General features: G+C 46.1%; 99 protein-coding genes, 1 tRNA gene and 2 pseudogenes. 56 read left to right on the top strand and 46 right to left on the bottom strand.

The features are described 5' to 3' along the window. Window positions 1-71: 71 nt before the first annotated feature. From BCT11_RS15775 to speA, 4 genes are all read right to left on the bottom strand, one after another. Window positions 72-2,237, bottom strand: coding sequence for a S9 family peptidase (locus BCT11_RS15775; RefSeq protein WP_102388703.1), 2,166 nt, complete (start codon window positions 2,235-2,237; stop codon window positions 72-74). A gap of 266 nt (window positions 2,238-2,503) precedes the next feature. Next, the gene (gene emrD, locus BCT11_RS15770; RefSeq protein WP_045409448.1) at window positions 2,504-3,709 is read right to left on the bottom strand and encodes a multidrug efflux MFS transporter EmrD; all 1,206 of its coding nucleotides are present in this window, start codon (window positions 3,707-3,709) and stop codon (window positions 2,504-2,506) included. A 261-nt stretch (window positions 3,710-3,970) separates the two neighbouring features. Next, window positions 3,971-4,891, bottom strand: a complete 921-nt coding sequence (gene speB, locus BCT11_RS15765) for an agmatinase (RefSeq protein ID WP_039976066.1) — start codon at window positions 4,889-4,891, stop codon at window positions 3,971-3,973. A 1-nt stretch (window position 4,892) separates the two neighbouring features. After that, window positions 4,893-6,803: an arginine decarboxylase gene (speA, locus tag BCT11_RS15760; protein ID WP_038868570.1), complete on the bottom strand. Its 1,911-nt coding sequence runs from the start codon at window positions 6,801-6,803 to the stop codon at window positions 4,893-4,895. A 336-nt stretch (window positions 6,804-7,139) separates the two neighbouring features. Here speA and BCT11_RS15755 point away from each other — a divergent pair, with 336 nt between their 5' ends. Beyond that, a complete protein-coding gene (locus tag BCT11_RS15755; RefSeq protein WP_198593955.1) occupies window positions 7,140-7,889 on the top strand; it encodes an MBL fold metallo-hydrolase in 750 nt (249 codons plus the stop codon). A 59-nt stretch (window positions 7,890-7,948) separates the two neighbouring features. Here BCT11_RS15755 and BCT11_RS15750 read toward each other — a convergent pair whose 3' ends face one another. The 3 genes from BCT11_RS15750 to BCT11_RS15735 form a co-directional block, all read right to left on the bottom strand. After that, complete coding sequence (locus BCT11_RS15750; RefSeq protein ID WP_005432588.1) at window positions 7,949-8,377, bottom strand: RimK/LysX family protein; 429 nt, start codon at window positions 8,375-8,377, stop codon at window positions 7,949-7,951. A gap of 61 nt (window positions 8,378-8,438) precedes the next feature. Continuing rightward, window positions 8,439-9,344 carry a 30S ribosomal protein S6--L-glutamate ligase gene (gene rimK / locus BCT11_RS15745; RefSeq protein ID WP_005438260.1) on the bottom strand — a complete coding sequence of 302 codons (906 nt, stop codon included), beginning with the start codon at window positions 9,342-9,344 and terminating at the stop codon, window positions 8,439-8,441. 323 nt (window positions 9,345-9,667) lie between these two features. Beyond that, entirely contained in the window at window positions 9,668-10,282 is a 615-nt protein-coding gene (locus tag BCT11_RS15735; RefSeq protein WP_005438259.1) for a TetR/AcrR family transcriptional regulator, read from the bottom strand. Between the two features lie 155 nt (window positions 10,283-10,437). Here BCT11_RS15735 and BCT11_RS15730 point away from each other — a divergent pair, with 155 nt between their 5' ends. After that, the gene (locus BCT11_RS15730) at window positions 10,438-11,451 is read left to right on the top strand and encodes an MBL fold metallo-hydrolase (protein WP_102388701.1); all 1,014 of its coding nucleotides are present in this window, start codon (window positions 10,438-10,440) and stop codon (window positions 11,449-11,451) included. A 96-nt stretch (window positions 11,452-11,547) separates the two neighbouring features. Further along, on the top strand, window positions 11,548-11,892 hold the full coding sequence (locus BCT11_RS15725; RefSeq protein WP_102388700.1) for a DUF5329 family protein: 345 nt from the start codon (window positions 11,548-11,550) through the stop codon (window positions 11,890-11,892). Here BCT11_RS15725 and BCT11_RS15720 read toward each other — a convergent pair. After that, entirely contained in the window at window positions 11,860-12,759 is a 900-nt protein-coding gene (locus BCT11_RS15720) for a LysR family transcriptional regulator (protein WP_038896566.1), read from the bottom strand. The genes BCT11_RS15725 and BCT11_RS15720 overlap by 33 nt on opposite strands. A 527-nt stretch (window positions 12,760-13,286) precedes the next feature. Beyond that, window positions 13,287-13,532, bottom strand: coding sequence for a hypothetical protein (locus tag BCT11_RS15715; RefSeq protein ID WP_038868532.1), 246 nt, complete (start codon window positions 13,530-13,532; stop codon window positions 13,287-13,289). A 167-nt stretch (window positions 13,533-13,699) separates the two neighbouring features. On the opposite strand from BCT11_RS15715, the gene BCT11_RS15710 reads away from it, so the two are divergent. Further along, window positions 13,700-14,566 (top strand): helix-turn-helix domain-containing protein, encoded by an 867-nt coding sequence (locus BCT11_RS15710; RefSeq protein ID WP_102388699.1) that lies wholly within the window; start codon window positions 13,700-13,702, stop codon window positions 14,564-14,566. A gap of 689 nt (window positions 14,567-15,255) precedes the next feature. Here the strand turns inward: BCT11_RS15710 and BCT11_RS15705 are convergent. Continuing rightward, complete coding sequence (locus BCT11_RS15705; RefSeq protein WP_005438242.1) at window positions 15,256-15,594, bottom strand: YggL family protein; 339 nt, start codon at window positions 15,592-15,594, stop codon at window positions 15,256-15,258. Window positions 15,595-15,813: 219 nt separating this feature from the next. Between BCT11_RS15705 and BCT11_RS15700 the strand changes: the two genes are divergently transcribed. Next, window positions 15,814-17,850: a PhoX family phosphatase gene (locus BCT11_RS15700; RefSeq protein ID WP_102388698.1), complete on the top strand. Its 2,037-nt coding sequence runs from the start codon at window positions 15,814-15,816 to the stop codon at window positions 17,848-17,850. 111 nt (window positions 17,851-17,961) lie between these two features. Here BCT11_RS15700 and BCT11_RS15695 read toward each other — a convergent pair whose 3' ends face one another. Both BCT11_RS15695 and BCT11_RS15690 read right to left on the bottom strand, forming a co-directional pair. Beyond that, a complete protein-coding gene (locus BCT11_RS15695; RefSeq protein WP_045422722.1) occupies window positions 17,962-19,353 on the bottom strand; it encodes a family 1 glycosylhydrolase in 1,392 nt (463 codons plus the stop codon). A gap of 147 nt (window positions 19,354-19,500) precedes the next feature. Next, window positions 19,501-21,561 (bottom strand): ATP-binding protein, encoded by a 2,061-nt coding sequence (locus BCT11_RS15690; protein ID WP_102388697.1) that lies wholly within the window; start codon window positions 21,559-21,561, stop codon window positions 19,501-19,503. Between the two features lie 178 nt (window positions 21,562-21,739). On the opposite strand from BCT11_RS15690, the gene BCT11_RS15685 reads away from it, so the two are divergent. Beyond that, window positions 21,740-23,089, top strand: a complete 1,350-nt coding sequence (locus BCT11_RS15685) for a sigma-54 dependent transcriptional regulator (RefSeq protein ID WP_102388696.1) — start codon at window positions 21,740-21,742, stop codon at window positions 23,087-23,089. Window positions 23,090-23,153: 64 nt separating this feature from the next. Here the strand turns inward: BCT11_RS15685 and brnQ are convergent, their stop codons facing one another. After that, a complete protein-coding gene (gene brnQ / locus BCT11_RS15680; RefSeq protein WP_102388695.1) occupies window positions 23,154-24,464 on the bottom strand; it encodes a branched-chain amino acid transport system II carrier protein in 1,311 nt (436 codons plus the stop codon). A 1,103-nt stretch (window positions 24,465-25,567) separates the two neighbouring features. On the opposite strand from brnQ, the gene BCT11_RS15665 reads away from it, so the two are divergent. The 5 genes from BCT11_RS15665 (at window position 25,568) to BCT11_RS15645 (ending at window position 31,188) form a co-directional block, all read left to right on the top strand. After that, complete coding sequence (locus BCT11_RS15665; RefSeq protein ID WP_005374185.1) at window positions 25,568-26,578, top strand: TAXI family TRAP transporter solute-binding subunit; 1,011 nt, start codon at window positions 25,568-25,570, stop codon at window positions 26,576-26,578. Between the two features lie 88 nt (window positions 26,579-26,666). Further along, window positions 26,667-28,790 carry a TRAP transporter permease gene (locus BCT11_RS15660; protein WP_102388694.1) on the top strand — a complete coding sequence of 708 codons (2,124 nt, stop codon included), beginning with the start codon at window positions 26,667-26,669 and terminating at the stop codon, window positions 28,788-28,790. 8 nt (window positions 28,791-28,798) lie between these two features. Beyond that, on the top strand, window positions 28,799-30,031 hold the full coding sequence (gene lhgO / locus BCT11_RS15655; RefSeq protein ID WP_102388693.1) for an L-2-hydroxyglutarate oxidase: 1,233 nt from the start codon (window positions 28,799-28,801) through the stop codon (window positions 30,029-30,031). A gap of 144 nt (window positions 30,032-30,175) precedes the next feature. Further along, complete coding sequence (locus BCT11_RS15650) at window positions 30,176-30,709, top strand: GrpB family protein (RefSeq protein WP_102388692.1); 534 nt, start codon at window positions 30,176-30,178, stop codon at window positions 30,707-30,709. Continuing rightward, a complete protein-coding gene (locus BCT11_RS15645; RefSeq protein WP_102388691.1) occupies window positions 30,706-31,188 on the top strand; it encodes a hypothetical protein in 483 nt (160 codons plus the stop codon). Before BCT11_RS15650 ends, BCT11_RS15645 begins: the two co-directional genes overlap by 4 nt. A gap of 32 nt (window positions 31,189-31,220) precedes the next feature. On the opposite strand, the gene BCT11_RS15640 is transcribed toward BCT11_RS15645, so the two are convergent. Continuing rightward, entirely contained in the window at window positions 31,221-31,628 is a 408-nt protein-coding gene (locus BCT11_RS15640) for a cystatin (protein ID WP_102388690.1), read from the bottom strand. Between the two features lie 169 nt (window positions 31,629-31,797). Here BCT11_RS15640 and BCT11_RS15635 point away from each other — a divergent pair, with 169 nt between their 5' ends. Both BCT11_RS15635 and BCT11_RS15630 read left to right on the top strand, forming a co-directional pair. Next, on the top strand, window positions 31,798-33,042 hold the full coding sequence (locus BCT11_RS15635) for an NADH:ubiquinone reductase (Na(+)-transporting) subunit B (protein ID WP_102388689.1): 1,245 nt from the start codon (window positions 31,798-31,800) through the stop codon (window positions 33,040-33,042). Window positions 33,043-33,456: 414 nt separating this feature from the next. Continuing rightward, window positions 33,457-34,857, top strand: coding sequence for a tryptophanase (locus BCT11_RS15630; RefSeq protein WP_102388688.1), 1,401 nt, complete (start codon window positions 33,457-33,459; stop codon window positions 34,855-34,857). A 99-nt stretch (window positions 34,858-34,956) separates the two neighbouring features. On the opposite strand, the gene BCT11_RS15625 is transcribed toward BCT11_RS15630, so the two are convergent. Together BCT11_RS15625 and BCT11_RS15620 are read right to left on the bottom strand one after the other, a co-directional pair. Next, window positions 34,957-35,568: a DUF2913 family protein gene (locus BCT11_RS15625; RefSeq protein WP_038868549.1), complete on the bottom strand. Its 612-nt coding sequence runs from the start codon at window positions 35,566-35,568 to the stop codon at window positions 34,957-34,959. 30 nt (window positions 35,569-35,598) lie between these two features. Continuing rightward, window positions 35,599-35,682, bottom strand: a tRNA-Leu gene (locus tag BCT11_RS15620). Window positions 35,683-36,243: 561 nt separating this feature from the next. Here BCT11_RS15620 and BCT11_RS15610 point away from each other — a divergent pair. The 3 genes from BCT11_RS15610 to BCT11_RS15600 all read left to right on the top strand — a co-directional run bounded on the left by BCT11_RS15610 (window position 36,244) and on the right by BCT11_RS15600 (window position 39,843). Continuing rightward, on the top strand, window positions 36,244-37,452 hold the full coding sequence (locus tag BCT11_RS15610) for a NupC/NupG family nucleoside CNT transporter (protein ID WP_038875278.1): 1,209 nt from the start codon (window positions 36,244-36,246) through the stop codon (window positions 37,450-37,452). Window positions 37,453-37,659: 207 nt separating this feature from the next. Then, a complete protein-coding gene (locus BCT11_RS15605) occupies window positions 37,660-38,934 on the top strand; it encodes a sugar phosphate nucleotidyltransferase (protein ID WP_102388687.1) in 1,275 nt (424 codons plus the stop codon). Between the two features lie 111 nt (window positions 38,935-39,045). Next, the gene (locus tag BCT11_RS15600; protein ID WP_102388686.1) at window positions 39,046-39,843 is read left to right on the top strand and encodes a helix-turn-helix transcriptional regulator; all 798 of its coding nucleotides are present in this window, start codon (window positions 39,046-39,048) and stop codon (window positions 39,841-39,843) included. A gap of 24 nt (window positions 39,844-39,867) precedes the next feature. On the opposite strand, the gene BCT11_RS15595 is transcribed toward BCT11_RS15600, so the two are convergent. Both BCT11_RS15595 and BCT11_RS15590 read right to left on the bottom strand, forming a co-directional pair. Next, on the bottom strand, window positions 39,868-40,953 hold the full coding sequence (locus tag BCT11_RS15595) for a DUF3541 domain-containing protein (RefSeq protein WP_102388685.1): 1,086 nt from the start codon (window positions 40,951-40,953) through the stop codon (window positions 39,868-39,870). A gap of 69 nt (window positions 40,954-41,022) precedes the next feature. Then, entirely contained in the window at window positions 41,023-41,631 is a 609-nt protein-coding gene (locus BCT11_RS15590; RefSeq protein ID WP_102388684.1) for an alpha-ketoglutarate-dependent dioxygenase AlkB, read from the bottom strand. A gap of 140 nt (window positions 41,632-41,771) precedes the next feature. On the opposite strand from BCT11_RS15590, the gene BCT11_RS15585 reads away from it, so the two are divergent. After that, window positions 41,772-43,130: a diguanylate cyclase gene (locus BCT11_RS15585; RefSeq protein WP_102388683.1), complete on the top strand. Its 1,359-nt coding sequence runs from the start codon at window positions 41,772-41,774 to the stop codon at window positions 43,128-43,130. A 372-nt stretch (window positions 43,131-43,502) separates the two neighbouring features. Here BCT11_RS15585 and BCT11_RS15580 read toward each other — a convergent pair whose 3' ends face one another. Continuing rightward, window positions 43,503-45,059: a DUF3612 domain-containing protein gene (locus BCT11_RS15580; RefSeq protein WP_102388682.1), complete on the bottom strand. Its 1,557-nt coding sequence runs from the start codon at window positions 45,057-45,059 to the stop codon at window positions 43,503-43,505. A 174-nt stretch (window positions 45,060-45,233) separates the two neighbouring features. Here BCT11_RS15580 and BCT11_RS15575 point away from each other — a divergent pair, with 174 nt between their 5' ends. Continuing rightward, window positions 45,234-45,812: a malate synthase gene (locus BCT11_RS15575; protein WP_038868558.1), complete on the top strand. Its 579-nt coding sequence runs from the start codon at window positions 45,234-45,236 to the stop codon at window positions 45,810-45,812. A 102-nt stretch (window positions 45,813-45,914) separates the two neighbouring features. Here the strand turns inward: BCT11_RS15575 and BCT11_RS15570 are convergent, their stop codons facing one another. Continuing rightward, window positions 45,915-46,928, bottom strand: a complete 1,014-nt coding sequence (locus tag BCT11_RS15570) for a GGDEF domain-containing protein (protein WP_038868575.1) — start codon at window positions 46,926-46,928, stop codon at window positions 45,915-45,917. Window positions 46,929-47,226: 298 nt separating this feature from the next. Here BCT11_RS15570 and BCT11_RS15565 point away from each other — a divergent pair, with 298 nt between their 5' ends. The 3 genes from BCT11_RS15565 to BCT11_RS15555 are packed head-to-tail and all read left to right on the top strand — an operon-like array spanning window position 47,227 to window position 50,830. Then, window positions 47,227-48,579 carry a DASH family cryptochrome gene (locus tag BCT11_RS15565; protein WP_102388681.1) on the top strand — a complete coding sequence of 451 codons (1,353 nt, stop codon included), beginning with the start codon at window positions 47,227-47,229 and terminating at the stop codon, window positions 48,577-48,579. Beyond that, window positions 48,579-50,123, top strand: a complete 1,545-nt coding sequence (locus BCT11_RS15560; RefSeq protein WP_102388680.1) for a cryptochrome/photolyase family protein — start codon at window positions 48,579-48,581, stop codon at window positions 50,121-50,123. Before BCT11_RS15565 ends, BCT11_RS15560 begins: the two co-directional genes overlap by 1 nt. Next, window positions 50,123-50,830 (top strand): SDR family oxidoreductase, encoded by a 708-nt coding sequence (locus BCT11_RS15555; RefSeq protein WP_102388679.1) that lies wholly within the window; start codon window positions 50,123-50,125, stop codon window positions 50,828-50,830. The genes BCT11_RS15560 and BCT11_RS15555 overlap by 1 nt, the downstream gene beginning before the upstream one ends. Before the next feature lie 61 nt (window positions 50,831-50,891). On the opposite strand, the gene BCT11_RS15550 is transcribed toward BCT11_RS15555, so the two are convergent. Both BCT11_RS15550 and msrB read right to left on the bottom strand, forming a co-directional pair. After that, entirely contained in the window at window positions 50,892-51,038 is a 147-nt protein-coding gene (locus BCT11_RS15550; RefSeq protein WP_102388678.1) for a DUF2256 domain-containing protein, read from the bottom strand. A 44-nt stretch (window positions 51,039-51,082) separates the two neighbouring features. Further along, complete coding sequence (gene msrB / locus BCT11_RS15545) at window positions 51,083-52,225, bottom strand: peptide-methionine (R)-S-oxide reductase MsrB (RefSeq protein ID WP_027726693.1); 1,143 nt, start codon at window positions 52,223-52,225, stop codon at window positions 51,083-51,085. A gap of 185 nt (window positions 52,226-52,410) precedes the next feature. Between msrB and BCT11_RS15540 the strand changes: the two genes are divergently transcribed. The 3 genes from BCT11_RS15540 (at window position 52,411) to BCT11_RS15530 (ending at window position 53,858) form a co-directional block, all read left to right on the top strand. Beyond that, window positions 52,411-52,809: an OsmC family protein gene (locus BCT11_RS15540; RefSeq protein ID WP_038868562.1), complete on the top strand. Its 399-nt coding sequence runs from the start codon at window positions 52,411-52,413 to the stop codon at window positions 52,807-52,809. Window positions 52,810-52,920: 111 nt separating this feature from the next. Then, on the top strand, window positions 52,921-53,475 hold the full coding sequence (locus BCT11_RS15535) for a sugar O-acetyltransferase (protein ID WP_009705087.1): 555 nt from the start codon (window positions 52,921-52,923) through the stop codon (window positions 53,473-53,475). A 149-nt stretch (window positions 53,476-53,624) separates the two neighbouring features. Continuing rightward, window positions 53,625-53,858 carry a hypothetical protein gene (locus tag BCT11_RS15530; protein WP_038868564.1) on the top strand — a complete coding sequence of 78 codons (234 nt, stop codon included), beginning with the start codon at window positions 53,625-53,627 and terminating at the stop codon, window positions 53,856-53,858. Between the two features lie 68 nt (window positions 53,859-53,926). Here BCT11_RS15530 and BCT11_RS15525 read toward each other — a convergent pair whose 3' ends face one another. Beyond that, a complete protein-coding gene (locus BCT11_RS15525; protein WP_005445428.1) occupies window positions 53,927-54,109 on the bottom strand; it encodes a hypothetical protein in 183 nt (60 codons plus the stop codon). 131 nt (window positions 54,110-54,240) lie between these two features. Continuing rightward, window positions 54,241-55,149, bottom strand: coding sequence for a LysR family transcriptional regulator (locus BCT11_RS15520; RefSeq protein ID WP_102388677.1), 909 nt, complete (start codon window positions 55,147-55,149; stop codon window positions 54,241-54,243). A gap of 150 nt (window positions 55,150-55,299) precedes the next feature. Between BCT11_RS15520 and yjjG the strand changes: the two genes are divergently transcribed. Beyond that, window positions 55,300-55,974 carry a pyrimidine 5'-nucleotidase gene (gene yjjG / locus BCT11_RS15515; protein ID WP_102388676.1) on the top strand — a complete coding sequence of 225 codons (675 nt, stop codon included), beginning with the start codon at window positions 55,300-55,302 and terminating at the stop codon, window positions 55,972-55,974. An 87-nt stretch (window positions 55,975-56,061) separates the two neighbouring features. On the opposite strand, the gene BCT11_RS15510 is transcribed toward yjjG, so the two are convergent. Further along, window positions 56,062-56,553, bottom strand: coding sequence for a hypothetical protein (locus BCT11_RS15510; protein ID WP_042599944.1), 492 nt, complete (start codon window positions 56,551-56,553; stop codon window positions 56,062-56,064). A 259-nt stretch (window positions 56,554-56,812) separates the two neighbouring features. Here BCT11_RS15510 and BCT11_RS15505 point away from each other — a divergent pair, with 259 nt between their 5' ends. Then, the gene (locus tag BCT11_RS15505) at window positions 56,813-57,352 is read left to right on the top strand and encodes an NUDIX hydrolase (protein WP_102388675.1); all 540 of its coding nucleotides are present in this window, start codon (window positions 56,813-56,815) and stop codon (window positions 57,350-57,352) included. 103 nt (window positions 57,353-57,455) lie between these two features. Here BCT11_RS15505 and BCT11_RS15500 read toward each other — a convergent pair whose 3' ends face one another. Genes BCT11_RS15500 through BCT11_RS15490 form a run of 3 tightly spaced genes read right to left on the bottom strand, consistent with a single transcriptional unit; the run spans window position 57,456 to window position 58,591 of the window. Continuing rightward, window positions 57,456-57,878 carry a hypothetical protein gene (locus tag BCT11_RS15500; protein WP_102388674.1) on the bottom strand — a complete coding sequence of 141 codons (423 nt, stop codon included), beginning with the start codon at window positions 57,876-57,878 and terminating at the stop codon, window positions 57,456-57,458. 35 nt (window positions 57,879-57,913) lie between these two features. Beyond that, complete coding sequence (locus BCT11_RS15495) at window positions 57,914-58,234, bottom strand: DUF4377 domain-containing protein (protein WP_102388673.1); 321 nt, start codon at window positions 58,232-58,234, stop codon at window positions 57,914-57,916. Between the two features lie 18 nt (window positions 58,235-58,252). Beyond that, window positions 58,253-58,591 carry a hypothetical protein gene (locus BCT11_RS15490; protein WP_102388672.1) on the bottom strand — a complete coding sequence of 113 codons (339 nt, stop codon included), beginning with the start codon at window positions 58,589-58,591 and terminating at the stop codon, window positions 58,253-58,255. Window positions 58,592-58,773: 182 nt separating this feature from the next. On the opposite strand from BCT11_RS15490, the gene BCT11_RS15485 reads away from it, so the two are divergent. Beyond that, the gene (locus tag BCT11_RS15485; RefSeq protein ID WP_102388671.1) at window positions 58,774-59,277 is read left to right on the top strand and encodes a hypothetical protein; all 504 of its coding nucleotides are present in this window, start codon (window positions 58,774-58,776) and stop codon (window positions 59,275-59,277) included. Here the strand turns inward: BCT11_RS15485 and BCT11_RS15480 are convergent. The 3 genes and pseudogenes from BCT11_RS15480 to BCT11_RS15470 form a co-directional block, all read right to left on the bottom strand. Next, window positions 59,274-59,930 (bottom strand): DUF3626 domain-containing protein, encoded by a 657-nt coding sequence (locus BCT11_RS15480; RefSeq protein WP_241909021.1) that lies wholly within the window; start codon window positions 59,928-59,930, stop codon window positions 59,274-59,276. The genes BCT11_RS15485 and BCT11_RS15480 overlap by 4 nt on opposite strands. A 247-nt stretch (window positions 59,931-60,177) precedes the next feature. Continuing rightward, window positions 60,178-60,390, bottom strand: a pseudogene (locus BCT11_RS15475) (DUF3626 domain-containing protein); the annotation flags it as partial. A gap of 127 nt (window positions 60,391-60,517) precedes the next feature. Next, on the bottom strand, window positions 60,518-61,777 hold the full coding sequence (locus BCT11_RS15470; protein WP_102388670.1) for an SGNH/GDSL hydrolase family protein: 1,260 nt from the start codon (window positions 61,775-61,777) through the stop codon (window positions 60,518-60,520). A gap of 434 nt (window positions 61,778-62,211) precedes the next feature. On the opposite strand from BCT11_RS15470, the gene BCT11_RS15465 reads away from it, so the two are divergent. After that, on the top strand, window positions 62,212-64,587 hold the full coding sequence (locus BCT11_RS15465; RefSeq protein ID WP_102388669.1) for a S8 family serine peptidase: 2,376 nt from the start codon (window positions 62,212-62,214) through the stop codon (window positions 64,585-64,587). Between the two features lie 9 nt (window positions 64,588-64,596). Then, the gene (locus BCT11_RS15460) at window positions 64,597-64,959 is read left to right on the top strand and encodes an ATPase (RefSeq protein WP_045409510.1); all 363 of its coding nucleotides are present in this window, start codon (window positions 64,597-64,599) and stop codon (window positions 64,957-64,959) included. A gap of 86 nt (window positions 64,960-65,045) precedes the next feature. On the opposite strand, the gene phnX is transcribed toward BCT11_RS15460, so the two are convergent. The 3 genes from phnX to phnW form a co-directional block, all read right to left on the bottom strand. Continuing rightward, the gene (gene phnX / locus BCT11_RS15455; protein WP_102388668.1) at window positions 65,046-65,861 is read right to left on the bottom strand and encodes a phosphonoacetaldehyde hydrolase; all 816 of its coding nucleotides are present in this window, start codon (window positions 65,859-65,861) and stop codon (window positions 65,046-65,048) included. Between the two features lie 357 nt (window positions 65,862-66,218). After that, complete coding sequence (locus BCT11_RS15445) at window positions 66,219-67,598, bottom strand: aspartate aminotransferase family protein (protein WP_102388667.1); 1,380 nt, start codon at window positions 67,596-67,598, stop codon at window positions 66,219-66,221. 26 nt (window positions 67,599-67,624) lie between these two features. Beyond that, the gene (gene phnW / locus BCT11_RS15440) at window positions 67,625-68,728 is read right to left on the bottom strand and encodes a 2-aminoethylphosphonate--pyruvate transaminase (RefSeq protein ID WP_102388666.1); all 1,104 of its coding nucleotides are present in this window, start codon (window positions 68,726-68,728) and stop codon (window positions 67,625-67,627) included. Between the two features lie 266 nt (window positions 68,729-68,994). On the opposite strand from phnW, the gene BCT11_RS15435 reads away from it, so the two are divergent. From BCT11_RS15435 to BCT11_RS15410, 5 genes are all read left to right on the top strand, one after another. Beyond that, window positions 68,995-70,005 (top strand): putative 2-aminoethylphosphonate ABC transporter substrate-binding protein, encoded by a 1,011-nt coding sequence (locus BCT11_RS15435; RefSeq protein WP_102388665.1) that lies wholly within the window; start codon window positions 68,995-68,997, stop codon window positions 70,003-70,005. A gap of 1,919 nt (window positions 70,006-71,924) precedes the next feature. Continuing rightward, window positions 71,925-73,031, top strand: coding sequence for a putative 2-aminoethylphosphonate ABC transporter ATP-binding protein (locus BCT11_RS15425; RefSeq protein WP_102388664.1), 1,107 nt, complete (start codon window positions 71,925-71,927; stop codon window positions 73,029-73,031). Between the two features lie 8 nt (window positions 73,032-73,039). Then, a complete protein-coding gene (locus BCT11_RS15420; protein WP_102388663.1) occupies window positions 73,040-74,764 on the top strand; it encodes a putative 2-aminoethylphosphonate ABC transporter permease subunit in 1,725 nt (574 codons plus the stop codon). 9 nt (window positions 74,765-74,773) lie between these two features. Further along, window positions 74,774-75,478: a phosphonate utilization transcriptional regulator PhnR gene (gene phnR, locus BCT11_RS15415; protein ID WP_005442366.1), complete on the top strand. Its 705-nt coding sequence runs from the start codon at window positions 74,774-74,776 to the stop codon at window positions 75,476-75,478. Between the two features lie 66 nt (window positions 75,479-75,544). Further along, on the top strand, window positions 75,545-76,450 hold the full coding sequence (locus BCT11_RS15410) for an EamA family transporter (RefSeq protein WP_102388662.1): 906 nt from the start codon (window positions 75,545-75,547) through the stop codon (window positions 76,448-76,450). Window positions 76,451-76,517: 67 nt separating this feature from the next. Here the strand turns inward: BCT11_RS15410 and BCT11_RS15405 are convergent, their stop codons facing one another. Both BCT11_RS15405 and BCT11_RS15400 read right to left on the bottom strand, forming a co-directional pair. Beyond that, window positions 76,518-77,069 (bottom strand): outer membrane beta-barrel protein, encoded by a 552-nt coding sequence (locus BCT11_RS15405; protein ID WP_102388661.1) that lies wholly within the window; start codon window positions 77,067-77,069, stop codon window positions 76,518-76,520. A 44-nt stretch (window positions 77,070-77,113) separates the two neighbouring features. Next, window positions 77,114-78,019 (bottom strand): VirK/YbjX family protein, encoded by a 906-nt coding sequence (locus BCT11_RS15400; protein ID WP_039975852.1) that lies wholly within the window; start codon window positions 78,017-78,019, stop codon window positions 77,114-77,116. A 483-nt stretch (window positions 78,020-78,502) separates the two neighbouring features. Here BCT11_RS15400 and BCT11_RS15395 point away from each other — a divergent pair. The 6 genes and pseudogenes from BCT11_RS15395 to BCT11_RS15370 all read left to right on the top strand — a co-directional run bounded on the left by BCT11_RS15395 (window position 78,503) and on the right by BCT11_RS15370 (window position 85,273). Then, window positions 78,503-78,840: pseudogene (locus BCT11_RS15395) on the top strand (DUF3316 domain-containing protein). 257 nt (window positions 78,841-79,097) lie between these two features. After that, window positions 79,098-80,498, top strand: coding sequence for an FAD-dependent oxidoreductase (locus tag BCT11_RS15390; protein WP_102388660.1), 1,401 nt, complete (start codon window positions 79,098-79,100; stop codon window positions 80,496-80,498). Window positions 80,499-80,611: 113 nt separating this feature from the next. Then, window positions 80,612-81,736, top strand: a complete 1,125-nt coding sequence (locus tag BCT11_RS15385; RefSeq protein WP_045423297.1) for a M14-type cytosolic carboxypeptidase — start codon at window positions 80,612-80,614, stop codon at window positions 81,734-81,736. Window positions 81,737-82,367: 631 nt separating this feature from the next. Beyond that, window positions 82,368-83,333 carry an OmpA family protein gene (locus tag BCT11_RS15380; protein WP_102388659.1) on the top strand — a complete coding sequence of 322 codons (966 nt, stop codon included), beginning with the start codon at window positions 82,368-82,370 and terminating at the stop codon, window positions 83,331-83,333. A gap of 119 nt (window positions 83,334-83,452) precedes the next feature. Further along, complete coding sequence (locus BCT11_RS15375) at window positions 83,453-84,334, top strand: LysR substrate-binding domain-containing protein (RefSeq protein WP_102388658.1); 882 nt, start codon at window positions 83,453-83,455, stop codon at window positions 84,332-84,334. A gap of 87 nt (window positions 84,335-84,421) precedes the next feature. After that, on the top strand, window positions 84,422-85,273 hold the full coding sequence (locus tag BCT11_RS15370) for a phosphotransferase (RefSeq protein WP_102388657.1): 852 nt from the start codon (window positions 84,422-84,424) through the stop codon (window positions 85,271-85,273). On the opposite strand, the gene BCT11_RS15365 is transcribed toward BCT11_RS15370, so the two are convergent. Then, window positions 85,270-86,160 (bottom strand): LysR family transcriptional regulator, encoded by an 891-nt coding sequence (locus BCT11_RS15365; protein ID WP_102388656.1) that lies wholly within the window; start codon window positions 86,158-86,160, stop codon window positions 85,270-85,272. The two genes, BCT11_RS15370 and BCT11_RS15365, sit on opposite strands and share 4 nt — an antisense overlap. Window positions 86,161-86,369: 209 nt before the next feature. On the opposite strand from BCT11_RS15365, the gene BCT11_RS15360 reads away from it, so the two are divergent. Further along, window positions 86,370-86,609, top strand: coding sequence for a hypothetical protein (locus BCT11_RS15360; protein WP_009705043.1), 240 nt, complete (start codon window positions 86,370-86,372; stop codon window positions 86,607-86,609). A 224-nt stretch (window positions 86,610-86,833) separates the two neighbouring features. Further along, entirely contained in the window at window positions 86,834-88,105 is a 1,272-nt protein-coding gene (locus tag BCT11_RS15355) for an Nramp family divalent metal transporter (RefSeq protein WP_102388655.1), read from the top strand. 81 nt (window positions 88,106-88,186) lie between these two features. Here the strand turns inward: BCT11_RS15355 and BCT11_RS15350 are convergent, their stop codons facing one another. Next, window positions 88,187-89,662 carry an MFS transporter gene (locus tag BCT11_RS15350; protein ID WP_038876517.1) on the bottom strand — a complete coding sequence of 492 codons (1,476 nt, stop codon included), beginning with the start codon at window positions 89,660-89,662 and terminating at the stop codon, window positions 88,187-88,189. 373 nt (window positions 89,663-90,035) lie between these two features. Continuing rightward, entirely contained in the window at window positions 90,036-91,406 is a 1,371-nt protein-coding gene (locus BCT11_RS15345) for an L-serine ammonia-lyase (RefSeq protein ID WP_102388654.1), read from the bottom strand. Window positions 91,407-91,550: 144 nt separating this feature from the next. Here BCT11_RS15345 and BCT11_RS15340 point away from each other — a divergent pair, with 144 nt between their 5' ends. Then, entirely contained in the window at window positions 91,551-92,387 is an 837-nt protein-coding gene (locus BCT11_RS15340) for a YdcF family protein (protein ID WP_102388653.1), read from the top strand. Between the two features lie 15 nt (window positions 92,388-92,402). Here the strand turns inward: BCT11_RS15340 and BCT11_RS15335 are convergent, their stop codons facing one another. Then, a complete protein-coding gene (locus tag BCT11_RS15335) occupies window positions 92,403-93,062 on the bottom strand; it encodes a hypothetical protein (RefSeq protein WP_102388652.1) in 660 nt (219 codons plus the stop codon). A 554-nt stretch (window positions 93,063-93,616) separates the two neighbouring features. After that, window positions 93,617-93,877, bottom strand: coding sequence for a DUF333 domain-containing protein (locus BCT11_RS15325; RefSeq protein ID WP_038876511.1), 261 nt, complete (start codon window positions 93,875-93,877; stop codon window positions 93,617-93,619). A gap of 228 nt (window positions 93,878-94,105) precedes the next feature. Between BCT11_RS15325 and BCT11_RS15320 the strand changes: the two genes are divergently transcribed. Then, the gene (locus BCT11_RS15320) at window positions 94,106-94,624 is read left to right on the top strand and encodes an NUDIX hydrolase (RefSeq protein ID WP_102388651.1); all 519 of its coding nucleotides are present in this window, start codon (window positions 94,106-94,108) and stop codon (window positions 94,622-94,624) included. 404 nt (window positions 94,625-95,028) lie between these two features. Here the strand turns inward: BCT11_RS15320 and BCT11_RS15315 are convergent, their stop codons facing one another. From BCT11_RS15315 to flgA, 4 genes are all read right to left on the bottom strand, one after another. Further along, window positions 95,029-95,706, bottom strand: coding sequence for a lytic transglycosylase domain-containing protein (locus BCT11_RS15315; protein WP_102388705.1), 678 nt, complete (start codon window positions 95,704-95,706; stop codon window positions 95,029-95,031). 46 nt (window positions 95,707-95,752) lie between these two features. Next, window positions 95,753-96,190: a flagellar export chaperone FlgN gene (gene flgN, locus BCT11_RS15310; RefSeq protein WP_038868272.1), complete on the bottom strand. Its 438-nt coding sequence runs from the start codon at window positions 96,188-96,190 to the stop codon at window positions 95,753-95,755. A gap of 22 nt (window positions 96,191-96,212) precedes the next feature. Next, window positions 96,213-96,494: a flagellar biosynthesis anti-sigma factor FlgM gene (flgM, locus tag BCT11_RS15305; RefSeq protein WP_102388704.1), complete on the bottom strand. Its 282-nt coding sequence runs from the start codon at window positions 96,492-96,494 to the stop codon at window positions 96,213-96,215. 138 nt (window positions 96,495-96,632) lie between these two features. Beyond that, window positions 96,633-97,430, bottom strand: a complete 798-nt coding sequence (gene flgA / locus BCT11_RS15300; RefSeq protein WP_102388650.1) for a flagellar basal body P-ring formation chaperone FlgA — start codon at window positions 97,428-97,430, stop codon at window positions 96,633-96,635. Window positions 97,431-97,508: 78 nt separating this feature from the next. Here flgA and flgB point away from each other — a divergent pair, with 78 nt between their 5' ends. Genes flgB through BCT11_RS15240 form a run of 12 tightly spaced genes read left to right on the top strand, consistent with a single transcriptional unit; the run spans window position 97,509 to window position 107,511 of the window. Next, a complete protein-coding gene (flgB, locus tag BCT11_RS15295; RefSeq protein ID WP_102388649.1) occupies window positions 97,509-97,871 on the top strand; it encodes a flagellar basal body rod protein FlgB in 363 nt (120 codons plus the stop codon). 2 nt (window positions 97,872-97,873) lie between these two features. Then, complete coding sequence (flgC, locus tag BCT11_RS15290; RefSeq protein WP_005432431.1) at window positions 97,874-98,308, top strand: flagellar basal body rod protein FlgC; 435 nt, start codon at window positions 97,874-97,876, stop codon at window positions 98,306-98,308. Continuing rightward, complete coding sequence (flgD, locus tag BCT11_RS15285) at window positions 98,308-98,994, top strand: flagellar hook assembly protein FlgD (RefSeq protein WP_102388648.1); 687 nt, start codon at window positions 98,308-98,310, stop codon at window positions 98,992-98,994. The genes flgC and flgD overlap by 1 nt, the downstream gene beginning before the upstream one ends. Before the next feature lie 26 nt (window positions 98,995-99,020). Further along, entirely contained in the window at window positions 99,021-100,220 is a 1,200-nt protein-coding gene (flgE, locus tag BCT11_RS15280; RefSeq protein ID WP_102388647.1) for a flagellar hook protein FlgE, read from the top strand. Between the two features lie 12 nt (window positions 100,221-100,232). Then, window positions 100,233-100,964, top strand: coding sequence for a flagellar basal-body rod protein FlgF (gene flgF / locus BCT11_RS15275; protein ID WP_005432425.1), 732 nt, complete (start codon window positions 100,233-100,235; stop codon window positions 100,962-100,964). A gap of 39 nt (window positions 100,965-101,003) precedes the next feature. Beyond that, the gene (gene flgG / locus BCT11_RS15270; RefSeq protein WP_005432423.1) at window positions 101,004-101,789 is read left to right on the top strand and encodes a flagellar basal-body rod protein FlgG; all 786 of its coding nucleotides are present in this window, start codon (window positions 101,004-101,006) and stop codon (window positions 101,787-101,789) included. Window positions 101,790-101,821: 32 nt separating this feature from the next. Then, the gene (gene flgH, locus BCT11_RS15265) at window positions 101,822-102,493 is read left to right on the top strand and encodes a flagellar basal body L-ring protein FlgH (RefSeq protein WP_038868279.1); all 672 of its coding nucleotides are present in this window, start codon (window positions 101,822-101,824) and stop codon (window positions 102,491-102,493) included. Continuing rightward, on the top strand, window positions 102,493-103,614 hold the full coding sequence (locus tag BCT11_RS15260; RefSeq protein ID WP_038895878.1) for a flagellar basal body P-ring protein FlgI: 1,122 nt from the start codon (window positions 102,493-102,495) through the stop codon (window positions 103,612-103,614). Before flgH ends, BCT11_RS15260 begins: the two co-directional genes overlap by 1 nt. Window positions 103,615-103,624: 10 nt before the next feature. Continuing rightward, on the top strand, window positions 103,625-104,173 hold the full coding sequence (locus BCT11_RS15255; RefSeq protein WP_102388645.1) for a rod-binding protein: 549 nt from the start codon (window positions 103,625-103,627) through the stop codon (window positions 104,171-104,173). Beyond that, a complete protein-coding gene (gene flgK, locus BCT11_RS15250; protein ID WP_102388644.1) occupies window positions 104,174-105,547 on the top strand; it encodes a flagellar hook-associated protein FlgK in 1,374 nt (457 codons plus the stop codon). Between the two features lie 12 nt (window positions 105,548-105,559). Further along, window positions 105,560-106,459, top strand: coding sequence for a flagellar hook-associated protein FlgL (gene flgL, locus BCT11_RS15245; RefSeq protein WP_005432410.1), 900 nt, complete (start codon window positions 105,560-105,562; stop codon window positions 106,457-106,459). An 11-nt stretch (window positions 106,460-106,470) separates the two neighbouring features. Continuing rightward, complete coding sequence (locus BCT11_RS15240; protein ID WP_102388643.1) at window positions 106,471-107,511, top strand: flagellin; 1,041 nt, start codon at window positions 106,471-106,473, stop codon at window positions 107,509-107,511. 265 nt (window positions 107,512-107,776) lie between these two features. Here BCT11_RS15240 and BCT11_RS15235 read toward each other — a convergent pair. Continuing rightward, window positions 107,777-107,965: efflux RND transporter permease subunit (locus tag BCT11_RS15235; RefSeq protein WP_133152151.1), on the bottom strand; the 189-nt coding region annotated here is incomplete at its 5' end.

Raw genomic sequence — 107,965 nt, 5'->3', positions numbered from 1 at the left:
CTTATCTGATCTACATTGCGCGTAAAAGCGGGCATTGTTTTCTATGACTCATAACGAATGACGAGTGAAGCTTATTTGGTCTCCAACAAGTCTAAGAAGAAAGCGTACTCAAGCGCGTCTTCTTTTAATCGTTTGAATCGACCAGAAGCGCCACCGTGGCCTGCTTCCATATCGGTTTTGAATAGCAAGACGTTATCGTCAGTCTTCATTTCACGAAGTTTGGCGACCCACTTCATTGGCTCAAAGTACTGAACTTGTGAGTCATGCAAACCAGTAGTCACTAGCATGTTCGGGTAACTCTGAGCCTTCACGTTGTCGTACGGTGAGTAGCTCAGCATGTAGTCGTAGTAGGTTTTATCATTCGGGTTACCCCACTCATCGTATTCGTTGGTCGTGAGAGGAATCGACTCATCCAACATGGTCGTCACTACGTCAACAAACGGAACGTGCGCGCCAATACCACGGTAGAGCTCTGGTGCTTGGTTGATAATAGCGCCCATCAGTAGGCCGCCCGCAGAGCCACCAACAGCAAACACTTTATCTTTGGCACCGTAGCCTTCTTCAACAAGTCCTTTGGTTACGTCGATGAAGTCATTGAAGGTGTTTTGCTTAGTCAGCTTTTTGCCATCTTCGTACCAAGGACGCCCAAGCATTTCTGAACCACGAATATGCGCGATTGCGTACACGAATCCGCGATCAAGTAAGCTCAAACGAGTTGAACGGAATGTTGGCTCGATAGTGGAGCCGTATGAGCCGTAGCCGTACTGGTAGATTGGGTTAGTGCCGTCTTTCTTGAATAGGTCTTTGCGGTAAACCAATGAAACTGGCACTTGCTTGCCATCACGAGCAGTCACCATGATTCGCTCCGACTGGTAGTTATCGGCATCAAAATCACCAAGTACCGGTGTTTGCTTCATGATTTCAGATTCACCTGTATTTAGGTCGAAATCGTAGTAAGTCCCCGGTGTCGTCAGGCTGCTGTAGTAGATGCGAACTTTCGAATTGTCTAGCTCAAGGTTGCCTGTGAGGTAAGCAGCAAAAGCCGTATCATTAAACTCGAGTGGAAACTCTTTGCCTGTTGATAATTGACGAACCTTCACGGTCGACAGGCCATTCGTACGCTGCTCATAAACAAGGTGATCGTCAAACAAGTCGAAATCGACTAGCTGAGAATTGTCATTAGCAGGAATGACATCGACCCATTTAGAGCGGTCATGCATCTCTTCAGCTTTCACTTTCATTAAACGGAAGTTTACGGCTTGATAGTTGGTGTAGATGTAGTACCAATCACCCAATTTAGCGATGCTGTACTCAATACCAGTCTCTCTAGGGTAGAAAGCTTCAGCTTTGGCGTTCGGGTTGTTAGCATCAATCACAGACACGCCACTTGTTTCTGTGCTTGAGTGCCAAATGTAAACTTGCTCACCGTCTTTACTCTTACTCAAGAAGGTGTAGTAAGCGCTGTCGGTTTCTTCGTAGATCAGCTCATCGCTTGTTTGATGTGTGCCCAATACATGGCGGTAAACTTGATAACCTAACAGTGTTTGAGGGTCTTTCTTGATGTAGTAGAAAGCTTGGTTATCGTTTTGCCATGCAATCGCACTTGAAGCACCTTCAATTTCATCTTTTAGATATTCACCCGTCGTGAGGTCTTTGATCTTGATGGTGTAAATGCGGCGACTCAGCGTATCTTCGCCATAAGCCAACAAGTTTTCATTTGGGCTGATCGTTAAGCCGCCAATACTGAAAAACTCATGTTCTTTCGCTAACTCATTAACATCTAAGATGACTTGCTTATCTTTACCTGCAAAGTCTTTTGAACGTAGGTGAACTTCGTATTCATTGTCACCTGTGACTTCGTTCGAATAGTAATAACTGCTTTTACGAACCGGAACGGAATTGTCATCTTTCGCTATGCGACCTTTGATCTCTTCAAAAAGCTGATCTTGCAGTGCTTCTGTATGTTTTAGCACGGTTTCAGCGTACAGGTTCTCTTGCTCAAGGTGTTGCAAGATTTCTGGATCTTGGCGCTCGTCATCTCGCATCCAGTAGTAATCATCGATTCGGGTATCACCATGAATCGTCATTGCATGAGGGACTTTTTTAGCAACGGGAGCTTGGGTTTGTTGAGCGACGAGTTGCGATTGGGAGTAATGGTTCATGGTTGGTAATCCTTGATTGCTGCATCCGGCGACTAGCGCGACCGATACGGCCAACGTGGTTAAAGTGAAACGCATCTGTGTATCCTTATTGTGTACTCTTCTCGTGTTGTTTCGCCATTCATTTATCTTGCGAGTAAAAGTACGTTTGTGTTCTTCCAGTGAATATCATTATATCGAATGGCAAACGAATAATTTCTGTATAAGCAACTGTTCTTTTTAGCAAAGATTGGATGGGATGTTAAATGCAATTGCTGGTGGATGAGAGCTAAAGGGTAAGATGTGTGCAACAAAAAAAGGACACACTTTTCAGCATGTCCCTTTTGGGTGATGAGAGTCAGATTCTAGATCGCCAATGGCATTTCGTTTGAGTGATCGTGCTTGCGATTAACCCAACGCAAACCAAGCATAGCGATGATCGACATTGCCATCATCAAACAACCTAGCGGCATTTGGTCTTGTGCCGGGAAGAACGAAGCCAACAGCGTCGCGATACCCGCACCTAGGTTTTGCATGCCACCCAAAATCGCACCGCCAGTGCCCGCATGGTATGGGAACGGTGAAAGTGCGCCTGTTGTTGCCGCGGGGAACAAAATGCCCGCACCCAAGAAATAAATGGTTGCACCGCCAATTAGAGTCAACGCCGTTGTTAGACCAAACAGACCCGGAATCAATACCACTGCTGAGCCAACTAAGATAGCCACTAGACCAACGTTTAGAGCACGACGCTCAGAGCGACGTTGTGCGATGTAGCTAGATAAGCCTGCGCCGACTAAGTAACCCGGAATCGGTAAAACAAACAGCAAACTGACAGTGGTTGCTGGCAAGCCAAGTACGCCGCCCAGTAGTACACCGGCTGCTGCTTCAAATACTGCAACGCCCGCGAAAGTTGCCACCAACACCAATAAGAAGCCTTGGAAGCGTTTGTCTGAAAGCACGAACTTGTAGCTCTTTGCCACAGACTCATGTTTGCGGCGTTCTTTCGGCAAGGTTTCCATCATGCTTGTCATCATGGTAATGACCACCGCGATACCAAATAGTGCGAGGAATAAGTAGCTAGAGCGCCAACCGAAAGCTTCAGTTAGGTAACCGCCCAGTACAGGGGCCATCAATGGCGAGAAAATCACACACATGCTGATCAAGCTGTTTGCACGGTGTAGCTCTGCGCCTTCAAAACAGTCACGAGTCAGAGTTCGAGACATAGCTCCACCACAGCCGATACCCAAACCTTGGATGAAGCTACCCGCTAGAAACCATTCGTACTCATGAGCAAATAGCGCCACCAAAGTACCAAGAATGTAGATGATCAAACCAGCAACGATAATTGGTTTACGACCGAGGCGATCAGAAAGCGGACCATAGATGAATTGCGATAGACCGTAAGGGATCAGGTAACACGCCATCACGGCTTGAAGTGAAGACGCTGATACCAAGAACTCACCCGCCATATGACCGATAGAAGGCACGTACATCGTTTGAGTCATTTGACCTACGGCAGTCAGAATTGCGATTAAAAAGGTAAGTTTCGCTAATGGAAACGAGGCGGACATTTGCGTATCTCTCTAAAAATTAGGACGTAAAAAGCCTTAGCGCTCCATTAAGGAGAGCCAAATGAATAAGGCGATTAGGGAATCTAGGCGCGAGATATTAGAGCTTGAGTGCCGACTTAGCAATCAAAAAGTGTGAAGTTGAGCAAGATAAAAATCTATGATTTGGATTAGAAAAACTAATCTAATTTTGAGGTGCTTTAAAAACAGAAAAGGGAGCCGAGACTCCCTTAAAAAAACAGCGTTTACTTAAAACAACTTTTGTTATTCGCGACCTGAAGCGTAGGCGTAAAGCAACTCAAGTGCGACAGTTGCGCCAGCCAATGCCGTTACATCGCTGTGGTCGTAAGGAGGGGAGACTTCCACTACGTCCATACCTACGATGTTCATGCCAGCGAAACCACGAATGATCTTCAGAATTTTATCTGAGTTCAGACCGCCACAAACTGGCGTACCTGTACCCGGTGCAAACGCCGGATCCAGACAGTCGATGTCAAAAGTGACATACACAGGCTTATCCGCAACCGTGCGACGAACCTCTGCCAGAATCTCTTCTACCGACATGTCGTTCGCTTGCATTGCGTTGATCACATTGAAGCCGTGATCTTGTTGGTCATATTCAGTACGAATACCAATTTGAACTGAGTTCTTCGCAGAAATCAGACCTTCTTTTGGTGCATGGTAGAACATAGTACCGTGGTCGTAAGAACTGCCGTTTGCGTACGTGTCAGTGTGCGCATCGAAGTGGATCAGTGCCATTTGACCATGGTGTTTTGCGTAAGCACGTAGGATTGGTAGCGTGATGAAGTGGTCACCACCCAAGCCTAGCATTGTCTTGCCGCTCTTTAGAATCTCACTTGTTGCCGCTTCTAGGCGGTAAGTGAAATCTTCAGCATCACCACAATCGAACACAAGGTCACCTGCGTCGATCACTTTCAATTTATCAAATACGTTGAAGTCCCAAGGGAACTTCTTGCCTTCCCAAGCAAGGTTTACTGACGCACGACGGATCGCATCTGGACCCATACGTGCACCAGGACGACCAGAAGTCGCCATGTCCAGAGGAACCCCTAGCACTACAACGTCTGCGTCAGCCGATACTGGATTTTTGATGTACGGTCGACGCAGAAACGACATAGAGTTGGAGTAAAGCGAATAATCGGTTTTAGTAAACAAATCATTCATATCAGAAGTCCTCTAAATAGGTGTAGCCTGCCAAACCTTGTTCTAGTTCAGCTAGGATTTGTTCTTGTTCACTGGCTTCAACACGTGCTGAAACCAATTGTTTGTAATTGTCACGAATCGCATCTACGTCGATGTGAACGTAGCGCATCATGTCTTCTACGCTATCACCTTCGTTGATGTAGCTGATCTCAAACTGACCTTCTTCATCAACGTTGACTACTGCACTGTGGGTATCTCCAAATAGGTTGTGCATGTCGCCAAGGATTTCTTGGTATGCGCCTACTAGGAAGAAGCCCATTAGGTACGGTTTGTCTTTGCTCCATGCTGGTACTGGTAGCGTGCTCTCAATGCCTTGGCCATCAACGTAGTGGTCAATTACGCCATCGGAGTCACAAGTGATGTCCAACATCACCGCACGACGCTCTTCCACATCACCGAGACCAGAAAGCGGCAGAACAGGGAATACCTGATCAATTCCCCATGCATCTGGCAGGGATTGGAAAAGAGAGAAGTTCACGAAGAACTTGTCTGCAAGACGTTCGCTCAACTCATCCAAAATAGGACGGTGGAAACGGTTCTTAGTACTCATTTGGCGACTTAGCTCGAAGTAAATACGTAGCGACAGTTGTTCTGCCCACGCACGTTGTTCAAGGTTTAGTACGCCAGTCGCGAATTGTGAGTGAACCTCTACCAAATCGCTTTGGGTATCGTTGTAAATTTCAATTAATGCACGCGCATCCGTACCATCTTGCAGGTTCTCCCAGTTTCGCCACATGTTTTGTAGCAAGAATGGAGCGTCTGCTGCTGGCTCGAACACTTCTTCCGGTTGGTATGTTTCAGTACCAATAACGTTAGAGATAAGTACAGCGTGGTGTGCAGTCAAAGAACGACCTGATTCAGAGATGATCACTGGCATCGGTTGCTCGTATTGCTGACACACATCACCAACAGTATTTACGATGTTGCGTGCATATTCTGCAAGGCCGTAGTTCATCGAGTTCGAAGATTGGCTACGCGTGCCGTCGTAGTCTACTGCTAAACCGCCGCCAACATCGAAGTAATCAATGTTTGCACCCATGGCACGTAATTCACAGTAGAAACGTGCTGACTCGTTTACACCATTACGAACGTCACGGATGTTTGCCATCTGTGAGCCAAGGTGGAAGTGAACCAATTGCATGGTGTCCAGTTTGTCTTCGCGTTTTAGACGATCAATCACGCTCAATACTTGAGACGCAGATAGGCCGAACTTCGATTTCTCACCGCCGCTTGCTTGCCATTTACCCGCACCTTGAGATGCAAGGCGGATACGCAAGCCAAGACGTGGTGTTACGCCCAAGCTTTTTGCTTCTTCAAGTACTAGATCAAGCTCAGATAGCTTCTCTAGTACGATAAATACTTTGTGACCTAGCTTTTCACCGATCAGTGCAAGACGCACGTATTCACGGTCTTTGTAGCCATTACACACGATCACGGAGCTGCCTTGTTGAGCCAGTGCAAGTACTGCCAATAGCTCTGGCTTACTGCCTGCTTCAAGACCCAGCTGTTTATTTTCTAGCTGTGCTTGGCTTGCTAAGATCTCATCAACCACTTCACGCTGTTGGTTTACTTTAATTGGGTACACCAGCAGGTATTTGTTTGGATATTGGTATTCTTCAATTGCTTGGTTGAAAGCTTGGCAAATGCCATGCACGCGTTGGTGTACGATTTGTGGGAAGCGTACTAACACAGGCAGATTCAACTGCTTAGCTTCTAGTTCATTTACAATCGCACTGAAAGGGATTTGGTGTGCACGGTCACTACGAGGAGATACGTATACCTCGCCTTGGTCATCAATTCCGTAGAAGCCTTGGCTCCAGTAGTGAACGTTGTAGTCCGCGCGGATGCGGTCTAATTTAGTTGCTTTTTCCAACTCGATTCTCACAAAAATGTATTTAAGCCCTCATTGGAAATAGAGGAGAAAATACAAAAAAGCAAATCATGAGGCGCTAACCTCATACCCTGACACGAACTCCGTGTGCGCGCATTAACGGATAAAATCCAACCAGAGTCTAATGATTAAAATTTGTGCTTTCGATTAACAACTGTTGTTGATGGTTGGTGTAAACATTTATTTAACAGACTGTCCATTCTGCTGTTATAGTTGGTCTGACCAGTAAGGATTTGGTCGACAAAAAATAAGAACAAAGACTCAACAAAACAAGGACATGTTTTGCAGCTGCACAGAATTCAGGGATACATCCAAACCATGTATCTTGCCGAGTATCCAGACAAATTGATGCTGCTTGATGGCGCAAGTCGAGCGGATATTCCTCACCTCAAAGATTTTATCGAGCACCAGCTCAATCGCCCGTTCACAGACCTAAAGTTGGTCGTTGTTACCCACATGCACCCAGACCACGCTGGTGCGGCGCACAAACTAAGAGATTTGACGGGCTGCAAGCTATTGGCAGCCAAACGAGATACACATTGGTATGGCGGTTTTGATGGTTGGCTAATGCATCTTACGGATTTGATTTTGGCACGTTGGATGGCGAACCGAATGCGCAAACCCAAGCGCAACTTATGGTATTCGCGAAAACTAAAGCCAGATATTGAGCTGGTGGATGGAGAGGTGATTCCCGGTTTTGCTGATTGGCAGATATTGGAAACACCAGGGCATACCGACAGGGATTTATCGGTTTATCACGCCGAACAGAGTGTGTTGTACGTAGCGGATTTAATGGTGCAGGTAAAAAGCCATTTGATCGCGCCATTTCCTATCTTTCATCCCAACCAATACCGCAGTTCGTTAAAGCGCGTTTTTGAGATGAAACCAAGCTGTTTATTGGCAGGACATGGGGGAGAGGTTGAGTTTGATGAAGGCGCGTATCAACACATCATCAATACTGCACCGGTTAGACCCATTACGCATTGGCGAGTAACGAAGATAAAACTGAAAGGATTAATGCGTTCTGTTCTGAAAAGAAAGAACGATAGACAGGAGAAGGGCAGCTAGAAAATCAGAGAAGAGCCAGATGAGCGACCACGGAGTTCGCTCATCTGAAGCTACGGGGATTATGGAGCCAATAAGTGAGATTGGCTCGGGTCTACCAGAACTTTGTCTGCCATACCCTGACGACCTAACAACATCATGTAAGTCATCTTTTCACGGTTAGTTAGCGTGATGTCGATTGGCCACTCTTGGTCGCCCATGCGTAGCATCGTTGTGATCACGCAGCGGTGTTCGAAAGTACCGTTTGATGATTTCACTTTGCGGTTCGCCTTCAGTGGAGCTTTACAGCGAACGACTTGCTCTAAGTGGTAAACATCTGGGTGTAGATCGAACTCTACGTATGACTGACCGTCTTGTTCAGTGCACTCTAGGTTATCTACGTGCAGAGAAGAAGTCTGTGCGCCTGTATCAATGCGCGCTTCAAGGTGAGTAATCCCTAACTCAGGTAAGCAAATTGCTTCGGCGTTCCCAATGATCATTTTCTGATTCATAGTGTCATCCTAGCGATGAGTTAAAAGAGAGCCCTTTATCAGGCTCTCACTCAAACAATTATCAGCCTTTACCGCGAGTACGGTTAGCGTTTGGTTTTGCGTTCTTCTCGATGAAGTCGAAGATCATGCCTGCAACGTCTTTTTCAGTTGCTGATTCGATACCTTCAAGGCCTGGAGAAGAGTTCACTTCCATTACCACTGGGCCGTTCTTCGATTGAAGAATATCAACACCACATAGGTTTAGACCCATCACTTTCGCTGCGTTGATTGCAGTTGCGCGCTCTTCTTTGCTTAGTTTTACAAGCTGAGCAGAACCACCACGGTGAAGGTTAGAGCGGAACTCGCCTTCTTTTGCTTGGCGTTTCATTGCTGCGATAACTTTGTTACCCACTACGAAACAACGGATGTCTGCGCCGTTTGCTTCTTCAATGAACTCTTGCACCATGATGTTTGCTTTTAGGCCCATGAATGCTTCGATAACACTTTCTGCTGCTTTCGTAGTCTCAGCAAGAACAACACCGATACCTTGAGTACCTTCAAGTAGCTTGATAACTAATGGTGCGCCGCCAACGTTTTTGATCACGTCCTGAATGTTGTCAGGGTGGTGAGCAAAACCTGTGCGAGGTAGACCAATGCCTTTACGTGATAGCAGCTGCATAGAGCGTAGCTTGTCACGAGAGCGGCTGATTGCTACTGACTCGTTCACACAGAATGTGCCCATCATTTCAAACTGACGTACAACCGCTGTACCGTAGAAAGTGATAGATGCACCGATGCGTGGAATAACCGCGTCGTACTTTGGCAATTCTTCACCCATGTAACGGATCTTAGGGTTGTTACTCGTAATATCCATATAACAGTGCAGAGTATCGATAACATCAACTTGATGTCCGCGCTCTTCACCCGCCTGCTTTAGGCGCATGGTTGAATATAGATTCTCATTACGAGAAAGAATAGCAATACGCATGGCAATTCCTTAGTAAGTCAGTACCAAATTAAAAATGTAAGTATAGAGTATAGTGAGTGGGTGTAATTGATGTGACAGAATCCACTCTCTTCAGCGACTTAGAATTGTGGTTGGACAACCACGTCGTCAGAGGTGCGAACCTTAGGGCGTTTTCTCAGTAGATGAAAACGAAAAAATATCGTCGATACGACAAAAATAATTTATCGAACTCTCACGCCTTGCTGCATGCGACTGTCAAGGGGATGAAAAAGAAAAATGAGTCAAAATTTCATCAATTTACTATGGCACAAATCACAAAAAAGCGGCCATTCAGCCGCTTTTTGTTATTGAACTAAGTAATGACTTAAGAAGAGTTCAGCCGTTTGGGTGGCTAAAACCCTAGATTCTTCCAAGGTTAGCGAAGCTCGCATTCCCATCAATTGTGGCCAGAATGCGCTGCCTTTAATTAAGTTGTGCAATTGAATGCTTGCCACGTCCACATCATCAACCTTCAATGTGTTTTTTTCTGATTGCTGAGTGAGCCAACGGTACAAGGCCGTTTCTTGCTTTGACATGTGTTCTGCTTGTTCTTTGAGATCTTCCGGCTTAAACAAGAAGTGTCCGAAAGCCACTTTCGCCAGTTCAATATAATCAGGTGCGGTTACCACGATAATTTCGCTGTACAACAATTCGACCAGTTGATCTTTTAGCGGGAGTGTTGGTAAACGTTCAATGTCGCTATCCATCATTGAAGAACGCCATAGTTCCGTTAGTAACTCTGTCACGATCGCTTCTTTAGAAGGGAAGTGGTTGTAGACCGTGCGCTTAGAGACTTGCGCGATAGCAGAGAGCTTATCCATGCTGGTGTTTTGCACCCCAAACTCTTGGAACGCTTGCTTTGCTGCGCACAGGATGGCTTCTCTTTTGGTCTCACTGCGACCTTTTCTTTTTACATTCATAAACTTGCCGAGTTAAGAAGATCATTTCTGGATCTATTTTACACTAAGTAGTTTACTTTTGATAATTAGAATGTAAACTGCACCGTGTAGTTTACTTTTGTTCGGGTTAACTTTTTATGAAAAAAACTTTGCTAGCCACAGTAGGAGCGTTCGCGATGGGTACATCAATGATTTCTTGTTCTAATGTTGATACTGAAAAAGCGCCAACATACCCGGACAAATTTGCAAACACAGAGTTGGAATACAAAAGCAGCTTGGGTGACATGTTCGGCATCATGAAAGCCTACTTTACGACTGAGCGCCTCAATCCAACGCCAACGATTGAAATTCCGGTTCATGCCATGACAGCGAATCAACTGTTAGAAGAGCAAGATGATGTTATCTACCGTTTAGGGCACTCAAGTGTATTAATGAAACTCGATGGCAAATTGGTAATGACTGATCCTGTATTCAGTGATCGCGCGTCTCCTGTGCAATGGGCTGGGCCAAAACGTTTTCACCAAACACCAATTACGCTAAAAGATTTACCAAGTATCGATGTGGTGGTGATCAGCCATGACCATTACGATCACCTAGATAAAGCTTCTATCAAAGTGCTAGGTGACAAAGTGGGCACTTTCTTGGTGCCGTTAAAAGTCGGTCAGTTGCTAGTCAACTGGGGTGTGCCTGAGGAGAAAGTGATCGAGCTAGATTGGTGGGAGTCACATTCTGTCGACGGCATTGAATATACACTGACTCCGACTCAGCATTTCTCTGGTCGAGGTTTGACAGACCGTGATACGACACTGTGGGGCAGTTGGGTTATTAATGCACAACAACACAAAGTGTTCTTTAGTGGTGACTCTGGTTACTTCAATGGCTTTAAAGAGATTGGTGATAAGTACGGTCCGTTTGATTTCACTATGATCGAAACCGGTGCATACAATGAACTTTGGTCAGACATTCACATGTTCCCAGAGCAAAGTGTTCAAGCACACATTGATGTGCAGGGCAAAGTAATGATGCCGATTCACAATAGTACGTTTGATCTGTCGATGCATGATTGGAATGAACCGATGCAACGCGCGTTAGACATTAGTGAAGAGCGTGGTGTAACGTTAGTGAGCCCTGAGATTGGTCAACGTTTGGCGATTGCGGAGCCTCAGCCTGCTATGGCATGGTGGCAATAATGGCTGAGCTAAACAGCCAAACACCAGAATAGTTAAGTCACTTATTAGTAGTTACTTGGTATTAGTTACGTGGTCAGGGATAAGGATAAAGATGCAATGAAAGCAAAGTGGACACTGTTACTTACATTAAGCATTCTGCCTATCTTTGCACTAGCAGGGGTAGAGCAAGATATCTCGACGTTGATAAAGCGAGTTGAGCAATCTTCTTGCACCTTTATCCGCAACGGCAAGGCGTACACTAATCAAGAAGCGGTAGAACACATGCGCAATAAATGGGATTACGCCAAAGATGACGTTGATTCTGTAGATGTGTTTATAAAAGAGGTCGCGTCAAAGAGCTGGTTATCTGGCAAACCCTATTGGGTGGATTGCCAAGATAAACGCATTACCAGCGAAGAGTGGCTAACATCATTGATGAGCCCCACCAATCACATCCAATAATACTTCTTTGATGGTCTGGTATCGCAGTGGCAGTGTGCGGCTGCGTTTTCTCACCAAAAACAAATCTTCGTATACCGGTTGTTTTAACTCAGCCACATACAACTCTTCTCTTAGTGGAAAGCTCTCCACCGCACTGTAGGGCAAAACGGTAAACCCCAGTCCTTTGCTAACGGGCAATAGAATCTGACTGAGTTGGTTAACGTAGCCTGATAATGGCATGTCACTGACCTTGATCTCTTTGAGTAAAGGCTCTGCACATTGATCGAAAAACAACGTCATATAATGCTCAGCATCCGGGTGACCAATCACGCCGCAACTTCGAAGCAGTTCAGGCGTTAACGTTTTTCCATGATAGGACTTTGGTAAGATCAAACACAGCGCTTCTCTGCCAATTTGTTCACTTTGGAAAACACTCTTATTGGGAGAGTAAGTCACGATGCCCATATCAATACGGCCATCAGCAACTCCATTTAGAATCGACTGATTCGGCGCCGCTTCCAAGTGAATCGATAGTCCGCGATGCTGGGTTTGTTTTTCAAGCAGTGGATCAAACAGCATCAAGGCAAGTGCTCCGGAACAAGCTAGCTTGCAATGACCTGCAAAGGGATCATCGAAGCTCAGATCTTCCAGTAAATTTTTCTCTTTCTCTTCCAACTCTAACGCGTAGGCATACACCATTCGGCCTTGCTCTGTCAGTTCAAAGCTTTTGTTCTCGCGCTTAATCAATGGATGCTGACAAGCTTGCTCTAGCTTTTTGATGTGCTGACTGACACCGGGCTGGGTCATATAGAGCTTTTCTGCTGTCTGAGTAAAGTGGCCGACTTCGACAAGAGTTTTGAATGTGTGTAACCAAACTGGATTAAGCATAGGACGTTGTTTGCTCAGCGTTTATTAAAGAAAGCGTTTCGAGAGAAAGTGTAGAAATAATAGCATGATGCGTGGAATAACGCAGAGGAGGATGGTAAATGACAGGCAAAATAAAACCCCGCCTGGTTTCCCAGACGGGGCTTATTCTTTTTCGCAGCAATCCGGCTACTAATAGGTGCTCCCTGCATCTATCCTTGATTGTGGCTAAGTCCTTTAACCGAGTTCCTTGTTCATCGCCTTCCTAGCGGTGTCCATTCTTGCCTATCATCCTGACGGGCGAACTCTATCCTAGAGCTTAACTACATCCTTGCTGACAACTCATCCTAAGCTATCAAATCTTCATCCTGAAGATACCCAATCCTTTAGGCTTTTTTCCTGTTCCCGCCAACATCCTGTCGACACACTTAGTATTGTTGTTTTGCTGATTACTCTCAATCAGCTAGGTAAAAAAACTTTGGCAGCGAATATTGCTTAAAAAATGATAATTGTTAATTTTCAGTTAGTTAGGTTTGTTGTTCGATTTGTTCTTAGTCAAAAATGGTCGTTTTGCTTACATCGCTTGTGAGAGATCTCGCACAAGGTGCCGAGCGAATGTACGAATCGGCGTCTTTTTCGTCTTGTTTGAGAGTTTGCTCAAGATCACAACTCGACTTGTAGCCATAAGATTTGGCGATGGCTTTAGATGAAATTCCCATTTCCTTTATCGCAAACGCAGCCCACTCATCACGAGTTTTTTGCATGATCTGGCGTAGCTTGGTTTTAAAGTTGCTCATAAAAGCTCCTTAGTTAGCTTGTCTTTACAAGAGAAGAATAAGGAGCGTGATGAGGCTTAGTTGATAGTATGCCGCTCAATATCAATACTATTGAGGCGTGATGAAGAATATGCTCGTAATACTGATATTATTTGCGCGTGAAACAATACTATCTTGTGGGGTATCAAATGGCGCACATCGAAAAAGTACCGCAAAGGCCTGGTTTTTCTTGGCGCTACCGTCGTATTGATGAACCAGCGAAAGAATACGATTTTCATTTTCACGATGACGTCTTTGAGTTGGTCATCCACCGTAATTTTACGGGGACTTTGCACATTGGGCATCACGAGCTAGAGGTGAGCCACAATCAGATGCTTTTAATTGCGCCAGGTGTGCCTCACTCTATTCACTCCACGTCGGTAGAAAGCAATTGCGAGACTCATGTGATTTGGTTTAAGCGTGAGTGGATCGCGAACCTAATGTTCTATTGTACTGAGCTACGCAAACTAGACCCGTTATTGAAAGCCGCAAATAAAGGAGTGGTGTTCTCTGAGCGAACGGCACAGCAAGTAGTGGTTCTTCTGCAAGAGTTGATGAAAGTGCCCGCGATGGAACAATTGTCGAGATTCATTCATATCTTATCTTTGGTTGCCCATGACGAAGCGGCGAAAACCTTGATGACCCATTCATACCTTTCGATGAGTGAACACGAGCAACAAGAAAGAGCGCGCGTCGCAAGTGTGAACGCGTATCTTGAGCAGCATTTTGCCAACAAGGTGACATTGGCCGATTTAGCTAATTACTTGTCGTTGAGTGAAAGTGCGGTCACACGATTGTTTCAAAAGCACTTTAAAGAGCCGTTTAGCCAACGTTTGATGAAGCTAAGAATCAACCATGCCGCTGATTTGTTGCAATCGACGGAGTTACCAATAGGGATCGTGTTTGAACGAGTAGGCTATCGCAATCAAGCTTTGTTTAATCGCCACTTTAAAACCTACAAAGGGCTAACTCCGCGAGATTACCGACAACATTACCAGCAGCGAATCCAACCTTAGTTTGAGCATGTGCGTACTTTTGTTGTGTACTAAACTGGAATTTATGTGCAACTGGTATATTATTTGCTAGGTTATCTAAGAATCGTTATTAAGATTCGATGACAGGTTAAATAGGGAACTTGATTGCCATATTTCTGTCATAAGTGGTGAGTAAGTTGACCGTATCAACAAGATAAAAGCAGTTTTACTGGTCAAAAAATGACTGCAACGCTTCTACTTTTATCATTATGTTGTGAAATTAGTCACGGTTAATTGATTCGTTCCTCGATAGATTGAAGAGGAATACAACCTTAGACAATAAGCTCAAGATGAGCGTTACCTATATAGATGAGGGAGATTGCTATGAAAAAGATGAGAAGAGCTCAGCTACACCGTGTTCGTATCCAATACTGGAAAGACACAAAGACTGAGACTGCTAAAAAAGCATAGTAAACCATACTCAATGGCACTGAGCTGGCAATGGACGGATAACCTTCCATAAAATGCCAGCTCTAAAATTATCTAGCGCATCCATACTTTCCAAGACTCCAGCTTTCCTAAACTGAGCTTCCCAAAAAAACCAAACGTTCCACTCTTTCTAGATTCAACATTTCAGCACAAAACCATAGCCTTAAATGCAAAAAAGCCAGTCCGAAGACCAGCTTTCTCATTACTTGCTCTACTCTATTTATTACAGAGTGATTCCGTAATTACAGGTAGTTTGCGTCAACCAGTTCGCCAGCTTTTGCGCTGCTTACTTCTGGGCGAGCTTGTAGCCAAGCTAGAACTTGTGCTTTTTGTTCTTCAGTTGCGCTTTCGTAACGCTCTGTTGAACATAGGAAGCCTTCAAACAGCTCTAGGCCACCGCCACCGAAGCAAAGGTTTAGGCCATCAATGTAGTCGATAAACTCATCAACGAATGCATCGTAACGGTCAAAGTCGTTGATGTCAGTCTCACAGCTGATCTCAAAACCTAGGATTGCGAATTCGCCTAGGAACAGCTTCTTGCGAAGACGACGATTTTTGTTATCGATTTTATCTAGTTTCATGATTATTTCTCGTAGATGATTTGAGTAAACCTTATACCTCCAAATCTAGCTCAGCCCAAGCAAAATCGAAAGTACGTAGAATAGAGGGGTGATTTATAACATTTTCTAAACACAAAGTTCATAAAGATAGACTAGTTCTGTCACTTTTCTCTTCCAAACTTCCCCTCGCTCAATGATTTACAAACCTATAATTCAACCTAACACTGGGAAAGCAACACCATGAGTAAGGAAACCTTCGACGCGACGCGTTACAACCAGAGTAATAACAAACCTTTTGAAGAAGTACTGGAAGCGAGCCTATCTCGACGCAGTATCCTGAAAGGTGGCCTAGGTATCAGTGCGATGACCGCTTTTGGCGCATTTGGTCTATCTGGGTGCAACTCTTCTAGTTCAGGCACTTCTGCTGGTGGCGGCTCTGGCGTTTCAAGTGCAGTTCTCAATTTTGATTCGATTCCGGGCTCACTGACGGATGCAGTATCGATTCCGCAAGGTTACATAGCACAAGTATTGGTGCCATGGGGTACGCCTCTAAACGCACAAGGTAATGCATGGAAAGACGACGGCAGCAATACAAGCACCGATCAAATCAATGCACTTGGTATGCACCATGACGGCATGCATTTCTTCTCACTAAACGACAGCGACACGGACGGCTTGTTGTGTATCAACCACGAGTACATTGATACTTCAGCACTGCACCCAAGTGGCCCAACAGTTGTGGGCGGTGTGCGTACTATCGTCGATGAAGTTCGTAAGGAAATTAATGCACACGGCGTGTCTGTGGTTCGCATACAGCTCGAAGACAATATGTGGAAGTTAGTCGATACCGATCCACTAAACCGACGCTACACTGGTGCAACGGTTATGGATCTTTCTGGCCCTGTCGCGAATACAGAATTGACCGTAACTCGCTTCTCTCAAGATGGCAGCCAAGCGCGCGGCACACTGAACAATTGTGGTAACGGTTTCTCGCCTTGGGGCACGTACCTAACGTGTGAAGAGAACTGGCCGGGTTACTTCGTTAACGCAGGTGTTCGCACTGAAGAGCAAGATCGTATTGGTGTAGATGACGAACGCACTCGCTACCTATGGGAAACGTTGGCGGGCAACGCTGAAGAACGCTTGGACGAGTTTACGCGCTTCAATGTTGAGCCTACGGGCGCAAGTGCATTAGATGATTACCGTAATGAAGCGAACGGCCATGGTTACATTGTTGAAATCGACCCTTACACGCAAAACTCACGTGCGAAGAAGCGTACTGCACTAGGCCGCTTTCGTCATGAAGGCTGTACATTCGGCAAGCTTGAAGAAGGCAAACCAGTAGTATTTTATTCTGGTCACGACTCTCGCTTTGAGTACCTATACAAATTTGAATCTGCGGCAGCGTGGGATCCTGCGGATGCTAACCCTGATAACCGCTTGGCGATGGGTGACAAGTACATGGATGAAGGCACACTGTATGTGGCGCGCTTCAACGAAGACAGCTCTGGTACTTGGCTACCACTGACACTAGACAGCACGACGGTTTCTGGTGGTACTTTGGCAGATAGCTTCAATTCTCTAGCAGAAATCATCCTGAATACGGCTGGCGCAGCAGACCTTGTGGGTGCGACGCCAATGGATCGCCCAGAGTGGTGTACTGTTGACCCATTCACAGGCTCGGTTTACCTGACGCTAACGAATAACACTAAGCGTACAGAGGAAACTAACCCTGCAAACCCACGTTTGAATAATAAGTTTGGTCACGTAATCCGTTGGGATGAAGGCGAAGCAGCAACAGACTTCACGTGGGATATCTTCGTGTTTGGTTCTCCGGCAAACGGTGATGCGGACACTAACCGTTCGAGTTTGACCGAGCTTAACCAGTTTGCGAGCCCAGACGGCTTAGCGTTTGACCCTCGCGGAATCCTATGGATTCAAACGGACAACGGTGCAGATGAAGTGACGTCTTACACCAATGACCAAATGCTTGCAGTTGTACCTTCTAAGCTGACGGATGAAAACGGCACACAAGAAGTGATCGGTGCAGAAAACCAAGCTGAGTTGAAACGTTTCTTTGTTGGCCCTAACGGCTGTGAAGTGACGGGCTTTACCATCAGCCCAGATTACAAATCTCTGTTTGTGAACATTCAGCACCCAGGCAACTGGCCATACAGCGACAATGCTGCGGAAGAAACACCTGCAGGAATGACACTGCGTCCACGTGCCGCGACGGTGGTTATTCGCCGTGAAGACGGTGGTGAAATTGGTGTTTAACCAATAGGTCATACGACTGAAAATCGGGAATAAGAAAAGCCCTGAATTTGCAGGGCTTTTGTCGTTTTCTATCTAAATAAACATGCACTTTATATCTAGATAAGAACAAACTTAGCTTTCTAAGGAAGCGCCACCAGTGCGAATCACATCTTGATACCAGAAGAAGCTCTTCTTGCGTTTACGTTCTAACGTACCTTGACCATCGTTATGACGATCCACATAAATGAAACCGTAGCGCTTGCTCATCTCAGCGGTCGAGTTTGCGACCAAATCGATTGGTCCCCAACTGGTGAAGCCCATCAGCTCAACGCCATCAAGAATTGCTTCGTGTGCTTGTACAAGGTGGTCGTTCAAGTAAGCGATGCGGTAATCATCTTGAATCTCACCGTTTTCATCGAGTTCATCACGCGCGCCCAAGCCGTTTTCTACGACGAACAGTGGTTTTTGGTAGCGATCGTGAAGGAAGTTCAGCAGAACTCGAAGGCCTTTTGGATCAATCAACCAACCCCATTGGCTCTTCTCAAGATATGGGTTTGGTACGCTATCGACGATGTTACCCACTTCTTTTTGTTTCGGATCCGCGCTCGCACAACCACTTGCGTAGTAGCTGAATGAGATGAAATCGACACTTGCTGATGCGATCTCTTCTAAGTCGCCTGCTTCCATCTGAATTTCAATGCCATTTTCACGGAAGTAACGCTTCATGTAGCCAGGGTATTGACCACGTGTTTGTACATCACCGAAGAACAACCACTTGTTGTTTTCATGCATTGCAGCAAGCACGTCATAAGGATTACAGGTATATGGGTAGTTGATTGCGCCAAGCAGCATGTTACCAATCTTGCCGTTTGGTACGATTTGCTGACACAGTTTTACCGCTTTTGCGTTTGCGACTAGCTGGTGGTGAATCGCTTGGTAAATCTCTTGTTCACTGGCGTCTTCCTGCAAACCAACACCGGTAAATGGTGCGTGCAGTGACATGTTGATTTCGTTGAACGTTAACCACAGCTTCACTTTGTCTTTGTAGCGTTCCAGCACAGTGCGAGCATAACGTTCGAAGAATTCGATGACGCGACGATCGCCCCAGCCACCGTAGTTTTCAACCAGTGCGTAAGGCATTTCGTAGTGAGATAAGGTCACAAAAGGTTGGATGTTGTGCTCGGCAAGTTCGTCAAAAATTCTATCGTAGAACGCCAAACCTTCTTCGTTAGGCTCTTGTTCGTCACCGTTCGGGAAGATGCGGCTCCAAGCCAAAGATAGGCGCAGACAGTTAAAGCCCATCTCTTTGAACAGCGCAATGTCTTCTGGGTAGCGATTGTAGAAGTCGATCGCCACGTCTTTGATACCCGGCGTGCGTTCTTCGCGGGTTTGATGTGGGCTCAAAATACCGTTTGGCAGCATGTCTGATGTCGATAACCCTTTACCCCCAAGGTTGTACGACCCTTCGACTTGGTTTGCAGCAATGGCACCGCCCCAAAGAAAATGTTCAGGAAACTTAATCATGTTTCTCACTCTTTATCGTTCGGAAGTTATTCGTTTTATTTGCTTGAGAATAGTGTAGGTCAAGGAGGGATTCTTGTATCGAGATCGTGTTTTTCTCAAACAGCGGGGATGCCTAGTTCTAATGATGATTTTGTAATCAATATAAACTTAAGCTGATTTGAACAATAAAGTGAAAGTCAGCCCATTTTGTTCATTCTTATGCACAGTAATTTGTCCGTTCATATCACGCATATTGTTTGCCGTAATTGCTAAACCCAGCCCCAATCCTTCACCAATTTTCTTTGAGGTTTGGAATGGTTCGAACATGGATTCAAGCATCTCATCTGACACGCCACAGCCATTGTCACTGACGGCTAACTCAACTTGCATTTTAGTTTGATTGACGATGAGGTTGAGCTGTGGATTTTCTGTCTCTTTCATTGCATCCAAAGCATTGGAGACCAAATTGCCAAGAACTTGAAGCAGCCTTTGTTCTTCACCCAGAATATGGGGCAAATCATGGGGAATACGAATTCGCACATCAATATCGGCTAATTGAGTTTGATACACTCGCAGGGTCTCTTCTAAAGCAGCCGTAAGGGAGAGAGGTTGGAGTCGCTCTGGTTTGTTGTAGGCGAACGTCTTCAATTGGCTCGTCATGCTCGCCATACGATCAATCAGTTTTTGCACCAGCACATTGTTGGCTTTCATCATCTCGGTTTCGCCACGTTCTGCTAACAGTTCGTTTGTAGTGAGCAGGGTACGCAAGCCTGTCAGTGGCTGATTGAGCTCATGAGTAATCGCGCTCGACATGCGACCCAAGGCGGCCATTTTACTCGATTCAATCAACTGGCTTTGCGCTTCTTTTAACGCTTGAGTTCGCTCTTCTACCCGCTGTGCCAGCTCTTGGTTGACCTGTTGCAGCGATTGCTCAGCTTTTTTCCGCTTGCTGATGTCGATGATCGTCGCAAGGAAATACTGCTCGCCATGCCAAGGGAAACTGGTCAGCGAGAACAGGACAGGGAAGACGCTTCCGTCACTGCGTCTGGCAATGGTTTCGACCGTGCTGATCTCTGCGAGCTCTTTATGTTTAGGTAAATCCTTGAGCAACTTAAGTGTGGTGGAATTGGGATTGCCTGCATCGAATAACTCCCAAGCAAAAGCGTGTCGATTGACGCTTTCTGGTAAACAGAATAAACGCTTCGCCATTGGGTTGAGATCGAACAGTTGCCCTTGTTCATCAATCAATAGCAAACCAACGTGGGTCTTATTGATCATCTGTTTCAAGCGGCGTTGGGACTCTTCCAACAGAGCTTGAATTCTTTGTTGGTTGATGTGCTTTTGGCGGCGTTGTAAGCCAATGATGACGAGTAATACAACCAATAAGAGCAGCGCTGCTACGCTCCAACCAATCACATTGATGGTTTGTTGAATCGGCTTAGAAGGGGTGAGGTAGCTGACGTACCAATTCAAATCATCCAATTTAACGGTGTGTGCAAAATAGCGTTGCTGGTTGAGCGTCCACACACTGATATTGGTGTTGTCGTATAAGCGTTGCGTTTCTAACTGAACTGTGTTGCTCGGTTCGTTAAACCAATCAGCGTTGTAGAGAGAACTGCTTGATAAGAAAAAGCGTTGTTGTCGGTTCTGTAGCGTGATGATGTCTTGGCTGGTAATGGTCTGTTCGGTCAGCAAGCTTAGGTTAATTTGCACCACCACAATGCCCGCGATATCTAAACCGTCGTAAATAGGGGCTGCCAGATAATACAACGGGCTTGAACCTTTGGTTTTGTTCACCAAGGAGACACCACCGGCTTGATTGTGAATTTGTTCCACAATCGCTTTTCGGTCAGACAGGCTAAAGCGCTCTTCGATTAAACTCGACACCAATACCTCACCAGAATTGGAGAGAACCAACCAGCCTTCGGTATTGGCGGCTTTATCGAGTTGTGTTAACTGAGCTTGAATTGGCTCGTAATAAGTCCGGTTTCCTTTCACAAACGCGATGGTTTCAGGGTTATTAGTGACGAGGTAAGGTAAGTGGTAGAAGCGTTTAAGTGCACGGCGAACTTCACCAATATAGTCGAGCAGCTTTTGTTGAGCTTCGGTTTGAGTTTGTACACTCAACCACTGACGAGCCACCTCTCTGCTGGCGCTATAACAAGACAACATCAGCACTGCCGCAATTGCGACCACAAGCCATGTTTTGCCATTCCTTTTGCGCTGCATACTGACTCCATTCAGCTAGTGCGTTCTCACCAACAGTCATTAAAGAGTGCGCCTAACTGGTTGGATGTTAAAGACTTGTAAGCAAGAAGTGAGATCTAGCTCCTTTTCTCCTCAGTGGTTTTTGCTACCGTTAATAAAGAGCGATTTCTTTCCCACCCCATAAAGCAGGCAGTAACTCATGGCTTTTGACGACACCCCTAAAATTGCACTTATCGAAGATGATGACATTGTTCGTCAGGCTACCAGCCAATGGCTGCAACTGGCTGGGTTCAATGTGACCGCATTTAGTTTGGGGGAGGAGGGCAAAGCCGCGATTCTTAGCCAAGAATTTGATGCGATTGTCAGTGATGTTCGCCTGCCGGACACCGACGGCTTGTCGATACTAGAAAGCCTTATTGCTAATCACATTCCAACGCCAGTTATTTTGATCACCGGACATGGTGATGTCGATATGGCAGTGGGTGCGTTACAAAACGGTGCGTTCGATTTTATCGAGAAACCTTTCCAACCAGAGCGCTTATCCCAACGAGTGACCGATGCGGTAGAAAGCTATCGCGCACAAACTTCTACTCAAGATCGCCAAGAGTATCTATCGAGCGTGAGCGGTTTAGAGGAAGTGCTGATTGGGCGAAGCAGAGTGATGCAACAGCTTAGAGAACAAGTTGCCAAGTTAGCACGCATTGATACCAACGTGATCATTTACGGTGAAACAGGTTGTGGTAAAGAGTTGGTGGCGACCAGTTTGCATAATGAAAGCCAACGTCGAGCTCATCATTTTGTGCCAATCAACTGTGGCGCGATTCCTGAGAACCTGTTTGAAAGTGAGCTGTTTGGGCATGAAGCTGGGGCATTTACTGGAGCAGGTAAAAAGCGCATTGGTAAATTGGAATACGCGGATAAAGGCACCTTGTTCTTTGATGAAATCGAGAGTATGCCGCTGTCGATGCAGGTGAAAGTGTTGCGTTCATTACAAGAACATACGGTGGAGCGCGTTGGGGGTAATCAGCAGATCTCAGTTGATTTGAGAGTGATCGCCGCCGCGAAAGAAGATCTCAATGATCATGATGAGTTTCGTCAGGATTTGTATTATCGGCTCAATGTGGCGCAGATCTATTTACCACCATTGCGTGAGCGAGAAGAGGACGCGTTGATCTTGTTCGAACACTTTGCCCTGAAAAGTAACCCTGAGAGTCGTCCATTAAGTGAAGCCGATAGAAAAGCTGTTCTGGCTTATGCTTGGCCTGGGAACGTTCGTGAGTTGAGAAATGTAGCAATGCGGTTTGCATTAGACAATACGGTCTCAGTTATGGAAGTACTCTCTAGTCGGCCATCCTCCACGACCGAAGAAACCCAATCTGGCGTGCCGTTAGCTATTCAGCTGCACAACTTTGAACGTAAGGTACTGCATGACTCGCTAGTTCGACACCAAGGACGAATTACAGATGTGATGGTCGAGCTAGATTTACCGCGCCGAACCCTCAACCAAAAGATGCAGAAGTTTGGTTTGAATCGCTCTGACTATACATAGAAAAAACGGCTTCTAAGGAAGCCGTTTTTTGTTGAGGTACTTATTTGTTAAGGTACTTGCCAATCTAGGCTTGGTTTGCCAACTCGGTATGTTGCTGAGTTGCCTTGCGGGTAAAGACTACACCCACAATCACCATCGCAATAGTAGGAACAATCCAGCTTGCAAAATAGTGGTACAGCGGCATGTTGCTGTCTAACCATTGGTTTGCGGCTTCTGGCATGTAACCTAGGATGTGCAGCGCATCAACGCAGCCAAACGTTAGAGCAGTGAATGCGGTCGCGACGACCATGATTTGCGACATCTTGTTGCGCACTGGTGCCATGATCATCAATGCAATCGCTACTGGGTGAAGCGCCACAACTGCTGGCAATGTGATCGCCAATAGTTGCTCTAGACCTACGTTAGCGATTAAACCTGCCAATACCATGGTCGTGATAACGCAGCCTTTGTAGTTCACGTTGCTGAAAGTGTTGTCGTAAAACTCACTGCCTGCTGTGGTTACGCCGATAGCAGTAGTCAAACACGCTAATACCATCACGGCGCCTAATAATAGCGAACCAAACGCGCCGAAGTGGCTGAAGGTGAACGCCGTTAAGATATCGCCACCGTTGCTGAATTCAGAACCCAAGTATGAGCTTGTCGAGCCAATGTAAGCCAATGAGATGTAAACAAACGCCATGGCAACCGCGTACATCAAAGCTGCGATTAGCGTGTATTTTGCGGTGGCTTTCGGACAATCCACACCCATGCTACGAATCGCGCGGAAGATAATCCAACCAAAACCGATAGAACCTAGCGCATCCATGGTCATGTAGCCTTGGGTCAAGCCTTCAGCAAATGCGCCAGATACGTATGGTCCTGTTGCGGCAGTTAGCTCACCTGCAGGAGAAATCAAAGCCGTCACAGACATGATGATTAAGATAGCCATCAAGGCAGGCGTTAAGATCTTACCTAGGTTGTCGACCAATTTGCCCGGGTATAGCGCAAACAAGATGGTGATAGCACAGAAAGCAATAGTGAAAGGCACCAAAGCGGCATCACCAAACATTGGTGCAAAGCTAAATTGGTAAGCGACGGTAATGGCACGTGGTATTACGAACGCAGGACCAATTACGATAAATACCATTACCCAAAAACTGGTCGCCAAAGGTTTAGGTAGGGCAGCGGTTAATTTGTCTGAACCGTTTACGATAGCCACCATCACCAGTGCCATCGCAGGCAGACCTACGCCCGTTAAGAGGAAGCCAGACATCCCGCTCAGAAAGTTTTCACCTGCTTGATAACCCAAAAATGGAGGGAAGATCAGGTTACCCGCGCCTAAGTACATGGCGAAAGTCATGAAGCCCAAAGCGGCGATATTGCGTGCGCTTAACATTGTTATTCCTCTTATGTTTCGCTTGGAAGAAACTGAAAGGAATGGGAGGAGTATGTGGTGTTCCCGTCAGCTTCTTCTCAAGCTGACAGAAAGTTTAGATATAGCCTGTCAGCTCTAAATCAGTTTCAGAGAGAGCAGGAGGATCGCAGCAGCAACGCCTGATGGGCGTTTTAAAGCGAATTGTAATTGCGCAGTTGCTGACATGGATGATCCTTAATGACGAAAAAATACCAAGGAATACGTTTGCCTTGGTGTGTGGTTACCCTAACGAACATAGGGCTATTGGCACAACCCCGAAGTAGAAAATAAGTTGATACGGTCAATGTTTGTTTCTGAACTGGTGGATCGAACTGCTTTTTAAATTCAAAATTAGAATAAATGACTTTTCATTTCTGTAACATGGCTTGTTTTGCTGTATTTTTGTGCTATTTGTAGTCGTTTAGGCTATAAACCTCTGCTGATAAAGTGAGCAGTTTAGAATGATGCGCTTTTTCTTCTTATTGTTAAGACACTCATTAGTTGCAGTTCAATCCAAAATTGCATCGGCAAAATATTGCTTATTAGGGTCTGTTGATCTTTCGCGGTTAAATTTTGTTCGAGATAAAATCGTTTTAGGTGAGGCAAGGAGTGTGTCGCCTAGTCATTCTAAGCAAATACTCCTTAACAAAGCATAAAACGATTTTAGCCGAACCCTTCGGGCAGCGTTTGTTGGTCATTTCTACTGCGTAATCGACTTCTCATGTAGGCTCGCTACACAGCAAAGTCTCTGCCTTGTATAAATAACCCAACAATTCGCTGCAAAAATCAGCTCGAAAGGTCAACAGACCCTCATGAATAGTGCATTTATTTTGTCTTGATCACATTTTATTAACCTTTTGCGATCTAGGCGTGAAACCTTCTTCTCTTCAATGAGCAAGATCTTGCTCATTACTTTGCTATCAAATCAGCATGATTTTGCTCATTCTTGATATCTTTCAGCACTTAGTTCAATAAATACAAAGGGTTAAAAGTTGGCATTTCAATTGCTCTAGGGAATGTGTTGTTAATAAAGATTTAACATGATGTAAATCCCCAATCGTGAAACGACTACACGGAGAGTAATAATGAAAATGAATAAGCTGGTAAAAGCTTTGGCTGTCGCTGTGACTTCTTTTGGTATTGCTGCTAACGCTGCGGCAGAAGATCGTAGCTACATTCTTGCAACGGCATCGACAGGTGGTACTTACTACCCTGTGGGCGTAGCGTTGGCGACGTTAAGCAAAGTGAAATTGGCACCAAAGCACCACTTCTCCCTTTCTGCAATCAGCTCTGCGGGCTCTGGTGAAAACGTCAAACTGCTGAACGAAAATGAAGCACAGTTCGCGATTCTACAAGGTCTTTACGGTGCGTGGGCTTGGTCTGGTGAAGGTCCTTATGAGAAGAGCGGTCGCCAAGAGCAGTTGCGTTCAGTCTCTATGTTGTGGCAAAACGTTGAGCACTTTATTGTTCGTTCTGACTTAGCAAAAACGGGCACAGTGACTGACCTGAACAACCTTGATGGCAAGAAGTTCTCCATCGGTAAGAAGAACTCTGGTACTGAGAACTCTGGTCGCCAAATCATGAAAGGTCTGAAGGTCGACCCTGATAAATTCAATCTTGCTTACATGGGTTACGGCGGCAGTGCGAGCGCACTTCAAAACGGCACCATTGACGGCATGAACACGCCTGCAGGTGTACCTGTTGGTGCGGTTACTCAAGCTTTTGCTGCGCTGGGTAAAGACATTTCGATTCTTTCGTTTACTGACGAACAAATCAAAGAGGCGAACGGCAACTACAACCTATGGACGAAGTACGAGATCCCAGCGAACACGTACCCGGGTTTAGATAAGCCGATCACCACCATTGCACAGCCAAACTTCTTGGCAGTTCGTGAAGATATCTCGGAAGAAGACGTTTACCAGCTAACCAAAGCGATCTACGAGAACCTGCCTTTCCTACAAGGTATCCACAAAGCAACAAAAGCAATGGCGATTGAGAAAGCGATTGCGGGTTTGCCAGTGCCTCTTCACCCAGGCGCAGCGCGTTACTACAAAGAAATGGGCATCGAAATCCCATCAGATCTAATGGCGAAATAACGCCTACTTAGCCCCGAGTTTCGGCTCGGGGCATTTTATCCCTACCGATTTCTAAGATGGAAAAAGCCGCCAGAGCTTGGAGTATGAGATGAGCGACTCAATAGAAAAGGAATTGCAGAAGTTTGAGCTGCCCACGCGCACTGATTTTCCGTGGGTAACCACTACAGTCACTGTGTTTTGCGTGGTGTTGTCTGCTTTGCACATTTGGTTTAATACTTTATCGACGTTACCAGAGTTATGGATTTCCGCGACCCACTTTGCTGGCTTTGCGGTGATTTGTGCGCTTTGGTATCCGGCTCATATCTCTCTCAAGCAGAGTAAGATTGCACTCGGCATTGATGTGTTGATTGCTATGGGCGCGGTCGCGTGTTTGCTCTACATTCCCTATGCCGAAGATGCGCTATATGAACGCGGTGTGAAGTTCGTGACCAGCGATTGGGTCTTCGCCATCATGGCAATCCTGATTGTTATTGAGCTTATCCGACGCACCATGGGCTGGTTTATTCCTGTGCTGATTGTGGTGTGTCTGAGTTACGTTGTGCTTTGGGGTAAGTGGGCGACAGGTATTTTCCACTTTCCGGGTTTGAGCATGGAAACTTTGCTCTACCGTAGCTTTTATTCTTCTGAGGGCATGTTTGGTTCTATCTCGCGCATCAGTTGGACTTTCGTATTCATGTTCATTCTGTTTGGTGCTTTTCTTGTTCGCTCTGGTGTCGGTGATTACATTATCAATGTGGCACGTGCTGCGGCTGGCAAAATCATCGGTGGTCCCGGTTTTATTGCGGTGATTGGCTCCGGTTTGATGGGCTCAGTATCAGGCTCTAGTGTGGCAAATACGGTTTCCACCGGTGTTATCAGTATTCCTTTAATGCAGAAAGCAGGTTTCCCTTCGCGCTTTGCTGCGGGCGTTGAAGCCGCAGCGTCAACAGGTGGTCAGTTGATGCCACCAGTGATGGGGGCGGGTGCTTTCATCATGGCGTCTTACACGCAAATTCCTTATGTTGATATCATCGCGGTTTCTTTTATTCCTGCTCTTATTTATTTCTTGTCTGTGGCGTTCTTTGTGCGTATCGAAGCCAAACGCAGCGGCGTTCAAAAGATCACGACCAGTGATGAGTCTCTACTAAAAGTAGTGATCAGCGGATGGCACAACCTTATTCCACTGGCGGTATTGGTCACTTTGTTGGTTCAAGGCTTTACGCCGACTTACGCTGCGGGCTTGTCGATCATTTCAGTGGTGGTGGCTTCTTGGTTTTCGAAAGATCATAAGATGGGACCAAAAGCGATCATCGAAGCACTTTCACAAGGTGCGAAAAACATGGCGACAACCGCCGTATTGCTGGTAGGTATAGGTTTGGTGGTCAACGTGATCAGCACCACGGGCATTGGTAATACGTTCTCATTGATGATCGACGGTTGGGCGAATGGCGACTTGTTCATCATGATCGTTTTGATTGCGCTCGCTTCTCTGGTATTGGGCATGGGTTTACCCGTGACAGCGGCGTATATTGTATTGGGTACATTGTCTGCCCCTGCGCTTTACAAGTTGATTGCGGAAAACCAATTACTTGAATTGATGGTGTCAGGTCAACTGCCTGAACAAGCAAAAGCCATCTTTATGTTGGCGGCGCCAGAAAAGCTGGAACTGCTTAATGCACCAATGGCGTTGGAAACCGCGAAAGAAATGGTGGCTTTAGTGCCTGCGGACTTTATGGAAACCCTACTAGAGCAAAGTCTGGGTATGGAGGCGGTAGGTTTGGCATTGCTGGCTGCTCATCTCATCATCTTCTGGTTATCGCAAGACAGTAACGTTACTCCTCCAGTGTGTTTGACCGCATTTGCAGCAGCAACCATTGCAAAAACACCGCCAATGCGCACTGGTTTGATGGCGTGGAAAATCGCCAAAGGTTTGTATCTTGTCCCGCTGTTGATTGCTTACACAGGCTTGGTGAGTTGGGATGTGACATCGGTGATCACTGTAGGTTTCTTTGCCATCATCGGTACCTATGCATTGATTGGTGCTATTGAAGGCTACTTGGAAGGTCCTCTAAACATTCTGACGCGTCTCTTGTTGGTAGTGGTGGGTACATTGCTGGTTTGGCACGACATACCAATGTTGGTTCGTGTGGCAAGCTGCGCGGTATTTGTCGCGGTGTTCATTTACAGTGGTCGCAAGTTCAAATTGCAACAATCTCAACTATCGGTTTTATAAGAGGTCGTATGAAATCAGTCTATGACTACATCATTGTTGGTGGCGGTATCGTTGGTGTGTCGACGGCATGGCAACTGCAGCAACGTCATCCAGACAAATCCATTTTATTGGTTGAGAAAGAGTCCGGTTTTGCCAAGCACCAAACCGGACACAATAGCGGCGTGATTCATGCCGGGGTGTACTACGCTCCGGGCAGCTTAAAAGCGGATTTTTGTAAGCGTGGGGTAGAGCGAACCATTTCGTTCTGTGCCGAGCACTATATTCCGGTGGAGAACTGTGGCAAGTTGCTGGTTGCGACCAACGAGCAAGAAGTCGAACGCATGAATGCCCTCTATGAGCGCTGCCATGTCAACGGAATTGACGTAAAGCTACTCGATGAAGTTCAACTCAAACTGGCTGAGCCAAACATCACTGGCTTGGGCGCGATTTATGTCAAAACTACCAGTATTGTCGATTATCGTTTGGTCACTGAGCAGATGGCGGAAGAGTTCAAAAAGCTCGGCGGGCAAATTAGCCTGAGAACCAAAGTGGTGGCTGCCGAAGAGAAGGACGAAGAAGTCCAACTGACCTGCATTTCAGACGGGCAAACCATGCAGCTCAATGCCAAATTCTTGGTCACCTGCAGCGGCTTGATGGCGGATCGTATGACTAAGATGATGTCTATTCCGACCGATTTCCAAATCATCCCTTATCGTGGTGAATACTACCGCTTAGATAGCAAACACGACCAGGTGGTGAATCATCTTATTTATCCAATTCCAGACCCTGACTTGCCATTCTTAGGTGTCCACCTAACTCGCATGATTGACGGCAGTGTGACCGTTGGTCCAAATGCGGTGCAAGGCTGGAAGCGAGAAGGGTACAACAAGGTTAACTTCAGCTTGCAAGATACCATGCAAATGCTCAGTTTCTCCGGTTTCTGGAAGGTGACACAAAAGCATCTAAAAACTGGACTGGATGAGTTTAAGAACTCGTGGTGGAAGCCGGGCTATCTCAAGTTGGTCAACAAATATTGCCCTAGCATCAAGGTAGAAGATCTCAAACCATATCCTGCGGGTATTCGCGCACAAGCGGTGTTATCCGATGGCACTTTGGTTCATGACTTCTTGTTTGCCGAAAGCGCGAGAAGCCTGCATGTTTGCAACGCCCCCTCTCCTGCAGCGACATCTGCAATGCCCATTGGGGAATACATTTGCGATAAAGTGAATGAGAAGATAGAGGCGAAAACCGAGACGGTTTAACAGTAGAAAGCCAAACCAAAAGTACACCAGAGATGACTCTATTTGTTGGGTGATTATTGTCGGGTGTGCCGGAAGTTTGGCTTTTACTTTGGTGGTTGGATAACTTTCTTCTTATGATATTTGGGTTTATTAGGAGAGGGATGGATGAAATTAGGTTTAGCCAGTCACAAAGTCGACGTCGTTAAACATGACCCTGCATGGCGACAGGAGTTTGTGCGTTGCCGCTCTGAACTGGCGTTAATGACGGAGATACCGCTAACTCAAATCGAGCATATTGGCAGTACTGCCATTATGAATATGCCTGCCAAACCTATTATCGATATGGTGTTAGGTATTGAGCACTTTCCTCATGTTTCTCCAAAACTGATTGATGCACTGAAAAGTGTTGGATTTCTGCGGTTGAAAGTGGAAAAGCAAGATGAGATTGTCTTTGCGAAGTTCACCGATGATTCTTATCAAGTCAAAACACACTATCTGCACATCACTCAGTATCAAGGACAGTTGTGGCGAGACTGGATTCAATTTCGAGATAGACTAAATGGAAGTGCTGAGCTTAGAAGCGAGTATCTAACTCTGAAGTTTTCTTTGGTGGAGCAAGCTGAAATAACTATCGATAAATATACGGATGCTAAGACGAGTTTCGTACGTAAAGTCATAAATGAGTGGAAGACCGAATGAGGAAACTGCTGGGGCTCATTTTGCTTTGTAGTGCATTTCATTCTTTTGCGTATCAACTGCAGGAGCGCGACGAGAGTTATGTATTAGTTAGTCATGATCTCAGTGTTGACTATGTGGTCTATGTCCCAGGCTCTATGGAAGCAGAAATTACCAATGTGCTTAAATTTGATTGTGAAGGCAGCCGTGTTGAAGCGGTGAAAATTGGTAGCGAGATTAACAACGCAGCGACGTATGGCGAACATCTCCAATACTATTTCTTTCTCGTGAGAGACCATCAGTTTCACGTTCCTCTAAGAATTGTTGAATCTTTTCAAACGGTTGATAAAGAGTCCAAAGAGGTTCTATCGGAACATTTACCATTCACCAAGCATGATGTGTCTGACTTAGTATGTGATTTGATTCGCCCCCAGATTATGAGTTATCAGTTTACACGAGCGTTTGAAGCCGTCGCTAAACCAGAAAAGAACAAAGGCGACTAAACTGTCGCCTTTATTGTATTTGAATCTGGGAATTAGGAGTTGTCATCTTTCGGGCAGAGTTCGCCTTTTTTGGCGTGTCTCTCGATCATGTAATCGCCGCGAGCACTGTGCAGGACAATCGCATTCCAGACTTCTCCATCTTTAAGCTCGAACTCCATCGCATAGTGTGTACCGCCGACGATTTGAGTTCTGACATCATTGATTTGCTTTAGCTTATCCGTCGCATTCATTTGATGCAGAATCATGCTGAGCGAGCGTTCGGCATCCGGTGTCACTTTCGCCACTTGCCAACCTCCAGGGACACCGCCTTTCGAGCCACAGATGGCTTGCATTTTCTTCTTCAAACCAGGAGACATTTGCTTGTCCACGGCCAATGCGTTACCTGCAAATGAAAAAGCGGCCAACGACATCATCGCGGTCCACATCATCCTTAACTTCATAATCCACTCCATTGTTTTGTTATTGATTGAGTATAAGCACGCCTTTCACGGTTTACATAATAGCAAGGTCTTCTGTGCCAACAGATAAATACGTAATGGGGGAGTTAAACAGGCTAAAAACGATCGCTTTTGATAGCGGCTCGTAACATTCTTTAGAGGAGGAGACGTTATGAGTCTGAAGCATTATTTTGAAAAGGTCTCACCAAAGTTTGAACCGGGAGGCCAGTACCACAAGTTCTACCCACTCTTCGAAGCTGTTGAAACCCTTTTTTATACGCCGGGTAAAGTGAATCACGGCGTAACCCATGTTCGAGACAGCATCGATTTGAAGCGCATCATGATCATGGTGTGGTTAGCCGTATTCCCCGCGATGTTTTGGGGTATGTATAACATCGGGCAGCAATCCAGCGATGCTTTGCTGTACGGCCTTGACCAAGCTGCCGCACAACAAGCCATTGATGCCTCTTGGGGGCTGAGTTGGGTTTGGGGTTCAGTAGAGGCGGCCAGCCAAGCGGGTTGGGCGAGTAAAATGCTGGTCGGTGCAACCTACTTTTTGCCTGTCTACGCGACTGTGTTTGTGGTTGGTGGCTTCTGGGAAGTGCTGTTTGCTATTGTCCGCAAGCACGAGGTGAATGAAGGCTTCTTTGTTAGCTCCATTCTGTTTGCGTTAATTCTCCCGCCTACCATTCCGTTGTGGCAAGCCGCACTGGGTATCACTTTTGGTATCGTGGTAGCGAAAGAGATCTTCGGTGGTACGGGACGTAACTTCTTAAACCCCGCATTGGCAGGGCGTGCGTTCTTGTACTTCGCCTATCCTGCGAATATGTCTGGCGGCGCCGTTTGGGTTTCGGCTGATGGCTACTCTGGTGCAACCCCTCTTAGCCAATGGTACGAAGGTGGTCAAAGCGCTTTGACCAACAACATGACAGGCCAGCCTATCTCTTGGGTGGACGCTTTCGTTGGTAATCTACCGGGTTCTATGGGAGAAGTCTCGACCCTGCTGATCGCGCTTACAGGTTTGGTGCTTATCTTTATGAAGATCGCGTCGTGGCGGATTGTTGCGGGTGTCTTTGTTGGCTTAGCCGTGACGTCGCTACTGCTTAATGCTATTGGTTCGAATACGAATCCTATGTTCTCTATGCCTTTCTATTGGCACTTTGTGATTGGTGGTGTCGCGTTCGGTACTTTCTTTATGGCCACCGACCCCGTATCGGCTGCATTCACCAATGGTGGTAAATGGGCTTACGGTATCCTGATTGGTGTGATGACGATATTTATCCGAGTGCTCAACCCTGCTTACCCAGAGGGCATCATGTTAGCGATTCTGTTTGCCAACTTATTCGCACCTCTGTTCGACTACATGGTGAAAGAGCAGAATATCAAACGCAGAGTCAAGCGCCGTGCCGCAGGGTGATTTGCAATAAGTAGCCCTAATTATATTGAGGTTTCTACCTGCAACGGGTTGCTAATAAGTCCTTAAAAACTTGGAATTTTATAGTTTATTGGTATGAAAAGTGAGGGCGGGTTCACTGAAAATTGTTTAAATCTTGCTCTATAGTGAAAAGGTCAGCGGCGCAGTGTCACTGACCTTTACTTTATTTAGATCAGGAGGACGAGAATGACGAGAATTAAGGATATTCTTGATAGCCGTTTAGTGCTGTCGTTCTGGTACAACCTCGATTACGGTTTGTCCCTTCTCAGTAAAATCTCTCTTCGTTAATTTCCTCAATGCGCCCGCATTGAACCTTTCTATTTTTCTAATAAAAATCAAGAAATTGAAGCAGATTGCGCTTATTCGCGCAAAGCAATGCGTATAAGGAAATTAATAATGAAACGTATCCCAGAACCGTTCCGCATTAAAATGGTTGAGCCAATCAAAATGACAACATTGGCTGACAGAGAGATTGCCCTTAAACAAGCAGGTTTTAACCCATTTCTTCTTCGCAGTGATGATGTTTATATCGACTTGCTGACCGACTCTGGCACTGGTGCTATGAGTGACAATCAGTGGGCGGGGATCATGATGGGTGATGAGTCCTACGCGGGTAGCCGCAACTACTACAACTTGTGTGATGCGGTAGAGCACTTCTTTGGTTACAAGCTGACAGTGCCGGCGCACCAAGGTCGTGGGGCGGAGCAAATCTTATTCCCAGCCTTGATTGAACGTATGCGTCAGGTTCGCGGTGGTGAGACACCAGTGTTTATATCAAATTACCACTTCGACACCACAGCGGGTCACATTGAGCTCAATGGCGGTAAAGCGATTAACGTGGTAACAGAAGAAGCATTCGACACTACCACGCCATACGACTGGAAGGGGAACTTTGACCTTAATAAGCTGGTGGCAACGATTGAAGAGCATGGTTCTCACAACATCTGTGCGATCATCACAACGGTTACGTGTAACAGTTCAGGTGGCCAGCCTGTGTCGATGGAAAACATGCGCAGCGTGTACGAAATCGCAACCAAGTACGACATTCCAGTAGTGATTGATTCGGCTCGTTACTGTGAGAACGCTTACTTTATCAAGCAACGCGAAGCGGGCTACGAGACCAAATCGATTCTTGAAATCATTCGCGAGATGTACCAATACGGCGACATGCTCACTATGTCAGCGAAGAAGGACCCAATGGTAAACATTGGTGGTATGTGTTGTATTCGCGATCATCAAGAGCTGTTCCAAGCGGTTCAAACACGATGTGTACCGATGGAAGGCTTTGTGACTTACGGTGGTATGGCTGGCCGTGATATGGAAGCCTTGGCTCGTGGTCTATATGAAGGTGCGGATGAGGATTACCTTCACTACCGCATCAGCCAAGTGCAATACTTGGGTGAGCGTCTACGCGAGGGTGGCATTCCAATTCAATATCCAACGGGTGGTCATGCCGTGTTTGTTGATGCAGCGAAAATCCTACCTCATATACCCGCGGATCAATTTCCAGCACAAGTGTTGTGTAATGCTTTGTACTTAGAAGCGGGGATTCGTGCAGTAGAGATTGGTTCACTGTTGCTTGGTCGAGATCCGGAAACGGGTGAACAGAAAGCATCAGAACTCGAATTGATGCGCTTGACCATCCCGCGTCGCGTCTACACCAACGACCATATGGATTATATCGCCGATGCCATTATTGAATTGAAGAACCGCTCGCATGAGTTAAAGGGACTCACCTTTGATTATGAGCCTCCGGTACTTCGTCACTTTACGGCACGCTTTCGCGAGCTGGATTGATCGAGAAAACGTTATGTTTCGATAAGCAAAAGGCCGCGAAATTCGCGGCCTTTTAGAACTTGGCTTACAACGTCAATGATATGTTTATATCAATCAAACTTACGCTAACTCAAGTGAGATACGTACAAATTGTTCGTCTTGATATTGCACTTCATAATTGAAGGTGTTGCTGGCATAAATGCTACCTAAGAACAATGAACGTTGACTCATTGGGCCACGGAAAAGCATCGAAATAGGTGCGATCATGGCGTTATTATCATCGAAGTGTTGGTTTAAGTTGTCAGAGAGAACACACAGTAAGCAGCCATGCTGGTCGTGTGATAAATCGACATCTTCAGGACGAGAGAGCAGTACGGTCGTACCGAGTTTTTTCTCTACTTCGTTAATCAGTAGCAAGTAACTATCGAGGTGAGGTTGCGGATTGCTCGGTTTATTCGCACCCACACAGCGTTCAAGCAAAGCTTCAAGGTTGCCATTTTCCCCTTTGGCCTGTTGAGTCAGAGACTTTAACGGCTTTTTAATCAGTTTGTAGCGGTTACTTTTAAGCTTAGGTTTAAGCCATTTTTGCAGTAAGTCGTTACGTTCTTTTAAGGGAATAGGTCGCGAGGACGCATGGAGTTTGAAGTGCAGGTGTAATAGGGCGTGCACTGCAAGCTCGCTTAGAAGTTGGTTAGCATCAGCGGATTGTCTTGCCTGCTTAGAACTTTGCATTACACTCTAAATTTCTTATAGGAAGAATAATGGTGCCGAGAGAGGGACTCGAACCCTCACACCTAAGGCACTAGCACCTCATGCTAGCGTGTCTACCAATTTCACCATCTCGGCATCATGATGCTCTGAATACACAGAGGCTTCGGAAAGAAGCGTTCCAAATTGTATATCCAAAATCCATAGATTGGCGAGAGCAAAATTACTCATTTTTGGACTTTGGTGTTCGATTGAACATTTATTGTCCGTTTTTGGCCGTTTCACCATGCGTTCCCCTCTTAATACCCCTATTTTCACTACAAGTATGAACACAAATTGGCATTCTTGCGCAAAAAATGAACGCTTGAACGTTTGCGTCAATAAATGTGATGAAACTCTCGTTTTGATGGCTATACTTGCGACCCGTTTAAGCGGGAATTAGGGTTCGTTGTTCAGGACCCTTACCCATACAAGCCGTCACATGGAGCGGGATGAGTCGAATACTCTCCAGCAGTGAATGACCCCACGGACCGGACCAGCTAAGTTCAATTGCTTGTATAAGGTAAAAATAAGATGTCGAACTATCCGTTCTGTCGCCAAGTTAGATCTACGAGTGCCTTGTCACTCGACACGTTGTCCCTTTCTTTTGCCAATTCCTTTGGCGTTTCTTTCTTTTTCAACGTTCAGTAGGTCTGATTCATGAGTGTTCTATTTAGTTTATTTGGTATTGTTGCACTACTAGGTTGTGCGTTCCTACTGTCAGAGAGCCGTTCTTCAATCAATTGGAAAACCGTATCTCGTGCTTTGTTGCTCCAAATGGGTTTTGCTGCTCTAGTGCTTTACTTCCCTTGGGGGCAAGCCGCGTTGGCCAGTTTGAGTAGTGGCGTTGCGGGTCTTTTAAGTTTTGCTGATGAAGGGATCAAATTCCTCTTTGGTGACCTTGCTTCTACTGGTTTTATCTTTGCTGTCCGCGTTCTTCCTATCATCATTTTCTTCAGCGCTCTTATCTCAGCCCTTTACTACTTGGGTATCATGCAAAAAGTGATTCAATTTATTGGCGGTGCTATCCAAAAGTTTTTGGGTACCAGCAAAGCAGAATCATTGGTTGCAACAGGTAACATCTTCCTATCCCAAGGCGAATCACCACTTCTTATCCGTCCATTTCTACAAAACATGACCCGCTCTGAGCTGTTTGCGGTAATGGCTGGTGGTATGGCGTCAGTCGCAGGTAGTGTTTTGGGTGGTTACGCAGGTCTAGGTGTAGAGTTGAAATACCTAATCGCAGCAAGCTTCATGGCGGCACCAGGTAGCTTGTTGATGGCAAAAATCATCGTGCCTGAGCGTCAAACTCCAAGTGATTACAACAACATCGAGCTGGATAAATCAGAAGAAAGCAACGTAATCGATGCGCTAGCGAGCGGTGCGATGGGCGGTATGAAAGTTGCCGTCGCGGTCGGTACGATGCTTATTGCCTTCGTGAGTGTGATTGCGATGGTAAACACGGGTTTAGAAAACTTAGGTGAAATGTTCGGTTTTGCTGGCATCACGCTGCAGGCTATTTTCGGTTACCTATTTGCACCTCTAGCATGGTTGATTGGCGTTCCGGGCCACGAAGTACTTGCAGCGGGCTCTTATATCGGTCAGAAAATCGTAATGAACGAATTCGTCGCATTTATCGACTTCGTACAACATAAAGCGACACTGACTGAGCACACGCAAATTATCATTACTTTTGCTTTGTGTGGCTTTGCCAATATCGGTTCGATTGCGATTCAACTTGGTTCAATTGGTGTGATGGCACCAGAGCGTCGTAAAGACGTAGCAAATATGGGACTGAAAGCGGTCGCAGCAGGTACCCTAGCAAACCTAATGAGCGCTTGTTTAGCCGGTATCTTTATTTCTCTTTAAGGGATGCCCGCACATAAAAATAAATCAAAACCCGCTTCCATAGCGGGTTTTTGTTTATAAAACGCTTGAATGAGAGATTGCTTAAATATTTAAGAGAACATTGCTCTGTAATATTGTTTTTTGAGCACATTACCCCCAATATTGAATAGTACTGCCGTACGGTTTATGTTTACTTTCTAAACTATAAATAAGACAAGGAAGTAAAACATGACGTCAAAAGTAGTATCGATCGTGTTAGCCGATAAGGAGAATGGTGGGTTAGAGCCGCTCTCAGGAACGTGCTGTAAATCTATTACCCCATTCGCGGGTGCCCATCGTTTGATTGACTTTGCGTTGAGCAATCTAATTCAATCTGGCATCAAGCGTAATCTTGTCTTAAGTCGATTCCATTGCCCTGCTTTAAATGAACACATTAAGCGTGCATGGAGTAAGTACGAAGCGAACATCGACATTCTTGAGCCGGCATACCCCCATAATAAGTTTTTGCCTGCGTTGCAGTACAATTGGACCGATGCTTTGCTGCAAAACTTAGAGGCCATTAATCGCCCGACTGATGAGCATGTACTGTTAGTTGGTGGAGAACAAATTCATCGGCGCTACCTTTCTTCATTGCTGCAATACCACAGAATCCAAGCGTCTGAGTTAACGCTTGTTGTAGCTCAAGTTCCTACCGAGCGAGCGTCTGCTTATCATGTTGTGGAATTGGATGAGCAAAACCAAGTAACAAGCATTCAGCACCAGCCACAGCAACCTGCAGAGATACCAAATAAGCCAGACCTCTCTCTTGTGCTTACCGAGAACTATGTGCTTAATCGTGCGACCTTAGTCAAAGGCTTGTTCACCAATGCAAAAAACTTAGACGGACGACATGATTTAACTTGTGATGTGATTGGTAAACTGGTTCAGAAGGTCAAAGTGGCACTATTCGATTTGGGAGCCGTTGATTCAGACCAAGCCCCTTTGTATTGGCATGGTTTGAATAGTGTTGATGACTATTGGTCGGTGCAAATGGCGATGTTGGTTGAGCAAAATGATACGCAAAAGAAAAGCTCAGAGCCATTGCTTAGTAAAGAAGTCGTCTCGCAGCGATCCAGCTTATGTAATGATGCGGGAGGCATTAAAGTTCGCATTAAAGACAGCTATATTGCTTCAGGCTGCCGAATTGAAGGAGCGTGCTCTATCCGTTCTGTGATTGGGGTTGATTGTGATTTAGGTAGAAACAGCATGTTGCATGAGGCGGTATTGATGGCGCGCTGTAAGATTGGAGCAAACAGCCGCATTACACGTGCCATTATTGAAGAGGATGTCCATATCGCTCCAGGGACAGTCATTGGTGAGAAATTTGAGAAAGACAGTGAGCGGTTTTTCGTAACGGAGGGGGGATTGGTCGTGATTCCCAAAGGCAGTCGAGTCGGTTTTGAACAACCACTGACGTCACTGCATGACAATTACCATGAAGACGTTGCAGCGAATACGATTTAAGTCCGGTAAGGTTTATTGTGTTTTTCATTTTACGAAATACTGAAATCTTATCTATTTTAATTAAAAGATTTATAACACATTGATATTGAGACCAGTTGGTTAGGAGAGAGGATGAAGTTCGATCGTCTTCATTTTGCAAATGCATTGAAGTATTACCGAAAAAAATCAAACTACTCGCAGGATGGGTTGGCCGAACTCCTCTCCTCCGCTCATCGTGTTTTTTCTAGTTTAAACCAAGCTACATTGAGCCAGTGGGAAAGGGGGAAGATTGAACCCACTCTATTGCGCCGCCTCGGGATTGCCCATTTCTTTCAGCAGCCTTATCACTATGATGAACAAGAGCTAAAAAGTGTCAAAAAAGCACTGCAACATCCTGTGAATTTCCAAAATCTGAATACGGTGTATGACTATGAAATCACGCATCGCAGTCATGTTGCTTTTGATAAGCTGGACGAGGACGACAAACAGCTGATCTTCGATTCTCATTTCAGGCAAAATGGTAATGCAGTCACAGATACGTTTGATGCCTTATGTTTGACCCAGCCTAAAGTGTTTTGCTTTTACTATAAGAAGATGTTGGTTGGTCATGTATTGTATGAGCTAAAGCAAGGGGCGATTTATCTTATCAGTGTGGTCTTTCTCACTAAAACCATTCGAACCGCATTACTTAATCATATCGCGGAGATCAGCCGAGGTTTGATGGTGTATTTTCCGATTCGAGACCGCAGCCTCAAGCAGTTTATGAGTGACTGCTTCCTAGAAAAGTGCTGTTATAGCCGCAGCGTCACCTTTTATGCTGGAACCAGTGAACAGTTTTTTGATAACCCGATGATTCTCAGTGTGATGGAAGGCTATCAAGATTTTCGTTTAGTCCGTTATGAGCAAGTACAGAAAAAGCAGAAGGTCTAACCTTATTGTTTAAATAGCACCATATTACGATTTCGGAACCAGCCCGTAGGGTAACGATTGAAAAGCGAATGGCTGATTGGCAACCGTCGGAGCGTGGTGAACACCCTTCCAGTCCAATAACATGATAGCCAAGACGTTTCTATGCTCTCCATATTTTAAGTCGAAGTCGCCATCGACCGATGGGATCATGCCTTGTTCGAGATTGATTGAGCCTTGAATCGCTTGACGTGTTTTCTCGACGACAGGGTCATTCTCTAGCCCCGCAAGGAGAAACGTAATACCCACCTCGGCAATCACATCTTCTTTAGAGCGTAAGATAATCGTATCTATATTGTCGCGGAAGTAATCGTATATCCATTGATGGTCATATTCATTGACTTGTTTTTGATAGTACTGAGAATCACCAAAAATAATGTGTGTCATGCCGTAGATTTTGTTGCTGTATTGCTGCGGTGACAACTTCTTATCCTGTGAATCTGGATAGGTGCTTTTAAACGCTTTGGTGAAGTCATTGACGACATCTTGCTCACCCAGTTGGCGTAGCCAATAAACTTGATTGGCCAGTTGCGCTGCCCATGCCTCGATCATTTCAGGGTCGGTCGCGTATTTGGTGAAATCATAACGTCGAATGACGCTTCTTAAGGTCTTATCGTGTTTGTGTTTAAGGCCGTATTCGTCAGCTCTTGCCATTGCACCCAGCAAATCGACCCCTAGATAAAAATACTCAGGTTGATGCTTGGTCACGGTATAGCGGCGCTGGCCTCGTTCGTCTTCTTGGTCATGGTAATTGGCAAGGCGTTTTTCTGAATACAATATGATTTGTTCTGGCGTATTCACATCACTGGCAAAGTGATTCAAACGGCTGGCGACTTGAGCCATGTCTGTCCACACCGCAGGAAGGTATTTATCATCTAGAGTTTGGCGGTACATGCGCAACCCAAAGTGGCCTTCTTTAAATGCTGGTAGGGAATAAAGCTGCGACTCAAACGTATCTTTTATTAACTGTGCAGATTGAGGGTAGCTCAACACGGGTGAGTCCTGATCGGCTTGAACATTAAAGACCAACGAACAAGAGAGCAAGATAGCTAAGTTGAGAGGTTTGATACGCATAATTACATTCCACAAAAAGCCCAGAATTCAAACCTAGCATCAATGCTTCTTTGCTATGTAATGCCTCAGTCAATAGTTGGTCACGATATGGCGGAAGGTCAGGTTGATACGCTCACCTTTCGGTTTTGCCGTTTTGGGCACCGCGTGTTTCCAATGATGCTGCAGTTCTCCTGCCATAATTAACAAGGCACCATGGCTAAGTTCATACTCTAGCTGAGTTTTACAATGTAAATTCCGCAGTAAAAAGCGTCGAGTTTCGCCAAGGTTTACAGAAGCGATAACCGGATTTCTACCAAGCTCTGGCTCATTATCTTGGTGCCATCCCATGGAGTCCTGTCCATGACGATATAGGTTTGCTAAGACCGAGTTGAATTGAACGTTGGCAATGGCTTCACAGCGCGCTTTTAGCTCATTGAGATCCGGTGTCCAAGGGTGTGGCGACATGGTTAACCCTGAATAGGTATAGGCAACATCGCCATGCCAAGCTTGTAACCGAGGTTGCAGTACTGAGCGGCCGAACATGGTGATGCGCTCTTGTTGCCATGGGAGAGTAGAGCGAAGGTTAGAGAAATAACGATCAGCTTCTAAGTTACTGAGAAAGTTAGGGTCATAGTAAATTCTGCCCTGTGTTACTTCTTGCCAAAATGAGCTTTTAAATAAATCACCTTGTACTTGCATCTCACTTTACCTTTCTCATTTATAAAAATGGTCGATATTTATTACCTTTACGATAGCTATTGGTTATTCTTAAGGTAAATAAGCATTTTAACAATAATGAATAAGTCTCGTTGTAGTCAGGACGAGATAGTGAGGAACAAATGCGCTATTCACCCAGAAAGCAGGGCTATTTTGCATTGTTCTTTCTCACTTTTTTTGCCTTGTGTATTGGGGTGATTGAGCTGTTACATCGGAACCAGCAAAGCCTCTACCAAGAGCGAGTTCAAGTTGAGGCCAAAGAACAACTTTCTATTCTCCGTTCCAATTTGGAAGCGGAACTTATGGCTGATATCTATAAAGCCAGCACCCTTGCCACACTCATTACTTTGCTGCCTAAAGATGAGGAGCGCAAGCTTAATCTTGCAGCCAATCGAATCCTAAACAAAAGCAAGCACATCATAGTGATTGGCATGGCAGAAAACGACGTGGTCAGCCATATCTTTCCCTTAAAAGGGAATGAAGCCGTGGTTGGCTTGGATTATCGGACTGTGCCAGAACAATGGGTACAAGTTCAAAAAGCTAAGGAAATTGAAGAAATCTTTATCGCTGGCCCTATCGAGCTAGTGCAAGGTGGGAAAGGGTTGATTGTGCGTGTCCCTGTCTTTCGTGATCCACCGATAAACAATGATTATTGGGGCGTGATCAGTACCGTCATCGACTTTGACGGTTTGCTGAGAGATACGGGAGTTATCGAGTTTTCATATCGTTATTACATGACGATTCGTGGCTATGATAGTGGTGGCGAACTTGGCGATGTTTTCTTTGGTCAAACAAGCGAAAACGGCCAAGTGTATGCCAAAGAGCAAGTGCATTTCCCTTATGGCGGTTGGAGTATTACGGTCTATGCCAACGGAGAGTTGGAAAAACAAGTGTCTTGGCACCGACTTCATATTGCACGACTCGTCGGTTATCCCATTGTACTAGCGATGAGCATCGCATTGATGGTGATTTATCGCTTGTACATTGTGGCAGATAGCCGTGCGCTGCATGACGAGCTGACTCAGTTGCCAAATCGACGTTACTTTATGCAGTCGTACAAGCATCAGTTTGAAATCGCAAAGCGTTATAAAAAACGTTATCGCTTCGCTCTTGTGAACATCGATTTAGATCATTTCAAGCACATCAATGACACTCATGGACATGATGCTGGAGACAAAGTACTTGTTGCCTGTGCAGAGCGAATCAAAAGCAGCTTGCGTCGCTCTGATATTGTCGCACGTATGGGCGGGGACGAGTTTTTGGTGGTGGTCCATAACCCGAAAACAGAAGAAAATATCCAAACACTTTTGAAAAAGTTAAGAACGGCATTGTGCTCCACACCAGTTATCTATGACGGAGAGTTGATTTATCTGCGCACTAGCATGGGTTACGCGATGTTTGATCCTGTCATGACATCGCCAGAACAAATGATGAAAATTGCAGATGAGCGGATGTATCAGCAAAAGCATTATGGCGGTTAATACTTAAACGTTGATAGTGCTTTAAACACAGTCAGTGTCTTCCCGCTTTTGACTGATTTTCATTTTAAAGGGGTGTACTCATCAACGAGGCTATTGCTGATAAAGGGATTAGTAGCAATGCGATCTGTAGCATATTTTGCAGTTCTTTGCATTTTGCAAATGCGATTTGCAAAATATGTGCTCAATAAATCATCAATATGCATCAAGATCGAAGAAAAAATGGTGTTTTAAAAGTTGGCACGCATCGTGCTTTATACAGATTGACCCTTATTAAGCCGAGGGTCACCTAGCCAACTGACGTTGTTAGTGAATACACATTGTTCACAAGTATATACCGCCAATCACCTTTATTGTGATTGGCGTTTTTTCTTTCTATAGGTCAAGAACCTGCACCTCGTCTCCAGTATCTCCTGAATCACCACACTTGTTATAGCAACTCGGTTGTCTTGGACATACCGCGCCTCTTGAACAAATCAATCTTGCTTGAGTTTGAATTCCTCGTTCAATCCAATTGATATTGAGGATCTTAGCTATCGTCGTCAGATCCTTTTTGATGTGCTGTGGAATCACCGTGCTGCCCCCTGAAGAGACACACAGCGATTTTAGCTCTTCTGCAATTGCAATCGCATCCCCACCCTGTGCAGAAATAGCCGGGTTGAGGTCTATGCCAGCACAAAGCACGCGATTGTTTCCTGCTGGATCAAATACATTGACTGATTCACAACAGTAGATGCGTGGTTCATTACCAACATTGAGAATCGAGATCTGTGCTGAGCTGGTATCTAGCGGCTGTGACAGACGACGGAAGACTGCCCAGTGTTGACAAGGGTCATTAACTTTGCGCATGTTCCCCCAAGGGAGTGGAATACCATTACCACGATAAACCGCTTTGAGCTTACCTGGTCCATAAGCATCAAAGTAATGCCAATGTGGGTACGGCGATACCACCGTCATGCGGCGCATTGCGACAGAAGGGGAGACGCCCGCTTTTTTGTGAACATCGATTTCATAACCTGAGCGATCGAGTAATTGGCGAAATGGCACTTTTGGACAGAGTAATGCACCGGCAAAGAAACTTGACTCAAAATCGCGCCATGCCTGGAGGATATCTTGAGAGTTTAGCTCTGAGTTCGACACCGGGCTGTCTGTCTGTTCCCAATTGTTCTGGTGACCAATAGAGAGCACATTGCTCATACCATCACTGCTGTGTAGCACCCTGTGACCAATATACACAGCCAAGTCGTACTTTAAGCGAGTGGGGTAATCACGCATTCGTTTATTCAGGTAAATCGTGCCAGGGGCTTCCATAAAAGAAGTCACGAGTTGTTTGGCGCTGACCCCCAGTTCATCAACCACATCTTGAGGGGCGCGATCAATCCAACGAATGTCCAATCCCAAGCTTTTGGCAATGTCGATTAAGTCTTCAACCGATAGATTCAAACGTTTTAAGCCGATTTCTTCTGCCGCTCTTTCTAAGTCTGGAAAGTGGTTTTGATGATTTTCTTGGTGAGCACGAATCAAAAGATGAGCAAACTGACGCCCTGTGATCCCCGTTTGGGAGAGCATCTCTGGTATCGCGATTTGCAGGATATCGTTAGAGAACAAGAAGCTGGGTTCGAGCGCCATCCCGTTAATGCCGCCACGGTTGCCTTTATTGGGCGTGATGGCTTCGAGCTCTGGCTCATCGTCCAAAAACCAAGCGGGTTCTTTTTGGAAAACTTCGGCGATCACTTCCAGCATATCGATGCTCGGCACGCGTTTTCCACGCTCGATCATCGATAGGTAAGAAACGGAAGGCGCGTACTCTGGATTTATCCTTACACAACGCGCAGACAAATCCTCCATCGTTAAATGGTTGTTTTTCCTTAGGTTGCGAATTTTCGTACCCAAGAAATGAGATTGGCGGATAAGACTTTTTGACACAGACATTTTGTAAAATTCACATTGTAAAATTTTTGTTGTGAAATTGTAGTCAATATTTCGCTAGTCTACATACTGAGCAGGCAAGGAAATTAACCATCAACTTCACAAATTTGCCTGAAACTTAAACAGAGGTTTTAAGTTTTTACTCTAGGAAGAGTGTTTAAGTGAGAGGAAACGACGATGAATATGCTGAACTTCGATAAAAAAGACATCCAAGAACAACAACGCCCAATTATCGCTGAAGCCGTATTTGCCGTCGAGGCGGTAAGTGCTGAGCAGCAAAGCGAAAAGCAAATTAAGGCGAAGCAACTACTAGACCGAATGTTCCCACTAGAGAATGGGTCACACCAAGATGTATCCAGTTACGTTATCGACTACCGACATGTAATGGCTTACTTCAAAGACGGTACGCACAGTGGCCTTAAAAGTCCAAAGCACTTCGTAGCGTACACTGGTGAGAAAGAAGATCCGAAATCGATTCTGTTTAAAGACGAATCTGGAAGCCACGCTGAAGTGCTGTTTGGTTGTCACAAAGGCACAGGTTGTGTTGAGTTGATGGACATCGACGATATCCAACTCGAAACCCGTACCACGTTTAGCCCTGAGCTGACGGGTAACGCCCCAACAGCCATGCGTCATTGGATCAGCTTGATCAAAGGCGACAAAAAAGGCAAACCAATGGCGTGCAGTGAAGATAAAGAATTTACCGCGAAAAACGGTGAAGATTACTTCTTAAGTTACTGCTACAGCATTGACTGATGCTTTAAGAAGCGAAAAAATAACGATCCAGCCCAAGAAAGCAAAACCCCAAGCACGTGCTTGGGGTTTTGTTTGAGTGTTTTATTTACCGGGAAATCAGTCTTACAGCGGCATGACACGGTTGCGGCCGAGTTGCTTCGCTTCATAAAGTTGTTTGTCGGCTTTGTTGACCAAGCTTTCTGGCGTATCGCCGATTTCAAATTCCGCAACTCCAAACGAGGCAGTAATACTGTGCACTTGGCTACCTGAGCGTTTGTCGCGGACACGCAGCTTCTCAATCATTCGTCTCAACGTATCCGCGTATTGACGAGAGATTCTCAATGATTTGTTTGGCACAATCACCGCAAACTCTTCTCCACCAAAACGGTAGGCACTGATGCCATCTCGACAGCTTTGTTGTAAGCGACGCGCAATCGCTTTGATCACCGTATCACCGAATAAGTGACCATAATTGTCGTTAAATGCTTTGAAATGGTCGATATCAAGCATAATCAGTGTCATTGCCTGTTTGCTGTCAATCAGCATACGTAGGTCGTTATCGAAGGCACGACGATTATACAGCTTGGAGAGGCCGTCAAATAAGGCGTCTTTCTGTACTTCAGCAAGCTGATTTTTGAGACGAGAAATTTCTTCGCTCGCATTGGTCAGTTGGCTGTTGAGAAACTTGGTTGAATGGCGAATTTCACGAGACTCAACAACAAGCTGTCGTACAACATTCATGACTTCTTCAATGCTGAGGCTGCTGTCTTCGACTTTCTCTAGCTTATTAAAGCTTTTGTCGACCATGTCAGAAAAGGAGGACGTATCAGTGATGGTGTCTGTCATAGAGCTGGAGACCTCACCCAACAGCACTTCTACGTTGGTTTTAAGATCTTCTATGCTGGTCTCTGCTTTGCTTGCTACATAGTTGTTGTAGAGCAGTTTGTGCATAGCAGGAGGGCATACGTCGTAATTTTCCAGAACCATATCCATTTCTTGGTTCAACTCTGGAATGGTCTTATCTACGTAGGTATACCAAAGCGCGTAGTTGGCTGGTGTTGCCGCTACGTGGTTTTTGATCATTAAGGGCACCGCTTTTTTTAAATTAGCGGTCGATTTTTTAAATTCGTCGGTCATTTCTGCGGTGTTACAAGCAAAATGCAATTGGGCTAAGGGTAACGGATATAAAACAATATCGCTTTAATTTTTGTCATTTTTGTACGGTTTTTTTAAAAAACTTGAGCGAATAATCAAACGGTTTCATGAATTCTTACTTAATCTTTCATAACTTATAAATTTATCTATAACATTTTGTTTACTAAAGAAGTTTGTTTGATGAAGATTTCTGCAATCTAAATGATGCGATGATCGTGACCAATGGTGATGCGTAAAACTTGGCATGCACATAACAGAATAGAGTAGTAAGGAGCGTCACTTGAACAAGACTATTGGATTGTATTGGTTTACCAACGATTTGAGATTGCATGACAATCCGCTCCTGCTCCGAGCCTCTGCTGAGGTCGAAGAGCTCATTTGTATATACTGCTATCCAAAAATGTCGCCCTACCTAAAGCAATACGCACAAACTTCGGAATTTGGGTCCGCCAAACAACAGTTTTTGGACGAGTCAGTGCATTGCCTTAGCTTGTCTTTGAATGCACTTAATCAACGTTTACAGGTCGTTGACTTACCTCCTTACCAAGCAATCAAATATGTTACTGACAAGCTTGATGTGACCCATCTCTTTGTAGATGCGGTCTCTGGATCAGATGAGCAAGATGTGGTCGATAAGATTCAAGCAGAAGCGCCGCATTTGGCTGTTGTCCAAAGTGAAGTTCGCAGCTTGTTCTGTGTCGAAGATTTACCGTTTGAGCTTGAAGCGCTTCCTGACACCTTCACCAAGTTCCGAAAAAAGGTTGAGAACCTTGCTCTAACTGAACCTGTAGAAGCAGTAACAACGTTGCCTTCACTGCCAGACGAACTCGTACTGCCGACGTTGAGTTTGACCCGAGATGTCCAGCAAAGCCTGTTTAATGGTGGTGAGCGAGCAGGGCTTGAACATTGTCGTCAGTATTTTGCCTCAACATTAGCAAGTGAATACAAACAAACGCGCAACGGTTTAGATGGTATGGATTACTCCACCAAGTTCTCTCCTTGGTTAGCTCATGGGTGTCTTTCTCCGAAAACCATTTATGCCATGCTTAAACGTTATGAAGCCGCGAATGGTGCAAATGATTCAACCTATTGGATTTACTTCGAACTGCTTTGGCGTGAGTACTTTTATTGGTATGCCCGTCGATACAAGCGGCAGCTCTTCCGATTCGGTGGCATCCAAAATCAAGCACCACTCACCAGCTTTTACGCGCACCGTTTCCAGCAATGGAAGAAAGGTGAAACGCCATTTCCTATCGTGAACGCGTGTATGCACCAGCTTAATGAAACCGGTTATATGTCGAATCGTGGTAGACAGTTAGTCGCCAGTTGTTTGGTGCATGAGCTTGGCCTTGATTGGCGTTATGGCGCGGCGTACTTTGAGTTACAACTGGTCGATTACGATGTGGCATCAAACTGGGGAAATTGGCAATACCTAGCGGGTGTCGGTGCGGATCCGCGTGGTTCACGACAATTCAACCTCGAAAAGCAAACCGAAATGTACGATCCGCACATGGAGTTCATCGATAGGTGGCAAGGTCGTTGCGCTGGCGCGCATTTGGATAGTGTAGACATGGTCGATTGGCCGATTGTGATGGGCAGCAGTGACAAAGCTTCGTCATCGGAGAAACCGTAATGCAATTTGAAACCGTACGATTGATCTTGGGCGATCAACTCAACAGTGAGCACTCTTGGTTTCAGCAACCGGATGAGCAAGTGCTTTACCTGATTGCGGAGCTCAAGCAAGAGAATACTTACGTCACGCACCATATTCAGAAAGTTTGTGCGTTCTTTTCTGCAATGGAACAGTTTGCGAAAGAGCGTCAGAGCGAGGGGCATCAAGTTTTGCACCTCACGTTGGATGACACACAATCCTTCGACGATCTTGAGCAAGTCTTGCATCACTACGTGAGCGAGGTTGGTGCAAGTAAGTTTGAATATCAACGCCCCGATGAATACCGTTTACTAGAGCAGTTAGCCAAACTAAAGCTTGATGGGGTTGTGACGCGTTGTGTCGATTCGGAACACTTTTTGTTGCCGTTTGAAGAAATAGAATCGCAGTTTCCTCAAGGCAAACACATTATGATGGAGCACTTCTACCGCCGGATGCGAAAGCGCTTCGACATCTTGATGCAAGACGGAAAACCCGTCGGCGGAAAATGGAATTACGATGCCAACAACCGTAATAAACTCAAAGCCAAAGACATTGAACAACTGCCACAACCTTTGATATTCAGTACCGACGTCCGCGGCATTCTTGAGCGGTTGGCAGAACATGACATCAAAACCATCGGAAATCTCGAAGGGGACTTGTTTTGGCCGATTAATCGCGCGCAAAGCTTGTCTTTACTCGCACATTTCTGCCAAGTCTGTCTACCGTTGTTCGGCCGTTTTCAAGACGCCATGACAGGTCAGCACGATGCTAAGTGGAGCTTGTATCACAGCCGAATTTCATTCTCGCTCAACAGCAAATTGCTGCACCCGAGAGAAGCCATTGATGCATCACTCAAGGCATTTCATTCCAACGCAGATATCGACATTTCTCAAGTCGAAGGGTTTATTCGCCAAATATTGGGATGGCGAGAATACATCCGAGGCGTCTACTGGGCGAATATGCCTCACTACCCGAAAAAGAACGAGTTGGGTGCAGAAAGAAAACTGCCAGACTTCTTTTGGAATGGCGAAACCAAAATGGCCTGTATGCGCAATGCGATTGGTCAGTCCCTCGATTATGCCTACGCACACCACATCCAACGCTTGATGGTCACTGGTAATTTTTGTTTGCTAACCGAAATCGACCCAGACCAAGTGGATGAGTGGTATCTCGGTATCTATGTTGATGCGATTGAATGGGTCGAAATGCCGAACACTCGGGGTATGGCATTGTTTGCGGACGGCGGCATTGTTGGTACCAAGCCCTATGCAGCGAGCGGTTCTTACATCAATAAAATGAGCGATTACTGTAAGGGATGCCATTACGACAATAAGGCGAGGAGCGGGGAAGGATCGTGTCCGTTTAACAGTCTTTATTGGCGCTTTATGAACAAGCACGATAAACGTCTCGCAACCAATCCACGTATCGGAATGATTTTTCGTTCTTGGGACAATATGGAAGAAGAAAAGCGGAATGCGATATTACAAACCGCAGAGCATTATATGAAAAACTTGGAGAGCTTGTGATGGACATCCTGATTGTTGGTGGCAACGGTGGCATTGGTTTAGCGATGGTTCAAGAAGCCACTTTGCGGTTCCCTCAAGCTCGTGTGCATGCCACTTATCGTAAGCTGCAACCAGATTGGCAACACCCAAATGTAATTTGGTATCAAGTGGATGTATCGCAAGACGAGCAGGTAAAAGCGTTCAGTGAGCACATTGAACATGTCGATTGGTTGGTGAACTGCGTTGGTATGTTGCACACCCAAGAGAAAGGCCCAGAGAAGAATCTTAATTCGCTCGACGCAGACTTTTTTCAGCAAACCATCATGGTTAATACTCTGCCAAGTTTACTGTTGGCGAAATACTTCACGCCCAAGCTAAAGCGCAGTACTGCACCTAAGTTTGCGACCATTTCGGCCAAAGTTGGCAGCATTAGCGATAATCAGTTAGGTGGTTGGTACAGCTATCGTGCATCGAAAGCCGCGTTAAACATGTTCCTCAAAACCATGTCGATCGAATGGCAAAGAATGGTCAAACATGGCACGGTGCTTTCACTTCACCCTGGCACCACAGATACCGCTTTGTCGGCACCTTTTCACACCAATGTCCCAGAAGGAAAGCTGTTCACACCAGAGCGAGTCGCTAAGGATCTATTAGGCTTGATAGAAAAAGCAACCCCGCAAGATAGCGGGGCGTTTTGGGCTTATGATGGGACGTTATTGCCTTGGTAAGAGAACGCATACAAACGTTAATACAAAGGAAATAGCGTTCTCCAGAGAGGGTCGGAGTGACCTACGTTTTCGTTGATTTATTTCTTCGGCAACGCTCAGAGCAATAAACGATTTCCTCCCAATTTTGCGCCCACTTCTTTCTCCAAGAAAATGGGCGCTGACAGACCGGACAGACTTTCATGGGAAGGTTGGATTTAAAACCTTTCATCGCGCTGAATGTTCACTCCTAATATGGTTAAAACAGTGGTCTAGCTACTTATCAAATAGGTACAGGTAATCGCCGTAGCCTAAACTCGCCATCTTGTTCACTGGTACAAACTCCATTGCGGCTGAATTCATGCAGTAACGTAATCCTGTTGGCTTAGGACCATCTTTAAATACATGGCCAATATGCGAATCACCAAACTTACTGCGGATCTCTGTGCGTGGATAAACCAGTTTAAAGTCGGTTTTCTCTACGATGTAGCCTGGGTTAATTGGTCTGGTAAAACTTGGCCAACCTGTACCCGATTTGTACTTATCCGTTGATGAGAACAAAGGCTCACCAGTGACGATATCAACGTAAATGCCTGCTTCTTTGTTGTCCCAATACTTGTTGTTGAAAGGGCGCTCTGTACCTTCTTCTTGTGTCACGTAGTATTGAAGCTCAGTCAATTTAGCTTTGATTTCTTTGTCTGAAGGTTTCTCGTATACCTTCACTTTCGTCACCAACTCTTTTTCGTTGATAAGTTCACGCAGTGTTTTTGGGTTGTCTTTACGATCTTCACCAAACACTTCGTCGAGGTACTTATCGCGACCTGATGCGTAGCGGTAGTATTTGTACTTCAGGCTACTCTTTTTGTAGTAATCCTGATGGTACGACTCCGCAGGGTAGAACTTTTCAAACTCGATCAGTTCTGTTTTCAACGGTTTTGGATAGATCATCGCCTTGTCGATTTCCATCATAAACTGCTCAGCTATCTGCTTTTGCTCCGCATTATGATAGAAGATCGCCGGGCGATATTGAGGACCACGGTCGACGAATGAGCCTTTGTCGTCAGTCGGGTCGATATGGCGGAAGAAGTAGTCCAGCACTTGTTCGTAGTTTACGACAGCAGGATCGTACTTCACCTCAATCACTTCAATATGGCCAGATTTGCCAGAAGAGACTTGTCGATAAGTCGGGTTTTCTAAATCACCGCCTGAGTAACCAGAGACAACATCTAACACGCCGGGCAATTGTTCTAAATCTGATTCCGTACACCAGAAGCAGCCACCTGCGAGTGTTGCGATGTCAGTTTTACCAGATGCGTTCATCTTATCCATGGTATCGGCCGTACCTGTTTTACTTAGCAAGATGAACAGTACAGGGAGTGTGAATGAGAAGCCCACCAATAGCTTAGATACTTTCTTCATAACTTCCTCAAACGTCATTTTTCTCAATGAATGTTACGTAAGAAGACAGAAGTAAGAGCGAAAAAATTGCAGTGATTACGAAAAATTCTTTGCCCTTTCTCACAACAGGGCTACAGTAACGGCACGAAACAAGCGCTCATTGGTAGAAGGTTTCCGATGAGGCAAAAGCAATAATGAGGGAAACCATGCAAGCAGAAGTAAAATGGGTCGAAGACTTTAAATTCCTCGGTCAGTCTCAATCTGGTCACTCAGTCGTGATGGATGGCAATGGCGGTGCAACGGCACCAAGCCCAATGGAAATGGTATTGATGGCTGCTGGTGGTTGTAGCTCTGTGGACGTTGTTGATGGTCTAAAAACAGCAGGTCAGAAAGTGGCTTCTGTCAACGCGAAACTCACCACGGAACGCCGTGAAACGGCTCCACGTATCTTCACTCAGGTGAACATTCACTTTGAAGTCTCTGGTGAAACACTGGACCCAGAAATCGTAGCTAAAGTGGCGGCGGACTCATTAGAAAAATACTGCTCAGTATGTCTGATGTTGGGCGAAGGCGTTGAGATGACTCACAGCTGGGAAATCGTATAACCCCGACGTGATACAACGACAAAATAGGAAAGAGAAAAGCCCGTGCTTTTCTCTTTTTTTATTCCTCTTTTACGCTAATCTATCGTGGTCAAAAGTTGTAGGAATGATCCAGTGACTGAATTAGAAAAAATGATGTCTGGCCAAGTGTTTAACGGTACAGACGAAGAGATCGAAGCGATCCGTACTCACGCAACTCATGCGTTGAAGGCCTTCAATAACAATACCGATGAGTCTCAACGTGATGCTTTGCAAAAGGATCTGTTTGGTAAAGTTGGCATGAGTATGGTCCGAGCGCCGTTCCATTGTGAGTTTGGTAAAACGATTGAAATCGGTGAAGAGACCTTCATCAATATGAATGTCGTCATGCTTGATGGAGCCAAAATCACCATTGGTAGCCACGTACTTATCGGCCCTAGTGTGCAACTTTACACGGCATCACATTCGTTGGATTACCGCAGCCGACTTAAGTGGGAAACGTTTTGTAAACCAATCACTATTGAAGATAGTGTTTGGATTGGTGGCAACTCGGTGATCAACCAAGGGGTAACCATTGGTGCTCGCTCAGTCATTGCTGCTAACTCAGTGGTAAACAGCGATGTTCCACCAGATTGTCTATATGGCGGTACGCCTGCCAAATTGATTCGTCGCTTAAACGAGGACGAGTAATCACACATACTCACGGCGCTTATTCCCATAATCAATAAGCGCTTGTTTACATATCGGTTTCATTAATTTATAAATCTCAAGTGCTTATATCGAAAGCTATGACGTTTTTAACGAGAATTAATTCACCCGTTTGAAGTTTAGGGGTTGATATGTCAAATAAGACGGAAGTTGTTATGTGTCCTTCGTGTGGTGTGGAAACGCATCATGTCGTGGTGTTGGTCAGAAAGAAAAGTGCTTTTGAGGGAGATAAGAATCGCAGTAAGAAGGAGTTCATTTCTGGCTTTCTAAAAAGCACAGTATTTGGTGCTTTCCTTGCTTCTATGGATGACTTCTCTCGTCATCTAATCTGCGAAAACTGCGGCAATAAAATCATTCAAGATTGAGCGTAGTAACTCTCCTACTAATCGATAAAAATGAGCTCGGGTGTAGAGCTCATTTTTATCGATGTTTTTTAAGAATGGAAGATCACTTGCTCGTCTTCCGTCATTACAAGCGTCGCTTTGTTTTGCTCGATAAGCTGAGCTGCGTAAGAGGGCGTTACGGCTTGAATCTCGCCTTTTGCTTTTAGCGTCAGCGATTCCCACGCTTGGTCGCGATATTTACCCGCTTGGGTGTATTGAATCAGTACTTTCATAGCTTCACACTCCGGTGTGGTTGACGTGCTACTTAAGTTAGCGCTCCAATGCTGGTTGCGCACCTGTTAAAAATGAAACATTAGATTAACCAAATGTTATTGCATCAAATGTGATGGAGCATTAGAACCTATCAATAGCGATCCCAGTACGGTGTATCGGTGCCGAGCTTTTCGCTGATGAAGTCAATAAACACACGTACTTTCAATGGCATGTGCTTGCGTTCTGGAAACACTGCATAGATGGCATGCTCAGGAAGAGAGAACTCTTCCATCAGCGGTTTTAAGTTACCGGATGCAAAGTCTTTCGCGGCGATGAAAGTCGGTAATTGCGCGATGCCAGAGCCTCTTAATAGCAATTGGCGAATTGCTTCGCTGTTGTTGACCACAAAGTTGCCCTTCGGCAGCACCTTATATTCGTTACCGCTGTTGATAAACATCCACTCGACCCCGCCTCGGAAATACGAATAACGCAAACAGTTGTGTGTCACCAAATCGCTTGGTTTGGTTGGTACGCCAAACTCTTCTAAGTATTCTGGAGAGGCGCACAGTACGCTTTTACATGGAGCAAGACGCTTAGCTATAAGGTTAGAAGTCGCAAGTTCGCCAATACGAATTCCGAGGTCAAAACTTTGTTCAACTAAATCCACCATGGCGTCTTCTAGCTGTAAGTCGACCTCAATTTTCGGGTAACGTGCAAGAAATTCGCTGATAAGTGGTGCAACGTGTAAAACGCCAAAAGACATCGGTGCGGTGATTTTGAGCCGACCTTGGGGGGAGCCTTGCAGCTCAGAAACGGCATCGACACCTTGTTGAGCTAGGTTGACTGCCTGTGAAGCGTACTCGAAGTATCGACGTCCAGCTTCGGTTAGGCTGAGCTTTCTTGTGGTGCGATTAAGCAAGCGAATACCGAGGTCATCTTCGAGTTGATTGATGCGTTTACTGATCGCCGATTTGGTGAGGTTTAACTGCTTGGCGGCAAGGGAAAAGCTGCCGCATTCGACGACAGCGACAAATACTGGCAGTGACGCAATGGCATTCACGGCGTGCTCCTAGGTTATTGGGGGTTATCTATTGTTAGTTATATTGTTGAGAAAAACGATACAATCATTTTCCAATTATAGAGATTATCTTCAAGAAGAAAACAATTAGACTATGCGGCAGAAAACGACCTGGATATTGGAAAGAAGAAAATGAAATACGATTGGATCTTGTTTGACGCTGACGAAACCTTGTTTCACTTTGATGCCTTCAAAGGTTTACAGCTGATGTTTTCTCGCAAAGGCGTAGACTTCACCGAGCAAGATTTTGCCCACTACCAAACGGTCAACAAGCCACTTTGGGTAGATTACCAAGATGGCAAAGTGACAGCAGATGAGCTTAAGCACAAACGCTTTACTGAGTGGGCAGATAAGCTCAACACCACTACAGCGGATCTCAACAGCGCATTCCTAGAAGCAATGGCAGACATCTGTACTTTGTTGCCGGGTGCGAAAGAGTTGATGGAAGCGCTGCAAGGTAAAGCGAAGATGGGCATCATCACCAATGGTTTTACTGAACTGCAAGCGATTCGCCTAGAGCGCACAGGTATGAGCGATTACTTCGAGCACGTGGTGATTTCTGAGCAAGTTGGTATTGCTAAGCCGGATCTGGGTATCTTTGAATACGCGATGACGCAAATGGGCAACCCATGTAAGACGCGCGTATTAATGGTGGGTGACAACCTGCATTCCGATATCTTGGGCGGTAACAACTTTGGCATTGAAACGTGTTGGTTGAACACCACAGGTGCGAGTGTGGATGAGCGTATTGCACCAAGCTACACGGTGGAATCGTTGAACGAGCTTAAGAACATTCTCGTCGCTTAAGCTTAAGTGAACAAACAAAAAAAGCGCTGATTTCTCAGCGCTTTTTGGTTTCTATCGATGCTGTTTTGTATTCATCGATTTTGCATATTAGCTAGCGTTAGTTTCCGCCAATTCACGTTGTGCTTGTTGTTCTTTCTCACCAAGTTTGAAGTAAATCTTACCGACGACGACTTCTGAAATCAGGATGGTAAACACCACCGCAAAGAAGGCGACGACACCGTTCCAAGGACCACTAAAGTCAACCTTGTCACCGAACAGAATGTTAATGGCTTCTAGCATCACGAACTTCGAACCGACCAAGATAACGTAAGTCGAGATACCACGGTAAATCTTAGGTGCCGTACCCGGCTTCGATTTAAAGTACTCTGCGATTTTGTGTTCCGCTTTGATAGACAGCTTCAAGAGCAACTGAAGCAGCAATGCCGCGGCGAAAGAAATCGTAAATGAATCAATGGTTACGAAATCCCAATATTCGTCATAGAAGTTCAGTACCGTAAGGTCTACCAATACCGCCAAGGTATAACCAACAAACAGACGTTGTGGAGTGTTGAAACCGTAGACTTTATCCGATGCGCTCATAAGAACCCTCAATCAATAATGAACAAGTTTGCAAAGCCATGCCTTGCGTCGATGGGTTAACTATATGAGTTCCTCGAATTGAAAACTTGCCATTTCGCGCCATCCTAATCATTGCGATGAATGATTGTTTTGATTGGATATATTGAATACCAATAAGCGCGTTGATTTTGAAAACCGTCTACAAACTGACACGCAAACAGCGTTAGAATGGCTTCTAATCCAATAACTAATTTCGAAGAATCAAGCAGTAAGGACTCTCATGGCAGACATCAAGCAGCTCGACAGCAAAGTGGTGTATCAAAACAAATGGATGACGGTACGTGAAGATAAGATCCAACGTCCTAGTGGAGCCGAAGGCATCTACGGTGTGGTCGACAAGCCAGACTGTGCAGCAATTCTGGCGATCGATAACGGCGTGATTCACTTAGTACAGCAGTTCCGTTACACCGTAGGGCAACGTTGTTGGGAAATCCCGCAAGGTGCTTGGGAATCAAATCCAGATGCGGATCATCTTGAGCTAGCAAAAGGTGAACTTCGAGAAGAGACGGGCATGCAAGCCAATAAGATGGAATACGTTGGTGCGCAGTTCATCGCTTATGGGTTCTTAAACCAGACTTGCCATGTGTATTTCGCGAGTGAGTTGTCTGAAGTAGGCAATCATCTGGACAGTGAAGAGGAAGACTTGATCACGCGCTCGTTCTCCGTTGAAGCGTTCGAGCAAATGATGATAGAGGGGGAAATCAAAGATTGCGTCACCATCGCCGCTTATGGATTAGCGAAATTGAAAGGCTTGGTGTAAGCAAAACGAAGCTTTTAAGTTACCTAAGGTGGTTAATATTGAGATGACTTAGCGCCGCTTTTTGTTGTCTCAGATGATTATCGCCACAGATGCTGGCGTGATGCTACTCACCGCCACCATCCCCACCGCCGTCTCCTCCAAAGTCTCCACCATCTGCATCGAAATCATCCGAATTGGTAGCGGGCTGTTGTTTGTGGCTGTCTTGAATTTCCGCGTAAGTCAGTAAGGCACTGACGCTCACCAGATCCGTCGCTTGGTCAAACAACGCAAGTGAGACTTCTGATTGAAATTCAGCATGTTCCCCTAGTTCTTGGCTTAGGCCTATCGGCACGTAAGCGGCTTGGCTAATCAACATGCCGTATGCGATCAGGGCAAGGGCATCATCTGTCTTACCATTTTCTTTCAGCGCCCAATCGATCTCTTCCTTCGAGTAATCTGCTTTCTCACCATACTTGAGTGCTAATTTTGGCGTGATGTCCTTTGCGACCTCACGAATTTGGCGGTTTCGTTTCCAATTTCCAAACATAAAACTTCCTTTTCTATGGGGGGTGAACGCTATGGTTATCGCTTTTCTAACACTTCAATCAGCTCATATCGATACAAGCTCGCATCGGCTGGTGCATTCTCTGGGGTAAATCGCTGAGTGCGTTTGATTTTTAACGTGTACTCGGTACCTGATTCAAATTCAAAACCGTCGATTTGATCATAGAAGTAGTTACCATCGACCACCATGCATTTCATTGGTCCGACACCCACACAGTCCACCAGTTCTGGACCTACATTAACGGTCATGATTTTTGCGGTGTCATCGGATTCGTGTTGAGCACAGCCAAATAGCGCTGCTGCCATCATAGGCAACACAACATAGCGTTTTAGATTCATTCTTTGCTCCTTAAAGGGTTACCAAATCATCATAGCAAGATTGACGAAAAGTGATGGTAAACCCGCGATAAAAAAGATAAACCCAAGCTGATAGTTTTTGCTTGTGTCTGTCTCGAAATGCTGACGGTCGACCATTGAGTGCACTTTATCCGTGAATTCATCATCGAGGAGCGAATGACGAGAATACATACCGCCCTCCCAAGTCAGTTTTGCTAATACCCAGATGACGACGAGGACACAAAACAAAAAGTCACTCAATTGGGTCGATTGAAATTGAGGCACAAAGTGAGAAAGTCCAAATACGATCACTGCCGCGACCGCATTTATCAGTACGACTATTTGTAATAATCTAAGCAAACTGATCCCTAGTTATCATTGTTTTATGAAGCAATACATTGGCATGATTTATAAAATCTGTCGCTTTTTATTCTTGTTTTAGAGGGTGTAAATCACAAGCAAAAACGATTAAAAAGATGACCTTGAACTTTGCGTTAAGGTCTTTATAGTATTCCATTCACATATCTTGGCGGAGCAGTAACGTGAAATTATTGGCAGATAAAACGGGCGAGCAATTTTTGCAAATTTTAGATGAGCAAGCTGACGCGTTAACGGTGCAATTTATCTCCAACGAAGGCGAGCCAAAAGGACAACCATTCAAAGACTCTCTCAAAGGGTTGAAGCTAGCTGGGTGGTCTCATCGCACGACGTCCACTGCGATTGGTTTATCGCGTTTTAAAAAGGGGGATCTTGAAGATGCGCATGTAAGTTTTGCGCTGCATCGTTTGTATCCTTTGGGACGCAAAATAAAACTGCCAAGCGGCGAGATTGTGCAAATCGCCAGTTACGCCAATACCCATGCAGACGGCTATTACATGTTTGTTCGTCGTGATGATGAGCAAGAGTTGGTGCGCATGAAGATGTCACCAGATTGGCTGTTAATGCCATCAGAGAAGTTACTTGCTCTGCCGTATTATCCGCGCCCTCGAACTCAACAAGAGCTTAACGTGATCGACGATTTCGACAAATGGGCTGGTGGCTTTTAATCGCCAGTCTGTCGATAATCAAACCCAAATCGCGCTAAGTAGTGCCAGACTTTTTTCAAATTTTGCTCGTCAAACGCTTTTGCTTTTACCGCTTCACCAATAATGCGTGGCGTTAGCATGCCATTTTCTGCAACCTGATTTGCGATGTCTAAAATGGCTTGTCCTCGGTAGTCTGGATAAAGATTGATGTCTTCTATTGAGACACAAAAACCACTGTGCCAACGAATCTCAACTGGTAACTCACGAGCGTAACCTTCTACCTCAGTGCCTTTAAATGAAGGGTCGAGCACCAAGGCTTGAATATCTTCCTTCAAGTGCAAATCGCCGTGGATTTGAGTTTCGATATAGGCGTCCAACATGTCTGGCGCTTGTGCGTTTAACTCATCCAACAAGGGGTGAATGCGTTCAATAGTGGCGAAGTGCTCTGGCTCGAAGAAGCTATCTGGATAACAAAATGTCGCTCGCTTGCTGATCTCTGGTTTCAATAAGAAGTAGCTAGAACCAAATCTTGGTGATGCGCCAACTTCTGAACTAGAGAAGTTTAACGCGCCATACTTTGGGCGTTGATTTGGTTGACTATTGTCGTAAACACCATCAAACACGCGCTGCTCCCAACGCCAACGCTCCCCACCTTTATACCCAAGTGACTTCAAGATGCAGGATTCAGAGCGTTGTCATTGATTCGAGAGCAAGGAAAACAACGCAGTGTAATAGCCAGCTCTTTCCAAGTTGTTTGACGCAGCAATCGGGTCAATGACACGCTCCCAAAGGGCGAGCTGCCTTGGCTTGTATACTTTGTTGCCGATTCTTGATTTAGACCCACTAAACCTTTAAATCGCCGCCGCGTCTACAAACCAAGTCAGTCTCGCTGAACCTAGCATCTCGAGGTTACTTGGGTATATAAGCCGTCAGTCCGCCGTTGCTTGTACCGGTTTCAAATTGGGATTTGAGCTTACCATCTTGGGCTATTGCTTTAAGCAGCGGTTCGCCCTCAGAAGTGGTTCGATCGGGATGAAAGTTGATGGTCACTGCGAAAGGATGTGACTGCGGTACTCCTGCGGATTTCGAGCGAATCACATCAAGAGCGCGTTGAGTAAATGGATGATCGAGCACGACATTGACCTCTGATTTTTCTTTCAACTTACCGAGTTCAACCTGCTAATTCAATCTCAGACTATGAATGTAAAGAGAGATTTAGAGGACAGAACCTCTCAAATGTTGAGAGGTTCTAATAGACCGCTTAGAAAGGGTGGTTTGATAGCTGATCACTGCTTTCTAACATCTTTTCTGCTACGTAGCGATGCGTGGCCGTGGTTGGGTGAGTCACATCCCAGAATACAAACTTGTCTGAGCCTGAAGAGGCACACTCAGAACGTAGCGAATGTTTGTACAAGTAGTCTGCTGCCGATGAGCGATTGATGTCTTGGCAGGCTTGGCTTGCATTTACAAACCCATGTTGCTCAGGGTTTGCTGTTAGGCCTTCAAACAGTGCATGAGTATCGTGCAATGTGATGTTTAAACCTTGCGCTGAGTAGTAATCAGCTTGTGCTTTGATAAATTCGTTCATCTCAAGAATTTTTGCTCGAATCGTTGCGATCTCTTCTTGAGTGGAATACTTAAACTGAGGCGCATACGTGGCATCGGGTAGCGTCATCAGGAGAAAGTTTTCTGCGCCTGCATCCGTCAGCTTGATCAAAGCTTCAGCGTAGTCTGATTTTACCTCTGGAACGCTGCGGTTATAGTTCATAAAATCATTCAAACCGAACTCAAGGGTAAATAAGGTATTGGCTGGTTTGTAGTTTTTTGCCAGTTTCGCATACGCTAAGTAAGAGGAAACTTGCTCACCCACTCCTGTCAGAGCGATGTATTGGTTTTCACCCGCAGCGCCACCTACAGCCCAGTTGTAGAGCGGTAGGTTCTTCGCCTGAGCAATGTACTCTGTCCATACAAACCCGTTAGAGAAATGCCCTAAGAACCAGCTATTTGGATTCGGGAAGCGCCATTGTGATGCGTTAAAGATGTTGCCCGTGTCCGACAAGCTATCGCCCAACGCGACCACTTTGTTGATCTGATCTGGCTGCATTACAGGATCGTTACTCCAGATCGAATGATTGTATGACCAACGATTATCAGCGGCAAAGAAAGTGATATCGGCGTTTTCATTCGCTAGATCGAGCGTTTCTTCACAACGTTGTTTGATAACATTTTGTGGCGTATCGGTATAGAACATGTTTTTGAATGAGAGTGCGTTCCACCAATAACCGTTAATAGTGAAGTAGCTGCCATCTAGGTTTTCTGCCCATTCCCAATCAGTTGCTGGGTCATCGTGTGAATAACTAGTTCGATACCAGCAGCGAACGTATGTGTAAGTTTGCTTGTCTTGTGTGCTTCTTACTTGTGAAGCACTGATCATCTCCGGAGACAGTGTTGATTCGGCAGCGTGAGCAAGATTGAGTGGTAGTAATAATGCACTAAGTAACGTAATGGTTTTGTTCATGATTCACTCTCTATAATGATTATCGTCATGATTTAGATGAGAAGTTATCTCATCAACTCTCCTCATTCTGAGTAAATACGCTATTCAGTCAAATATCTAATTATTCAAATTGTCAATTTTGGTACCGCAATCGTATTTCAATAGATTTGGTAAATAGAACAATTTTATAAAATCTAGAATAATTACTCACTAACATTAATTTAACATGCACTTTTGTTGTTAATAAGTAATTGCTTTATAAGTAAATTGGTTGATTTTGAATGTTCACTATTTCTGTTTATTAAATGATCTTTTATTAACAATTATATATTCATAAAATGAATTGTTTGGATTTTTTAACAAATAACCTATAGCTGAATAACTCATGTTAATGAGGCTTTAATGACTTTTCATGAGTAAAAAGTGAATAAAAATCAGCTCAACAAGGAATAGAGCAAATGCATCACACAACAACTAAATTAAATGGCTTGTTTTCATTGTCTGCCGTTGCAGTAGCACTGACATTTTCGATGTCAGCGCATGCGGCTCCTCTAACGGGGTTCGACGAATCTAACTTGCCGACCAAATACATCGTCAAATTTAAAGAAGATACGTCCAGTCCCTCAGCATTGGGTGGGAACTCATTCTGGGGACCACGCATCGCGCAAGAGTCGGTATTAGATCAGCTCAAAGCGCGTAAAGTGGAAAAGCTAGGAAACCGCGCGATCTACAGCGTGGAGATGGAAGACTCGGAATTGGGGCAATTGCGTAACCGAAGCGATGTGGAATACGTTGAAATTGACCCACCGCGTTATCTGTTAAGTGAGACTATCCCTTGGGGCTATGAGGCGGTGAACGCTCAGCTTCTGGATGACTCGAATGCAGGGAATCGCACCGTGTGTATCATCGACTCGGGTTACGATCTGGCGCACAACGATCTGAGTGGTAACCGAGTGTCGGGTACAAACGACAGCGGTACCGGCTCTTGGAGTGTTCCGGGGAACAACAACGCTCACGGTACACACGTAGCGGGTACGATTGCCGCGATTGCCAACACGGAAGGCATCAAAGGCGTTATGCCAAACCAAAACGTAAATTTGCACATCGTTAAGGTGTTCAATGAAGCGGGGTGGGGCTACTCATCCAGCTTGGTGAAAGCGGTACAAACTTGTGCTGACAACGGCGCGAACGTCGTCAACATGAGCCTTGGTGGTAGCCAATCGAGTGTGACGGAGAAAAACGCGTTGCAAACTATTTATGATCAAGGCGTGCTGCTGATTGCTGCTGCGGGTAACGATGGTAATACTGCACATAGCTACCCAGCGTCTTACGATTCAGTAATGTCGGTTGCGGCAGTGGATGATAAGCGTGATCACGCGGCGTTCTCTCAAGCGACAGACCAAGTTGAAATTGCAGGTCCGGGCGTAGCAATTTTGTCTACGGTGACAGTGGGCGAGGGTAAGCTTTCAGACATTCGCTTGAACGGTGTTAGCCAGTTCGATCGTGGCATCGTTCCTCACAACCGCTTGACCCAATCGGGCGGCAGTTACGGTCCTGATCCAGTAGCCGGTTCTATCACGGCGACACTAGCAAGCTGTGATGTATCCGGTAGCAGCTTCAGCTGTGGCGATATGTCGGGCAAGATCTGTTTGACCGAGCGTGTGAGTAACCAATCATCGGGCAACTATCCAGAAATCGATGCAGTTCAAGCGTGTTACAACGCAGGCGCAAGTGCGGCGATTGTGTACAGTAACTCTGAGCTACCGGGTTTGCAGAATCCTTTCCTTGTCGATCAAAACAACGCAGCGCGTATTGTGTCAGTGACGGTTGATCGTGCCTTCGGTCAGGAACTGTTGGGCTATGTTGGTCAAGACATAACCGTATCGACCACCAAGGGTGAAGACTACGAGTACTACAACGGTACTTCGATGGCGACGCCGCACGTAACGGGTGTTGCGGGTTTGGTGTGGAGTTACCATCCAACTTGTACCGCTGCGCAAGTACGTAACGCACTGATCAAGACAGCAACGGACATCGACGTAACAGGTCGTGATAACCGCACTGGTCATGGTCTTGTGAATGCTGAAGCCGCGAAACAATACCTAGACGCTGGCTGTAATGGTCCAGATGACGGCGGCTCTGGCAACGACAACGTTCTAAAAAATGGCGTGGCGAAAACGAAGCTTTCTGGTGGCAGCAAATCAAGCACAGTATTTGTGTTTGACGTCCCTGCGGATGCAACGCAAGCGACATTCAACATGAGTGGCGGCTCTGGTGATGCTGACCTTTACGTGCGTTTTAATGGCACACCAAGCACCAGCACTTACGACTGTCGTTCATGGGCGGGCGGTAATGGCGAAAGCTGTAGCTTGAACGTATCTGGTGCAGGGCAATATGAAGTATTGGTTTACGGCTACAGCGCGTACTCTGGTGTTTCTCTTGTTGCAGCGCATAACGGCTCGGGCGATTCATCAGGTGGCGGTTCTGCACCTTCTAGCTACACCAACTCGAATGCAGTAGCGATTCCTGACAACAGCTCTGCGGGTATCGTAAGTCCATTAGATGTGGCTCGCACTGGCGATGCAGGTTCAGTGACTATCGACTTGGATATCACTCACACCTACATTGGCGATCTTCGTGTCACGCTAACGTCACCTGACGGTGGTCAAGTAGTACTGCACGACAATGCGGGTGGTGGTGCAAACGACATTAAAACCAATTTCCAAGCGGATTTCTCTGGTTTTGAATCACAAGGCACATGGGAACTTAAAGCGGTGGACAATGCCAGAAGAGACACAGGCACCATCAACAGTTGGACTCTGACCTTTCAATAAGGAGTGACTATGAAGAAGTTGACCTTACTTTCTTTGTCTGCGGTAGGTGCTACCGCACTATTGGCAATCGGACTGAGCTCAAGCAGCTTGGCAAACAATCAAGGATTTCCTCTCGTGGATGAACGCCAAGATCAAGCCGAGCAGCAACCTGCGCGTTACTTTGTTAAGTATCATGAAGGAAAAGAGAGCGAAGTGAGAGCGCTTCTTCGTCAGCACAACATTGAAGTGGTCGACGCTCTGGTGAAACAACACGTGTTGATTGTGGTGGGTGAACAGGCGGAAGTCGAGAAGCTCGCGGATCACGATGCGGTCGAATACACCGAGCAAGAGCCGACAAGAAAGCTGCTATCTAACGGAAGTACGCTTCAATAACCCAAACCTCTTTAAGATAGCGTCAAAAAGAAAAACGCCCCTCACGTGAGGGGCGTTTGTTTTCTTTCATTTGTGGAAGGTAAAGACTAAGGACGTTCACCTGCCGCTAGGCGACGTTCGATATCCGCAACCACTTCTGGGAAGTCAGCAATGGTGTCGATGAGGTAATGCGGCGAGCTCTTGAGCAATTTTGCACGCGCTTTTTCACGAGCGGCATTAAGCGTTGCTTCGTCTGCGGCTTGGTATTCTTCAAACGTTAGACCTGCTTCGTTACCAGAAAGCAGCAAACCAACAGTCCACATACCAGCGTTATGACCTTCATCGATGCCCGGTGCGGCGTCATCCACTTTGATACACGCATTAACGTCGGTAACATTCAGCTCAATCACGTTTTTCAGTGCCATAAATGGTGCAGGGCGACCACCTTGCGGTAGGTCATCCGTGGCTACCACGTAATCCGGTTTGTAGCCGTAATCCGCTGCAACAGGAATCAGTACATCCATCACTTCGCGAGGGTAACCAGAACAAGAACCGATCTTGATGCCTTTGTCTTTCAGACCGTTTACAACGTCAATCGCATTAAGGATTGGCTCTGCATGGTCAGCCACTTTTGCTTTTTGCAGAGGCATAAATGCTGCGTAGATAGCGTCGATGTCTTCGCTGGTCATTGAGCGACCAAACTTCTCATTCCAACGCTTATCAACCGCAGGAATACGACCCACGGCTTGGATGTGATCCCACTTACCAAGTCCCATTGGTTCACGCGCTTCTTCAAGGTCGATTTCGAAATCAAATCCTTGTTTGAACGCTTCCACAAAGATACTGGTTGGCGCAAAAGAGCCGAAATCGACGATAGTGCCAGCCCAGTCAAAGATCACTGCTTGAATTGGTGAGTTGCTCATGTTCAATCCTTTTTCTTGCTTGCTAGAGCGCTTGCCTACACGTTGGAACCGCGCTCTGGATAAATTGGTTTTTGTTGAGGTCTATTGACTCTAGGTTTTGTTGACCTTTTGCGGTTAAATTTTGTTCGAGATAAAAGCGTTTTAATCGCGGCGAGAGGTTTGTAGCCTAGTCATTCTAAGCACAACACCTCACAACAAAGAGTAAAACGCTTTTAGCCGAACCCTTCGGGCAGCGTTTGTGGTTCCTTTCTTCTGCGTTATCGGCTTATCAGGTAGAACAGCTACAACTCAAAGCCTCTGCCTTGCATAAAGAACCCACAAACTGCTGCAAAAATCAGCTCAAAAGGTCAACAAAACCTAAATGTAGTTAAAGTCTTTACACACTTTGGCGATGGCTTCTTCGAAGATCGCCAACGCTTCTGTCAGTTGTTCGCGAGTGATGATCAGCGGTGGGCTGAGTTGAATCACGTTACCTTGCGATACTTTGAAGCTCACTCCGTTGTTGAGGCATTGGTACAGCACAGCTTCCGCTTCGTCATACGCGCGTGCTTTGCTTTCGTGGTCGGTGACCAGTTCAATGCCCCACAACATGCCGATGCCACGCACATCACCAATTACTGGGTATTTGGCTTTCATCTCTAGCAGCTTTTCACGCATGAACTGGCTGTCGACTTTGGCTTTATCTAGCAAGCCGTCTTGCTCAATAGCTTCCATGGTTGCCAGCGCTGCAGCACAACCGATAGGGCTTTTCTCATGAGTGTAATGACCCATGGAGATTTGCTCTGAGGTGTTGTATTTGTCTTTGGTTACCATGGCTGCGATAGGCACTAAGCCTCCGCCCAAGCCTTTACCGATGCAGAGCATATCTGGCTCGATGTCGTAGGCTTGGTAGGTAAACCATTCACCGCTGCGACCCATGCCGTTAGGGATGTCGTCGATGATCAGCATGACATTGTGTTTGTCACAGATTTCGCGGATGCGTTTCAAGTAGGCTTTACTTGGCACTTGAACATCCGTGTTGCGAACCGCTTCTGCGATAAATGCGCCCACGCCGCCTTCTTTCTCAATCACGTATTCAAGGTAGTCGGCGTAATGCACGTCGCTGCCGTCCGCGACTGGAAAAGCGCCTCGGTAAGACACTGCTGGTGGAATGCGTTCAACACCTGCCATTAATGGTCCCATGCCTTGGCGGAAACACGCTTCACCGCCCACTGAGATGGCATCCAACGATGCGCCGTGGAAGGAATCCCACAGAGACACCACCTTGTAGTTTCCCGTGATGTGGCGTGCTAATTTAAGAGCCATGCCCACTGCAGATGTGCCACCTGGAGCAAACAGCACGCGGTTCAATTCGCCGCCACAGATTTGGGTGAGTTTTTCGGCACATTCAATCGCAGTTTCATTGGTAAAACGACGTGGTGAAAACGGCAGTTTGGCAATTTGCTCTTGCACACGGTTAATCACATGCGGATGACCGTAGCCCAACTGATGGACGTTATTGCCATGGAAGTCCATGTACTTTTTGCCGGTAGCATCTTGGATGTAGATGCCTTCTGCTGCTTCCAATGTATCTAAGCAAGGCGTTGACATGGCTTGATGAAGAAAGACCTCCGAATCACGCTTCAACAATGCTTGCGTGCGTTCGTCGTCCATCGATGCATTCCAAGCTTGGCGCGCTGGTGTTGTGTTGACATCGCCTTCGCTGCGGAAATGGGTCGGTTTGATATTCTGAGTCATAACGCTCTCTCAATCAGAAGGCTGCTTTACGCAACTTGCCAGTACATTGCTTTTTCAATTGCACCGATTAAGCGCTCGATATCTGCTGGGTAAACTTCGCCAATATTGCCGATACGGAAGCAATCTGCGTTCGATACCTTACCCGGATAAATCACAAAACCTTGCTCTTTTAAACGTGTGTAGAACGCTTTGAACTGGTAATCACTGTGCGTCGGAGAGTAGAAAGAAGTGATGATTGGCGAGTGAAGGTCATCACTCAGTAGTGGCTCAAACCCCAAAGAGCGCATACCTGCAACCAGTGTTTTCTGGTTAGTTTGGTAACGGTTATGACGAGCCTCAATGCCACCTTCTTGTTCCAGCTCTAACAATGCTTGATAGAAAGCGCGAACCGTGTGCGTTGGAGACGTAAAACGCCATTTGCCGTGGTTCACTTCCATACAGTGCCACTGGTCGTAAAGATCAAGGCTCAAAGAACGAGCCTGACCTTGGCACTTTTCGAGCTCAGTTTGTTTCGCAATCACAAAGCCAAAGCCCGGCACGCCTTGAATACATTTGTTTGCAGAGCTGATCATAAAATCGATGCCTAGCTCAGCGATATCGATAGGAATGCCACCAAAGCTCGACATGGCATCGAGAATCACGACTTTACCGTGTGCTTTTGCCGCAGAAGCAAATGCCTCAATTGGATTCAGCATGCCAGTGGTTGTCTCACAGTGAACAATTGCCACGTGTGTGATAGCAGGATCCGATGCCAATGCATTTTCCACCTCGTTCAAGTGTGGCTGTGATGTTTCGCCTGGGGAAACTACATGGCATGGAATATTTAGGTAATCAGCGATCTGAGCGATACGCGCACCGTACGCACCGTTGTCGACTACCAACAACTTTCCATCTTTGCCAATGGCGCTGCCAATCGTCGCTTCTACTGATGCGGTGCCGCTACCTTGCATTAGTACGCTGGTGTAGCCGTCTTGTTGAGTTGCCAGTTTTACAAGCTTAGTGCGGATCACTTCTACAATGTCTTTGTTGTATTCATCATCCCAAGTACACCAGTCTTTCAGCATGGCTTCACGTACCGTTTCAGAAGTAGATAGAGGACCAGGAGTCAGTAGTAGGTATTCGTTTTTCATCTCGATTTCCATCAGAATAAGCTAATTGGTCTACACCAAGTTTCAAGTTCACTCTAGCGAGGAAGAAAAGGGCAGTAAATAGGCGAATCTTCAATTTCACAAAACTTTAATATCCAGAAAATAGCGGATCAATCGAACGATTATTCAGCGCAAATTTTCGTAAAACTGCCATTTAATGGTCATGATTTCGTCACAAAGGCTCAGTAGGGTGTATATCGTCAACTGGTACAGACCAAATGAAAACTTAGCCAAATTAACTGGAGAAAATGATGAAAAACCGTTTGATGAAAGGATCGCTGGCTGCACTTGTCTCTCTGCTAGCTACGAATGCAATGGCAGCACAGGAAGTCACGGTTTACACCGCTTTCGAAACTGACATTCTTGCTAAATACAAGTCTGCGTTTGAGAAAGATAACCCAGATATCAAGATTAAGTGGGTTCGCGATTCAACCGGTATCATGACGGCGAAGTTGCTGGCAGAAAAGAACAACCCTCAAGCGGAAGTGGTTTGGGGTCTTGCTGGCTCGTCAATGGCACTGCTTAAAGATGAAGGTCTTCTTAAGCCTTACACACCAAAAGGTTTGGGAGAGCTGCACGCGAACCTAAACGATCCTCAATCAAACCAAGCTTGGTTCGGTAACGATGCATTCTTTAACGCAGTTTGTTTCAACGAAGCGGTAGCGAAACAACTTAACCTGCCTAAACCAACGTCTTGGGAAGACCTAACAAAGCCGGTTTACAAAGGTCACATTGCAATGCCGAATCCAGCGTCTTCAGGCACTGGCTACATGCAGGTTTCTGCTTGGCTACAAAACATGGGTGAAGATCAGGCATGGAACTACATGCGTGACTTAGACAAGAACATTGCACACTACACGCACTCGGGTTCTAAGCCATGTGTTCAAGCGGGTATGGGTGAAGTGGCTATCGGTATTTCGATGGCGAGCCGCGGCGCGAAGTTGAAAACACAAGGCGCACCACTAGCGGTTATCACACCAAAAGGCATCGGCTGGGAATCAGAAGCCGTTGGTCTAGTAAAAGAGTCTGATGCAGCGAAGCGTGTTGTCGACTGGTCAATCTCTAAAGCGGCAAACGAGCTTTACGTAGAAATGTACCCAGTAGTTGCACATAAAGAAGTGAAAGCTAAGGTTTCTAACTTCCCGAACGTTCAAGAGAACATGGCGAAGATGGACTTCGCGCAAATGGGCAGCAAGCGTGCAGAGATTCTAGCGGCTTGGTCTGAGAAGTTTGACGCGAAATCAGAGCCAAAGTCTTAATTGAATTTGCTTTGAGCTGAATACTGAAATCCACCTCGGTTGAGGTGGATTTTTTGTTTTTGTAAGAGGCGAAAGTCAAAAGCTTAAAAGCAGCAACCCCACCTAACCTCCCCTTGACTTTAACTTCGAGGGACTGCAACAGTCACGCTGGTAAAGGGGAGGGACTAACTGTACTTGTTGCTCGTGATAGGGAAAGCATCAAAGTCTGTATAACGGGGGGCACTAAGCTCACCACGAAAAAGAAAACCCTCCCCCTTGATAACTACACTCAAATGTTTGGCAAATCATGCCGAGAAAAGGGGGAGTTGGAGGGGGTTGCAAGCACCTAACTCAACGTTAAACCACCAACCCCACTTGGCTTTAACTTCGGGGGACCACAGCAGTCATGCTAGTAAAGGGGAGGGACTGGTTCTGCATTCGCGGATAGTTTAATTCACAATGCAACATCCAACGCGCTTCAAGTAGATTCTGAATACTCGCCTAGGCTCCTCCAGAATGACGTCGGGAAAGCACAGAGCTCACCGCGGCAAAGAAAACTCTCCCCCTTGATAACCAAATTTAAATGCTTGGCAAACCATGCTGATAAAAGGGAGAGTTGGAGGGGGGCAAGCGCGTAACCAAAGTTAAAGCAGGAACCCCACCTAACCTCCCCTTGGCTTTAACTTCGGGGAACTACAACAGTCACGTTAGTAAAGGGGAGGGACTGGTTCTGCATTCGCGGATAGTTTAATTCACAATGCAACATCTAACGCGCTTCGAGTAGATTCTGAATACTCGCCTAGGCTCCTCCAGAATGACGTCGGGAAAGCACAGAACTTACCGCTACAAAGAACAGCTCTCCCCCTTGAAACCACATTCAAATGCTTGGCAAACCATGCCGAGAGAAGGGGGAGTTGGAGGGGGTTGGAAACACGTAACCTAACGTTAAACCATCAACCCCACCTAACCTCCCCTTGGCTTTAAGTTCTGGGGACTACAACAGTCATGCTGGTAAAGGGGAGGGACTGGTTCTGCATTTGTGGATTATTTTATTCACGTTGCAACATCACTACGCGCTTCAAGTAGATTATGAATACTCGTCTAGGCTCCTTCAGAATGACGTCGGGAAAGCACAGAGCTCACCACAGCAAAGAACAGCTCTCCCCCTTAATTACGACATTCAAATGCTTGGCAAACCATGCCGAGAAAAGGGGGAGTTGGAGGGGGTTGGAAGCACCTAACTCAACGTTAAACCATCAACTCCACCTAACCTCCCCTTGGCTTTAACTTCGCGGGACTACAACAGTCATGCTAGTAAAGGGGAGGGACTGGTTCTGCATTCGCGGATAGTTTAATTCACAATGCAACATCCAACGGGCTTCAAGTAGATTCTGAATACTCGCCCAGGCTCTTTCAGAGTGACGTTGGGAAAGCACGGAGCTCACCGCAGCAAAGAACAGCTCTCCCCCTTGATAACTACACTCAAATGCTTGGCAAACCATGTCAAGAAAAGGGGGGTGTAGGCACCGAACCTAGCATTAAACCACCAACCCCACCTAACCTCTCCTTGGCTTCAACTTCGGGAGACTACAACAGTCATGCTGGTAAAGGGGAGAGACTGGTTCTGCATTCGCGGATAATTTAATTCACAATGCAACATCCAACGCGCTTCGAGTAGATTCTGAATACTCGCCTAGGCTCCTCCAGAATGACGTCGGGAAAGCACCGAACTCACTGCAGCAAAGAAAACTCTCCCCCTTGATAATGACATTCAAATGCTTGGCAAACCATGCCGAGAAAAGGGGGAGTTGGAGGGGGTTGCAAGCGTAGAAACAAACCTCATCGCCCTTCATCTATTTGTCATCTTCTGGCTATAAATTTGTCATTGGAACGTAACACTCCAAAACTAAAGTTGGTATATACCATTTGGAGCGTGTGTTATGTCAACTAACCAACATTACCTAAATATCGAAAATGTAGTGAAGCAATTCGGACAGTTCACTGCATTAAAGAAAATCTCGCTAGCGATCGAAAAGGGCGAGTTCGTTTGTTTTCTTGGTCCTTCTGGCTGCGGTAAAACCACTCTATTACGTGCCATTGCAGGTTTAGACTTGCCAACGTCTGGTGCAATTTTTCAAAACGGTCAAGAGACCACATTTCTACCACCAGAGAAGCGCGATTTTGGCATCGTATTCCAATCTTATGCGCTGTTTCCGAACCTAACTGTGCAAGAGAACATTGCGGTGGGTTTGAAGAACCAAGGCATGTCGACCAAAGAAGCGTTAGAGAAGGTGGATTACTGGTTAGAAACCATTGGTCTTCCAACCTCTGGCGAGAAATTCCCTAACCAACTTTCTGGTGGTCAGCAGCAGCGTGTTGCTTTGGCTCGTGCATTAGCGTTGTCTCCGGGTCTACTGCTACTTGATGAGCCATTATCAGCGCTGGATGCAAAAGTACGTGTTCACTTACGTGATGAGATTTGTAAGCTGCAACGCAAGCTTGGCATTACCACCATCATGGTTACGCACGATCAGGATGAAGCGTTGTCGATGGCGGATCGTATCGTGGTAATGAACCATGGTGTGATTGAGCAAGTCGGCACACCTCAAGAGATCTACCAACAACCAGCTACGCGCTTTGTCGCTGAGTTTGTCGGCAGCATGAACTTTATTGAAACCTCAGTCGCAACGGACTCCCAAGTACGCATTGCAGAAACCCTGATGCCAGCGCCAAGCTTGACCAATCGTAAGATCCAACGTGGTGACCGCTTCGACCTTGCGGTGCGCCCTGAAAGCATCAAGTTCGTTGAAAACTACACCAACTCTTTACCAGTGCGAGTTACGGCAACCGAGTTTCTGGGGGCTTTTTTCCGCATTGATTGCGTATTGCAAAATGACAGCTCAACGAAAACCATCGTCGTGGATGTGCTTGTGGAAACGGTTCAAAAACTCAATATCAAGGCGGGCGATGTACGTTACATCCAGTTTGCTGAAGAAGGGCTGCATGGTTACGCCGTGCCCTCGGTTGATAAAGCGCTAGCAGCGTAGGTGTAAACATGGATGCGAAGACAATGACGATGAATAGCCTGACCATACAAGACAAAGCAAAATCCTTACTCGGACGTGTTAGCCGCGACAACCTTGTGTTGTTTGGTTTGCTCGCTGGTTTGTCGACCATGATGGTGCTGTTCATCTTGATGCCGCTTTGGGCAATGTTGACCAAGAGTGTGCAAAATGCCAATGGCGAATTTGTCGGATTGGCAAACTTTGCGACATACTTTTCCTCTTCAAGCTTGTGGGTGTCGGTGGGAAACACCTTCACTTTGGGCGTGATAGTGACCTCGGTAGTGGGTGTGCTTGCGTTCGGTTATGCCTACGCGCTGACTCGTTCATGCATGCCGTTTAAAGGTTTGTTTCAAATCCTAGGTACTGCGCCGATTCTTGCGCCTTCGTTGTTGCCGGCGATCAGTTTGATCTTCCTTTTCGGTAATCAAGGCATTGCCAAAGAGATGCTGTTAGGAAACTCGATTTATGGCGTGATTGGTATCTCGATGGGTTTGATTTTCTGGACATTCCCTCATGCATTGATGATTTTGACCACTTCGCTGCGTACTTCAGATGCCCGTTTGTATGAAGCAGCCCGCGCACTTAAAACTTCACCCATCAAAACCTTCTTTATGGTGACGTTACCTGCGGCAAAATACGGTTTGATAAGTACGCTCATCGTGGTCTTTACGCTGGTTATCACGGACTTTGGTGTGCCGAAAGTGATTGGTGGAAGCTACAACGTTCTGGCGACTGACATCTTCAAGCAAGTTGTGGGACAACAAAACTTTGCCATGGGTGCGGTGACCAGCATTATGCTGCTATTTCCTGCGGTAATGGCATTCGGCGCAGACCGCTGGGTTCAGAAAAAGCAAAAGAGCTTATTCGACACACGTTCAGTGCCTTACCAGCCAGAGCCTAACAAGGTGCGCGACAACATTTGTTTGGTTTACTGCAGCATCATTTCTATCGCAGTGTTGGCGGTGCTTGGCATGGCAGTGTATGGCTCGCTAGTTACGTTCTGGCCTTGGAACAAAGCACTGACGCTAAACAATTACAACTTTGCCGAAATGAGCACTTACGGTTGGAGTCCATTCTTCAACTCACTAACGTTGGCAGGTTGGACGGCGGTTATTGGTACAGCCATCATCTTTGTCGGTGCTTACTGCATTGAGAAAGGGCGTGCATTTGGTCCAATTCGTCAAGTGATGCAAATGCTCAGCGTGGTGCCAATGGCGGTTCCGGGTATGGTGCTTGGCTTGGGTTACATCTTTTACTTCAACGATGCGAACAATCCTCTGAACGTGCTTTATGGCACCATGGCGTTCTTGGTGATTAACACGGTAGTGCATTACTACACAGTGGGTCACATGACAGCCCTGACAGCGCTAAAGCAGTTGCCATCGGAAGTTGAAGCCACAGCAGCATCGGTGAAGCTTCCTCAATACAAGTTGTTCTTTAAAGTGACATTACCTGTGTGTTTACCTGCGATTTTGGACATTGCGACTTACTTGTTTGTTAATGCATTGACCACCACTTCTGCGGTAGTATTCCTTTACTCAACCGATACGATTCTGGCTTCGGTCTCGATTCTGAATATGGACGATGCAGGTCAAACTGGAGCTGCAGCAGCGATGGCGGTGATGATCATGATTGCTGCCGCAATTGCGAAGATTGTTCAGATGACTTTGGGTAAATTGTTAGAGAATCGCACACAAGCTTGGCGCAAAAGATAAGGACACTTCGTGCAATACGTAAAAATTAAAGATTCGATTGTTGAACAGATTGAAGCAGGCATGCTATCGCCGCGTCAAAAACTGCCAGCAGAGCGTAAGTTGGCGGAGTCGTTCGATACTACACGCGTCACTCTACGTGAAGCTTTATCACTGCTGGAAGCAGAAGGTCGAATCTATCGCGAAGATCGCCGAGGTTGGTTTATCTCACCTGAGCCATTGCGTTACGACCCTACCCAAACGCTAAACTTCCCGAACATGGCGAAAGCGCAAAATCGCGTGCCAAAAACGGAGTTGGTCGCAGCAAAAGGGACGTTGGCAAACAAACAAGCCGCGCGCTTGCTGGACTTACAGCCTTTCTCGGACGTGTATCGAGTCGACCGTGTGCGATACCTTGAAGACAGACCTGTGGTCTTCGTAACAAACTACATTCGCCCAGAGCTGTTTCCGAACCTGCTGGATTACGATTTATCAAATTCATTGACGGACATTTACCGCGATCATTATGGCGTGACGTATCAAAAGATTCGATACCGCATTTCAACCAGCACTTTGTTAGGTGAAATGGCTCAGGCATTGCGCGCGACAGCCGGTACGCCAGCGATGGTGGTCGAGCGCATCAACTACAACCAACACGGCGAGTTGATTGATTGCGATATCGAGTATTGGCGACACGATGCCATCAGCATTGAATCTCTGGCGGAACTCAATCGTTAAGTGGATTTTCTCATTATCTAAGGCTCCATCTCGGGGCCTTTATTTTATTCAGACAGGAACCTTGAAATGGATTTGTTGGCGATTGGTCTCGTCGTTTTTTCTGCTGTTCTCCATGCGGGTTGGAATATCCTTGGTAAAAGCAATTCTGGCTCTGGGCTCGCGTTTACCATGGCGGCCAGCTTTTCTGCATGTTTCATCCTTACCCCTTATTTGATTTGGTATTTGGTAACCATTGGCTGGGCATCATTACCGAGTGAATTTTGGGGATTGCTGTTCATTAGCGGCATTTCACAAATGGTTTATCTGGTCGGTTTGATTGTCGCTTATAAGCACGCAGATGTGGGTGTGGTTTATCCGATTGCTCGGGCGCTGCCTGTGATGATGGTCGGCGCAATCAGTGTGGCATTGGGACATGAATTATCTAGTCAGCAGTGGCTTGGATTCCTGCTGATAACCCTTGGTTGTATGTTGGTACCACTGACGAATTTTCGTCAAATAACGTTGAGTTCTTATTTGAATGTTGGTGTGTTCTGGGCATTGATTGCTGCAATAGGCACAACGGGTTACTCAGTGGTCGACAAAGAAGCGCTGAGTTTACTTACAGGGCAAGCATCAGAGATCTTGAATGATCAGTACAGTGCAATCTTCTACTTGGGCGTGCAGTTTTGGGCGATTGGTATTCCAGCCCTTGTATGGTGCTTAGTTACGGGCAAGCCAGATGAGATTAAGACAGCGTGGCAGATCCGCAAAACCGCCAGCATGGCAGGGGTAATGATGGCATCCACCTACGGCTTGGTGTTGTTTGCGATGACCATGACAGACAACGTCAGTTTGGTCGTGGCATTGCGTCAGGTCAGTATCGTGTTTGGCTTGTTTATGGGAATTTGGTTTCTGTCTGAGAAATGGTATCTCACCCGAGGACTTGGCGTTACTTCTATCGTGGCGGGGATCATTCTTGCGTTGACGAACTGACTCATATTGATGAAAGAAAAAGGCAGCGACTCAGGCCATCGCTGCCTTTTTGTTTATTTGGATGGTGTTAGAAGCGAACTTGAGCGCCAAACATCACGCCGCCAGAATCAAAATCGCGGTTTTTGGAATACGCGTATTCCGCATTTAAACCAAGGTGTTTGTAACTCCAGCCAATACCAGCCGCGGCTTCTCCGCCGATGCTCGACTCTTCGATATTTCGACTCTGCCCGTTTACTTTATAGGTGTACTCCAGTGTGTAGGCGGTGACGCCAGCTTTGCCGTACAACTCAAACCCTGCTCCAAGTGGATAGCTCGCATAGCCACTTAGCCTAGGCCCAGAAAAGCTGGTATCCGTGACCTCAGAAATTGGGCTGACAAGTATCGAGCCGATACCGTCAAAAGCGCCTTTAAAACCCGCTTCGATACCAATGTTTTGCGTTAGCATGTATCGGTAGTAAACCTCACCGAGGAACATATCGCCGGACTCTTCGCTTGTTGGAGCATCGTAATTGACAGCGCCGTAACCTAAATTTGTACCAACAATGTGTTTATTGGTTGTTGCGTGCGCTGACAAAGAAAGAGTCGACAACACCAAAGCCGTCACGAGTGAATAACGCATGTGACTTTCTCCTTAGTTCTTTGGCTTTTTAGCCTTTTAGCTTTTTAGTTTCTTAGTACTTGTTCGAATGTGGCTTTGGTGTTGTCTAGCCATTCATAACGACGACGATACATCGAGCGTTTTGAGCGAGACATATCTTCGATATCACGTCTTGGGGCATTCACCGCAAGGGAGTAGAAGTTCCGGTCGAACTCTATCCCGCCCAACTCTTGCCAGAGTGCGTCATAGTCGGTTTTGATTCGTCCTTTGCTGTAGCGTCGCGCGGCGTAAGTGTGGGAGTCGGTTTTGACCGCCAAAATTGTTTCTACATCCCAGATTTGCGCCAGAATAGTCAGCAAACTCACCATCAGGCTTTTTGGACGTTGACCGTAAAGTTTACGTGTTAGCTTTTTGATTTTTGCGCTGCTGGTTTCATTACTGCGTGGACCTTGTAAGCCGCCAATCATGATGCAACGAGCGCCATTCTCGTGCCCGAGCGTAAAAGAGATAGTGTAAAAGTTTCCGTCTTCTTCGCTATGTAATACCAAGCTCATCTCACCTTCTTTTTGGTAGCGAGCTTCATAAACAAGTCGAACCGTATAGAGGATCTCATCAATCTCAAATGTCATCAGAGTTTGGCCTTTAGCATCGGTATAGATTTGTTCAATCAGCTCTGAAGAGAGCAGCTTCGACACTGTATTGTAGTGATCAACCACAAGTTCAGAGCGATCGATTGCTGGGCTATTTTTGATGATGTAAGGACGAAACGGCTTTTCTAAGAAACGATGCGTACGAGAACAAAGCATCTCTAGAAGTGACGCCTCAATATTGTCCGCCAGATAGTTGAATGACTTGCGATAGAACAGTGCACGCGCGATAAACTTAGCGCGGTATGTCCAAATAGGGTGATAGATCTCAGCGTACTCGTCTGAGTAAATGGTTTTGCTGTGATGAAGGATAGATTTATTCATGTCATTTCACTCCAGACTGGCTTTTCGGCGAGCCTAAGTTCGTTATCTGTGCAGTGCCTTGTTGGTCATGGTCGAAAAACACCAAAAGATAAAGAGGACGCCGAGGCATCAAAAGGTGGTGTTCTGGTGTCAGACGCAGTGCCATTACGATCGTTTTGAACGGTGTTCGTTTGTGCAGGATTCTAAGAGAAAAGGGGCAAGAGGTATTGTATGGCTTGGTAAGGGAGTGTCATGGCTGAGTGGCAAAGTAGCCATAAAGGTTTCTTTATAAGACAATAAAAGCTATTTAGTGACTGCTTTTTAAGATATTTTTATTATGAATAATAAATGGCAGTTTTATGCCTTACGTTTAATTAAAAATAACTTGAAAAATAATTGAATGTTTTTTGAAATTAATTTGACGAGCTAAAGGTCTCTATACGTAACCTACATTCATCGAGTATTTGGAACTCGATATTTTAAAAGGTAAGTAAGGAGCATATTATGAAACGTTTAATCTCTCTAGTCAGTCTTATCGTATTAACTGCCACTCCTGTCGCGGCATTCGCTGGTGGTTACCAATGGACGAATAACAGCAAAACGATCCAAGGTAATGTTGTGGATAGTAAGCAAGCTGCCTACGACATGGGCTTTGAAATGATTAAAAACTACCAAAGCAAGTCTTCTAAAGAGCTACGAGATGAGTTTAAGAGTGCATGTTTTCCATTACTAATGCAAAAGTTACCGTTGATGAGTTTCTTCAAGATAACGGTCAGATTGCCTATCAACCAATATTGAATGTGAAATATGAATACCGCATGCGTGAGCCAGGTAATCGTTAATACATCTACTCGCTAGCAAAATATTTTGTTTTCAATATTATCGTTGCCATATATTTATTCTTATTGAATTTGGGGAGTTTTGCTCCCCTTTTTTATTATTTAAATATACATAATTATGGTGAATAAAATAAATAACTAATTTAGGTTTAATATTTTCTAACGCTCAGCGTCAGTTTTTCTAGCTCGTTGATGATTTGGATCGTTTGTAAAGTGGCAACAAAGCAACATTGTATGCGCACACTTACAAAGGATACGTAATGACTCACCCTTCATATTGGTTTAAGCAAGCGCTTGAAGCCGAGCAACCAGAAACCGCCAAACCACTTCAACAAAATATCCAAGCTGATGTCGCCATTGTTGGTGGTGGATACACTGGGCTCTGGACGGCAATTATGATCAAGCAACAATCGCCGGAGAAACACATAATAGTGGTTGAAAAAGGCTTGTGCGGTAGCGGTGCTTCCGGGGCTAATGGCGGTTGCATGCTGACATGGTCGACTAAGTTCCCTACATTAAAGCGTTTATTTGGTGAAGAACACGCAGCGTGGTTGGTGAAGGAATCGGAGCAAGCGGTACTGGAGATTGACGAATTCTGTCAGCAGTACAATATCGATGCGCAATTGTCGTTAAAAGGCGTCTACTACACGGCAACCAATCAGTCTCAGACGGGGGGAATGCAGCCAGTGGTAGACGAGTTAAAGCGTCTAGATGTGAACAGCTGGCGCCGCTGCCAATCTGAGGAATTGCGTGCCAATGCAGGATCGCCGCGCAATATAGAAGGCTTTCACTCTCCGGTTGCAGCCAGTGTTCAGCCTGCTTTGTTGGCGAGAGGATTAAGACGCGTCGCAATGGAGTTGGGTGTTGAGATCTATGAGAACACGCCGATGACGCGTTTAGATTATGGAAAACCTGCTACTGTTTCTACACCTAAAGGGAATATTCAAGCGCAGCAGGTGGTGTTGGCATTAAACGCTTGGATGGTGGAGCAGTTTAAGCAATTCAAAAGCAGTATCGTGGTGGTTTCTTCCGACATGGTGATCACCAAACCGCTTGGTGACGCGCTGACTCAATCTGGTTGGCAGTCAGGTTCTAGCGTGTTGGATTCACGTATCTTCGTCCACTATTACCGAGATACGCCAGATGGCCGTTTGATGTTGGGGAAAGGGGGCAATCAGTTCTCTTTCAACAACCAAGTCAACGCGATGTTCAACAAGCCAACGCGCTATCAAGATCTACTGCGTAAGTCGTTCGATAAGTTGTTCCCGCGTTTGAAAGGGGCTGAGTTCGCTTATTCATGGACAGGCGGTTCAGATCGCTCCGCAACTGGTTTTCCATTCTTCGGTGGGTTAGATAACCAAAGCAATATCTTTTATGGCTTTGGTTATTCGGGTAACGGGGTGGCGCAGACTCGAATGGGCGGAAAGATCTTATCTTCGTTGGTATTGGGAATCGAGAATGAATGGACGAAAAGCGGTTTAGCCAAAGGGCCGTTGGGGCATTTCCCGCCAGAGCCATTCCGTTGGACGGGAGCAATGATGGTACGCAACGCGGTGCGTCGAAAAGAGGAAGCAGAAGATAACGAGCGGACGCCATTCATCTGGGATAAGTGGCTAGCAAAACTCGCGGGACCAGCAGGCAAAGCGGATAAGCTCGACTAAACTGAATATTTTGATCGCAAACGGATAGGGAAGAAGTGAAAGTGTTAGAGGCACCTCTTCCCTTTGTGTTAGCCTCAGTCTTTCAAGCTCAGATGCAAAAGGTGAGTAATAAAATGAAAGTATTCAGCAACTTTGACAGCGGCAGCATTCACGTAGTGAAAGCGGACGACAAAAACGACATCCAACTCAAAATTCCTAACGACAACATGTCGGAATTCTACCAGTGGTTCCACTTCCGTCTAGAGACAGAAGCCGAGCAATCACACACCATCAAACTTCTCGATCTTGCGAAATCGGCTTACCCAGAAGGCTGGCAGGGTTACGACGTGGTTGCGTCTTACGATCGTGAAGAGTGGTTCCGAGTACCGGCAGAGTTCGATGGCGACACGCTGACTTTCACTGTTATCCCTGAGCGCAGCTCAATTTACTTCGCGTACTTTGCTCCTTACACGTACGACCGTCACCTAGACCTGTTACACATGGCACAAAGCGCGCATCACTGCCAACTAGAGACGCTTGGCCATACGCTAGATGGCAATGACATGAGCTTGCTTACCTTCGGTGAGCCAGAAGAAGGCAAAAAGAAAATCTGGATGATTGCACGTCAGCACCCAGGTGAGACGATGGCAGAATGGTTCATGGAAGGCATGATCCAACGTCTGCTCGATGAGAACGACACGGTTGCGCGCGCACTACTTGAAAAAGCAGTACTCTACGTTGTACCAAACATGAACCCAGACGGCGGTGTGCGTGGGCATCTACGTACTAACGCGGTTGGCGTAAACTTAAACCGTGAATGGCAAACGCCATCAATGGAGAAGAGCCCTGAGGTCTTCTTGGTTCGTGAGCGAATGCTAGAAACGGGCGTGGATATGTTCTTAGATATCCACGGTGATGAAGCTATCCCTTACAACTTCGTGGCGGGCTCTGAAGGTATTCCTTCTTATGACGAAGGCATGGCTGAATTGGAAAGTGCGTTTAAACAAGCACTTCTGACTATTACACCAGAGTTCCAAGACGAGATTGGTTACGATAAAGATGAGCCGGGCAAAGCGAACCTAACCGTTGGTTCTAACTGGGTTGCTGAGCAATTTAAGTGCTTGTCTTACACCATCGAGATGCCATTCAAAGACAATAATAACCATCCCGACCCACTTTACGGCTGGTCTCCGGAACGTAGTGTGCTGTTTGGCCAAGATGTATTGGCGGCAACGTTGGCGGTTTCCGACAAGATTTAAAGCAATTAGTTCACAGCCTGCTTTTTGTAGGCTGTGTTTTTTGTGCGTTTTTTCCTACCTCAATGTCTGGTGACTGTAAATTTTTTCGCCAATAAAAACAAAAAACCTTCAGTTTCTGGTGCTTATGTGGCTATCGATAAAAAAAACTAATCGTCACGATAAGAAATCTAATTTATGAAAGCGAAGGTTGTTCTGTTAAAGTCTGTTTTGAGATTTATGTCACAAAAGTTATCTCATCTCAATCATTTAGCAATCTTATGCTTTAGCGCCCTTTGTAGGCACAGTAGCTAAAAATAAAATATAGCTGCTATGTACTATTGCGCCTAGCTTAGGATAATTCGCATTTTGGTGTTCTGTTTTTGGAACGATTTGTCCGTTTTGTTTGTGCTCTGAATCATTCGGAATGCGCCAAACAATCGGAGGTTCGTTTCGGACCTGAGCTCTGAGAAAAATGCTTGAAGATAAGTGCTCATTCCAGATGTCTGATGACGTTCAGATGTCTGATGACGTTTTGATTGAGACCAATGGCATAGTTTTTAATCACTCGAAACAGTGTAGGTTCTGACTTGCGTGATGGCAGCTGTATAGTTGTGGATAGTAGTCGGGTCGCCTTCGCATTAAAGGTAAAATAATGAAAAAAATCGCTCTTGCAGTGGCTACCATTCTAGCTGGTGGCGTAATGTCGAATGTTGCTCTTGCTGATACTTACGTTGGCGGTAAACTAGGTTACAACGCACTAAACGACGCTTGTCACCTTGACGCTCCATGTGATGACGATAGCTTCGCAGCTGGCATGCACATCGGTTACAACTTCAACGAATACGTTGCTGCTGAATACGGCGTTGATTACCTAGGTAACTTCACAGCTAACTTCAACAAAGCTGGTCTAAACACAGTAGATGGCGACCTATGGGCAATCACTCTTGCTCCTAAGTTCAACCTACCACTAACAGATTCTTGGAACCTATTTGCTAAAGTAGGTGCTGCATACATGATGGCTGGTGACGAGAAAGATTTCGTACCAACTGGCTCTCTAGGTGCTGAATACCAAATCAACTACAACTGGAGCCTACGCGCTGAGTACCAACGTTACCAAGACATGTCTGATGACATCATCGACGACATGGATGCTGACTTCTTCGGTATCGGCTTCAACTACAAGTTCGGTTCTGAGCCAGTAGTTCAAGAAGAAGTAGTTGAAACTCGTCCAGCGACTCGCATCGTTGAGAACGAATACCCAGCTCAAACAGCAACAGTACAATTCGGCCTAGAAAGCGCTGATCTACAAGACGCTTCTGCGTTCAACGGTACTGTAGAGCTAATGAACACTTACCCACAAGCTCAAGTTGAAATCAACGGCTACAGTGACACAACTGGTTCTGAAGCTTACAACCAACAGCTAACTGAGAAGCGTGCACAAGCAGTTGCTGATCACTTCCAAGCTGAAGGTATCGCTGCAGACCGTATGACTGTTAAAGGTATGGGCGAAGCTAACCCAGTAGCTAGCAACGAAACTCGCGAAGGTCGTGAAGAGAACCGTCGTGTAGAAGTTGTTGTTCCTGCGTTCCAATACCAAACTGAAGAAGCTGCTCAATAATTCATTATTGAATCAGTAACTTTAAAAGCCAGCGTCTGACGCTGGCTTTTTCGTTTCCCTTCATTTATCTGTCACAGCTCCGTCATAGTATTTTCTTACTCGTTCGTCTGGAGCCAGATATGCAAAACCTACCGCCACTCAATTCTCTCAAAGCGTTTGAAGCAACTGCTCGATTGCAAAGCTTTACCAAGGCGGCAGAAGAGCTTAATGTCACCCGTGCCGCGGTCAGTCAGCAAGTTAAATCCCTCGAAGTGTACTTAGACGCCACCTTGTTTGAACGCAATGGTGCTCAGCTCAACCTCACTCAAGCTGCTCATGATTATTTACCTGTGGTAAGTCACGTCTTTCAGAGTTTATCTGCTGCGACTCAACATCTTTTCTCCCGACAAAAGCAGGCGCAGCTAACGTTACACGTGGCACACAGCTTTTGCTCTCAATGGCTAATGCCACGACTGGCTGATTTTCATCGACAACACCCTAAAGTGAGTTTTAAAGTCTCTACCACAGCCAACGCAATGCCGAGCAACAGTGATATCGCTGATGTGGAGATCATTAATGGTTATGGCGATTGGCAGTCACAGCAAGCCATTCAACTGACACAAGAAAATTGGATTGTGGTGGCAAGCCCAGGCTTTTTGCATCTTAATCCCATTTCTCACTTATCTGATCTTGCTCGCTTGCCTAAGTTGGCTACGGGTGGCTACCAAGAAACGTGGCAGTGCTGGTTAGCGTATCAAGGCGTTGAATGCAAAGGGGTGAAGCTCACAGGTGAGTTTGAACACTCTCTGTTAGCGATTGAAGCGGCAGTGAATCAACTGGGGGTTTTGCTTGTAAGGGACTTATTGGTCGAGGACCATCTTCAGCAAGGATCGTTGGTGCAAATCGGAGATTGGTCGATGCCAAGTCGAGGTGCGCATCACATGATTGTTCGCGGTGAAGAAAGACCGCACGTGAAAGCATTTATCGAGTGGTTAAGGCAAAGCTTAGAAGCGCAATTTTAGGGCTCAATCACAAGACAGAAACGAACTGCGATTTATCTAACAATCTGAAACATTATCAGCCTCCATGAGTAAAGTTCGGGTGCTAAGATGACGAAGTACGTTTCATGTCGTCATCACTCACAGAGCGCACGCTCTGAGCATCAAGGAGCTGTAATGGAAGCGTTAGAAGGTGGCAGAGAGAATGCCATTTATCGAAAGGGAGAGCTCGTTAGCCGGCCTGCCAGTCATTGGACGATGACGGTTCATCAATTACTTCAACATCTTCACAGCCACGGCTTTGCTGTTTGCCCAAAAGCCGTCTCCATCGAGGGAGGAAAAGAGCTGCTGACTTTCGTTGAAGGTGACACTTACAATTACCCGCTAGAAGGGCCAATTAGTTCGTTAATGGCGCTGAAATCCGCTGCTAAGCTACTACGTCATTTTCACGATGCCTCTGAAAGTTTCCTCAAGCTCAATACACAAGATGTCCATCACTGGATGCTGCCTTCACGCTCTCCAAAAGAGGTGATTTGCCATGGCGATTTCATGCCTTATAACGTCGCGTTAGAGGGCGATGTTGTGGTGGGGGTATTCGATTTTGATACCGCTCACCCAGCTCCTCGAATATGGGACATCGCCTTTTCTGTGTATGGCTGGGCACCGTTCAAAACTGATGAAGACGACAAAATGGGGACGCTTGAGGAGCAAATTCGCAGAGCCAAGATCTTCTGTGATGCTTATGGCTGTACTCGATTAGAACGTGAAGAGTTGGTTGAGGTAATGACGTTGCGTTTGACGGCGTTAGTAGACCACATGCGGTCAATGGCTGCAAAAGACGATGCTCAGTTCCAAGCCAATATGGAGGACTGTCACCATACCGCTTACTTGCAAGATATTGAATACATTAATAAGCATCACCAAGCCATTACGCTCGGGGTACTCGGTGAAATCAAATTTTAATCTGGCTTTGAATGCTGCTTAATGATGGATTGAATCACATCAAACAACCATTGATTTTGTGGGTCATGCTGCTGAGAACGTCGGCAACTCATCACAAAGCTCACGCCAAGTTCCAGCCCGTTTGGTAGCTCGATACTGCGACATGATTCAGGAACGTTACCACTCATGGTGATCCCAAAATGGTCGGTGTTCATGATAATGCTGTGAATCATCGCAGGGTGCTCAATCTCAACTTTGGGCTCAACGTGAAAACCGATGTTTCTCAATCGATCCAAAAGCGGGTATTTGTGATCGTTCCACCCCGGTGTTTTGAACAGAACAAAGGTGTAATCACTTAAAGATTGAAAATCTTGTGCTGGGTGATCTTCTTTCACAAAGAAGACGGCTTTCCCTCGACCAAGTTCTTTTTGAGCGATGGATTGAGGCAGGTCCTCATCAAAGTAGTGAATAGCAATGGCATTCTCACCTTCAATGATGCGATTGCGCGCATCTGCCCCCCACCTTAAAAACGCATATCTCGCGTTAGGTGCTTGCTTGATAAGTTCAATGTACAGTTTGTCGCCAAAGCGATCCCAGAACAGGGTATTGGCGTAAATGGATACTTCACCAGTAAAGTGAGTGGGTGAAAACTCTTGTGGTTTGATGGCATCCACGCTTGCTAGAATCTGCTCAAAATGAGGCATGTTGGCTTCGACAAACGAGGTCGGCTCAAAGCCATTTTTGGTTTGAATGAACAAAGGATCGTCCAGTTGCGCTTTCATCTTGGTTAAGTTCTTACTGATGGCACCTGAGGTTTTCCCCATCGATTCTGCCACTAAACGAACATTACGCAGCTCATACATGCGCTTTAATACCAAAACGTTTTGTATATCCAGATTCATTGTCATTCTTTTACTCCAGCCAACGTTGCCACGGCATCATAACTCCGCCTGTCATAAAAAAAGACAGGGGATGGTCAATTCTAAGTTTATGGCAGAAAAGCATTTTTTGACCGAGGATTTCCATTTGGTAAATTCGGGTTTTCCTCGTGCTACTTTGGAACTGTTGCTACAGTTTCTTCATCGAAACGATGTACCACAAATAATCGAGGTGACGTATGAAAAAACTAATCGCACTAGTAGGCTTAATGGCTTGTTCAATGAATGTAGCATTCGCTGGCGATGGCTCATACACGGGTACCATTGATATGGCTACTAGCCAAACAAACCAAGTTAATGTGGAGCGTGCGGATTCTAACCTGACTCTTAAAGGTCGTAATGACGCTACTTACGGTGGTGTGATGATTCAAACAGACGCTTCTAACCAACCGATTCAATTGCGCGGCCGTCGCGACTAAGTAATCGAAACCATCCCCCGCTTTCAATGCCGCGTCTAACGCGGCATTGTTGTTTTTGGTCGATGGCAAGCCAAATTCAATAGAAATCTTTGATAGCTTTTGTTTATCGATAATTAAAAATTAATTGTTGAAATCTTAATTACCGTTTTTACGCACCTAAATGATATTGATTCTCATTTGGGTGAGCGTATGATTCTTCTCATCGACTAGAGAGGAATATCGTCATGAGTAATGTATCGATAAATAATGCATCCATACATTTAGATGCCGCCACAACATCAAAAGTTTCGGCATTCAACAAAATCAAACGCAAAATGCTGATGTTAGGCCCGGCGTTTATTGCCGCGATTGGTTACATCGACCCAGGCAACTTTGCGACAAATATTGAATCAGGATCTTCATTTGGTTACCAGCTACTTTGGGTAGTGCTATGGGCAAACCTAATGGCGATGTTGATTCAGTATTTATCCGCCAAGCTAGGTATCGTTACAGGCAAAAATCTAGCGGAGCATCTACGTGACCACTTACCAAATAAATGGGCGGTAGGCTTCTACTGGATCCAAGCTGAAATCATCGCGATAGCGACAGACCTTGCCGAGTTTATCGGTGCAGCAGTCGGCTTTCAGTTGGTGTTTGGAATTAGCTTAATGGAAGGAGCGATGATCACTGCGGTAGCAACCGTGATGATTTTGATGCTTAACCAGAAAGGTCAAAAACCGCTAGAAGTCGTGATCGGTTCACTTTTGATGTTGGTGGCGGTTATCTACATTGCTGAACTGTTTTTTGCGCACCCTGCGGGCGGTGAAATGGTGAAAGGTTTGCTGACTCCAACCTTTACGGATTCACATCAAATCTATCTTGCTGCGGGTATTCTAGGCGCGACTGTAATGCCTCACGTGATCTATCTTCATTCTGCACTGTTCAAAAACAGCTATGGCGAAAGCACCAAAACTCGCCTTCGCACCACTCGCTTTGATGTGTTGATTGCGATGGTAATTGCAGGCTTTGTGAATATCGCAATTGTGGCGATGGCTGCTGCCGTGTTCCATTACTCAGGCAACCAACATGTGGCGGAAATTGAAACAGCGTACATGACGCTAACGCCATTGGTAGGTAAAGCCGCATCTGTGTTGTTTGGTGTTTCGTTGATTGCTTCAGGCTTGTCTTCTACCGTTGTTGGCACAATGGCAGGTCAGGTGGTGATGCAAGGCTTTGTCCGCTTCTCTATTCCAATGTGGGTACGACGCTTTATTACTGTGGCACCTTCGTTTGTGGTGATTGGTTTAGGCATGAACACCACCGATATCTTGGTGATGAGCCAAGTGGTGTTGAGCTTTGGTATTGCGTTGGCGATTATCCCATTGCTTATCTTTACCAACAGCGAACGCTTGATGGGTGAGTTCAAAAATAACAAATGGGTCTCTTATGTCGGTATGGTTATCGTTACTTTAGTACTCGCACTCAACGGTTATCTGATGGTTACTTTAACCGCTTAATGATTTCTCTATCCTTCTTCTTTGTCGATAAAAAAACGGAAGCCGCTTGGCTTCCGTTTTTCGTTTGCTGCTGAGAGAGAATTAGTTTTGCTCAACCACTTCCAATTCAGCTTCACTTTGTTTTGCTGCTTCAAGCATCTTACGAATGATGAACGATGCACCAAGTGCGATAGCCACCATTACCACCGCTAGGATAGTCAGCAGTTGGAAGTATTCGCCGTAAACGTGTTGTACGATTTCTTGCGTGATCTCTTGGCCTTTCTCTAGTGCGATAGACGTAGAGAACGCAGCACCAACGATACCACTTAGTGCGATTGCTACAGAGAACAAGCTTACTGAGAAGTTTTCGATGTGCTTAGGTGCCACAGATAGAATGAACGCAACTACCATTGAACCTACGATAACTTCCGCAATTGCTTGGAAGAAGTGAATCGCTAGGAAGATTTCAGGCATGATGATAACGTCTTCGCCAACAGTCGTTACCGCGAACGTTAGGATGCCGAATGCGATAGCGGTTAGCACGAATGCCAATGCAATCTTAGTCGCGGTTGATAGGTGAATATCACGTTTTTCTAGCATGCCAAAGAAGCCAGCAACGATAGGGCCACCAACCATACACCATAGTGGGTTCATTGCCATTGCTGCTTCAGGCTCTAGTGGGATGAAGCCAAATAGAGAACCTTTCAGAGTGTTGATCGCTACCATGTTCATTGAAGTCATCATTTGACCGTAGTAAACGAAGAAACACGTGGTTAGGAAGGTAACGATAAGGATAGTACCCATCTTCAATGATTCTGCTTTGCTTGCTTTCAACATCAAAGAAACAAAGTAAAGAATCGCTGCACCGCCGATGGCGTAAACGATGTTTTGACCGATATCCATGTTAGAGAACATGAAGAATACCAGTGCAATCATCGCCGCTGAGATAATCGCGAAGAAAATCCAGTTCTTCATGCTTACGCTTTGACGATCCAGATCAGAAGCAACGCCAACCAAGCCTTTGCGGAACACAAGTAGCATCACCAATGCTGCACCAGCCATCACTGCTGAAATAGTGAAACCACCATTAAAGCCGATGATAAGCACAATCATAGGGAACAAGTATTGGCCTAGGAAAGCGCCCACGTTGTTCACTGAGTAGTTAATTGGGTAGCCTTTCTCGAAGTCTTCTTGCGACTTAAAGGTACGTTTGTACAAGCTAGGGTAAGAAGGAGACATTAAACCACGGCCGTAACTTGCTAGCGCGATACCACACATGGAAAGCGGTACGTTGGTTGCCGAAGCACCAAGAACAAGCAGTACATAGCCAGATGCGAATGCTAAGAAGGCAATCGATAGAGAGCGGTAAGCACCTAAAAATTTGTCAGCGATAAAGCCGCCAGCAATCGCAAATAGAGGGCCAATCGCCGAAAAGGCACCCACGATCATCATGGTATCAGCTTCGTTGTAATTCAGATCCTCTAAGAAAAAACGCGTCAGACTGACTAACACGCCGTAAAATGATAAGCCAAACATCATTTGGCAGAACATCATAGATTTATTTAGTTTATTCCACATAATTAAATACTCACTATTGCGAGAAAGGTAGTTATTATTTCTGTTAAATGTTACTTAAACGCTATGTTACATATTGAAACAATTGTCGCATAAACTGAATTTAATGCACTAAAATTTCTAATGCGAAACGTTTGCCTCACTAATGTGTTGTTCTAGATCAACTAGAAATTATGTGAATAAATGACCAAAAAGTAACAATTTATAAGATGATTGTTCTCATATGGTTTTTAAGGTTTTGAAAAGTCGTTGAAATAATAAACAGACGGGAGAGTTTGAGTAAATAAGGTGGTTTTTGATAAGAAAACAGGCGTTGGCGGAATTTTGTCCGCCAACAATGAAAAATATTAATTAGCAATAACTGATATAAAGTATGCTATTCGCATGGTGGGGCCATATGAATCACCGCGAGTCCACCAAGTGATGTCTCACGATATTTCTTATTCATGTCTTTGCCCGTTTGGTACATGGTTTCGATAACTTTATCTAATGAAATAAGGCATTTGCTGGTGCGTTTCAGTGCCATGCGTGATGCGTTAATGGCCTTCATCGCGCCCATCGCGTTTCGCTCGATACACGGCACTTGAACCAGACCACCAATTGGGTCACAAGTCATGCCAAGCGAATGCTCCATGGCGATTTCTGCGGCAATACAGATTTGCTCATTACTGCCTCCACGCAGTGCCGTTAAGCCTGCGGCCGCCATCGAAGACGATACCCCGACTTCGCCTTGGCATCCAACCTCTGCTCCTGAGATGGAAGCGTTGGTTTTGTACAAGATGCCAATCGCCCCCGCCACGGCTAAGAAGTCTTTCAATTGCTTGTTATCGAGCTCTTTAATGAAGCGATGGTAGTACATAAGCACGGCAGGAATAACACCGGCAGCACCATTGGTTGGTGACGTCACTACCTGACCACCTGCAGCATTCTCTTCACTCATTGCGAAAGCAAACAGGTTAATCCAATCCATGATCTCCATTGGATCGTTCTCGACTGCCGCATTGGCTTCGAGTTTTTTGAGTAGGTTTGGCGCGCGGCGCGTTACGTTCAACCCGCCTTCGAGAATGCCTTCGGTATCAAAGCCTCGTTGCATGCACAGCGACATCACTTTCCAGATCTGTTCGGCTTTTTGATCGATCTCTTCCTGTTCACGGAAGGCACGTTCGTTTTGCAGAATCATTCCACCTAAGCTGAATCCGTTCTGCTCGGCTTTTTCTAGCATTTCATCGGCGGATTTGAATGAGTAAGGTACCTGTACTTCCGCTTCGGAACTGCCATTTTCCAACTCGGCTGCGGTTGCAATAAAGCCACCACCGATAGAGTAGTAAGTTTCAAACGTCACCTGATCACCAGCAGCATCATAAGCCGTGATGGTCATTCCATTTTCATGAAGGGGAAGGTTATCACTGTGGAAGACAATATCGTGCTCATAGCTAAACACGATTTCATGAACACCTGCGACCGAGAGTGTGCCATGTTCAATGGTATGTTGCAGTGCACTCTTGACGCTGGTCATTTTAATGGTATCGGGCTTATTGCCCATCAAACCAAGGACGGTGGCACGGTCTGTATGATGGCCTTTGCCAGTCAGCGATAAAGAACCGTAAAGGTCAACTTGCACCTTGTGCACTTTCGCCATAGAGTCGCTAAGTAGTTGAGTGAAATGGTAACCTGCGAGCATTGGGCCATTGGTGTGGGAACTGGATGGACCGACACCGACCTTAAAAATATCGAAAATCGACAGCATAATTGACTTCCTTTCTCTGCGGACCTTTGTTCAGGTCTCTAGAACGACATTGTTAATTAGATGTTAATGCCTGAAAGAGTATTGGCAAAGCAAATTTTTGTATACAAATTGTTCGCTAAAGTATGAGTAATTGAGATCTGGGTAATGAAGTTAAACAAGGTAGTGATCATTCTAGGTAAGCGGTTAGTGCACGATCAGTTGAGTGCTGAAGGCCGATCACGCGTGGAAGCGCTGTTGAATGTTTTAAACGAATTTTGCTTTGAGACGACTGCCTTGGTTTTTTGTGGCGGTGTGACTCAAGGACAAACCGTCTCAGAAGCGGATGCGATGTATCGCTACTTTTGCCAGTTAGCCAAGGCTAGGGAAATCGATTTTCCAGAGCAGCAGGTCATCATCGAGAATTGTTCACTCAATACAGTGCAGAACATGCAAAATGCTGCTGCGGAATTATTGAGGAGTGGCCTTTGCGAAACAGGGCAAACCATTGAAGTCACTTTACTCTCCAATGACTATCACCTAGAGCGCATCATCGAGATTCAAACCTTAATGGATGAGCAAGGCTTATTGCGCGTGTTGAAGTCGCGCTGTGCGGAAATGGGGGTAAAGCTCAATATTCCACTCGACCTTTCACATCATGTGAGTGTGCCTTACCCTAATGCAGGTGTTTTAGCGGAAGCGTTTTTGTTGTTTGATGAACTCACGACTTACCGCGTGTATCTAGAGGGAGTTAAGCGCGGTGCCTTTGAACGTGAACTCGTTGAGGTGCGAGCAAAGCCTTTAGCCATTGCTCTTGGAGCGATAGAAAAGCTTCAAGCGCTCGATTTAGAGCCTGAAGTGCGAGGGCAAATTGCAGATATGAAAAAGGCCATCGAAATGACGGCCTTTGATGATTCAGTGCTTGCAGCAGAGCAAGCGTTAGCAGTGTTTCATCCGATATTAACGGCGTTGAACTTGCAACTTGACCCCGAAGCGACTGGCTAGTTAAGCAACTTCAACTTACTGACGCTTTAGTTCGCAGCGTGTGCGTACAGCACTTAGCGCGATTAGGCTGTAACACAACAGCTCCATGCCTTCTTCCGAGATGTTTTTCACATCGCGTACATAGTGCTCGCCCATTACGTGTTGCCAGAAGCTACCCATGCCGTACAGGCGAGAGAACACCAACAACAAGATCACTGAGCCGATAAGTAGCTTCATGTAAGGTGATTGTAGAATGGTTGCCATTTCGTTCACGGTGCCTTTACCACCTTGGTAAGCTTTCGCACAAGCCAGTGCCGCTAACGCAAGGGCAGGAAAGACCCAAGAACCGTGGTGGATCATGTCAAACCAGTAATCCATTTCACGGATCATCAATACCGCAAAAAAGCCGGAAATAAGTATCGCGGCATGTGAGACATGAGTCTCTTGTTTAGACATGCGGAAGAAAGACCAAGATGCAACCGCCAGCATGATCAATTGCAGTGTTTCAGTAATAGAGGTTTCGCCCAATGAAGAACCTAATAAAACGTAGTCCACTCGGATACTTAGGTTGACTAAAATACTGATGGCAACAATGGTGAGTGCACTTAGCATCGACTTATAGATGATGCGTTTTGATTCTTCTGTAATGACGTTCGTTTGTACCGATTCGGCTTGCTTAACAGTATTTGTTTTCATCCTGACCACCCGCTCCGATAAAAATGTGGAAAAAACGTGAAATTTCGTGATGTGTGCAAGGGATTTTATTGACCACTTGGAAAGTAATGTCAGGGAAATGTCAGAATAAAACGCCGTTCGATATCGTATCGCTATGCGGTAAGGCTGGTGGATAAAGGGCTAAGTATCAGAATGTAGGGAAATTTACGGTAAACAAAAAGGAGCTTAACGCTCCTTTGTTGATAAAATTGTAATCTTAGATTGCGCAAATGTTAACTATTAGGGTCTGTTGACCTTTCGAGCTGATTTTTGCAGCGAATTGTTGGATATTTATACAAGGCAGAGACTTTGCTGTGTAGCTAGCCTACATGAGAAGTCGATAACGCAGTAGAAATGGCCAACAAACGCTGCCCAAAGGGTTCGGCTAGGCGCCCCCGACTAAAATCGTTTTATGCTTCGTTAAGGAGTATTTGCTTAGAATGACTAGGCAACATAATCCTTGCCTCGCCTAAAACGATTTTGACTAGGCGTCCCCATCCGAACAAAATTTAATCGCGAAAGAACAACAGACCCTATTACGACTCGCCATCTTCTTTGTGGTTGTTGCGGTAGTATTCCCACTGCTCAAAGCGCTCGTTTTCAGACAGTTGGCAGTAAGTTACGCGTTCACCATTTTCCGTTACTGTATCTAGCTCGCCGCCTTGCTGTACGCAGTATACCGCTGCTGGGTTTGCTGCTGATGTGTATTCATTTGAGCGAGTCGCACCTTCATAAGTTGAACAACCTGCCAACACCATCGCTGCTGCCACTGCCGTTACTAAAGTTGTCTTTTTCATTCTTGATCTCCGCATGGGATTAACGAGTAGTGTGTTGATTATAGGAGAGTTTCAGAAAAATATTGTCTTATGTTTGTTAAAAGCACGACGCTTGTAAGGGAATTCTGTGCAATTTTAGAATTTGCTCACTGTTCGCCTATATTTGTTTCAGACGTGATCAAATTGAAACTTGGGAATGCGCATGAATTTCGGTAGTATGCGCGCAAAACATTCACAGCGGATTCTGCGATGAGACATTTGAAAACCACCACGCACCCAGACATCGAACATCTGGATGACAAAATCATCTTCCAACGCAATGCGGCGCGCGCCATTGTATTAGATGGTGAAGATGTCCTGCTTCTTTACACAGAGCGTTACCATGACTACACCTTGCCTGGTGGTGGTATCGACGAGGGTGAAGATGTGATTGCTGGTCTGGTTCGTGAACTAGAAGAAGAAACGGGTGCGAAGAACATTCACAACATCAAGCCTTACGGTATCTTCGAAGAATTTCGTCCTTGGTACAAAGACGATGCCGATGTGATGCACATGACGTCTTACTGCTACACGTGCAAAATTGACCGTGAGTTAGGTGAAACAGCTTATGAAGATTACGAAGTGAAGAACGGCATGCGCCCAGTATGGATGAATGTTCACGACGCGATCGCGCACAATGAAAAGACGATGGCGGAAAGCCCGAAGAAAGGAATGAGCATTGAACGCGAAACCTTCTTGCTACAACTTATCGCAAAAGAGTTGTTGTAACCCTCCTCAGATCAAAATTGTAACTTCCAAGCAATAAAAAAAGTCCGAGCTCCCCCCCGGAACCCGGACTTATTCCAGACGCGCAAGCGAAGCGTCATCTCGATATTCTGTTTTTTGTATCAATCTGTGAAAACAATAGCGGCTTTATATTTGTTGTGTAAATAATTAATAGGTCTAACTATTGGTTTTCACTTTATTTGCACACGTAATGTGATGGATATCTAGCCAATACACAAGTGCAAGTTGGTAAATTATCAGCAAACCACTGCTCTTTCTTATCTTTGAGATACATTACCGTAACTTTTATGCACGCGTTTGCATCGAGATCACGAGTTTGCAAATTGGCAGAACAGGATCTTGTAATTTTACGTGCTTCTGACATTGGTGGAATTTAGTGAGAGTGTTCACAATTCCACGAGTGGGGGTAATCGACTAAGGTCTATAAGCGGTTCGGCGTAGATGGAGGATTGGTTTGCAAACAAAAGTAATGGCTGGAAAGAATCGGTACGCAATTGCTGTATGTTTACCAAACGTTCCAATGCGTAAAAGCGATTAACGTATTGCTGAGTCTCTTTGGGCAAAGTAAGTGCCGTGAAATCTCGACTATCTGCTTTTTTGATGGCTCGTGCAACGCGACCTTCTCCTGTGTTGTATGCGGCCAGAGTGAGCGCAATATCTTGATCAAACTTGTTATACAGAAATTCCAAATATCTTATGGCGGCTTGAGTGCTGGCTTTAGTATCAAAGCGCTCATCTTGCTTATCGCTCACTTGCAAGCCAAAGCGCGTCGCTGTAGCAGGAATCAGTTGCCATAAACCGGCGGCATTGGCGTGTGATACTGCTTTCGGGTTGTAAGATGATTCCAGCATGGGCACTAACACCAAGTTGGCGGGTAAAGACTTTTGCTTAAGCTGTTTGAAAATATGATCGAGAAGTGGGCTAACGGAATCGAGACGTTGGCTAATTTGCGTTTGATATGGCGCGAGCACTTGATATTGCTGGTCGATACTGGCTTTATGCGGCTTGGCCATCGTCATTGGAGACAAGCACATTGCGCACAAAACAAAAAAGCCCACAGCAATCGACCGGGATGGCGGTAGACTCTGCAGGCAAGGCGAGAATCGTTGTTTAGAACGAACGCTCTTCATAAGTGTGTTGCACAGGTTGTTTGAGTTGACTGACTAACTCTTGGAACGCTGCAGAGCTTTGGCCATTGCTCTGATTGTTCTGTTGGCATTGTTTCACCAAGGATTCCAACAGCGTCCATTGTTTTCTCGCTTGCGTACCAATCTTGGCGGGCAAGGCATTGAAAATACGATTCACACTGGTCTCATTACAAGGCAATCCGAGCTTACGCATTAACTGGCTTCTTTCACTTGCAGAACGACCAAGCTGATTCAAAATCGGCATTTGTTTTTGAATGTTCTCGCTTAGCGCCTCACCATCGAACTTCAAATACAGTGCTTTTTGCTGCTGAATCAGCCCCAACAATTGCTGGTAGAGTTTGATGTCTTCCGAAATAGAACGAACAAACTGCTGAATATGCTGTGATGCCGCCGTTGCCATGCATGACTCCTAATGCGCTGCGTTACTCGTGACCGGTGTGAAATTGCATTACTGCTTTGGATAATGCTTTGGTATCTAGATTCAGTTCACCACGTGCCAACGCATTGCGAATTTGCTCAACCTTTGCCATGTCTACGTCTGGCAGGGATTTCATTTCTGCTTGAGCGCGCTCGATCGCTGCTGTGTTCGCTTGGAATGCAGGCTCGTTAACTTTGCTCTGTGCGATGGTGTCGACTGGCTTTTTACTCGCCTGCTGGAATTTAGTTTGTGGGACATGACCGCCCGCGACTTTGTCGATTTTCATGCTGTTGTCCTCAATCATCATGTTCTAGATCGAATAGGCGACTAGGGTGTGATGAACATTAAATATTTATTTTTTGTACTCGAAGTTCACGTGCCCTGACGAGTGCCTAAATCGAAAAATGATAACCTGAGTCCAAAATCAAAATTGGGTATGCACCTGATTGAGCCCCGTTACAACAGCGCGTATCACCTTGCCAGAACTGATGTTTTCTACCTCAATCTGCTGACCTTTCTTACCTTGTTCTAAAGCGACACCCTTGGTGCTGGCACTAAATCCATCTTTGCTGGCGATGATGATCACTTCGTTGCCCTTCTCGATCAATGGCGGCGAACTTAAGTTGGTTGGGTCAATGATTTGACCAGCTCGAATGCGGCGGGTGGTCTCAAGTCCAATGGCTTGGTTTGTTTTCGTGTAGAAATCGTCTTGGCGTGAAATCGTGCGTGTTTCTGATTTTAAGTTTGAGGCAGAGAGGGTTTCGTTGCGGTCAATTGTGCTGGTGGCGACAAGAACAGAAAGCGTCACCGCTGATTTGATTGTGACATTGATGCGCCATGGAGAGCTCACTGCTTCACAACTGACAGCACGTTTTAAATTGCCAACAGGCAACGGACGATTATCGCGTCCTGTGATTGCCAAAGGTGCATCACAAACCGGTAGATGATTGGCAGAGCCTGGCACCCATATTTGATAATCGAGTTGGTAGTTTCCCCATTGGCGTGAGTGTGCTATTTGCGCCACTTCTTGCTCAAACTGCTCGCCGACAATGGCTTTTAACTCGTCTGCGGTTAGGTTTTTCTCATTCGCTAAAGCACTGACTGAGCTTGCACTCAAAGCCAAACCGCAAAGCAGCATGATTGAGGAAAATCGACCTTTCCCCTTGGCTTGAATGGTTTCCGTAAACCGGAAGCGAGGCTTCCTTATTTGTTTGTAATTCATTGATATATATAACTAAATTTTATGGCATGCATCTTGTTTTGATCTTGGCGTATTCGAGCCGACTTTAAGGAAAGATGCATGGCGATCACATTCGAAAATGCGTTAGGTGTACATCCAGAGGCACTCAATTTTCGCGTTCAGCGTACCAAAGTCCTCGCCAGTAACCTAGCAAATGTTGATACCCCAGGGTACTTGGCAAAGGACCTAAGTTTCACCACCGTGATGAATCAAATGTCAGTGGGCAGTGTGAACAAACCGGTGCCGAAGTTTCAGGTTGAGGCGCAATATTCGGTGCCTTACCAAAACAGCAAAGACGGCAACACTGTGGAACTGGGCGTTGAACAAGCCAAGTTCACGCAAAACAACATGGACTTTCAAACCAGCCTGACGTTTCTCAACATGAAATTCAGTGGCTTGGCGAAAGTGATTGAGGGACGTTAAACATGTCATTTACTGATATCTATTCGATCACTGGCTCGGCGATGACGGCGCAAACCGTTCGCCTGAACACGGTAGCCAGTAACCTTGCCAACGCCGACGCGGTGTCTGCCAATCCAGATGATGCCTACAAAGCACTCAAACCTGTGTTCGCCACTGTGTATCAAAAAACGCAGATGGCGACGGAAAACGGTGTTTATCCGAATGCGGAAGTGCGCATTGTAGATGTGGTGCAGAACGCGGGTCAGGCAGAAAAACGCTTCGAACCTAACAACCCGTTAGCGAACGACGAAGGCTACGTGTACTACCCAGACATTGATGTGGTGTCAGAGATGGCCGACATGATGTCCGCAACGCGCAGCTTTGAAACCAATGTGGAAGTGCTGACGAATGTGAAAAGCATGCAGCAAGGTCTGCTTCGACTAGGGCAGGGTAATTAATGAGTCTCGCACAATACACCGCGCTCTCTTCTGACGCACCAGTCGCAACGACCGCTAGTGGTGACACTGGCGGCATTTCAGCGAACCCATCGGATATGAACAGCGCAACGTCACTGCAAAACGAGTTTATCTCGCTCATGGTGGCGCAAATTCAAAACCAAGATCCACTTAACCCGCTTGATGGCACTGAGTATGTCAGCCAGCTAGCGCAATTTTCGCAAGTTCAAAGTACTGAAAACATGTCGATGCTGATGCAAAACAGCATGGTATTGCTCGACAACATGCAGGTGCTTTCAACGGCTGGTTTGGTTGGTCAAACCGTGTACGTCTCTTCAAACGAGTTTGAACTTGGTGAAGGCGTGCAAAGTGGCAAGGTCGAGCTTGAACACGGTTCGAACCAAGTGACGTTAGTCGTCAAAAATGAGTTCGGCCAATCAACCAAAGTGCCTTTAGGTGCACACGGTGCGGGTGACGTCGAGTTCTCGATCAATCCCGAAGAGCTTGGTTTGAAACCGGGTAAATACACCGTTGCGGTGGAAGTTCAAGAAGGGCAAAAGAGCCCAAATGTTTTGCTGGCAGGTACGGTTGAGCAGGTACGTATTCCTAGCTCAGGTGGCGCAGCACTGGTCAATGTTCAAGGCGTTGGCAACGTTCCTTTCTATCAAATCACTCAGTTTGGTGCTTAACCAAATAAGGAAATCAGAGGTTATTTATGAGTTTTAACATCGCACTTAGTGGTCTGGATGCGACCAACACAGAGTTAAACACCATCAGCCACAACATTGCCAACGCATCAACGTACGGCTTTAAAGGTGGACGCACAGAATTTGCCGCGGTTTACAACGGTATGCAACCGGGCGGCGTAGAAGTGGCGTCGATTTCTCAGAACTTCGATAAGAATGGTTCGGTGACAGGCACGGGTCGTGCAATGGACTTGGCGATCAATGGCAGCGGCTTCTTCGTGACGAAAGATCACATGGGTCAGATGCTTTACACTCGCGCAGGTGTGTTTGGTACTGATAAGAACAACTTTGTGACCGCAAATAACGGTGCCAAGTTGCAAGGTTACAGCGTAGACAACAATGCGAACCTTCAAACTGGCTCTGTTGGCGACATCAAAGTATCTACTTCTTCACTTAACGCAAAAGCGACCGACAATCTGGACTTTGTGGCGAACTTCGACGCAAGCGCAACGGCAGTCGATCAAGCGGTTTACCCATTCGATTCTTCCGATCCAAACTCATTCAACTCTTCTTACACCACTAAGGCGTACGACTCACTTGGCAACTCGCACACGGTAACTCAGTACTTCACGAAGACATCAGATAACGAATGGCAAGTGAACGTGGAAGTTGACGGTGCACCAACGACGCCAGCAACGGCTCAAACGGTTCAATTCAATACTGACGGCACGCTAGCTTCTCCAACGGGTTCATTCAATGTTGCATTCCCAGCAGCGGGCGCAAACGCAATGAGCATTGATATCAGCTTGAACGGCAGCACTCAGTTTGGCGCTGCGTTTGGCGTGAGCACCAACAACCCGAACGGTTACACCTCAGGTGAGCTTGCGGGCGTTCGAGTGGAAGACAACGGCATGGTTTACGCGACTTACACCAATGGTCAGTCTCAGCTGCAAGGTCAGGTTGTGCTTGCGGATTTTGCTAACGCGCAAGGTCTATCGAAAGTGAGCGGCACGGCTTGGACACAAAGCTTTAGCTCTGGCGCGCCAATCATGGGTGTTCCGGGCACGGGCACATTGGGTGACTTAACACCGGGTGCGCTAGAGGGCTCTAACGTTGACTTAACCAGCGAGCTGGTTGCGCTTATGACGGCGCAGCGTAACTACCAAGCGAATGCGAAAACCATTTCGACCAATGACAAGCTGACTCAAGCTCTGTTCAACGCGGTGTAATGGGAGAGTCGCATGGATAGCTTGTTATTTACTGCCACGTCGGGTGCGAGTCGAGTTCTTAAGGCTCAGCACGTACGTTCGAACAACTTATCGAACGCTGACACCGCAGGTTTCCGTGCCGATATGGAACGCGTTCGCAGCGTTGAGCTACAAGGTGCGGGCTTTGATGGTCGCACCATGGTGGTGACCAACTCTGCCGCAACGCGTTTTGATTCTGGCGACATCATGAAAACCGGTCGTCCTCTGGATGTGGCGATCATGGGCGAGGGCTACCTCACCGTTGAAACACCAATTGGCAATGAAGCTTACACCCGAGCGGGCAACATCAAAGTCGATACCTTTGGTGCAATGAGCATCAATGGTTTCCCTGTTGTCGGTGAAAACGGACCAATCGTTGTGCCTGATTTTCAGAAGATTGAAATCAGTGAACGTGGCCGCGTTTCTGTGATTCCTCCGGGTGGTGGTGCAGAAGTGGAAGTGGGCACCTTGAAGATGGTGAAACCAGCAATCAACCAACTACAGAAAGAGAGCGACAGCTTGCTACACAGCGTAGATGGTGTGCCTTTCCCAGCGGATGAAACGGTGCAGCTTTCTCCAGAGCACATTGAGGGCAGTAATGTGTCTGCCATTGATGAACTGCTGAGCGTGATGTCGCTGACACGTAACTTCGAAATGCAAGTCCGTATGATGAAAACCGCAGAAACCTTGGCGCAAGCCGGAAACAAATTGATGGCGGCGAGATAACCCTTTCACAAAGGGGTTCTCGTCCAAAGGAGATAACCAATGCATTCAGCATTATGGGTAAGTAAAACGGGCATGGCAGCTCAAGATACCAAAATGACTGCCATCTCCAATAACCTAGCGAACGTTAACACGGTCGGCTTTAAGCGTGACCGCGTGGTGTTTGAAGACTTGTTTTACAGCATTCAGCGTCAGCCGGGCGCGCAAGTCGACCAAGTGAATGAACTGCCAAGCGGTGTTCAGCTTGGTTCTGGTGTTCGCGTTGTGGGTACGCAGAAAGTCTTCACTCAAGGCAACACACAAAATACTACTCAAGAATTGGATTTGGCGGTGATGGGGCAAGGCTTTTTCCAAATCGAAAACTCTGATGGCCAGATCATGTACACGCGTAATGGTCAGTTCCACATCAACTCAGAGGGTTTGATGGTCAACAGCCAAGGTTTGCCACTAGAGCCACAGATCCAAATCCCAGACAACGCGATTTCGTTCTCTGTGGGTGTGGATGGTACGGTAACAACCACGTCGGCTGACGACCCAACGCCACAGCAGTTGGGTCAAATCACGCTGGCGAAGTTCATCAACCCAGCTGGTTTAGAAGCCGTTGGCGGTAACTTGTTCCGTGAGACAGAAGCAAGTGGCCCTGCGGATGAATTGATTGCAGGCGAAGACGGAGCAGGCAGCATCAAACAGGGTGCTTTAGAAGGCTCGAACGTGCAGGTAGTGGAAGAGATGGTCGACATGATCACTACTCAACGCGCGTACGAGATGAACGCCAAAGTAGTTTCTGCCGCAGACGACATGCTGAAGTTTGTCGCGCAATCGATGTAAGTAAGAAATTGGTGATGATGAAGGAAAAAGCAATGAAATGGCTTTCGAAGAGTTGGGCAGTTGCCGTCGTGTTGCTGGTGGGATGTGCAGGTCGTGATGAGTTTATTCCGCCAGAGCCAAACACAGACGAATACGCGCCGCCAGTGTTGGATTACACCTTGCCAGAGGCCAAGTCCGGTAGCCTTTATCGTCACCAATACACCATGACGTTATTTCAAGATCGCCGAGCCTACCGAGTCGGTGACGTTTTGACCGTGCAGCTCTCTGAAGAAACCTCTTCAAGCAAGAAGGCGGGCACACAGTTTGGCAAAAGCTCAACGGTAGACTTTGCTACGCCAACCATTGGCACCAAAACCATTGATGAATTGGGCGTGAGTATTGATGGCAGCCGTAACTTCGATGGCAGCGCATCCAGCTCGCAAGGCAACAAGTTACAAGGGGCGATCACCGTAACGGTACATGAGGTACTGCCAAATGGTGTGCTTCGCATTAGCGGTGAAAAGTGGCTCCGACTCAACCAAGGCGACGAGTTTATTCGCCTAACGGGCATTGTGCGTGTTGATGACATCAACCGCAGTAACCAAGTGTCTTCTCAACGTATTGCGGATGCTCGCATTACTTACGCTGGTCGTGGCGCATTAGCCGACAGCAACGCAGCCGGGTGGCTGACTCAGTTCTTCAACAGCCCATGGGTACCATTCTAATGAAGCCAATTAATGCATTCTTTACTTCTTTCCTATTGGCTCTGACCTTGGGACTTCCTGCCACTTCACAAGCCGAAGTGGAAATTCCGATCATGGACTTGGTGGATGTGCAGGGCATCCGAGAAAACCAATTGGTCGGTTATGGTTTAGTCGTGGGCTTGGCCGGTCAAGGCGACCGTAACCAAGTGAAATTCACCGCTCAATCGATTACTAACATGCTGCGCCAATTTGGTGTTCAGATTGATGACAGTATGAACCCGAAATTACGTAACGTGGCGTCCGTAAGTGTTACCGCATCCGTTGACCCAATGGCGGGTCCAGGTCAAACATTGGACGTAGTGGTTTCCTCTATCGGTGATGCGAAAAGCTTACGTGGCGGCACGTTACTGCTCACACCACTGCGCGGTATCGATGGCGAAGTGTATGCCATTGCTCAAGGTAGCGTGGTTGTTGGTGGTTTGTCAGCCGAAGGCAGAAGCGGCTCAAAGGTTGAAGTGAACACGCCAACTGCGGGTCGCATTCCCAATGGAGCAACGTTGGAGCGAGAAATCGAAACCGACTTCAACCAACGCGATGAAATTACTCTGAACCTGCGTAAACCTAGCTTCACCACGGCGAAAAACATTGCCCGTGAAATCAACAATACTTTTGGTCCAAACGTAGCGAAAGCCATCAACAAAGCGCGCGTTGAAATGCGTGCACCAATGGACACCCAACAGCGTGTCACCATGATGTCGATGTTGGAAGAAATGAGCGTGGAAGAAGGTCGTAAACCAGCTCGAATCGTCTTCAACTCCCGAACGGGTACGGTGGTGATTGGTAAGAACGTTAAGGTTGGTGAAGCGGCAGTAAGCCACGGCAACTTGACTGTTCGAATCTCCGAGTCTCAGCAAGTCAGCCAACCAAACGCGTTTGCTGATGGTGAAACCAAAGTCGTGGATCAAACCCAAATCGAAGTAAACGAAGAGCAAGCGCAAATGGTGATTTGGCCTCCGGGTACGGAACTGAACACCATCGTCAACGCCGTAAACAGTTTAGGCGCAACGCCAACGGATCTGATGTCGATTCTGCAAGCATTGAACGAAGCGGGCGCGCTGAATGCTGAGCTTGTGGTGATTTAAGGAGTTAGCGATGAAGTTAGATACAAGCGGCGATCAAGCACAAATCAATACCATGCTGTATCACGACAACAGCGCCCTAGCGAGCATCAAGAAAAGCCGCGATCAAGAAGGTGCTCTTGAAGTGGTTGCGGGTCAATTCGAGGCGATGTTCCTACAAATGGTGCTACGCCAAATGCGCAGCAGCAGTGATGTATTGGCCGACAAAGACAGCCCGTTTGCTAGCCAACAACAAGGCGTGTTTCGCGATATGTACGATGGGCAATTGGCGATGGAATTGGCAAAAAAACAGAACTCCGGCATCGCCAATATGCTGATCCAGCAACTGAGCCCTTCAATGCGCGAAGTGGCGTTCGACCAATCACGCAATGTCTCTCCGGCGAACGATGGAAAAGTGGTCAGCCTTGAACGCACGTCACAACTTGAAAACGATGAAATCGCGATGAAGACCGACGCAGTTAATCCCACGCTACAAGCGGTCGCCTCTGTTAAACAAGTGCTCGGTGAAGCCGGAATGACGACCGCATTTACTCAGCCGCTGATCAGGAAAATGGAGCTGTAAATGAACCTTGTTAATATCGCCCTTTCAGGCTTAAACGCGAACCGTGTGGCGTTGGATGTGACCGCGCAAAACGTGGCAAACATCAACACGCCGGGATACAGCCGACAACAAGCGCTAACCGCGTCTGTTGGTGACGGTAAGTGCAACAAGCTCAGCCCAGGCATGGGTGTTGAAGTGACGAGTATTCGCCGTGTCACTGACCAGTTCTTGGTGAAGCAAACGTGGTCTACCAACAGTTTAGCGGCGTATTCAGCGGGTTATACCACCGCCATGAGCCAGCTTGAAAACACGCTTGGCGCGGATGGTTTTAGCGTTTCTGCGGGGTTAGATTCCCTCAATGCTGCGCTGAATGATGCCACAGTAAAACCAGAATCAATCCCATACCGTCAGCAGATCATTAATGAATCAGAAGCGTTGGCGCGCCGATTCAATACGTTAACTGAGTCGCTTCATAATCAGCACAAAGACATGAGTGACCAGCGCACTGCGGCGTTGAACCATGCCAATAGCGTGATGGCGAACATTGCGGATGTGAACAAGCAGATTGTCGAAATGCAAGGCACAGGCGGTAACCCAGCACAGTTGATGGACACTCGCGATGTGCTGATTGGCGAGCTTTCTCAAATCGTTGAAATCAAAACTACCGACCAACCAGACGGCAGCATGCAGGTGACACTCGCTTCTGGTCAGCCTTTGGTAATGGGTTCGGATTATGGTCAGCTGACAGCGAAGCCAGATCCAAGCGACCCATACCTTGCGGATTTGAGTGTCGATTTCGCCTCGCAAAGCTTTGTCATTGAACACTCGGTAGGCGGTAAGTTGGGCGCGATTAACGATTATCAAACCGATGTGCTTAAGCCAAACCAAGTCGCTTTGGATGACATGGCAAAAGCATTGGCGGATGAATACAACGCTGTTCTGGCTACAGGGCAAGATCTCAACGGCAATCCGGGCAAGCCATTGTTTAGCTACGACCCAGCAAACCCAGCAGCGAGCCTAACCATTACCAATATTAGCGCGGAAGAATTAGCGTTCTCCAGCGATGGCACTCCGGGCAATGCGGATGTGTTGAATGACCTAATTCAACTGAGCAATAAGCCGGTTTCAGTCACTGGCTATGGCTCGCTGAGCTTAAACGATGCGTTCACCGCAATGGTCGGTGAAACGGCGATCAAAGCACGCCAAGCAGAAGCGGATTATGAAGCTAAAGCGGCAATGAACAAACAAGCGCATGCCGCGCGCGACAACGTCAGTGCGGTGAACAGCGACGAAGAAGCGGCGAACCTGATGACATTCGCTAATGCACACAACGCCAACATGAAAGTCATTAGCACCGCTAACCAGCTTTTCGACTCTGTATTGCAGTTATTCTAAAAGGAACCCGAGATGCGAATCAGTGACAGTCAATTTAGCCAAATGATGCTGCAAAGCCTGCAAACCAACAACGCAGGTTTGGGGCATGTTCTTCAACAAATGGCCACGGGTGACCGACTAACCAAGCTTTCTGACGATCCTATGGCGTCGATAAAGCTGCTGAACCTTGAACGTGAAAACAGCGCGATCGGCCAGTACCAGAGTAATATCGCCAATCTGAAAACCACACTTTCTGCTCAAGAAACCCATTTGGATTCGGTCAACGAGAGCTTGAAGAGTGTGCGTGATTTGGTGCTTTGGGGCGCGAACGGCACATTAACCGATGAAGACCGCAGCGGCATGATCATCGAGCTTAAAAGCTACCGTGATTCGATTGAATCCTCATTCAATGCGCAGGACGAAGAAGGCCACTACCTGTTTTCAGGTACTCAGACGGACACGCCGGCAGTGAGCAATGCTGGTGGTGCGTACCAAGTTGATGGCAACAGTGATAAGCGCGTGGTCACCGTCGCAAAGGGCGTGACCATGGATTCCAATATGACGGCGAAAGAGATTCTGGAGCTTGGCGGTGGCGATAACGTATTGAACCAAATCGATGCGTTGATTGCAGAATTTGAGAACCCGAGTCCGAATTTTCAAGCGGAAGTAGACGCTAGCTTATCTGCCATTGATGATACCTTGGCGAACGTACTGGGAGCGATGACAGAAATTGGTGGTCGCCATAACAACCTCGACCTAATGGACAGTGCACACGGCGAAAACAAGTTGTTCGTTGATAAGGTGACCAGTGACTTATCGGCATTGGATTACGGTGAGGCATCAGTACGTTTGAGCAACTACATGGCGGCGTTACAAGCAACGCAAGCTAGCTACGTGAAGATCAACGATCTCAACCTGTTTGATCGTATTTAAGGAAGTTTTGTATGGTAATGAGCACAGTAGAGGTAAGACCCCATAGCATACGCTTAGGTGGGCAAGAACAAGCCTCTATCATGCCAACCCGCTCAGCGGATTCGAGCAGTGCGATTAAGCCGCGTCCTACGCAAGTTCAGGCTGACACCGCGTCAGCCTATTCCGTTTCCGGTATTCAGCTTACTCAAGGTCAGCAACAAGCAACCGCGGTGCAAATTGCCTCTAAATCGTTGCAAGTGATTGGTAAAGAGCTGACTCAAATCAAGCGAGGTTTGACCCAAGCAGTCAACCAAGGCGTGCAGAACGTTCCCGGTTTACAAGAAGGGCTAGTACGTTCTAAAGCATCGATTCAACAAGTGGTTGAACAGGCGCGCTTTGACGGGCAGAAAGTGATTGATAACGAACTGCACCTCAAACTGGATAAAGCGGATATTCGCCGTTTCTCCATCCCCGGTTTGAACGTGCATCGTTTGAGTGAGAAAGCCGAGCAAATCCGCTTAGATTTTCCCCAAGGTCAATCGGTGATGATCCAATTTGATGGTCAAGCCGATGGTGCGCGCACCGTGAAAATGCTCGACCGCAGTTTGATTGCGATGGGCATGCGAGCATCACTGGCAGAAGACGGCACCATTTTGTTTGAAGCGCGCGATACGGCATATCAACAAATGCAACAAAAGGTGCTAGTGACAGGCGAAGGTCATCGCTTTCCTGCAGGACAAGCGAATGTGCTGAACTTAAAATCAGAGCCTGATGGCATCGCTGAGTTGAGCTTTGATTTAGGCTCTCGTGATGGCATTAAGCAAACCATCGCCAAAGTGAATCAGCATATAAGGCAGGTACAAACCAGCTTAGAAGAAGCCAAAGCGTTTCACGGTGAATTGAACTCACAAATGCGTACTGTGCAGAGCCAATCCAACCAGCTGAGTGCTGCTGATGTAAATGCGAAACTCGATGGCTTTATGGCAACTTCCGGTCAGTTTAGCTCGACATTCCAAGCGTTGAATGCCCAAGCGAATGTGCGTCGTCATACGGTAGTGGCGCTGTTGAAATAACCATTATGAGAACGGCTAAATTTTAAAAAATTAAGGGTACTTACATAAATAATCATTGTTGACAGCCTTAGTAAATATGAATTCTTACCAAGCCTGTCAACGATGAGATGTAATGATTTTATTTTTACGAAAACTTAATCTAATTTTATTTATTCATGGGTATGCTAATTGTGCCTGTATATTGTCCATTAGCAGTAATTTCTGTGTTTACTAAAATAATAGTAATACAGAGTGTTATTAGTATTTTCATAAAATATCATCAGATTTAATTTTGTTTATTTCGATTCCATATACTTACTATTTTCTGTATTAATACAAAAAATACAGGAACAAAAAATATGACTAAAAATGTCGATGATAACATTCCTCCCATTACTGACGTACCAATAGAATGACGCGCATTTGCTCCGGCACCTGAACTTAAGACTAAAGGCGGCTTTGTTGCGTAAATCGG

It is taken from the genome of Vibrio sp. 10N.222.52.B12, from assembly GCF_002875385.1.
GTDB lineage: Bacteria > Pseudomonadota > Gammaproteobacteria > Enterobacterales > Vibrionaceae > Vibrio > Vibrio jasicida.
This window is presented reverse-complemented; position numbering and strand designations above follow the sequence as displayed.

Bases quoted from the DNA above. Each gene is read 5' to 3' on its own strand.
- BCT11_RS15685 (WP_102388696.1), top strand. From the start codon at position 21,740: ATGGCTTTTGACGACACCCCTAAAATTGCACTTATCGAAGATGATGAC.
- flgF (WP_005432425.1), top strand. From the start codon at position 100,233: ATGGATAGCTTGTTATTTACTGCCACGTCGGGTGCGAGTCGAGTTCTT.
- BCT11_RS15400 (WP_039975852.1), bottom strand. From the start codon at position 78,019: ATGAATAAATCTATCCTTCATCACAGCAAAACCATTTACTCAGACGAG.
- BCT11_RS15720 (WP_038896566.1), bottom strand. From the start codon at position 12,759: ATGCTTAATCCAGTTTGGTTACACACATTCAAAACTCTTGTCGAAGTC.
- BCT11_RS15700 (WP_102388698.1), top strand. From the start codon at position 15,814: ATGAGTAAGGAAACCTTCGACGCGACGCGTTACAACCAGAGTAATAAC.
- BCT11_RS15320 (WP_102388651.1), top strand. From the start codon at position 94,106: ATGAGACATTTGAAAACCACCACGCACCCAGACATCGAACATCTGGAT.
- BCT11_RS15665 (WP_005374185.1), top strand. From the start codon at position 25,568: ATGAAAATGAATAAGCTGGTAAAAGCTTTGGCTGTCGCTGTGACTTCT.
- flgL (WP_005432410.1), top strand. From the start codon at position 105,560: ATGCGAATCAGTGACAGTCAATTTAGCCAAATGATGCTGCAAAGCCTG.
- flgC (WP_005432431.1), top strand. From the start codon at position 97,874: ATGTCATTTACTGATATCTATTCGATCACTGGCTCGGCGATGACGGCG.
- BCT11_RS15635 (WP_102388689.1), top strand. From the start codon at position 31,798: ATGAGTCTGAAGCATTATTTTGAAAAGGTCTCACCAAAGTTTGAACCG.
- flgN (WP_038868272.1), bottom strand. From the start codon at position 96,190: ATGGCAACGGCGGCATCACAGCATATTCAGCAGTTTGTTCGTTCTATT.
- BCT11_RS15610 (WP_038875278.1), top strand. From the start codon at position 36,244: ATGAGTGTTCTATTTAGTTTATTTGGTATTGTTGCACTACTAGGTTGT.
- BCT11_RS15560 (WP_102388680.1), top strand. From the start codon at position 48,579: ATGCAATTTGAAACCGTACGATTGATCTTGGGCGATCAACTCAACAGT.
- BCT11_RS15435 (WP_102388665.1), top strand. From the start codon at position 68,995: ATGATGAAAAACCGTTTGATGAAAGGATCGCTGGCTGCACTTGTCTCT.
- yjjG (WP_102388676.1), top strand. From the start codon at position 55,300: ATGAAATACGATTGGATCTTGTTTGACGCTGACGAAACCTTGTTTCAC.
- BCT11_RS15605 (WP_102388687.1), top strand. From the start codon at position 37,660: ATGACGTCAAAAGTAGTATCGATCGTGTTAGCCGATAAGGAGAATGGT.
- BCT11_RS15380 (WP_102388659.1), top strand. From the start codon at position 82,368: ATGAAAAAAATCGCTCTTGCAGTGGCTACCATTCTAGCTGGTGGCGTA.
- BCT11_RS15465 (WP_102388669.1), top strand. From the start codon at position 62,212: ATGCATCACACAACAACTAAATTAAATGGCTTGTTTTCATTGTCTGCC.
- speB (WP_039976066.1), bottom strand. From the start codon at position 4,891: ATGAATGATTTGTTTACTAAAACCGATTATTCGCTTTACTCCAACTCT.
- BCT11_RS15355 (WP_102388655.1), top strand. From the start codon at position 86,834: ATGAGTAATGTATCGATAAATAATGCATCCATACATTTAGATGCCGCC.
- lhgO (WP_102388693.1), top strand. From the start codon at position 28,799: ATGAAATCAGTCTATGACTACATCATTGTTGGTGGCGGTATCGTTGGT.
- BCT11_RS15630 (WP_102388688.1), top strand. From the start codon at position 33,457: ATGAAACGTATCCCAGAACCGTTCCGCATTAAAATGGTTGAGCCAATC.
- flgH (WP_038868279.1), top strand. From the start codon at position 101,822: ATGAAATGGCTTTCGAAGAGTTGGGCAGTTGCCGTCGTGTTGCTGGTG.
- BCT11_RS15530 (WP_038868564.1), top strand. From the start codon at position 53,625: ATGTCAAATAAGACGGAAGTTGTTATGTGTCCTTCGTGTGGTGTGGAA.
- BCT11_RS15345 (WP_102388654.1), bottom strand. From the start codon at position 91,406: ATGCTGTCGATTTTCGATATTTTTAAGGTCGGTGTCGGTCCATCCAGT.
- BCT11_RS15405 (WP_102388661.1), bottom strand. From the start codon at position 77,069: ATGCGTTATTCACTCGTGACGGCTTTGGTGTTGTCGACTCTTTCTTTG.
- phnW (WP_102388666.1), bottom strand. From the start codon at position 68,728: ATGAAAAACGAATACCTACTACTGACTCCTGGTCCTCTATCTACTTCT.
- BCT11_RS15695 (WP_045422722.1), bottom strand. From the start codon at position 19,353: ATGATTAAGTTTCCTGAACATTTTCTTTGGGGCGGTGCCATTGCTGCA.
- BCT11_RS15510 (WP_042599944.1), bottom strand. From the start codon at position 56,553: ATGAGCGCATCGGATAAAGTCTACGGTTTCAACACTCCACAACGTCTG.
- BCT11_RS15600 (WP_102388686.1), top strand. From the start codon at position 39,046: ATGAAGTTCGATCGTCTTCATTTTGCAAATGCATTGAAGTATTACCGA.
- BCT11_RS15730 (WP_102388701.1), top strand. From the start codon at position 10,438: ATGGGTACATCAATGATTTCTTGTTCTAATGTTGATACTGAAAAAGCG.
- flgB (WP_102388649.1), top strand. From the start codon at position 97,509: ATGGCGATCACATTCGAAAATGCGTTAGGTGTACATCCAGAGGCACTC.
- flgM (WP_102388704.1), bottom strand. From the start codon at position 96,494: ATGAAAATCGACAAAGTCGCGGGCGGTCATGTCCCACAAACTAAATTC.
- BCT11_RS15590 (WP_102388684.1), bottom strand. From the start codon at position 41,631: ATGCAAGTACAAGGTGATTTATTTAAAAGCTCATTTTGGCAAGAAGTA.
- BCT11_RS15650 (WP_102388692.1), top strand. From the start codon at position 30,176: ATGAAATTAGGTTTAGCCAGTCACAAAGTCGACGTCGTTAAACATGAC.
- BCT11_RS15325 (WP_038876511.1), bottom strand. From the start codon at position 93,877: ATGAAAAAGACAACTTTAGTAACGGCAGTGGCAGCAGCGATGGTGTTG.
- flgA (WP_102388650.1), bottom strand. From the start codon at position 97,430: ATGAATTACAAACAAATAAGGAAGCCTCGCTTCCGGTTTACGGAAACC.
- BCT11_RS15260 (WP_038895878.1), top strand. From the start codon at position 102,493: ATGAAGCCAATTAATGCATTCTTTACTTCTTTCCTATTGGCTCTGACC.
- flgD (WP_102388648.1), top strand. From the start codon at position 98,308: ATGAGTCTCGCACAATACACCGCGCTCTCTTCTGACGCACCAGTCGCA.
- BCT11_RS15550 (WP_102388678.1), bottom strand. From the start codon at position 51,038: ATGAAAGGTTTTAAATCCAACCTTCCCATGAAAGTCTGTCCGGTCTGT.
- BCT11_RS15540 (WP_038868562.1), top strand. From the start codon at position 52,411: ATGCAAGCAGAAGTAAAATGGGTCGAAGACTTTAAATTCCTCGGTCAG.
- BCT11_RS15505 (WP_102388675.1), top strand. From the start codon at position 56,813: ATGGCAGACATCAAGCAGCTCGACAGCAAAGTGGTGTATCAAAACAAA.
- BCT11_RS15725 (WP_102388700.1), top strand. From the start codon at position 11,548: ATGAAAGCAAAGTGGACACTGTTACTTACATTAAGCATTCTGCCTATC.
- BCT11_RS15460 (WP_045409510.1), top strand. From the start codon at position 64,597: ATGAAGAAGTTGACCTTACTTTCTTTGTCTGCGGTAGGTGCTACCGCA.
- phnX (WP_102388668.1), bottom strand. From the start codon at position 65,861: ATGAGCAACTCACCAATTCAAGCAGTGATCTTTGACTGGGCTGGCACT.
- BCT11_RS15385 (WP_045423297.1), top strand. From the start codon at position 80,612: ATGAAAGTATTCAGCAACTTTGACAGCGGCAGCATTCACGTAGTGAAA.
- BCT11_RS15735 (WP_005438259.1), bottom strand. From the start codon at position 10,282: ATGAATGTAAAAAGAAAAGGTCGCAGTGAGACCAAAAGAGAAGCCATC.
- BCT11_RS15495 (WP_102388673.1), bottom strand. From the start codon at position 58,234: ATGAATCTAAAACGCTATGTTGTGTTGCCTATGATGGCAGCAGCGCTA.
- BCT11_RS15420 (WP_102388663.1), top strand. From the start codon at position 73,040: ATGGATGCGAAGACAATGACGATGAATAGCCTGACCATACAAGACAAA.
- BCT11_RS15625 (WP_038868549.1), bottom strand. From the start codon at position 35,568: ATGCAAAGTTCTAAGCAGGCAAGACAATCCGCTGATGCTAACCAACTT.
- BCT11_RS15340 (WP_102388653.1), top strand. From the start codon at position 91,551: ATGAAGTTAAACAAGGTAGTGATCATTCTAGGTAAGCGGTTAGTGCAC.
- BCT11_RS15370 (WP_102388657.1), top strand. From the start codon at position 84,422: ATGACGAAGTACGTTTCATGTCGTCATCACTCACAGAGCGCACGCTCT.
- BCT11_RS15375 (WP_102388658.1), top strand. From the start codon at position 83,453: ATGCAAAACCTACCGCCACTCAATTCTCTCAAAGCGTTTGAAGCAACT.
- BCT11_RS15500 (WP_102388674.1), bottom strand. From the start codon at position 57,878: ATGTTTGGAAATTGGAAACGAAACCGCCAAATTCGTGAGGTCGCAAAG.
- emrD (WP_045409448.1), bottom strand. From the start codon at position 3,709: ATGTCCGCCTCGTTTCCATTAGCGAAACTTACCTTTTTAATCGCAATT.
- BCT11_RS15390 (WP_102388660.1), top strand. From the start codon at position 79,098: ATGACTCACCCTTCATATTGGTTTAAGCAAGCGCTTGAAGCCGAGCAA.
- BCT11_RS15755 (WP_198593955.1), top strand. From the start codon at position 7,140: ATGTATCTTGCCGAGTATCCAGACAAATTGATGCTGCTTGATGGCGCA.
- BCT11_RS15365 (WP_102388656.1), bottom strand. From the start codon at position 86,160: ATGACAATGAATCTGGATATACAAAACGTTTTGGTATTAAAGCGCATG.
- BCT11_RS15410 (WP_102388662.1), top strand. From the start codon at position 75,545: ATGGATTTGTTGGCGATTGGTCTCGTCGTTTTTTCTGCTGTTCTCCAT.
- BCT11_RS15555 (WP_102388679.1), top strand. From the start codon at position 50,123: ATGGACATCCTGATTGTTGGTGGCAACGGTGGCATTGGTTTAGCGATG.
- BCT11_RS15705 (WP_005438242.1), bottom strand. From the start codon at position 15,594: ATGAAACTAGATAAAATCGATAACAAAAATCGTCGTCTTCGCAAGAAG.
- flgK (WP_102388644.1), top strand. From the start codon at position 104,174: ATGAACCTTGTTAATATCGCCCTTTCAGGCTTAAACGCGAACCGTGTG.
- BCT11_RS15715 (WP_038868532.1), bottom strand. From the start codon at position 13,532: ATGAGCAACTTTAAAACCAAGCTACGCCAGATCATGCAAAAAACTCGT.
- BCT11_RS15640 (WP_102388690.1), bottom strand. From the start codon at position 31,628: ATGAAGTTAAGGATGATGTGGACCGCGATGATGTCGTTGGCCGCTTTT.
- rimK (WP_005438260.1), bottom strand. From the start codon at position 9,344: ATGCGTATTGCTATTCTTTCTCGTAATGAGAATCTATATTCAACCATG.
- flgG (WP_005432423.1), top strand. From the start codon at position 101,004: ATGCATTCAGCATTATGGGTAAGTAAAACGGGCATGGCAGCTCAAGAT.
- msrB (WP_027726693.1), bottom strand. From the start codon at position 52,225: ATGAAGAAAGTATCTAAGCTATTGGTGGGCTTCTCATTCACACTCCCT.
- BCT11_RS15710 (WP_102388699.1), top strand. From the start codon at position 13,700: ATGGCGCACATCGAAAAAGTACCGCAAAGGCCTGGTTTTTCTTGGCGC.
- BCT11_RS15360 (WP_009705043.1), top strand. From the start codon at position 86,370: ATGAAAAAACTAATCGCACTAGTAGGCTTAATGGCTTGTTCAATGAAT.
- BCT11_RS15335 (WP_102388652.1), bottom strand. From the start codon at position 93,062: ATGAAAACAAATACTGTTAAGCAAGCCGAATCGGTACAAACGAACGTC.
- BCT11_RS15660 (WP_102388694.1), top strand. From the start codon at position 26,667: ATGAGCGACTCAATAGAAAAGGAATTGCAGAAGTTTGAGCTGCCCACG.
- brnQ (WP_102388695.1), bottom strand. From the start codon at position 24,464: ATGTTAAGCGCACGCAATATCGCCGCTTTGGGCTTCATGACTTTCGCC.
- BCT11_RS15255 (WP_102388645.1), top strand. From the start codon at position 103,625: ATGAAGTTAGATACAAGCGGCGATCAAGCACAAATCAATACCATGCTG.
- BCT11_RS15525 (WP_005445428.1), bottom strand. From the start codon at position 54,109: ATGAAAGTACTGATTCAATACACCCAAGCGGGTAAATATCGCGACCAA.
- flgE (WP_102388647.1), top strand. From the start codon at position 99,021: ATGAGTTTTAACATCGCACTTAGTGGTCTGGATGCGACCAACACAGAG.
- BCT11_RS15445 (WP_102388667.1), bottom strand. From the start codon at position 67,598: ATGACTCAGAATATCAAACCGACCCATTTCCGCAGCGAAGGCGATGTC.
- BCT11_RS15645 (WP_102388691.1), top strand. From the start codon at position 30,706: ATGAGGAAACTGCTGGGGCTCATTTTGCTTTGTAGTGCATTTCATTCT.
- BCT11_RS15690 (WP_102388697.1), bottom strand. From the start codon at position 21,561: ATGCAGCGCAAAAGGAATGGCAAAACATGGCTTGTGGTCGCAATTGCG.
- BCT11_RS15425 (WP_102388664.1), top strand. From the start codon at position 71,925: ATGTCAACTAACCAACATTACCTAAATATCGAAAATGTAGTGAAGCAA.
- BCT11_RS15750 (WP_005432588.1), bottom strand. From the start codon at position 8,377: ATGAATCAGAAAATGATCATTGGGAACGCCGAAGCAATTTGCTTACCT.
- BCT11_RS15570 (WP_038868575.1), bottom strand. From the start codon at position 46,928: ATGACCGACGAATTTAAAAAATCGACCGCTAATTTAAAAAAAGCGGTG.
- BCT11_RS15585 (WP_102388683.1), top strand. From the start codon at position 41,772: ATGCGCTATTCACCCAGAAAGCAGGGCTATTTTGCATTGTTCTTTCTC.
- BCT11_RS15350 (WP_038876517.1), bottom strand. From the start codon at position 89,662: ATGTGGAATAAACTAAATAAATCTATGATGTTCTGCCAAATGATGTTT.
- BCT11_RS15775 (WP_102388703.1), bottom strand. From the start codon at position 2,237: ATGCGTTTCACTTTAACCACGTTGGCCGTATCGGTCGCGCTAGTCGCC.
- BCT11_RS15240 (WP_102388643.1), top strand. From the start codon at position 106,471: ATGGTAATGAGCACAGTAGAGGTAAGACCCCATAGCATACGCTTAGGT.
- BCT11_RS15595 (WP_102388685.1), bottom strand. From the start codon at position 40,953: ATGCGTATCAAACCTCTCAACTTAGCTATCTTGCTCTCTTGTTCGTTG.
- BCT11_RS15575 (WP_038868558.1), top strand. From the start codon at position 45,234: ATGAATATGCTGAACTTCGATAAAAAAGACATCCAAGAACAACAACGC.
- BCT11_RS15580 (WP_102388682.1), bottom strand. From the start codon at position 45,059: ATGTCTGTGTCAAAAAGTCTTATCCGCCAATCTCATTTCTTGGGTACG.